Here is a 101,584-nt window from a genome sequence, read left to right on the forward strand (position 1 = left end):
GGGCGAAATCCAGCGCATCGTGCGTCACCTGAAGGAGCGTGGCATCGGCGTGCTCATCACCGACCACAACGTGCGCGAAACCCTGGGCATTTGTGACCGCGCCTACATCCTCAACGACGGCGAAGTGCTGTCGCGCGGAACGCCGGCACACATCCTTGCCGACGAGAAGGTCCGCGAGGTTTACCTCGGTCGCGAATTCCGCCTGTAACGGCCCCGGAACAGGGAATACCTCAGGACTAAACCTGAGGTAGTACGCGATTTCGCCTTCGACCTATGGTCGCCCCCGGGGTCACGAGTTAGGATGACCTTCACGTTCATCCTGACCGGCCAGCATGAAACCCGGACTGCAGTTCCGCCTCAATCAACAGCTCACGCTGACGCCACAGTTGCAGCAGGCCATCCGGCTTCTGCAACTGTCGCAGCTCGAACTGGAGGCGGAACTTCGCCAGATTGCCGAAAGCAATCCGCTGCTGGAGTTTTCCGACGACAACCCGGAAAACGCCGATGGCGACGAACGCGAGCCGATGGATGCGATCCCGGCCAGCTCGTCCAGCTCCAGCAGCACCGATACCGTCGACGATGCCGAAGCGCCCGAATGGGGCGATGTGGAAGTGGACGGCAACAGCGACGACCCCATCGACTTCAGCAGCGGCAGCGGTTCGTCGCGCAACAACAACGTCGACGAAGACGGCTTCGAGCCGCAGAGCGCTGCGCCGGAAACCCTGCAGGAACACCTGCTGTGGCAGCTCAACCTTTCGCACATGACAGCGCGCGATCGCGCCATTGCGGCGGTGCTGATCGATGCGCTCAATCCGGACGGCTACCTCACCGAGAGCATGGATTCGCTCATCGCTGCCCTGCCCGCGGACATCAAGGCCAACGCCGCGGAAGTGGAATACGTGCGGCGCATGCTTCAACGCTTCGACCCCACAGGTGTCGCCAGCTTCGACTTGCGTGACTGCCTGCACGTGCAGCTGGAGCAATTCAATCCCGATACGCCGCAACGCGAACTCGCGATGCGCATTGTCGATGCGGAACTGGAATTGCTCGCGCGCAACGACATCGCACGTCTCGCGCGCAAGTTGCGTGCGAGCGAAGACGACACCGCCGCAGCGGCGGTGCTGATCCGCAGCCTCGATCCGCGTCCCGGCGCCGCGCTCGACGTCACACCCGTCGAGTACGTAGCACCCGATGTCTATGCACGTAAGGATGCTGGCCGCTGGCGCGTGAGCCTCAACCCGGATTGCCAGCCGCGCCTGGGCCTGAATCAGCATTACTGCGGCCTTATCGCGCAAGCGCGTGGTACGGATGCCAGCTGGATGCGCGGACAGCTCCAGGAAGCGCGCTGGCTCATCAAGAGCCTGGAATCGCGTGCGGAAACGCTGATGAAGGTGGCCGAAGCCATCGTGCGCCGCCAGAGCGCCTTCCTCGATTACGGCCCCGAAGCGATGCACCCGCTGGTGCTGCGCGAAGTGGCCGAGGAAGTGGGCATGCACGAATCAACCATTTCACGTGTAACTACCCGCAAGTACATCCATACGCCGCGGGGCACGTTCGAGCTCAAGCACTTCTTCTCCAGCGGCGTGTCCACCGAAGACGGTGGCAGCGCTTCGGCCACCGCCATCCAGGCCATGCTGCGCAAGCTGGTGGACGCCGAAGACCCGCGCAAGCCGCTGTCCGACCAGGCCATCGCGGAGGAATTGCATCGCAAGGGCATTCAGGTTGCCCGACGCACCGTGGCCAAGTACCGCGAAGCCATGCGTATTCCCAGTTCCAGCGAACGCCAGCGCGCCGGCTGAACAAAACTGTCTCTCAGCGCGGCAAAACGCCTGGGGAACTTGGCTGCGAAAAAGTCGTCTCCATAACTGTAGGTAAGACGATCCGAAGGGCAGAAGTCATCGCAAGGCGTGAAGGTCTTCATAACGCGAAGAAAACTCGACAAGCGCATAGTGACTGTCCCCAGGTGAGGAGGCCCGCAAAGCCCATCGAAATACCGGAGTTTCAAAAGGTGTGTCGGCCACGGCATACGCGACCGGCGCATCGATTCCAGCCGCCACGGCGGCATGTACCAGAGGAGGCGCAACATGCAAGTTCAACTCAGCGGTCAGCAGATTGAAGTCACCCCCGCCCTTCGGGATCACGTGAACAGTAGGCTTGACCGCCTCACCCGCCTCGACGAACGCATCGTCAACCTCAGCATCGTCCTCTCCGTGAACAAACTGCAGCAGCGCGCCGAAGGCACGCTTTCCATCACGGGCAGCACCCTGCACGCCGAAGCGCTTGAGAACGACATGTACGTCTCCATCGATGTCCTGTTCGACAAGCTGGTCACCCAGCTGCGCAAGCACCGCGAGAAGATCTGCGACAAGCACCAGCGCGCCGTGCGCGACGAGCGCCTGTACGGCTGATCCCCTCCGAAGCCCGCCCGGCCTTGTCCGGGCGGGCTTTTTCGTCCCCGCCCCTGGCCGTCCAAGGCGCCCGCCGGTGCGAACTGGCACAATGTCGTTGTGGCCCCCTCTTTCCGGCGGCGCAAAGGACAAGGCTTGGACCGGCTCTCCGCCCGACAACTGTATGACAGCGTTCACGAGCGCATGGCATTGCGCTGGGTATCCGGCATGCGCGGCGAATCGCGTGTGCTTGAACAGGCCGCGACCACTACGCGCCGCCCATCGCTGATCGGTTACCTCAACGTCATCTATCCCAACAAGATCCAGATCATCGGTACCGAGGAACTGAATTACCTCGACAGCCTGGATTCGCGTCAGCGTTGGGAGGCGATCAACAAGATCGCTGCCTACCAGCCGGTGGCGATGATCGTGACGAAGGACCAGCCCATCCCCACCGACCTGCGCGAGGTGGCGGAGGAAACCAACACGCCGTTGTGGATCAGCTCCAAGCGCGGTCACGAACTGCTGACCTGGATGCAGTACCACCTGGCGCGTACGCTCGCGCCGAAGATCACGCTGCATGGCGTGTTCCTGGAAGTGTTTTCCATCGGCGTGCTGATCACGGGGGAATCGGGCTCGGGCAAGAGCGAACTCGCGCTGGAACTGATCAGCCGCGGCCATCGACTGGTTGCCGACGACGCCACCGAGTTCACCCTGATCGCACCGGACGTGATCGACGGCACCTGCCCTGAACTGCTGCAGGATCTGCTCGAAGTGCGTGGCCTGGGCGTGCTGAACGTGCGCGAGATGTTCGGTCACACCGCCGTCAAGCCGTCCAAATACCTTCGCCTTGTCGTGCACCTGAAGCCGCTTCGCGAAGGGGAAGACACCGATGGTCTCACGCGCCTTACCGGCGATATCGGACATCGCGAAATCTTCGAAGTACCGGTGCCGATGATCACCATCCCCGTGGCTCCGGGCCGAAACCTGGCCGTGCTGGTCGAGGCCGCCGTGCGCAATCACGTGCTGAAGAGCAAGGGCATCGATCCGGCGCAGACTTTCATCGACCGCCAGGCGCACCAGATGCGCCGGCTGCCTCCGTGGTGAGCCCCATGAGTGAAACCACACCCACCATACGACACCCCGACGCCATCCACCTGATCGTGCTCACCGGCATGTCCGGCGGCGGCAAGACGGTGGCGCTGCGCGCACTGGAAGATCTCGACTTCTACTGCGTGGACAACCTGCCCACGGCCTTGCTGCCACAGCTGGTGGCCGCGGTGAGCCGCAATGTGGAAGGCAAGCGCCGCAACATCGCCGTGGGCGTGGACGTGCGCAATCCTGGCGAAGACCTGCAGCGCATGCCCGCCATGCTGTCGGAACTCGCTTCCGTGGGCGTGCACGCGCACCTGATCTTCCTCGATTGCCGCGACGATGTGCTGATCAAGCGCTACTCGGAAACCCGTCGCCGCCATCCGCTGTCGTGGAAGGGCCTGGCGCTGGCCGACGCCATTGCCGAGGAACGCCGCGTACTGCGACCGCTTTCCGCGATTGCGGACAAGGTGATCGATTCCAGCGAACTCAACGTGCACCAGCTGCGCCGCCTGATTGCCACCGGTTATGCCGAGGCCACCGACGGACTGACGCTGATGTTCCAGTCGTTCGCCTTCCGCCGCGGCCTGCCGCTGGATGCGGACTTCGTGTTCGACGCGCGCTGCCTGCCGAACCCGCACTGGGACCCCACGCTGCGTCCGCTATCGGGCAAGGACTCGGCGGTGCGCGACTACCTGGACGCACAACCCCTGGTGGACGAGTACTTCAACGATACGGCGCGTTGGCTGGATACCTGGCTGCCCCGCTTCGAGGCGGACGACCGCAGTTACGTCACCATTGCCATCGGCTGCACGGGCGGTCGTCACCGCTCGGTGTATCTGGTGGAAAAGCTCGCCGCTCATTTCCGTGCACGCCGCGGAGGCGTGCTCACCTTTCATCGCGAACTCGAGTGATAGCCATGCTGTCGATATCCCACCAGCACACTGGCTTGCCGTCATGAGCGTTGGCGTATTGCTGATGACGCACGAGGCGGTTGGCCAGGCGCTTATTTCGGCCGCCCATCACGTGTTGCCCAAGCTGCCCCTGCGCGTGGAAGCCGTCGAGGTTCCGCCGCAGGCCGATCCGGACGTGATGCGCACGCTCACAGCCAGGCACGCGCGAGAGCTCGATGAGGGCGAAGGCGTGCTTGTGCTGGCCGATTTGTACGGCGCCACGCCCTGCAACATCGGGCTGTCGCTCGGCGCGCTCGGCGTTCGCCTGCGCTGCGTATCGGGCCTCAACCTGCCCATGCTGCTGCGCGTTCTCAACTACGCAGAAAAACCGTTGGACGAGCTGGCGGAAATCGCCGCCAGTGGTGGCCGCGGAGGAATCTTCATCGACCATGCTTGAACGTGACATCGTTGTTTCCAACAAACTGGGCCTGCATGCCCGCGCATCCGCCAAGCTGGTGCAGCTCGTGCAGGGTTTCAAATCCACCGTGTGGCTGATCAGCAAGGGCCGCGAAGTCAACGCACAGAGCATCATGGGCGTCATGATGTTGGCGGCAGGCATCGGCACGCCGCTGACCGTTCGCGCCGATGGTCCGGATGAGCAGTCCGCACTCGATGCCGTGGTCGCCCTGTTCGATCGCAAGTTCGACGAAGGAGCCTGAGTGGCGAAAGAGATGACACGCGTGCTTCAACGTGAGGCCGTATTCACGGCCCGGTGGGCTACGTCGTGCGATCTTTCCCTGTCAGCATTCGACGCGTTGGCCGGATGCCGACGTCACGCGCGACCGGATCGGTCGCCTCACCATGGAAGGCATGCATGAGACAGGTACTGGCAGGCACCACGGCAGCAAAAGGCATGGCCCTTGGCCGCGCCCGCCTGGTGCAGCCCAGCCGCTACCTGGTCGATACACGCCCACTCAACGAAGACGAAGTCGATGCCGAGTTGGCACGACTCCATCGTGCGCTCGACACCGCCCGCCAGGAATTGCGCGAATTGCGCGGCAAACTGCACGGTGCGCTGGCGCGCGAGGTCAACGAATTCATCGACGCGCACAGCCTGTTGCTGGACGACCCGGAACTGCTGCGCGGACTGGATGACCTTGTCCGCATCGGCCACTACCGTCCCGGCGCGGCGTTGAAGAAACAGCGAGACCGCCTGGCTGCCGTGTTCGAGGCGATGGACGATCCCTATCTGCGTTCGCGCAAGGAAGACGTGGACCAGGTGATCGGCCGCGTCATCTCGGCGCTGCAACGCCAGACGAGTCGCGAGGAACGCAAGCTCGCCGCACGCGTGGGTGAAATCCTGATCGCCGACACCATCGCACCCGCCGACATGGCGCACCTGGCCGGCAGCGGATTGCTTGGCGTGGTGGCCAGCTCGGGCAGCCCGTATTCGCACAGCGCCATTCTTGCCCGCAGCCTGGACCTGCCCATGCTGGTGGGCGCGCGCGATGCGCTGTCCACCATTCACGACGACGACCTGATCCTGCTCGATGCCGAACGCGGCGAAGCCGTGGTGCATCCCACCGCGCAGGACCTGGCCCGCTATCGCTCCTGGCAACGGGAAGCCGCGCAGGAAGGCCGTCGCCTCGCCACGCTCGCCAACGCACCCACGCGCACCAGCGATGGCGTGGACATCCGTCTGTACGCCAATGCCGAGATGCCGGCCGACATCGCCATGGCCCGCTCGCGCGGCGCCGACGGCGTGGGCCTGTACCGCACCGAGTTCCTGTTCCTCCGCCAGAAGGGCCTGCCCACGGAAGACGAGCAGTTCATCGCCTACCGCGATCTGGTGCTCGGCATGGGCGGCCTGCCCGTCACCATCCGTACGCTCGACCTGGGCGCCGACAAGGCAGATGCCGCCGGCCTCGTGTTGCGCGGCGAAGACAACCCTGCGCTGGGCGTGCGTGGCGTGCGCCTGTCGCTGCGTTATCCGGCGGTGTTCACCACGCAGATTCGCGCCATTCTTCGCGCCGCCTGTTACGGCCCGGTGCGTGTGCTGGTGCCGATGGTGACGCAGCCCGACGAACTCATCGCGGTGCGCACGCTGTTCAAGCTCGCGCGACAGGAACTGAAGCGCGAGAACGTCGACCTGCCGGAAAAACTGCAGCTTGGCGCGATGATCGAAGTGCCTGCGGCCGCCATCAACGTGCGTGCACTGCTGGAACACGCGGACTTCCTGGCCATCGGCACGAACGATCTCGCGCAATACGTGCTTGCTGCCGACCGCGGCAACGATGCACTGGACAACATCTACAACCCCTTGCAGCCCGCATTGTTGCGACTGCTCGCCTACGTGATCACGGAAGGCCGGCGCGCCAAGAAAGCCGTGAGCCTGTGCGGCGAAATCGGCGGCGATGCCAACTTCACCGCGCTGCTGCTGGCACTGGGCCTGTGCGAATTCAGCATGCATCCCAGCCAGCTATTGCACGTTCGCGATCGCCTGACCACGCTCGACCATGCCGTGCTGCGCGCGCATGCGCCACGCATCCTTCGTTCGCGCACGCACGAAGAAGCCGAATCCCTGCTGGCCAGCATCACGGGTTGATCCTTCTAATCCGCGCGGCGCTCAGCCGGCGCTGGCGAGGAAGGCATCGATCAGCGCGCCGCGATAGCGCTGCCGATGCAGCAGGAGCGACAGCTTTCGATGCAGGTCCAGGAAAGGCGTTCTCAGCACCTTCAGCCGCCCTGCGGCAACGGCGTCGATCACTGCCACTTCGGGAACGCAGGCAATGCCGAGCCCGGCAATAACCGCCTGCTTGATCGCCTCGGCCTGATCAAGCTCCAGCACGGTCTCGCCCGCGGGCAATGACGACAACGCGCGCTCGCTCAAGCTGCGCGTCGCCGACCCCGGCTCGCGCAGCACCCCGCGCGCACCCGCAAAATCCTCGGGCTCAAGACGACGCTTCTTTCGGGCCAGCGGGTGATCGGGAGACGCACACACCACCAGCGCATCGTCGCGCCAGGGGCGCACTTCCAGTGACGGATGGGCGACCGGCCCTTCGACGCAGCCCAGCTCCAGCGCGTGGTCGAGCATCGCCGCCACGATCTCGGAGGTATTCGCCACACTCAGGCGAACCGACACGTGCGGATGCGAGCGGACGAATTCGCCCAGCAATTCGCCCACGCGATAGTTGCCCACCGTGTTGCTGGCCCCCACGCGCAGTTCGCCACCCAGCTCGTCGACGCTGCCGCTGCCCACGCGACCGAATTCGGCATAGCGCTCCAGCAATTCCTGTGCGAGCGGCAACAACTCGCGGCCACGCGTATTGAGGCGCAGCCGTCCGCGCTCCCGGGCGAAAACGGTGGCATCGAGCTGCCGTTCCATTTCGGCGAGAGCCATGCTTGCTGCGGGCTGCGTCAGGTGCAGGGCTTCAGCGGCCGCGCGCACGCTGCCGAGGCGTGCAATCTGCACGAACACCTCCAGCTGACGCGGGCTGATGTTGATCATCAGGCCATCTTATAACAATCATCAATAATTCAAAGTTTTCCTGATGGAGAGGCAGGCGGACAATGGCGCTATTGCAGGAGAACGCCATGAACGCCACCGCCGTCGTCACCCCCAGTTCCCCCAACCTTTCCCAGCGTCTTCCCGGCCTGTTGCTGTCGGTGGGCATTGCCGTCGTGGCGTTGGGCCTCGGCAAGGTGGCACCGCTCATCGGTGGTCCCGTGTTCGGCATCGTGCTGGGCATTCTGGTGCGCAATACGATGGCGCCCGGCGGCACCTATACGCCCGGCATCCAGTTCGCCGGCAAGCAGGTGCTGCAGTGGTCGATCATTGCGCTGGGCTTCGGCCTCAGCCTGGACCAGGTGGCGAAGACGGGGCTGGAGTCGCTTTCGGTGACCCTGGTGACCATGACAGTGGCTTTCCTCACCGCCTGGCTGTTGGGACGCATGCTGAAAATCGACGACAAGCTGAAGATCCTGATTGGCGTGGGCACGGCCATTTGCGGTGGCTCTGCCATCGCCGCAGTCACGCCCATCATCAAGCCGGACGAGCACGACACGGCTTTCGCCATTTCCACCATCTTCCTGTTCAACCTTGTCGCCGTGCTGCTCTTTCCGCTGCTCGGCCATGTGCTGCACCTGTCGGACCTGGGCTTTGGCCTGTGGGCGGGCACGGCCATCAACGACACGTCGTCGGTCGTGGCTGCGGGCTACAGCTTCAGCAAGCAGGCAGGTGACTACGCCACCATCGTGAAGCTCACCCGCGCCACGCTCATCATTCCCATCTGCCTGATTCTTGCTTTCGCCACGGCCTGGAAGCAGAAGAAGCAGGGCGCGAGCGACTTCAGCCTGGCGCGCATCTTCCCCTGGTTCATCCTTTGGTTTCTCGTGGCATCGGGCATTCGCACGGCGGGCCTCGTGCCGGTCGCGATCCAGCCAGCGCTGCATGTGGCCGCGGAGTTCCTCATCATCGTGGCGCTGACGGCCATTGGCCTGTCTGCCAACCTGCGCAAGATGGCCTCCACGGGTGCACGCCCGATCCTGCTTGGACTTGGCGTGTGGGCCGCGGTGGCGGTGAGCAGCCTGGTCGTGCAGCTGGTGATCGGGCAGCTGTAAGAGCCCGCATCCACTCACCGGCATCCACTACTCTTGGCGACGTAACGCTTTCAGAGGATGCACGCGCATGCAGCTCCACGGGCAATGCCATTGCGGAAACATCGCCTACACGCTGGACTGGTCACCTGATCCCACGGAAATCCCGGCACGCGCCTGCGATTGCTCGTTCTGCACCAAGCATGGCGCCGTTTGGACGTCCGTTCCCGATGGCGACCTTCGTGTCGCGATACACGATGCGTCGATGGCAACACGCTACGCCTTCGGCACGCGCACTGCCGATTTCCACGTGTGCAGTGCGTGCGGCGGCGTGCCACTGGTGACCTGTACCGTCGACGATCACCTCTACGCCGTCGTGAACGTGAACACGCTGGACAACGTCGATGCCAGCCTGCTGCACCATCGCTCAGCCAGTTTCAGCGAGGAAGATGTGTCATCCAAGCTGGCAAGGCGACAGGCCAACTGGATCGCCCACGTCACCTTCGTCGAGCAGCTGCCCTGATCAGGCTAGTTCGCGGCCAGCGACTTGATGATCGCCAGCGGACCGGACAGGTTCGCTGACAGCGCTTCGGGCAAACGATGACGGGAAAGAATGTATTCGGGCGTGTTGCAGGCGATCCATGTCGCGCCGTGCTCGTCGTCCCACACCAGCGCTTTCAAGGGTAGATCCAGCCCGACCAGCGGCTCCACCTGCATCAACGGCGTGCCGGCCTTGGGGTTGCCGAAGATCAGCATCTGTTCGGCCCGCATGGTCAGTCCTGAGCGCTGCGCATCGCCGCTGAAGTCGATGTGCGCGAACACGGTGATGCCGTGGGATTCGAACGCATTGCGCAGTTTGTCGATGGTCGTCGACGCATCGAAGGCTGAGCGGAACTGCACGATACCGTTGGCGTGGCTGCTCATCGCAAAGCTCCGGGGCGCGGACATGGATCTTTGATGTTCCACTGCCGGGCGTTAATCCCGCGCATAGAAAAGCGCACCCCGGCCCACACCGGGGTGCGCTGGCGTCACCGCGCGATGCTTAGCGCATGCCGCCGCCGGCGTAGAGCTGTTCGCCGGTCAGCCAGTACGAGTCGTTGGAGGCAAGGAAGGCAACGATGGAAGCGATGTCGTCGGGCTGTCCAATGCGGCCCAGCGGCGTCTGCGCCACGGCGCCATGATGGAAGTCCGAGCCGATGAAGCCCGCGGCGTGCGTGCCTTCCGTCTCCACGATGCCGGGGTTCACGGCGTTCACGCGGATGTTGCGCGGACCCAGCTCGCGGGCGAGCACGCCCGTGATGGCATCCACCGCACCCTTGGTGCCGGTGTACACGGCGCTTTCGGCCGGCACGATGCGCGTTACCAGCGAGCCGATGTTGATGATGCTGCCGCCGTCGTTCATGTGACGGGCTGCCGCCTGTGAGGTCAGCAGCAGGCCGAGCACGTTCACGTTGAACTGTTTGTGGAAGTGTTCTTCGGTGATGGCGTCCAGCGCGCCGAATTCGTACACGCCGGAGTTGTTCACCAGCACGTCCAGGCGGCCGAACTGGGACACGGCGGCATCGGCCAGCGCCTTGGCATCGGCGGCCTTGGATACGTCACCACCGACGGCCACGGCCTTGCCGCCCGCCTTGGTGATCTCGGCTACCACGGCATCCGCGCCCGCCTTGCTAGAGGCGTAATTGACCACGACGGAGGCACCTTCGGCGGCTAGCGCCTTGGCGATGGCGGCGCCAATGCCCTTCGATGCACCGGTAACGACAGCTACTTTGCCTTTGAGCTTGCTCATGGGAATCACCTGTTCAGGTTCGTGAGTGAATGCGCCTGGGAGTTCTTAACTCCCATAGTTCGCAACATACGAACTTATGAACTAGTTTTCAAGTGCTGCTAAAATGACCACATGAGGCCCCTGACCCACCCCTCCATCGATGACGTGACCGTGGAAGGCATCCTGCATGCCCTGTCGGACCCCGTCCGCGCCACGATCTACTGGCAACTGTCCTGCGCGGACAGCGCCAACACGTGCTCGGCGTTCCTGAAGCTGGAAGACCGCTGTATTCCCAAATCCACGCTCTCGCAGCACTTTCGCGCATTGCGCGAAGCGGGCCTGGTCCACAGCGAGCGGCGTGGCGTGGAAATGCTCAACACCACGCGTTGTGCGGAAATCGAAGAACGCTTCCCCGGCCTGCTGCCGGCGATCAAGAACGCCCAAAGCATCCAGTGCGCGGCAAGCAAGCAGGCCTTGGCGGCACGCGACGGCGCCGCCAAGACCACACGCGCAGGCTGATCACACGATTGACGCATAACGCGCGGACAGGCATCCGCGCGTGACCACTCAGGCCTTGCCCTGCTCCACCAGCGTCAGGGCAACCTTGTCCCGCAGATACACCGGCAACGCATGCTCCGGCGCATCGGCACGACCGGCCGCAAACTCGCGTGCGGCCAGTTCCGCAATGTGGCGCGCCTGCGGATAACGCGCGCCTTCCGCCGAACGCAGCTCGCCGGTCAGATGACCGCGCAACACCTGTTCGTACGTGCCCCAGCCCGATCCCACGACGTGCCACGCAGGCGACGCGGAGAGGATCAGCGCATCCGGCAGACACACGCGCTCGGGGTCGAGCTCGACCACGCCGCCGTTGTCGTCGCGGCGATAGCTGGCCGCATAGATCTCGCCCATGCGGGCGTCGATGACGGCGAGGATGGTGGCGTCGTCCTCGGGTGCCTCCAGCGCCAGCGCGGCGAGGGATGACACTGTCACCACGGGAACATCCAGCGCCAGCGCCATGCCTTGCGCCAGCGAGATGCCCAGCCGCACGCCGGTGAAAGCACCGGGGCCGCGTCCCACGGCAATGGCGTCCAGCGCATGACGACCCAGGCCGGCTTCCGCCAGCAAGGCATCCGCCATGGGCAGCACCAGTTCGGCGTGGCGCCTGGGCGCGATTTCGCTGCGGGCAATGACTTCGTCGCCGTGGATCAGGGCAACGGAGCAGGCTTCGGTCGAGGTTTCGAGGGCAAGCAGGTTCATGGCTGCTCCATGATAGCCGGGCCGGCCGCGCCGGGCATGCTTGCATACCAGTCGATGCGTCGCGTGAGGTACATCAGCAGCGCCACAGTGATCACCAGCACGATGGCACCAATCAGCAAGGCATACGCCTCGGCCGCCAGCACGACGTAAAGCATGCCGTAAACCAGCGCCAGCGCACCGCCAAGCAATGCCCCTGCGCGACGCGCGCCAAGCACGGCCATCGCATAGCCGCCAACAATCAGCACCACCGAAGCGGCCGCTATCGCGTAGGCACCACCAAAACCGATCTGCTCGGATAAGGCCAGCAACAACACGTAGAACGAAGTAAGCGCCGCACCCACCAGCAAATACTGCACGGGATGCACGCGCAGACGCTTGAGCACCTCGAACAAAAAGAACGCCACGAACGTCATGGTGATGAACAACAGCCCGTATTTCCCGGCGCGCACATTGCGCTGATAGACGTCCACCGGCTGAAACAACGCGACGCCGAATGTCGATGCGCGCACGGCCTGCGAAAAATGTTCGTCACCGGCGTGCCCCGATTGCCCGAAGTTGCGATTGAGGTCGAGCAAGTGCCAGCGCGCGTGGAACCCGCTGGCATCCACGGAGCGCTCCAACGGCAGTGCCGCGCCGACGAAACTCGGATCGGGCCAGGGCGCTTGCGCTTTCACCTCGGTGCTTCGCGCCAGCGGCAGCCATTGCAACGACTGTGTGCCTGCAAGCCTCAGCTTGATGGAAAACTCGATGGGCCCAGAGCCAAGGCTGTCGAGATCGATCGGCACGGCTACTGTCGCCAGGTTGCCGGCAAACGTGGCCGTCGACGAGTTGAAGCGTTGCGGCTTGCCGTTGATCAACAGCTCGGAGACCTCCTGCAGGCCGCGCAGGTCGCTTATCACGAGGCGCAGCTCGGCCTTGCTGTCGAGCCAGCTGGCGCTGTCGCCCTGTTTCGCCTGTGCGATGTCCTCCGGCAGGAAGCGACCGTGCAACTGCACATTGGAGGCGAAGACGGGCGTCTCGTAGATGCCGAAGCGCCGCTTCTCGGCCGTCATGGTGGCGTCCGTGGCGACGGTGTCGGGCATCACATATGCCGTATCGCTGATCTCGCGCACGTCGTTGCTGGCGACGCTCACCTGCTGGCGCGTGGGAACCGCGAGCACCAATCCGCCAAATACCTGCTCACCGCCCCAACCCTGCGCAATCTGCGTGATAGCGGCCTGGCGCATGTCCTGCCGCTCTTCCACCAGCGACTGCACCCGCCACAACGGCAGCAGCATCACCAACGCAAGCAACCCCACGCCAAGCACCTTGGCGGTCCATCCTTTCATCCACTGTCCCATGACCCGTTCCCTTGTGTCGGAGCGTGCATGAGAACCGACAGGCGAGCGAACAAACGGGCCATGTGCGGCCAGGATGGCAACGACTTGTGGCAGAGACCGGGCGGCGTTCGCGGCAGCATTGTCGTGAACGCTTCATGTCACCCGGCAATTTCGATGCCTGCGTGCGTTACGCCGGTGGCTGCCACAGTTCCACGCGATTGCCTTCGGGGTCCATGATCCAGCCGAAACGACCGAATTCGCTTTCATCGACGCGATCATCGACGGTCACGCCGTCGGCACGAAGCTGGGCGAGCAACGCGTGCAAGTCATCCACGCGGAAATTCATCATGAAAGGCTGCGTGCTGGGTTCGAAATACTTGGTGTCCGCAGAGAACGGCGACCAGGCGATGTAGCCATGGCGCGTGGCGTCATCCTCGAAACGCGCGCCACCCCATTTCTCGATATTCAATCCCAGATGTTTGCCATACCACGCGTTCAACGCCTTGGGGTCTTTCGCCTTGAAGAAAATGCCGCCGAAACCGATGACCTTCGCCATGTGTGCGCCCTCCCCGCCAAAGTGATTGACGTATCCTCCGGCAGTCCGGCGCTGGAAACCAGTGCCGGCCGAAGAGTCAGGCCGGCGCGGAAATTTCGTCGTCGAAGAAGGCCTGCACCTGCGCGAGTTCTTTCGTTCGCGGCATGGCTGGCAGGCTGTTGAGGAACAGTCGCCCATAGCCTTTGGTCGTCAGGCGCGGATCGCACAGCACGAGCACGCCGCGATCGTGCACATCGCGGATCAGGCGCCCCGCACCCTGTTTCAGCGCGATCACTGCGCTGGGCACCTGCCAGCCCATGAAGGGATTGATGCCCGACTGTTCCAGCGCTTCCAGCCGCGCCTGCAATACGGGATCGTCCGGCGACGCGAAGGGCAGCTTGTCGATCACCACCACGCTCAGGGCTTCGCCGGCAACGTCCACACCTTCCCAGAAGCTCGCCGCACCCAACAGTACGCCGTGTCCACTGGCACGAAACTCCTCCAGCAGCCGATGGCGCGGCGCCGTACCCTGCACGAACAAAGGCCACGGCACGCGCTCCTGCAACAGGTCGGCCGCGCGACGCAGCGCGCGGTGCGAGGTGAACAACAGGAAGGCCCGTCCATGCGAGGCATGCAGCACGGGAAGCACCGCCTCGATCACGCGGTCGGTGTAATCGCGCGCAGAGGGATCAGGCAGGCCGGCGGGCAAGTAGCAAAGCGCCTGCTTGCCATAGTCGAAGGGGCTTTCCACGTGCAGCGTCTGCGGATCGTCCAGACCGAGCTGACGGGCGAAATGGTTGAAACTGGATGACACGGACAGCGTGGCGGACGTATAGATCCAGGCGGCCTGCGTCTGTTCGCGCATCGCACGCAAGGGAGCGGCGAGGTCCAAGGGGGTCGCATGCAACGCGAAGCCTCGCGGAAACAACTCGTACCAGCGTACATCGCGTTCGCTCTCGCGCTCGGCGATGCGATCGAGTCGCTCGCTCAGCAAGGCTGCGCGCTCATGGGCGTTGGCAAAACCGCGCGAACGTTCCGCCTGCGAGGCCAGTACGTCAGTCAATGCGGCAAGGACTTCACGCACATCGTTCAGCGCGCTGTTGATGGATGCCTGCAGCTCCAGCTGATGGAACGGCCCGCGCTCGGGCAATGCGTCCATCGCCAGTCGCAATTTGCGCACGGCATCCTGCAAGGCTTCGACCGGCTCCAGCACCAGGCCGATGGCACCGGTGACACCATTGCATTCGCTCAGGCTGTCCTGCGCAAGATCCGTGAGTTGTCGCGCACTGATGCTTTGCGAGAAGAATTGCCCGGCCAACTCGGGAATCTGATGGGCCTCATCCAGGATGAAGGCGCTGGCACCCGGCAGGATCTCGCCAAAGCCTTCCTGCTTGAGTGCCAGATCCGCGAACAGCAGGTGATGGTTCACCACGACAAGGTCCGCTTCCTGTGCGTCGCGACGCGCCTTGATCACATGGCAGTCGTCGTAGAACGGACATTCCACGCCCAGGCAGTTTTCCGGCGTGGACGTCACGCGCGGCCACAGCGGCGATTCCTCAGGCACTTCGGCCAGTTCCATGCGGTCGCCACGCTTGGTGCGCGCCGACCACGCCCGAATCGCCGCGAGCTGCGATGCCTGCGTGCGATCGAAGGTGGCGCCCTCACGCACCGTCTGGTCCAGGCGATACAGGCACAGGTAGTTGGAGCGGCCTTTCAACAGTGCCGTCTTGAGTCGCGCATCGAGTACCGAGCGCACCCGCGGCAGATCTCGGAAATAGAGCTGGTCCTGCAGGGCCTTGGTACCCGTGGACACGATGACGCGCTCGCCCGACAGCAACGCCGGCACCAGGTACGCAAAGGTCTTGCCGGTGCCCGTGCCGGCCTCGGCAATCAGTGTTTCGCGCTCGGCGATAGCGTGCTGCACCGCCCGCGCCATCTCCTGCTGAGCGGCGCGTGGAGCGAAATTGGGCAGCTCGCGGGCAAAGGGGCCTTCCGTGCCCAGCAGCGCGGCAACATCCTCGTGATCAATCATTTGTGAAGTATCGCCGACCCGGTGGGCAACCGCGAATGCTCTAGACTCCGGCTATTCCACCGCTGGAGTCTTGCCATGTCTTCACGGATCACCGGCATCGGCCAGGTCGCCGTCACCGTCAGCGATGTCGACGCCGCGCTGTCGTTCTATCGCGACATTCTGGAACTGCCCTTTCTGTTCCGTCCGGCAACCAACCTGGCGTTTCTCGACGCCGGCGGCGTGCGGCTGATGCTGTCCACACCGCAAGGCCACGGCAGCGTGGGCGGCAATTCCATCATCTACTTCAAGGTGGCGGACATCGAAACCGTGTTCCGCTCGCTGCTGGATCACGGTGCGGTGGGCGAGCGGGAACCGCAGGCGACGGCCGAGCTTTCCGACCACACGCTGTGGCTGGCGTTCCTGCGCGATCCGGATGGCAACCTGGTGGGGTTGATGGAAGAGCGGCGGCGCTGAGGCAAGCCGCCTTACCACTGTAGGAGCGCACTTGTGCGCGACCCGGTGCGCGCCTTCGTCTCGATCCACCGTTTCTCCCGAACAGCGCCCGAGAGATGGTCGCATTCTTGGAATTGAGGCTTGACCTCACCCTCCGGTCGCGCACAAGTGCGCTCCTACAAAAAGCCGTGGTCAGTAGCGCTGCATGCCTTCCACGTGGCACTGCGCCACGCTCTTGGTGGCGTCGGCCGCGCCGGCATCGTCACCGGCATGGCGGCGCAGTTCGGCAATGGTCTGCCAGTTGCGCGCGCACAGCGGCCCCAGGCGCGGGCCCAGCTCCCATGAGCGATGCGCGAGCTTCTCGGCGCTGGCGTAATCCTTCAGGCGAATGGCCACTTCGGCGCGGTCCTGCAACAGATCCGGCGAATCAGGGCTGATCTTCAGCGCCTGATCCAGCTTGACCGCCGCGTCGTTGTACTTGCCCACGCGCAGATCACCTTCTGCAGCATCCTGCAGCGCAGCCACGCCGGGGTCGCGCAAGGGATTCACGTCGATCACCGACTTTTCCTTGTCACCCGCCGCATGGATGGACGACACCATCTGGTCATCGGACACCGTGGGGCGCGTCGCCTGCACGGGTGCCGGCGGCTGGGTGCAGGCAGCCAGCATCACGGCGAGCGACAAGGGAGCGGCGGAATAACGAAGGGCGCGACGAAGCATGATCAATCCCGGCTGGGGGCGGTGGAGGACGACGCGGGGGACGCGTCACCGCCGCTGAAGAAATTACCGACGTGCTGCCAGAAGCAGCCCTCGGCATCCTGTGACAGTGTACCGGCGACCACCGGCACCTGCCGCGCTCCTTCGCAGCCCTCTTCCGAACGCTTGCCATCGGATGTATTGATCCAGGCCATCTCCAGGCCTTCGCCCGGCGTTGCCGAAAGCGGACGCGTGGGCAGCTTCTTGAACAGCTCCTGCCACGCACGCAGGCTGCCCGTGGCGCCATAGAGGCCGCTGGGCTTGTTGTCGTCGCGGCCCATCCAGAACACCGCGAGATGTTCACCGGTGAAACCGGCAAACCAGCTGTCGCGCATGTCGTTGCTGGTGCCGGTCTTGCCGGCGGCATTGAGGTACGCGAGGCCGGAGTTGCCGATGGACGCCGCCGTGCCCGAGCGCGTCACCTGCTGCATGGCCCACGTCACCAGGCGCACGGCGGGCTGGTATTCGCCGCCACCGGTTTTCACCTCGTAGCGCTTGACGGTCTGACCGCGCGCATCCACCACGCCACGCACCGCCAGCAGGGGCAGCGCATGACCATCCGCGGCGATGTACTGGTAAAGCTGCGTGGCCTGCAGCGGCGACATGTCCACGGCACCGATCAGCAGCGACGGACTTGGGTTCACGTTGGTGAGGCCGAACGATTCCAGGAACGCCTTGATGCGCGACACGCCCACGTTCATGCCGAGGTTGATGGTGGCGAGGTTCCATGAATGCACCAGCGCATCCACCATCGGCACCGAACCGTGCACGTCGCCCTCGTCGTTCTTGGGCGTCCAGAAGCTGCCATCGGGCTGGCGCAGGCTGATCGGCGAATCTTCCACCGGGCTGGCAAGGTTCCAGCGTTCCGGATTCGTCAGTGCCACCAGGTACACCAGCGGCTTCACCAGCGAACCGATCTGGCGACGCGCATCCAGCGCGCGATTGAAGCCCTGGTCACCCGGCACCTTGCTGCCCACGATGGCAAGCACCGCACCGGTCTGCGCTTCCGTGATCACTGCGGCCGCCTGCGCGGCATCACCGCGCTTGCCCAGGCCGTTCATGGTGGTGGTGATCGCCTGCTCGGCGTACACCTGCGCTGCCGGATCGAGCGTGGTGAAGATGCTCAGGTTTCCGTTGGAAAGCGTGTCGTCGTCGAAGTCGTTGGTGATCTGCACGCGCACCAGGTCCATGAAGGCCGGGAAGCGGTTGTGCGGCAGCTGGCCGTTGGTGACGATGCCCAGCGGCGTGGCCTTGTATCCCTTCGCTTCATCGGCGCTGATCAAACCCGTTTCCACGAACTGGTCGAGCACCAGGTTGCGGCGCGACATCGCGCGATCCGGGTAACGGCGCGGGTCGTAGTAACTCGGACCCTTCACCATGCCGATCAGCAGCGCCATCTCCTGCGGCTTGAGGTCTTCCATGCGGCGGCCGAAATAGAACTCCGACGCGGCGGCAAAACCGTGTACGGCCTGACTGCCCTGCTGGCCGAGGAACACTTCGTTGACATAGGCCTCGAGAATGCGGCTCTTGTCGTAGTGCGCTTCGATGAGGATGGACATCAGCGCTTCGTTGAACTTGCGGCTGAAGTTCTGCTCACGATCGAGGAACAGGTTGCGCACCAGCTGCTGCGTGAGCGTGGAGCCGCCCTGCACCGTATGACCCGCGCGCAGGTTGGCGAACGAGGCGCGCGCAATGGCCGTGAGGTCGATGCCGAAGTGATGCTTGAAGTCGCGGTCTTCCACCGCCTGCAATCCGTTCAACAGCAACGGCGGCACGTCGGTAAGGCGCACGATACGGCGCTCTTCCTGCTGCGATCCGTACACGGTGGCAATACGCGCCGGGTCCAGATGCGTGGTGTCGATGGGCTTGCCGCTGACCGCATCCTTCACATTCGCGACCTGGCCCTTGCCCAGCGCAACACGGATGCGCTTGGGCAGTTCACCACCATCCGGACCGGCATAGCCGCGCGAGGCTATGGTGTAGGTGCTGCCTTCCTTCGCCCAGGTGCCCGCCACGTCGGCGCGGCCATCGTTGCTGTAGCCCGCGAAGGTCAGCTCCAGTTCCAGCGCGTTCGGCGTCATGGGCGTGCCGGCCGACAAGGCCAGCGGTCGCGCGTAGATGCGCGTGGGCACGGCGAACACCAGATCGTTGAAGCGATCCTGCACGCGCTTGTTCAGCACCATCGTGTACGGCAGCACAAAGCCGAACAGCAGTCCCATGCAGACCCAGAACGGAATGCGGATCCAGGGCCAGACGGCGCTGAAGATCGTGCGAAGACGGGTCATGAAGTCCAAGTAGGCGGAATCCTGAACAGGAAGGCTCGGGGATCATAGGGCCTGCTTCCCAGCGGGCATCTGAACGCAGGCCGGCGCTTGTGGCGCGGATCGGGCGTGGATGAGGCACGCCCGGGGCCCTCTGACGGAAACGCCGCTCAGAGCGGCGGTTGCGGCACCCAGCAGGCTGCGTCGGGCCGGAACGGACGGGGCGACACGCCCAGCAGGCGGCGCAGTTCGTCGTTGTCGGCCACCAGATCCGCTTCCAGGCGGGTCAACGGTCCGCGCAGGCGAGGCACCGCCGTGCGCCCGAACCGCAGCAACGCCGCGGGAATGGGCACGGGCAAGGTGGGAGTGGTGAGGCTTTCGCGCACGCGGGCAAACATCTCACCTGCGGTGAGTCGTTCTCCGCCACCCAATGGAAGAATGCGGCCCGCCGAGGCCGGCTGGTCCATCGCCGCCACCACCGCCGCCGCGATGTCGTCGGCATGCACGGGCTGGCGCAGACCACGCCCCGCCGGCAGCGGAAACACGTGCAAGCGACTGGCCCGCTGCGCGATGGGCGTCAGGCTTTTGTCGATACCGGCACCGTAGATGATGGTGGGCCGAAAAATGGTCCACGGCATGTTTTTGGCGTCACAGGCGGCGGCGACGGCGCTTTCGCCATCGCGCAACATCTGCGAAAGCGCACGCTCGGCAGGTACATCCGACGCCTGCTTCGATTCGGCGCTCATCGAACTGGTGGCGATGACACGCGTTGACGAAGGCAAACGTGTAGAAGCCAGCCACTCGGCGAACGTCTTCAACGGGCCGAAGCTGATCACCGCCGAGGGCTGCCCCACGTCAGGTACCTCCCCCGGCAACTCGCCCTGCAACCAGGCCACGCCGGCCTGCGCGGGACGCGGCTTGCGGCTCAGCGCCAGCACCGATTCACCACGCGCACGAAGACGCGGCAGCAGGAAGTGGCCAATCTGACTGCTGGCCCCGAACACGACGATGGACATGCCGTTGTCCTCAGCCGCCCGATTGCAGGCGTGCCATCAGGCTGGCCAGGCGCGGATTGTTCGGCGCCAGCTTGCGCGCGCTGTCCAGCGCCTGCGCCGCGCTGGCGCGATCGCCGTTCTGCAACTCCTGCTCGGCCTGGTCCATCCACGCACCGGCAAGGCGCAGTCGCAGTTCACCCTGGTTCGTGTTGCCGGGCGAAAGGTCCGACAGATCCGCAAGGCGATTGCCCGCCGCAGGCAGGTTGCCACTGGACAGCGCCTGGTTGAACTGGTTCAGGGCGAGACCCGGCAAGGCTTCCAGCCCGCGTCGCGCCGCGTCGTTGTTGCCATCCATCGCCAAGGCCTGACGATAGAGGTCGTACGCGCTGTCGCCGGGCGGCAGCATCAGGTTGCCGCGACTGGCAGCCGCATCTGCACGCTGCACGATGCGCGCCAGCTCGGCGCTCTGCTGCGGCGTCATCGGCGGATGCTGAAGGTTGTCGCCGTTGTCGGCGGCCACATCGCCGGCGACGTCATTGGCCACCTGCGAAGCATTTGAGCGACGGCCCTCACCAAGGCGGCCACGTGCCGCGGCGAGATCGGCCGAATGCGGCGCAATGGCGGTTGCCTGGTCAAGCAACTGGCGTGCATGTGCGCTGTCGCCGTGATCGATCGCCGCGTTCGCCTGCACGATCAGGGCCTGTGCCACCTGTCCCAGGCCAGCCTTCGCATCGGCATTATCCGGATCGATGGCCAGCGCCGCCTTGAAGTGTGCCAGCGCGGTGTCGTTGCCATCACCGACGATGCGGCCATCGCGCAGTGCGTCCTGGCCCTGCTTGATGGCGTCGGTGAGCGCACCGTTGTCCTGCTGTCCCACCTGCACCAGGGCCGCGCGCAGTTCAGGCAGTTCGGCGTAGTTGGGAAGCAGCACGGCGAGATGGTCGACCAGCGTCGACGCCGTGGTGCGGTCGCCTGCATCCAGCGCCTTGTGCACTTGCACGGCCATGGCATCGCCAACCTTGTCCAGGCCATGCTTGGCGACGGCGTTGTTGGGATCGGCGGTAAGCACGCGGCGATACAGCGGACCGGCGCCGTCGTCGCCATCCAGCTTGCCGGCGTCGAAGGCCTGTTGCGCCTGTTCGACCAGGCTGTCGGTGGGCACGCCATGGCTGCGTGCGGCGGCGATCGCCTGGGTCAGGCGATCCACATCGCTGCCACCACCCAGCAGTTCACGCGCGGAAACAAGCGCCTGGTCCGCCTCGTCGAGCTTGCCGGCCTGCAGCGCGGCATCGGCCTGGGCGATTTCCGCCTGCCCCACATTGCGCAAGCCATCGCGCGCGCGGTCGTTGTCCGGCTGCAAGGCGCGCGCGGCCTCGAACAGTTCACGCGCACTGGTGCCGTCGTTGCCGTCCAGGGGACCTTGCTGAAGTGCGGTTTCCGCACGCCCCAGGATGCCGTCGAGTTCGGTGTTCGGCACGAGGCCGCGCAACTTGTCCTGCCCGATCCACAGCGACGTGCCGACGCCAATCACGATCAGCAGAACCACCGGCACCAGCCATCCGCGACGCTTGGGTCGGCGAACCGGCGGCCGGGGCGAACCACCGCCGCGGCGCAGGTCGGCATCCTGCGTGAACTTGGGCAGGCCGTCGTCCGCCTGGGACTTGGGCGCAGGTCCGTCCAGGTTGTCGAGGTTGCCAAGAGTGGGCTCGGTGCGTCCGGGCGACCCGTGGTCGTGCTGGTCTTTGCGTCCGTTCATGGGTTCACGTGGGTGGGGATTGAACAGCCGCAGCTTAACATTGCGCTGGCGGGCCACTCAGGCGGTAACGCGCGGCGTTCAGGCACCGCTGACGCGGCGCGCGTCCACCACATTGGGCAGCGCCACCAGTCGGCCGAGCAGGCCTGAGAGCTGTTCGAAGTCACGTACACGAAGGGTGAAACGCATCTCCACCTCGCCGGTTTGCGCAAACACACGGCTGGACGAGGCGATGATGTGGGTGCCCATGTTGCTGATCAGGCTGGTGACGTCCTTCTGCAGGCCCTTGCGATCGTAGCCGCGCAGTTCGATATCCACTTCATAAGCCTGCGATGCGGCCTTGCCCCACTCCACGTCGATCACGCGATCCGGATCGCGGCGGGCCAGCCGCGCCAGGCTGGGGCAATCGGCACGATGCACCGAGACGCCACGTCCACGCGTCACGAAGCCACGCACGGGATCGCCCGGCAAGGGCTGGCAGCAGCGGGCCAGCGTGGTGAGCAGGTTGCCAATGCCTTCGATGCTGAGCGCACTCTGATCGCGCAGCGCCTGGCGTGCCTGGCTGGCGGTGGAAGGCACGGGCGGCATGGGCGGCGCGGCAGCTTCCTGCAACGCTCGCGAAATCTGGCCCGGCGCGACTTCGCCCAGCGCCAACGCGACAAGCAATTCGTCATGCGTCTTCAGATGGAAATGCGCAGGCAGCTTGCTGATGTCCGCGGCCGGCAGTGCAAGGCGCTTGATCTCCTTTTCGAAGATGGTGCGACCCGCGGCGAGATTGGCGTCGTGCGCAATGCGGCGGAACCACGTGCGTACCTTTTCCTTCGCACGCGAGGTATGCAGATAGCCGTGATGCGTGGAGAGCCAGTCACGACTCGGCTCGGCCACCTTGGCCGTGAGCACCTCGATGCGGTCGCCACTGGTCGGCTGGAACGTCAGCGGCACAATGCGCCCATTGACCTTCGCGCCACGGCAGCGATGACCCACTTCGGTGTGCACGTGGTAGGCGAAGTCGAGCACCGTCGCGCCACGCGGCAGGTCCACCACTTCGCCCTTGGGCGTGAGCACGTAGACGCGGTCTTCCAGCAGTTCGGTGTGCAGTTCCGCGGCAAGATCGCCTTCGCTTTCCGGACGCGGTTCCAGCAGGCGGCGCATCCAGGCGATCTTGGCCTCGAATTCGCTGTCGCCGGTGCCGCCTTCCTTGTAACGCCAGTGCGCGGCCACGCCCAGCTCGTTGATGCGATGCATCTCGTGCGTGCGTATCTGCACTTCCAGCGTCTTGCCGCGCGGCCCGATCACCGCCGTGTGCAGCGAGCGATAGTCGTTGCCCTTCGGGCGTGCGATGTAATCGTCGAACTCGCCCGGCAGGTGCGGCCAAAGGGCATGCACCACGCCCAGCGCGCCATAGCAGTCGGCGATGGAATCGACCAGCACGCGAATGGCGCGTATGTCGTAGAGATCGGAGAACTCCAGCGCCTTGCGCTGCATCTTCTTCCAGATCGAATAAATATGCTTTGGACGTCCGGCCAGCTCTGCACGGATGCCGGCGGCTTCCAGCGAACCCTGCAAGGTGGTCAGCGATTCGCGGATGAAGTCCTCGCGATCCACACGTCGCTCGTCGAGCAGGCGTGCGATGCGCTTGTACGTATCCGGCTGCAGGTAGCGGAAACTGAGATCCTCCAGCTCCCACTTCAACTGCCAGATGCCGAGCCGGTTGGCGAGCGGCGCGTGGATGTCTCGCGTCAGGCGTGCGAGCGGTTGCCGCTCGTCGTCGGGCAGGCCACTGGCCGCACGCATGCGCGCCAGCTGCCGCGCCAGCAGGATGAACACCACGCGCAAGTCGCGAATGATCGCCAGCAACAGGCGTCGGAGGCCTTCGGCGCCGTGGTCGGCGCCATGCTGCGCATGCAGGGCCCACACGCGTTCGGCAGCCACCTGGCCGCCGACCAGACGCTGCAACTCCTGCGGCAGATGGGGTTCGCGCAGGGCCCACAGCGCAGGATCGATGCGCGACACTTCGAACCACAAGGCAGCTGCCTGGGTTTGCGTGTCGCAGCCGAGCATGGCCAGCAGCTCCAGCACGTCCACGCATTCGGCCTGGTTCATGGGCAGCAGTGCGCACGTATCCAGCGCCTCGCCCAGCACGGGCGGCACGCTGCCGGCGCGTTCGCGCCACTCGGCGAGTCCCGAGCTTGCATGGAGGGCGGCTTGAACCATGCAGCTATTCTAGTGCACCCGGGGGGCACCCTAGCCACGCATGAACGCGCGGTTCATGCCGTGTATGCTGCGCCGGCAACGCTTTCCCTTGCTCCCGATGAGGATGACCCCATGCGTCTGGCTCGCCTGCTGCCCTTGCTGTTCAGTGCTGCCCTTGTTGTCCCGATGGTTTCCCTTGCTGCCGATCAATACGTGCCGCTGCAGCAGCGCATGACGCCGGAAGAGTTCAAGGCCGCGGGCCTGGACAAGCTTTCCCCGGATGAACTGAAGACCCTCGATACCTGGCTGAGTGGTCACGGCAAGGTGGTGACCAAGACGGTCGACCAGGAAGGCAAGCCCGTGTTCTATCCCAGCAGTGAAAAGGCGGGCCCGATCCAGGCGCACGTGCAGGGTGGTTTCAGCGGGTTCTCCGGCCACACCCAGTTGACGCTCGACAACGGTCAGGTGTGGCAGCAAGTGGACAGCACCAAGCTGTCGTGCATGACCAGCCAGAACCCGAAGATCACCATTCGCCGGTCGCTGATGGGCAACTGGTTGGCCGACGTGAACGGTTGCAACGACACGGCGCCGCTCACGCGCGTGAAGTAAGCCTTCTCTTTGTGGGAGCGCAGCCTGTGCGCGATTGGCGTGTCCATGCCTGCCAGTCGCGCACAGGCTGCGCTCCCACAATGCTTTCGGGTCAGGCCAGGTTTTCCAGCGCGCGCATCAGCCGCTTCGCCGAGACCGGCTCCGGCGTCTTCAATTCCTGCGCGAACAGCGATACGCGCCATTCCTCGATCAACCAGCGCAACTCGTCGAGCCCCTGCGTGCCGGCGGCGCGATGCTTGAGGTAGTCGCGCCAGAACGGCAACACCTGCAACAGGCGCTGCTGGTCCTTTGCCGGGTCCTGCCGCAAACGCTCGGCGCGCAGGCGCATGGCCTTGAGATAACGCGGATAGTGCGCAAGGCGTGACGTCGGCAGCTCGCGCAGGAAACCCGGCGTGAGCAGCGCGTCGAATTGTTCGCGCAGGTCGTCGTAGCTGGCGCGTGCAAAACCCATCAGTGGCGGTTGCAGCCACGACTTCAGATCGGCCTGCGCTTCGATGATCGGCTCGGCCAGCTTCAACCGTTCCACGGCCGCGCCGAACAGTTCGCGCGCCGCCTGCGTGTGCAGCGCTTCGAACTTGCCCGCGGTGCGTACATCCAGCGCGTAGCGAGCCAGCAGGTCCTGGAAGCCGCCTTCCACCAGATCCTCGCGCAGGCCATCCACGCCACCCAGCGGCGCGTACTTCAGCGCCAGCGGGTTGCCGACGGGCAGGCGACGACGCGCCTGTTTCATGTCACTGGCCAACGCATTGCGCAGCAGGCGAATCACGCCCTGCACATGCGCTTCGCGCGCCTCGTCGCTGCGCTCGAACACGCGCAACGCGACGGCATCACCCAGGTCGACGAGTGCCGGGAAGGCGAGCAAACCACCCGCTGAGCGCACCTGCGCCGGGATTTCCTCGAAATCCCAGCTGGCGACGTTCTCGCGCGTGAGCTCGATGTCCGTCTTGCGCGAGAACGCCTCGCGCGCCTGCCCTTCCCACTGCGCGCGGATGACGGCCAGGTCGCGACCCGTCGCCAGGGTCTTGCCGTTTTCGTCGTGAAGGCGATAACGCATGCGGAAATGCGCAGGCAGTTCCACCGTATCGAATTCGGCAGCAGCGATGTCCACGCCGGTCGCGCGCTTGAGGAAAGTTGCCAGCGCCTTCGTCAGCGATTCATCGCGTGGCGCCTCCGCTTCCACGAACGCACGTGCAAAATCCGGCGCGGGCACGAAGTTGCGACGCAGCGCCTTCGGCAAGCCACGAATCAATTCCGCCACTTTCTCGGCCAGCAAGCCGGGCACCAGCCATTCGCAACGTGCGGCAGGCAGCGCATTGAGCATGGCCAGCGGCAGGTGCAATGTCACGCCGTCTGCGTCGTCGCCTGGCACGAAGCGATATTCCAGGCGGTATTTCTGGGGCCGCTCCTGCGCATCCTGCGCTCGCGGCACTCGACCATCCATGGTCATCGGTGGAACATCGAGCGACGCCGGGAACGCCTTGGGGTCCAGCCCAGCACCACCGCTCATCACATCGTCAAGCGACCAGCGCAGCGCGGCCTGTTCCGCCGGACGCGCCTTGCGATACCACGCATCCAGCGCGCGGCTATCGGCGATGTCCTGCGGCAGCTTGCCTTCGAAGAAGCCGACGAGTTCGTCTTCGCTGCGCAGCAGGCCTTCCCGGCGCTGCTTGGCTTCGATGCCGCGTGCGTCTTCGAGCACGCGCAGGTTGGCGCGCACGAAGTCGGCTCGCGCGTCGATGTCGCCGCGCGCCAGCGCCTCGCGCAGGAAGATCTGATGCGCCAGCGCCGGGTCCTGTTTCTGGAACGTCACCGGGCGACGCTCGACCAGCGTCAGCCCGAACAGACTTACCTGCTCGTAAGCGACCACGTGACCGCGCTTGCGCGACCAGTGCGCATCGCGGCACGACGAGCGCAACAGATGCGCCGCCTGCTGCTCGATCCACACTGGCTCGATGCGGGCGCACATCATGCCCCACACGCGACCACCCACGTCGAGGATCTGCGCGGCGAAGATCCAGTTGGGTGGGACTTTGGATAGCGCCGAACCAGGGAACACCTGGAAGCGGCGTTCGCGTGTGCTGCGATAGACGCCCTTCTCGTCCTTGTGGCCGACCTGCGTGGGCAAGCCCGTCAGCAGACTGCGATGGATGGCTTCGTATTGCTTCGCCGCCTCGTCGCCGTCACTCCCTCTCCCCTCCGGGGAGAGGGCTGGGGTGAGGGGTGGGTGCTCGCGGGAACCCCGCCTACCCGAGTTCTTTTCAACAGCCACGACCTTGGCTTGCGAAGCGCCCCGCGAGGCTCGCCCCTCACCCCGCCCCTCTCCCCGGAGGGAAGAGGGAGAGTCCAAGGTCCAGCCAAGCTCCTGCACCACCAGCAGCAACTGCCGATGCAGCTCGCGCCATTCGCGCATGCGCATGAAGCTCAGGAAGTGCCGCGAGCACCAGTCGCGCAACTTCGATTGCGTGAGTTCCTCGTGCGCCTTGCCGTACTCGCGCCACAGATTGAGCACACCCACGAAATCGGATTTTGGATCGGCAAACGCCGCATGCGCCGCATCGGCCTGTTGCCGTGCATCGGCCGGACGTTCGCGAGGGTCCTGGATGCTGAGGAACGACACGATGGCCATCAGTTCGCGCAGGCTGTGCAACTGCTGTGCTTCGACCAGCATGCGCGCCAGCTGCACGTCGATGGGCAACCTGGCGACAGTGCGGCCAATGGCCGTCAGGCGGCGCGCGTCGTCGATCGCGGAAATTTCGGCGAGCCGGCGATAGCCATCCGCCACGACGCGCGGGTCGGGCGCTTCCAGGAACGGGAAGTCCTCCACCTCACCCAGCTGCAGCGACAGCATGCGCAGGATGACGTTGGCCAGCGACGAGCGCAGCAGCTCCGGATCGGTATACGCGGCGCGGCTTTCGTAGTCGGCTTCGTCGTACAGCCGATAGCAGATGCCCGGTCCCACGCGACCGCAGCGGCCCTTGCGCTGGTCGGCCGCGGCCCGGGAAATCGGTTCGACGTGCAGGCGCTCCAACTGGCTGCGCTGGCTGTAACGCTTGACGCGCGCCTGTCCCGTGTCCACCACATAACGAATGCGCGGCACCGTCAGCGAGGTTTCCGCCACGTTGGTGGCGAGCACCACGCGGCGCTTGGTGCCGGGCTTGAACACGCGGTCCTGATCGCCGGCCGACAACCGCGCGTAGAGCGGCAGCACTTCGGTCTCGCGGTATTGGCGGCGCGACAGCAACAAGTGCGCGTCGCGGATTTCTCGCTCACCAGGCAGGAAGATCAGCACGTCGCCGCGCGGATCGTCGTGCGTAATTTCATCCAGCACGGCCGCCACATGGTCCGCACCACCCTGTTGCAGGTCGCCTGCCCGCTGATTGCGTCGCGCGGCGACCTCGTCAACGGAACGCCAGCGCACTTCCACCGGATAGGTGCGGCCCTCCACGGAGACGATGGGCGCACCATCGAAATGCTCCGCGAAGCGTTCCGTATCGATGGTGGCGGACGTCACGATGATCTTCAGCGATGGCCGCTTTACCGCCAGGCGCTTCAGATAGCCGAGCAGGAAATCAATGTTGAGGCTGCGCTCGTGCGCCTCGTCGATGATGATGGTGTCGTACGCGCTCAGCCACGGATCGCCCTGCGTCTCGGCAAGCAGGATGCCGTCCGTCATGAACTTGATCAGCGAGCGATCGGATACCTGGTCGTTGAAGCGCACCTGGAAACCGACCTGGTCGCCCAGCTGCGTTCCCAATTCTTCCGCTACGCGACGTGCCACGGATCGCGCGGCCAGGCGTCGCGGCTGCGTACAGCCGATCATGCCGGCCTCGCCACGACCGGCCGCGAGGCACAGCTTGGGCAGCTGCGTGGTCTTGCCGGAGCCGGTTTCGCCGGCAATCACCACCACCTGGTGCTTGCGGATCAGCTCGACGATTTCGTCGGCACGCGCGGTGATGGGCAGCGATTCGTCGAGGCGAATCGCCGGCTTGGCGTCGGCGCGTGCCTTGCGCCGAGCGAGCGAGGCGTCGATATCCGCGGTGAGCGCGGCCAGCTTCTTTTCGTCAAAGCGGCGCGTCAGCTCGCGCCACCGGCCGAGCAAACGGCCATAGTCGCGGCTGGACACGTCGTCGAGCGCCTGGCGCAGCGGACGCAGACGCGCGTCGGTGGAGGCGGCGTTGGATGCAGTGGAGGTCATCGGACCGCACATGATAGCCGGTGAGAAGCCTGCCAGCGCCCTGCGCCTGTGCCGGCCCTGCTGGCGTCCTCTCTCACCAGCCCGTTCGCGCTGCGGCGGGTTGCCGCGTGTCGGTCGATTTTCGCGCCCGACGTCGCCAGCTTGAACATGACACCCCCAGCGAACCAGCAATAGGCACGAGCTATCACCGGCATCGGAAGGATTCATTTCCTCGATTCAAGAGGGCTCACTAAGCTGGCTCCAGGTTCGATCCCCACCCCTCCAAAGGAGCACGTCATGGCCATTTCCATCGGTATCGCCAAGAAGGACCGGGAACAGATCGGCGAACAGCTGTCCAAGCTGCTGGCCGACACGTATTCGCTGTACCTGAAGACCCACAGCTTCCACTGGAACATCACCGGGCCGCAGTTCAACAGCCTGCACACGATGTTCGAGACCCAATACAACGAGTTGTGGCTGGCCGCGGATGAAGTAGCCGAACGCATCCGCACGCTGGACGTGTTTGCGCCGGGCTCCTATAGCCAGTTCGGCAAGCTCAGCTCCATCAAGGAAGAGCCCGGCGTGCCGGACTGGAAGGACATGGTGGGCCAGCTGGTCGAAGGTCACGAGATTGCCGCCCACACCGCACGCCAGGTCATCAAGGTGGCCGACGAGGGCGGCGACGAAGGCACCGCCGACATCGTCACCGGGCGCCTGAAAGAGCACGAAAAGACCGCCTGGATGTTGCGCTCGCTGCTCAAGTAAACGCAGCCCGTCCCTGCGAGGGCACCCCTCTCAGGGACGAGCCTCAAGCACGATATTGAAGGGCGTTTCGGCGGCGCGGCGGAATCGTTGAAAACCTCCGCCGCCCACGACAACGTCACGCAGTTTCGCTTCACCAGCCTGTGCACCCAGCGCGGGCCCATGGCGCGCGAGTGAAACGGGCACGCAGATTTGCGTGGATGCTGCGAAGTACACGCGCCCGACGGGATTGAGGTTGTCCTTCACGCTGTCTCCCGCGAACGGCTCCACGATCATGCAGTTGCCGTCGCTTTTGAGCGCACCTCGGGCATGTCGCGCGGCGCCGACGGGATCACCCATGTCGTGCAGGCAATCGAAGAACGCGATGAGATCGAAATCCCTGCCGTCATAACTGGTGGCATCGGCCACCTCGAACGACGCATTCGCCACACCAACGGCCTTGGCGCGAGTGCGTGCCACCTCGACGGAGGGTGCGTGATAGTCGTAGCCCACGAAATGCGATTGCGAAAACGCCTGCGCCATCAGGATGGTGCTTGCGCCGTGACCGCAGCCCACGTCCGCAGCCTTGCCGCCTCGACGCAGCTTCTCCACGACACCGTCCAGCGCCGGCAACCATGCACCGATCAGGTTGGCGTTGTAACCGGCGCGGAAAAAGCGCTCGGTGCCGTGGAACAGGCACGGGTGATGCTCACCCCACTCCATGCCCTGGCCGCTGCGGAAATGCTCCTCGGTGCGCTCCCTGGCGTGAAACATGGCCTCGACGATGGCATAGGCACCTGGCAGGTCCACCGGGCCGTTCGGATCGGCCAGGCATAGCGCCTGCTCCTCGCTGAGCCCGTATCGGCCGCTCGCTTCGTCGTACTCCACATAGCCGCCCGCCGCCTGGTTGCCCAGCCACTCGCGGATATAGCGCTCATGGGTACCGGTGCGTTCGGCCAGCTCGGCCGGCGTCAGTCGTTCGTCAGCCAGGGCTTTATAGAAGCCCAGTGCGTCGCCGATCTGGATCAGGGTGGCACTGATCGCGGCCCCCAGATCGGTCACCGCCTTGCCGAGGAAAGCATTGAGTCGTTGCTCGTCGATAGCCATGGCCGTCACTACCCGATGGAGTACGATGGAATCTCCTGCATACGCCGCCAGCGATCTCAACGCCTGTCCCATACCGGACAGCGACGAAGCACCCGGCCTGCGGCGGAAGTCCGCCATGTCACGAGCGACACGACACTCAAACGCAGGGGAACACCTCGTACCGGCGTTGTCCGACGCCGACGCATCGGCCGTGCTGCCATCCCTGCTCGATCAGTTGCTGATCGGCGTGGTGCTAGCCGATGCGCACGGCCACCCTCGCTACGCCAACCGCGCCGCACGCGATTTGCTCGCCAGGCACGACGGCCTCACCAACGGCGCTGGCGGCCTTCTGGCGGAGACATCCACGGACACACGCCGCCTTCGTCAAGCCCTGGCGTTGACGGCTGCCCTGGCGGAAAGCCCGCACGACTCGGCACCCGCCACCCGCTATCTGGGCATGCCGCGGCGCCTTCATCACATATCGCCGCTGTTGCTGCGCCTGTCGCCGTCACCCGGACCGCCGCCGGGCGTCGCGATCTTCATCACGGCTCCTGAACATTTGCAGCCCATGCCACGCGAGGCGCTGGCCGTTGCATTCGGGTTGACCCCTCGCGAAGCGGCCTTGGCCGGCTTGCTCGCGGACGGGCACGAACTGCGCGATTGCGCGCGCCTGCTTGACATGGGCGAAGGCACCGCACGCAACCATCTGAAGCATGTCTTTGCCAAGACCGTCAGGCACAGTCAGGCGACCCTGGTGGCAGCGCTCTGCCGCCTGGCGGGCCCCTGCCGGTAGACGCTGCAACACATGCAACTGACCTCGCGCTGACCATCATCGACCCTATTGATTGAGCCAAAAGCGCTCCCTGGTTAAGCTCAACAGGCTTTTCGGCCTCGTGTGAGGCAGCCACGGGGATCGTTTTGAGCGCGACATCGACTACCAACCACGACAGCCGGCACCCGCTGCTCGCAGCCATCCTGCTCGCCCTGATCGTGGCGGCCATGAATATCGGCCTCTGGTGGTGGAGCAACCTGCCGCACGGCCCGGAAAACTGGGATGGCCCGATTGGCGGTTTCGCCCTGTCCGCGTTCCAGCGCTACCAGAACCCGCTGAAGAACGATTTCCCGTCCGACGACGAGATCGACGGCGACCTGAAGCTGCTCAAGCGCTATACCTCGCGCATCCGCACCTATTCCACGCTGCAGAACCCGCAGATGTATCGCCTGGCGGAGAAGGACGGCCTGCAGGTGATGGCCGGCGCGTGGATCGATCGGCGCCTGGACAACAACGAGAAGGAAATCGAAACGCTGATCGCGCAGGCGCGGCGTTATCCCAACTCGATCAACCGCGTGGTCGTGGGCAACGAAGTGTTGTTCCGCAACGACATTCCGCCGGAAGAGCTGATGGCGTACGCCGACCGCGTGCGCGCTGCCATCCACCAGCCGGTGACCATCGCCGAACCGTGGCACATCTGGGCCAAGTATCCGGAGCTGGCCGAGCACGTCGACTTCATCACGGTGCACTTGTTCCCTTACTGGAACGGCATTGCGGTCACGGGCCAGGGCAAGGGCCTTGAGGCCTTCCCCGCGGTGAGCGATGCGCTGGGCAGCTATGAAGCCCTGCAGAAGATGTTCCCCAACAAGAAGATCGTGATCGGCGAAATCGGCTGGCCGTCCAACGGCGACCGCTTCAAGTACGCCGACCCGTCGGTGTCGAACGAGGCGATCTTCCTGCGCACGTGGTTCAACGAAGCCAAGAAGCGCAACATCGATTACTACGTGATGGAAGCGTTCGACCAGCCGTGGAAGGAAGCGCTGTCGGGACGCACCGAAGCGTACTGGGGCATGTTCAACGCCGATCGCCAGCTGAAATTCCCGTTCACCGGCCCGGTGACCGAGGACACCGCGTGGCCGTGGAAGGCGCTGGGCGCCAGCCTGCTCGCGCTGATCCCGATGATCTGGTTCGCCACGCGCTACAGCCGCTTCAAGCTGATGGGGCGCTTCTTCTTCTGCGCGCTGATCCAGCTGGCCTGCGGCCTGGTGACGTGGTCGGCCACCCTGCCCTTCAACTTCTACCTGAGCTGGATCGACTGGACGATGCTGGTGCTGCTGTTCCCGGCACAGATCGCCATTCTCGCCATCCTGCTGATCAACGGCTTCGAATTCACCGAGGTGCTGTGGCGTCGCAAGTGGGTGCGCGAAGCCGGCCTGCTCACGCCCGATCCGGTGGAGAAGCAGCCGTTCGTGTCCATCCACCTGGCCTGCTACAACGAACCGCCGGAGATGGTCATCGTCACGCTCGACTCGCTGGCTGCGCTTCAGTACGAGAACTACGAAGTGCTGGTGATCGACAACAACACCAAGGATCCGGCCATCTGGAAGCCGGTGCAGGAATACTGCGAAAAGCTCGGGTCGAAGTTCCGCTTCTTCCATCTGGAACCCTGGCCGGGCTTCAAGGCCGGTGCGCTGAATTTCGGCCTGAAGGAAACGGACGAACGCGCCGACGTGGTGGCCGTGATCGACGCCGACTACGTGGTGCGCGAAGACTGGCTGGCCGCGCTCACCGGTTACTTCCACGACCCGAAGGTGGCCGTGGTGCAGTGCCCGCAGGCGCATCGCGATTACGAGCACAACCGCTTCCGCCGCATGACCGCGTGGGAATACGACGGCTTCTTCCGCATCGGCATGCACCATCGCAACGAGCGCAACGCCATCATCCAGCACGGCACCATGACCATGGTCCGTCGTTCGGCGCTGGAAGGCACCGGCGGCTGGTCGGAATGGACCATCTGCGAGGACGCCGAACTCGGCCTGCGCCTGATGCACGCCGGCTACGAGCTGGTGTACGTCGATGAGCTGATGGGCAAGGGCCTGACGCCGGCCGACTTCAAGGCATACAAGAGCCAGCGTTATCGCTGGGCGTTCGGTGCCATGCAGATCCTCAAGGGTCGCTGGGACTGGATGACCAAGAAGGGCCCGCTGGGTTCCGGTCAGCGCTTCCACTTCCTCACCGGCTGGTTCAGCTGGTTCGCCGATGCGCTGCATCTCATCTTCACGATGATGGCGATCTTCTGGACCGCGGGCATGGTGGCCTTCCCCACCATCTTCAACCTGCCGATGCAGTTGTTCCTGATCCCCGTGATCGGCTTCTTCTTCGCCAAGGCCATCTTCGGCATCGTGCTGTATCGCGTGCGCGTGCCCTGCAGCTGGTACGACACGCTGATGGCGTCGCTGGCCAGCATGAGCCTGTCGCACGCCATCGCACGCGGCATCCTGCATGGCCTGACGCGCGAAAAGACCTCGTTCGTGGTGACGGCGAAGAGCCGCCGCCTGGGTGGCAGCAACTTCGCCGCGTTTGCGCCGGTACGCGAGGAATTCCTCATGGCCATCGCGCTGGTGGGCTGCATCGTGGGCATGGGCCTGCGCTTCGGCACGCACTACATCGAAGGCACATTGTGGATGTTCATCCTCGCCGCGCAATCGATTCCTTACGTTTCCGCCGTGATCGGTGCCTGGATTGCGCACAAAGCCGGTGACAAGGCAGGCTGAAAACCAGAGGTTTCACGACGCTCCATTCACCGGCATGGACCGGTTGATCGGCTAAGCTTGGGCCGCATGCGTTTGATCGCGCATGCGGCCCACTTTTTTCCAGGACGGAAACCAGGAGCGCATGCGCCGAATTCGACGCCTCATGCTGTTGCCGCTGTTGCTGGCCCCCTGGCTGGCGCATGCAGGCGTGCAGGTGGTGGTGGATGGCGTGGACGACCCGCTGAAGCTTGCCGTGAGCTCGGGCGTCGACATTTCGCAGTACGCCAATCGCGACGTCACGGATGCACAAGCGCATCGCCTCTACGAGCAGGCGCTGGATCAAGCCAAAACGGCGCTTGAGCCTTACGGCTATTACGAAGCGAAAGTCACCGGACAGATCGATCCCGTCGGCACCGACTGGCGCGTCACGCTGCATGTCGTGCCGGGGCAGCCCGTCGTGGTCACCGAGGTCGATCTCAAGCTCGATGCCACGGCAGCGAAGATCGGTGCCATCCGGCGCGCGCAGGCGGCAATCCAGAACCTCAAGGGCCAGACGCTCAATCACGGCGTTTACGATGCCGACCGTGATGCGCTGAGCGGCACGCTCACGGCCAACGGCTTTCTCGATGCAAAGCTGGTCACGCATCGTGTGGACGTGAATCGTGGCGAGCGCAGCGCAGTGATCCATCTCGCGTGGGAAGCAGGTCCGCGCTACAAGTTCGGCCAGGTCCACTTCGAAGGCTCGCAATTCAAGGAAGGCTTCCTGCAGCGCTACGTGCCCTTCAAGGCCGGTGACTATTTCGCGCAGGACAAACTGCTGCAGCTCCAGCAGGCCCTGAATGGCGCCGACTATTTTTCCGTGGTGAACGTGCTGCCCGATGTCGACGACAAGAAAGACGGCGTGGTCGATGTGAAGGTGGAACTGTCCCCCGCCAAGCGCACCGTCTACACCGGCGGTCCTTTCATCGGCACCGATACGGGTTTTGGCGTGCGCGCCGGCATGGAGCGCCGCTGGGTAAATGCCAGCGGCCACAAGTGGAAGAACGAGGTCATCGTCGCGCAGAAACTCAAGACGGTGTCGACGCTGTACACGGTACCCATGCCGGGTCCGAATCAGCGCAGCTTCAACTACGGTGCCACGTACCGCGATTCCAATACCGACACGTCCAAATCCAAGACACTGGAACTGGTCGCCAACGAAACGCGCGAATGGCACGGCTGGGTACGCACCATTGGCCTGCATGCCCTGGATGGCACGTTCACCGTCGGCCAGAAGGCGGGCGAGGCGGACAACGTGACGGGCCTGGAGCATGGCCAGAGCAACCTGTTCTATCCCGAAGCCTCGCTGTCGAAGAAATCAGGCGACAACCCCATCTTCGTGCGCAACGGCTGGTCACTGGTGTTCACGGCACGCACCACGGTGGGTTCGCTGCTTTCGGATGCGAGCTTCAGCCAGGTCACGGCTGACGGCAAATGGATCACGTCGTTCTGGGGCAACAACCGCTTCATCGTGCGCGGCTCGGCCGGCGCCACCTGGACGAACAATTTCGATGACCTGCCGCCACAGCTGCGCTTTTTCGCGGGCGGCGATCGATCGGTACGCGGCTACAGCTACCAGAGCATCGGCCCGGAGAACGCCTATGGCCGCGTCATCGGCGGCAAGAATCTCCTCGTGGGCAGTACCGAAGTGGAGCACTACTTCACCCGCCAATGGGGCATGGCGGCCTTCGTGGATGCGGGCAACGCGTTCAACGGCACCGACTACCGCCCCAAGATCGGCGCAGGCCTGGGCGTTCGCTGGCTGTCACCGGTGGGTATGATCCGGGTGGACCTGGGCACACCGGTGGCCAATCCGGATGTGCACGGTGTGGAGCTGCACATCGTGATCGGCCCGGATCTGTGAGTCATCCATCATGACAGAAACGACCACGCCCGCTCCCGCATCCAAGCCCCGCCGCCACTGGCTGCGCTGGGCATTGTTTTCGCTGCTGGCATTGCTGCTGGTGCTCGTGGCCTTCGTTGCCTGGCTGCTGGGCACGGCACCCGGCCTGCGATTTGCGCTGGATCGGGCCGAGGGTTTCCTGCCCGGTCTCTCGGTGCAATCGGCAAGCGGACGACTCGTGGGCCCGCTGGACCTCACCGGGCTGCGCTACGCGGATGGCACGGGTTTGGACGTCCAGATCGCCAAGGCGCATCTCGACCTGAAGGCCGCTTCCTTGCTGCGCAAGCGACTGCATGTACTGGACCTCAATGTCGATGGCGTGGTCGTCGCCCTTGCGCCCAGCCAGCCGGAACAACCGGAAAGCGAAAGCAGTTTTTCGTGGCAGGCACCGCTGGACATGGTGCTTGACCGAGCGCATGTGGGTTCGGTGAAGATCACGCAAGCCGGTGCTCCCATCTTCGCTTCCGATTCGCTCGACCTCGCCGGCAGCTGGACGGGCAATCAGGGCATCGCACTGCGCCAGCTCGCGTTGCGTGCGCCCGAAGGCCATGCCGACCTTACCGGCACTCTCGTCATCGGCAGCAAATACCAGGGCGATGGCAAGACGGATTTTGCGTGGACCATCGATGGCACCCCGTACGCCGGCGAACTTGCCGCGCGCGGCGATGGCAAGCAGGCCCACATCGACTTGCAGCTCACCCAGCCCATGGCGGCGCGCCTGCAACTGGAGATGGCGCAAGGTGATGACTACGCATGGACGGGCACGCTCGACGCACCGCGCTTTGATCCCAAGCCGTTCATCGGCGAAAGCTCGATCAGCGGGCTCGCGGTCAAGCTCACCGGCAACGGCAATCGCCGCAGCGGTAACGTGACGGGCCAGCTGGGCATCAACGACTACCAGATGATGTTGCAGCCGTTGCGCGCGAGCTTCAGCGAAAACCTGGACACACTCACGCTGGAACAACTCGGCGTTACATCACCGCAATACAAGGGCGCGGTGAACGCGCACGGTGTGGTGAAGCTCGCGGCAAAACCGTTGTCAGCCGACCTTGCCGTCGAATGGAAAGACGTGGTGTTCCCCGAGGAAGTGGCGGGGCAAACACTGCTGAGTCATGGCAGTCTCAGCGCCAAGGGCAGCATCGATCAGTTCCACGCTGAAGGCGCGCTCGCCATCGGCCCTCAGGACCAGCTTGCAGATGTGGCGCTCAATCTGGACGGCACGCAGAAACTCATCGAGCTGCATGCGCTGACCGTGAAGCAGGCGCAGGGCGACCTGCAGGCCAAGGGCACACTCACCTTGCAGCCGGCGCTGGGATGGCAGATCGAGGCCATCGCCAACAAGTTCGATCCGGGCCACCTGCTGGCGAAATGGAATGGTTCGCTGGATTTCGACATCGCTTCGCAAGGGTCGCTGCCGCAGGATCACCCCGATGTCACGCTGGACATCAGGAAATTCGACGGTCGCCTGCGCGACCGCACCGTGCATGGCGATGGCAAATTGCATCTGCCACCCGAAGGCGTGGTGGACGGCAAACTGCATCTCATCTCCGGTGGCAGCGACGCGCTGATCGACGCGAAACCCAGCAACACGAACAACATCACCGTGACACTTGCCGTGGCGTCGCTGGGCGACTGGTTGCCCGAAGCGGCGGGCCGCTTGCAGGGTACGATCCAGGTGCGTGGCAAGCATCCCGCGCTGGCGGTGGATGCGAACCTGCAAGGCAGCGCGTTGAGCTATGCGGGACAGCGCGTAGATAGTCTGCGGCTGGTCGCCAACGTGCCGGACATCAGCCATCCCGGCGGCAAGCTCGATTTGCAGACCAGCGGCGTCACTGCAGGCGGCCTCGCTTTCACGCAGGTGAATGTGCAGGGCAACGGCACGGCGGAGCGACACAGTCTTACGCTCAGCGCGCACGGCTCGCCGCTGTCCACTGACCTGGCGCTCAGTGGTGGCCTCAAGGGTTCGGCGTGGAACGGCACGCTGTCCACGTTCAACATCGACTTCGCCGGCCTGCCCCGCTGGCGCTTGCAGCAATCGACGCAGCTTTCGTACAACGACGGCGCACTCAACCTCTCCGAACTGTGTCTTACGGCTGGCGAACCGCTGCTGTGTGCGGCAGCCAAGCAGGACAAGGCGGGCAATCTGGATGCGAACTATCGCCTGCATGGCTTGCCCATCGCGCTGATCATGAGCGCAGTGAGCACCAGCAAGGTGCCGATGCGCGTGGAAGGTTCACTCGACGGCAATGGCAGTATTCGTCGCAACACGGCAGGTGCGCTGACGGGTCAGGCATCGATCACGTCGCCGCGTGGCTCCGTCGCTTATGCCGATCGCGCGGATCAACCGCTGGTGACCTATGACAACCTCGCCCTCACCGCGCAGCTCAGTCCTTCCAGCCAGCAGTTGCAACTGCACGCGGGGTTGACCAACAGCGGACGCATCGATGGCAACGTCACGCTCACCGGCGCGCAGCAAGCGCTCGGCGGCCACGTCGGCATCCATGTCAGCAACCTCAAGCTGCTGGAAATATTCACTACTGAAGTGGTGAACCCCAAGGGCGCGATGAATGGCGACTTCAACCTCGCCGGCACGCTCTCGCAACCGGCCATCAGCGGCCAGGCCAATCTCACCGATTTCTCGGCGGAAATTCCCGGCATGGGCCTCAAGCTCACGCAGGGGCGCGTGACCATCGGCACCACCGATGCACAGCATTACCGCATCGACGGCACGCTGCATTCGGGTGACGGCAACGTGGTTCTCGCGGGCACGGCTGCACTCGGCGCCGATGCGCAGAGCGTGCTCTCGGTGAAAGGCAGCAACTTCAAGGCGATCGACATTCCCGCCGCCAAGGTGGCCATTTCGCCGGACCTTGCGGTGAAGCACGACAACAACGGATTGAACATCACAGGCAACGTCACGCTCGACAGCGCCGACGTGAACCTCGACAAGCTGCCCGGCGCCGGTGCTACCAAGGCCTCGTCCGATGTCGTGATCGTCGACGAAAAGCAGCAGGAGGAAGCCGCCAGCCAGAAGCCGCATTCCGCCACCGTCCCGGTGAATCTTGGCAAGAAGGCGCATCTCGTCGGCATGGGCCTGGATGGCACGTTGAGCGGTCAGCTGGTGGTCGCCGACCGACCGGGCCGCGCGACCACCGGCCAGGGACAGGTCGAAGTCAGCGGCACCTACAAGGCGTACGGCCAGAATCTGCAGATCGACCGCGGCCAGCTGCTGTTCGCCAGCACGCCCATCGACAATCCGGGCCTGAACATTCGCGCCATCCGCAAACTCAATCCCAACGCCACCATCGACGATGGCCAGCAGGTGGGCTTGAACATCGCCGGCACGGCGCAGCGCCCCGTGCTCACCGTGTTCTCGCAACCCACCATGGAACAGTCAGATGCCCTCTCCTACCTCATTACCGGCAAACCGCTGTCGCAGGTAAAGGGGGGTGAAGGCAACATGGTGGGCGCTGCGGCGCAGGCGCTGGGATCGGCCACGGGCAACCTGCTGGCCAAGAGCATCGGTTCACGCCTGGGCGTGGACGACATCGGCGTGAGCAGCAGCGACGCCTTGAACGGCAGCTCCGCGTTTACGGTGGGCAAATACCTTTCGCCGCGTCTCTACATCAGCTACGGCGTAGGCCTTTTCGATCCGGGTCAGGTGATCGTGCTGCGCTACCACTTCAACGCCCGCTGGAACTTCGAAGCGCAAAGCGCCACCGACTTCAACCGCGCCTCGCTCAATTACCGGATCGAGCGCTGAACCGGCTCAACGGCGATATCGCACATAGAGTCGCTTGAACAGATAGAGAAGGTGTCCGCCAAAGCCCTTGTCCTGTGCTTGAAGCAGGCGGCTGTTTTCATCGTAAAGGTTCCGCAGCTGCTCGTCGCGCTGTGCGATCAGCTGCCGGATATGTGCCACATCCGCATCGGTCAGCATTCGCCCAGGCGCCATGTGTTCCGGAAGCTGTGCATTGACGTAGTGAGTCGTATGGCGGCCAGCCGTTTCTTCACTGGGGCGAGCGGCGCTGTAGAAGTACAACGCAACAGACCTGCGGCTCAGGTGCCGCTGTTCCTCCGGCATGTTGATCATGTCGAAGCCATGCCAGCTCTTCTCGTTCGTCTCGAAGATCACACAGCGATTGAACAGCGGCGCAACCCGTACCTGAGGCTTTGTGGCGGCATAGGGATCACGATACAGATCAAACATGCCGCCCCATGACTCGTCCCATTCATGGTTGAGGTACACGATGAGATTGAGTCGGCGATGCCAACGTTCGCTCGGGTGATAGTTGAAGTCGATATGTGCCCGCAGCGCCTGGCCGTGGCGGTTCTCGTGGGTACCGCCGCCGAGGTAGAAGGGATCGTAGATAAGGTCGTCGATGCCCGTAATACGCCCCACGAAATCCAGAAACTCACGTGTCTGGATGACGTCGTCCAGCTTCTGGTAGGCCTCACCCAGGCCGCGCACGCGATCAACTGTCGACTTGCCACCGGGGCGGCCGTCATCGCCAATGTAGTTTCCCTTTTCGAACGTCGGGAACGAGGCCAGCAACGCGTCCGCAAAACGGGGGGCAAGAAAATCATCGATGATCACGTGCCGAAACGGTTCGGCCGACGCGAACTGCACCTTCAAGGCGTTTTCCCGTTCGAGGACTTTGGTGTCAACGACGGAGCGAAGACTTTCCACGCAAACCTTCCTTGGCGGTTGACCGCAATCTTCTTAAACAGGCGCTAAAGCCTACCGCATCCATCGCAAGTTTCAGCGGCCGTCTTGTCCTTGGCGGTGCACTTATAGGCCATAAGTCACGCTCGCGACAGCGAATTGAGCGACTATCGTTACCCTTTCCCGTTTCAGGAGACCGCCCATGCGGCAACTTCGTTGGATTCTCACGGCCGCGGCAATGACCACCACGTGCACCATGGCGGCCACGGCAACCCAGCCGGCTCCCACCCATACTGCAGCGCGTGGCCCCAGCGGCATCGATCTGGCGGGCATCGACCACAGCGTGTTGCCGGGGAATGACTTCGACAACTACGCCAACGGCAACTGGAAGAAGACGGCGGAGATTCCGGCGGACCGTTCCAGCACCGGCATCTTCCTGCAGGTGTTCCAGAAGGCCGAGAAGCGCAATGCGGACCTGATCCAGGCCGCGGGCAACAGCAAGCCGGCGCCGGGCAGCAACGAGCGCAAGATCGCCGATTACTACGCGGCCTTCATGGACGAGGCCACCATCGAGAAGCGCGGCCTGGAACCGCTGCAGCCCGAGCTGAAGCAGATTGACGCCATCAGCACCAAGGCCGATCTCGCCCGCGTGCTGGGCGATGGCCTGCGCGCTGACGTGGACCCGGTGAATGCCACCAACTTCCACACGGAACACCTGTTCGGCCTGTTCGTGTCGCACGGCCTGCAGGATGCATCGCAGAATATTCCGTACCTGCTGCAGGGAGGCCTGGGCATGCCCACGCGCGACTACTACCTGTCCGACGACAAGGCGATGGTGGATACGCGCGGCAAGTACCAGGCGTACATCGTCGCGTTGCTGAAGCAGGCGAACATCGCCGACGCGGATGCGAAGGCCAAATCCATCCTCGATCTTGAAACGAAGATCGCCAAGGCACAGGTCGACATCGTCGACAGCCAGGACATCCACAAGGCCAACAATCCGTGGGCGATCGATGCCTTCGTCAAGAATGCGCCGGGCCTGGACTGGAACGCGTACTTCAAGGCTGCCGGCTTGGATCAGCAAAAGACCGTGGACGTATGGCAGGTGCCCGCCATCAAGTCGCTCTCTGCCCTTACCGCCAGCGAGCCGCTGCAGGCATGGAAGGACTACCTCACCTTCCACGCGCTGAATGAAAGCGCTCCGCTGCTGCCCAAGGCGTTTGCCGATCTCAACTTCGGCTTCTACGGCCAGGCGCTGTCGGGCACACCCAAGCAGCGCGATCGCTGGAAGCGCGCGGTGGGCAGCACCAACAACGCACTGGGCGATGCCGTGGGCAAGCTCTATGTGGACAAGTACTTCCCTGCCTCGTCCAAGCAGCAGGTCGAGCAGATGGTGACGAACATCCTCGCCGCCTTCGACGAACGCGTGGATCACCTTGACTGGATGGCGCCGGAAACGCGCCAGAAGGCCAAGGCCAAGATCGCCAGCATTCGCGTGAGCGTGGGTTACCCGGAAACGTGGCGTGACTACAGCACGCTGGAAGTGCGCGCCAACGATGCACTGGGCAACCAGCAGCGCGCGGACAAGTACGAGTACGAACATCAGCTGGCCAAGCTCGGCAAGCCGGTGGATCGCAACGAGTGGTGGATGACGCCGCAGACGGTGAATGCGGTGAATCTGCCGCTGCAGAACGCGCTGAATTTCCCTGCGGCCATTCTCGAAGCGCCGTTCTTCGATCCGAAGGCCGATGCCGCCGCCAACTACGGTTCCATCGGTGCGGTGATCGGCCACGAGATCAGCCACAGCTTCGACAACCTTGGTGCGGAGTTCGATGCGCAAGGCAACCTCGCCAACTGGTGGACGCCGGAAGATCAGGCGCACTTCAAGGCCGCGGGCCAGAAGCTGGTCGAGCAGTACAACGCTTATGAAGCACTGCCGGGCCTGCACATCAACGGTCAGCAGACGCTGGGAGAGAACATCGCCGACGTGTCGGGCCTCACCGTGGCTTACGTGGCGTACCACAAGTCACTCGGCGGCAAGCCTGCTCCGGTGATCGACGGCCTTACCGGCGACCAGCGCTTCTTCCTCGCCTTCGGCCAGAGCTGGCGCGAGAAGATCCGCGATGCCGCCATGCGTCGCCAGGTGATCGGCAACGAGCACTCGCCGGGCCGTTTCCGCGCGCAGACCGTGCGCAATCTCGACGGCTGGTACGATGCGTTCCAGCCGAAGCCGGGCGAAACCCTGTACCTCGCCCCGGCGGATCGCGTGAAGATCTGGTAATTCCGCGAATGCCTTGAAACAGGAAAAGCCGTGCCTCATCGAGGCGCGGCTTTTTTCTTGGCTGACGATCAAGCGTTGTTTCAGATCGCCATGCTGATGCGTGACCCAGCGCGCCACCGTACTGATTCACTACGATCAAGAGACCGCCCCGCCACGTCGATCACGGGTGCATCAACCTTTGCGCAGTGATTGTCGATGCGGCCAGATGGCGCGGAATACATTGACGAGCATGACCACGAAAATCACCCGCACAAATAAACCACCTGTGTTGGGGCGTTCACCCGCTGCGGCCTGCATGCCGAGTGTGGCAATACCGTCGACGGCCAGCAGCGCCATCGCCAGACCCAGAGCGATCAGAGAGTACCGGCGGTGAACGAAACAGCCCAGGACGGCCATAACCACTGCGATAAGGCACCCGGCGAGAAACCCGTCCGGATTGTTGGCAACGAACTGCATGACGATGCCACCGACAACATTGAAGCCGGCAATCCAGTAGAGCAGCACGGCAGCCGACTTCGCGGCCTGTTTGGCATGCAAGGCAGTCCCGATGGATCCAGGCAGGACAACGCCATCGAGTTTCGCCACCATGCCGACGAGCTTGAAGATGTTCCCGGCCATCAACTGGATCGTGATGACCGACCCATTGCCATAGGGAAAGCTCATGCCCTCTTTCAGTTGCTTGGTTAACTGCCTGGTCGGGACGTCCGCGACCAACGGCTGCCCATCAAGCGTGATGCTTCCCTTTCTGAAGGGTTTCAATTTGACAACCAGGCGTTCCGGGCCACCCGGTTCCAAGGCAAAGACGGCGTTCACGGCAGACAGCATCCAGCTCACTAAGAAGATGCATATTTTGTGCGCCTCTCGCACGCAGGCACATGAGAGTCCTCTGAAACCGCGTCGCGATTCGACGCTTGCCGTTACCGAACGCACCGTCACGCGCGACAGTGCCGCACTGGTGTTCGTCAGGTCGGTGACTCAATAGGCCGCGGGCCGGGGTGTAAGCAGCGCAAGCACCAGGGCGGCAATAAACAAGGCGGGCACATCGCCAGCCAAGTGCCCCATATGCCCCGGATGCATGAACGACTGCACTGCCATGATGGCGCCGTGCACCGCGCTCGACCACACGGTGAACCAGATCAGGCTGAGATTGGCCAGCGGATCGCGCGCGGCACGGATCAGGAACACGCCGAGTGTCGCGTACACGCCTACGATCATCAGCGGGTAATCCGAATAGCCTTCATGCCAAGACCAGCCGGATGGCCACAGCTGCATCAAGGGATAGATCAGCAGACAGATCACGCCCAGGGCCACCAGGGCGATGCGAAGAAGCTGCAGGCGCTGCGTGTCGTTCATGATCGCCACCTCCGCCATGTCGACGAGAGCGGCAGTCTATGCCCCACGATCGCGGGTTGATGCTGGACGAACGGCCTAGAGCGTTCGCGTCATGAACACACTGAAGGCGTCATCCAGGTAATCCCCGAACGGCCCGCAAAACACGAATCCAAAGCGCGCATACAACTGTCGCGCCGGTTCGAAGGCGGCCGGAGAGCCGGTTTCCAGGCTCACGCGACGATAACCCCGACGTGTCGCTTCATCCAGCATGTGCTGCAGCACGAATGCCGCCACGCCCTTGCGGCGATGGTGATTGGACGTCCGCATGGACTTGATCTCGGCATGCGTCGCGTCGAGCTGGCGCAGCGCGCCGCAACCGACCAGTTCGCCCTGCTCCCACACGGTCCAGAAGGTGATTTCCGGCTTTCGCAGGCGCTCCAGGTCGAGCGCGTGGATGCTTTCAGGCGGCGACCATTTCGCCATGTCGTCGAGGTGCTCTTGCAGCAACGCGGCGATCTCCGGGCCGCGCAAATCATCGACACGGATCTCGAAGCGCATCACAGGCTTCCTTCAGTGAATGCCCAGGCCGTCGATGCCAGCGATGTCGCGGCCGTCGAAGCCGGCCATATCGGCGAAATGACGACCGCGGTCGGCGTAGTCGTGGAATTGGTCGAAGCTGGGCGCACCAGGCGATAGCAGGATGCTGCCACCTGCAGGCGTCAGCTCGCGTGCGCGCTTCACCGCGGCATCGAGCTTATCCGCTTCTTCAACCGCGACGCCGGCCTCGCGCAATGCCTGCGCGATGCGGGGACCGTTGGCACCCTGCGCCACGATGGCGTGGGGCCGGTGCGCCTTCATCTCGTCGACAAAGTCCTTCCAGTCCAGGCCGCGATCGTGGCCGCCGACAATCACCGTCACCGCGCGACCCGACAGGCTGGCCAGGGCCGCCAGCGTGGCTTGCGGTGTGGTGCTGATGGAATCGTTGATCCAGTGAAAACCGCCATGCTCGCCCAGCGGCTGCAGACGATGCGGCAAGGGGCGGAAGGTGGCCAACGATGGCGCAGCCTCCAGCGTATCAAAACCCATGGTTTCCAGCGCCATCAAGGCCGCGCAGGCATTGAGCGCATTATGTTCGCCCGGCGCACGCAACTGCGCGATGTCGAACACCGCCTGTGCGCCGCGACGAATATGGCCGCCCGCCACATGCCAGCCGCCCGCCGTACCGAACGTGAAGCGATCCGGATGGCGCGCGGTCCGCTGCAGCAGCGATGGCTGCGCGGCGCTGACCAGCAGCTTGGCGGATACATCGGCCAGCTTGAGCTTGTCTTCGATATAGCGCTCGCGCGAGCCGTGCCAATCGAGGTGTTCTTCGTAAAGGCTGGTGATCACGCCGAGTTCGAGCGGGCCCGCCTCACCGGTCTGGAAACTCGACAGTTCGATGGCCCACAGATCAGCGTGTTGATCGAGCAATTCCAGCAGCGGCATGCCGATATTGCCGGCCAGCGCCGTGCGCACACCAAGACTGCGCGCGAGATGCGCGAGCATCGCCGTGGTGGTGCTCTTGCCCTTGGTGCCGGTGATGGCGACCACGCGCGCCGCTGGGTTTTCTGCAAACCATAGCGCGGTGCCCGAGGTCACCCGAACACCGGCGTCGCGGGCAGCCAGCAGCGCTGGCTTGTATGCCGAAATGCCGGGCGATTTCACCACTACATCGAATGCGGACAGCGCTGTCGCATCCGGCTCGCAGCCCTGCACCACCAGGCTTGCATCGAAGGCCTGGGCGGCAGCGACTTCTGCCTCGCTGCAGAACAAGCTCAGCGGCAAGCCGGGCAAGCGCGAGCGGACCGCCGTGATCGCTGCCTTGCCTTCGCGACCAAAACCCCAGATCGCCACGCGCTGTGCAGCGAGATCAGCGATGCGCAGCGGCGTCGCCTGCGTCACGCGAAGAAGGCCAGCGCCGGTTTCAGGCGCGCGGGAAGGCGCTGCTCATCCGAGCCTTGCAGCCAGGGTTCGAGCGCCAGTTCGCTGGTGTCGAGTTGCGGCAGGATCTCGTGGATGAAGCGTGCGACCAGCGCATCTTCCTGCCACTCCGATCGCTGGCTCAGCGCATACATGGCCGCGCGCGCCTCGGCGCCCTCGCCCACGCATTCGAACGGCTTGTGATCCTGGTATTCCAGCAACGCATCGAACCCCGGCGCGAGGTTTTCATCGTCCAGCAGTTTGCGCCCGAAGATGGACAGCAGGCGCGGCTTGGCCAGGAACGGCGCCAGCGCGAGAAACACGAAGTGACACTTCGGACACTGCCCGCACCAGCGATCCGCCGGCTTGGGGCCGAGGATCTTGAAATTGCGGTTGCAGCTGGAGAATACGTCGAAATACGGCGTGAGCTTGGCGAAGGCACGCGTGACGGCCAGCTCGGAGAACGGACGCAACAGCGAGCAGTAATCCAGGTCGGCAGCGACATGCGAGTGCAGCCAGTCGCCGAGCAGTTGCTCGAACGCGTAGCCCTTGCTCCACTGGTGGTTCACTTGCTGGCCGTCGTATTCCAGCGTTGCAGCGGACGCAGAGCGCTCGTTGGCGAAGGCGATGCTGTCGAAGCCGTAGAGAATGGCGGCCACGGCGAGGATGGCGGAGTTCACCGCCGTCACCGGGATATGGCCGTTCCATGCACCCAGGCGGTTGAGTTCGAACAGACCCGGGGCGAGCTCGCGCTGGATGTTGAGCATGGGCAAGCCGGTGCGCTCGGCGCAGGCGGCGATCAGCGGCGAGTTGCCGACCCAGACGGCGGTGGCGTCGCCATCGATGGATTTGATGGCTTCCACTGCAACCAGCGAATCCTTGCCGCCGCCGATGGGAACCAGGGTGCGATGCGGGAGGCCGAGCGCCTTCGCCTCAGGCTGCTTCACACCACCACGCGGGAAGTTGATGCGACCGCGCAGATCCAGGCCATTGCGATAAGCGAACTCGGCCAGGCCGTGCAGATACAGCGCATCGAGCAGGTCCGCCGTGTTGTCATCGAGCGGACCACTGGCCACCTCGATGCGCGGCGGCACGCCGGCCTTGTAGTAGCTCACGCCCGCGACCAGGTGCAGGATCTTCAACGCCTGCTCGAACGCCGCCTGATGACTGGCCGGCAGCGTCGGCGCGTTCGGGAAACGCACGCGCTCGATCAGCTCATCGCCGTGATCGAAGGCGTAGACCAGCTCGGCCACGCCATCGGCGTAGCTGCACCGCACGAAGCGGAATACCTGGGTCAGGCGGGGGTTGATGTTGGTGGTCACGCCTCGGTCTCCATCGCATGCTCCCTCTCCCCTCCGGGGAGAGGGTTGGGGTGAGGGGTTGGGGCTGGCTAGAGCCTCCAGAATTGCCTCGAGCACGCCTTCAATGTTCGTCAGGACATCATTGTTCCAGAAACGCAGCACGCGGTAGCCCTCTTCTCTGAGCTTTCGCGTGCGCGCCTCGTCGTAAGCCATCTGTTCGCCATGTTGACCGCCGTCCAGCTCCACGATCAAGCCAGCATCCGGGCAGACGAAGTCGGCGATGTACAGGCCGATTTCATTTTGGCGCCGGAATTTCCAGCCTTGCAGGCGGCGATTGCGTAGCTGATGCCAAAGCAGCTGCTCGGCATCCGTTTGGCCGGCGCGCAGCGTTCTTGCGCGGTCTACGTGCAAACGCTTCATCCTTGAGCGTCCTTGATTGAAACCTTGTCGCGAGCACCCGCCCCTCACCCCAGCCCTCTCCCCGGAGGGGAGAGGGAGTGAATGGCGGGACCGAGGCTTATTCGAGGATGATCTCTTCCGCCTCATCCCGCAGGTTGTAAGGCGAGGACATCACCTTGCCGTACGCACCGGCCTGCGCCACCAGCACCACGTCGCCTTCCTGCGGTTCCGGCAGGCGGCGGTCGGTGCCCAGCACGTCGCCGCTTTCGCAGATCGGGCCGACCACCTGGAACAGCGACGTGGCCGGCTCATCCAGCCGCGTGAGATTCACGATCTCGTGCCAGGCCTCGTACAGCGCCGGACGAATCAGGCTGTTCATGCCCGTGTCCACGCCCAGATAACGGATCTGGCCGTTGCCCTTGCCCTTGGTCTGCGTGACCTTGGTGATCAGCACGCCCGCGTCGGCGACGAGGTAACGGCCCGGCTCCATCCACAGCTTGTAGTGCGGATAGGCGGCCTTGACTTCGCGCAGCACCTTGTCGAGTGCGGCGATATCCAGCCGCGCTTCGCCCGGATGCGACGGCACGCCAAGGCCACCGCCGATATCCAGGAAGGTGACGCTGCCGATGCGCTCGGCAAGGCTGGCCAGCTGACCGTAGACCTCACCCCAGTGACCGTCATCGAGGATGCCCGACCCAAGGTGCGCGTGCAGGCCGCGCACGGTGACGCCATGTGTGTCGGCGAGACGAAGGAACGCATCCAGCTGTTCCACCGGCAGACCGAACTTGCTGCCGCTGCCGCCCGTGCGCACTTTCTCGTGATGACCCAGGCCGCGACCGAGATCGAGGCGAAGCACCACTTCCTTGCCACGGAACAATTCGCCCCAGCTCTCCAGCTGGTACAACGAATCCAGCGACAACGTGGCGCGCGTGGTGAGCGCCCAGGCGTAGTCCTCGCGGGGAGCGAAGTTGGGAGTGAACAGCAGCGGCGCCGATTCCGGCACCACCGCCATCACGGCCTTCAACTCGCCCGGCGACACGCATTCAAAACCGAAACCTTCCTCGGCGAGGGCCTTGAGGATGGCCGGATGCGTATTGGCCTTCACCGCGTAATGCAGGCGATCCACCGCGCCCAGCGTCTTCAGCTCGCGTGCCTGCTGACGCACGGTAGGAAGGTGATACACGTAGCGCGGCGTGGCACCGGCGCCGATCTTCAGCAGATCGTCACGACGCTCCTGTCGCCACCACGACGCTGCCGGCGGCAACACGTCGCCCGTGCCGTACAACGCCTGCCAGCTGGGACCGAACAGCGCGCTATCGTCGGTGCGCAGAGCACCGGCCGTGATCAGCAATTCATGCAGGTGCGGCAGCAGATCGTCGACCACGTTCTCGTCAACCACGAACGTGAGATTCAGATTGTTGGACGACTGCGAAATCATGTGCACGCGCAGCTGGCCGAACTCGGCGAGCACGGCTGACAGCGTGTGCAGCATGGAACGCATGCCACGACCGACCAGCGTGATCGCCGCGCACGGTGCAATCACCTTTACGCGACACACTTTCGCCAGATCACTCGCGAGTGCGGCAAGCGCGTCGGAATCGAGCAGGTTCTCCGTGGGGTCCAGCGACACGGTGACGTTGGTTTCGGCCGAGCCGATCATGTCCACCGACAAACCGTGCTGCTTGAACTGGGCGAACACGTCGGCAAGAAAGCCGACCTGCTGCCACATGCCGACCGACTCCATCGACACCAGCGTGATGCCCTTGCGCGCGCTGATGGCTTTCACACTGGGCGCGTGTTCACGCACTTCCGGACCAATCAGCGTGCCTTCCAGTTCCGGACGGTTGGTGTCCTTGATCAGCAGTGGCACGCGCGGTTCGCGCAGCGGGGACAGGCAGCGCGGATGCAACACCTTGGCACCGGTGGAGGCGATTTCCTGGGCTTCTTCGTAATCCAGGCGCTGCAGCAGGCGTGCGCTCGGCACCTGGCGTGGATTGGCGGTGAACATGCCCGCCACGTCCGTCCAGATTTCCACGCGCTGTGCCTTCAACAACGCACCGAAATACGACGCCGACGTATCCGAGCCGCCACGTCCCAGCAGCACCGTGCGGCCCTGCGATTCACGCGCAATGAAGCCCTGCGTGATGAACACCTCGCCCAGACCCGCCAGACGTGCGTTGAGCGCGGGATCAGGCTTGCACTCGACCATGGCCGAGAGCAGCTTGGTGCGCTCGTTCTGGTTGGGCAGCGCGATGGCCGCGAGGCAATCGCGTGCATCCAGCCACTGCGTGTTCAAGCCGCTGTGGGTAAGGAAGGCCGAACCCAGCGCGCTGGACATCAGCTCGCCGTGCGCCTGGATCAGCGCCGACCACGCAAGCTCGCCCAGCAGCGTGGGGCCGTCCTCAGCCAGCTGTGCAAGTTCGGCGAGTCGTGCACCGAGTGTTTCCGGAACCGCCAGCTGCATGTGATCGAGCAGGTCGTAATGACGCTGTGCGATCGCTTTGGCAGCCTCGATACGTTTGCCCTTGTCTTCCTGTGCGCACATTTGTTTGAGTGCGTCGGTGATGCCTGACAGTGCCGAAACGACGACGAGCACGCGGGCGCCTTCGGCGCGGCGGCTGGCCACCAGTTCCAGAATGTTCTGCCAGCGCGGCAGGGTGGCGACACTGGTGCCGCCAAACTTCATCACGATCCAGGGAGCGTCGTTAGACAGCGACGCGGGGCTTTGCGGGTTCACGAGTACCTTCGGTAGTGGTTGAGGAAATGAATTGACTGAGTGTTGCGCCGCAGCAGGCGGATTGCAACCTCGAATGCGTGTAGCCGTTTGGATGGCTAAATGCGGGAGCGTATGGGAAGTTCTCTTAGCACCCTCTCCCCTCCGGCGAGAGGGTTGGGGTGAGGGGCTGCTCTTGCCTCGGTTTCAGGCCGCAAAAAAGCTCGCACTTGAAACCTTTCCACGAGCACCCGCCCCCCACCCTGCCCTCTCCCCGGAGGGGAGAGGGAAAAGCACGTGGCGTTACGCCACCACCACAGGAATCTTGCCAATCCGCGCCTGCCATTCCTTTGGGCCCGTCTGGTGCACCGACGTACCCGCGGAATCGACAGCCACCGTCACCGGCATGTCCTGCACTTCAAATTCGTAGATCGCTTCCATGCCCAGATCGGCAAAGCCGACCACGCGCGAGGCCTTGATGGCCTTGGACACGAGGTAGGCGGCGCCACCCACGGCCATCAGGTACACCGACTGGTGCTTCTTGATCGCCTCGATGGCGGCCGGGCCACGCTCGGCCTTGCCGACCATGCCGAGCAGACCGGTCTGCGCCAGCACCTGCTCGGTGAACTTGTCCATGCGCGTGGCGGTGGTCGGGCCGGCCGGGCCCACCACCTCGTCGCGCACCGGATCGACCGGGCCCACGTAATAGATGAAGCGGTTCTTGAAATCGACCGGCAGCGGCTCGCCCTTGTTGAGCATGTCGACCATGCGCTTGTGTGCGGCGTCGCGACCGGTGAGCAGCTTGCCGTTGAGCAGCAGCACTTCGCCGGGCTTCCAGCTGGCCACTTCTTCATGCGTCACGGTGTCGAGGTTCACGCGACGGCCCTTGCTCGAGTCGTACGTCAGCTTCGGCCAGTCTTCCAGCGACGGCGGATCGAGCGCGACCGGGCCTGAACCATCCAGTGTGAAGTGCGCATGGCGCGTGGCGGCGCAGTTGGGGATCAGCGCCACCGGCAGGTTTGCCGCGTGCGTCGGGTAATCCTTGATCTTGATGTCGAGCACGGTGGTGAGGCCACCCAGACCCTGCGCACCGATGCCCAGCGCGTTGACCTTCTCATACAGTTCGATGCGCAGTTCTTCGATGCGGTTCTGCGGGCCGCGGGTGATCAGCTCCTGGATGTCGATGTGTTCCATCAACGATTCCTTGGCCAGCAGCATCGCCTTCTCGGCGGTGCCGCCGATGCCGATGCCCAGCATGCCCGGCGGGCACCAGCCGGCGCCCATGGTCGGCACGGTCTTGAGCACCCAGTCGACGATGGAGTCGGACGGGTTGAGCATGGCGAACTTGGACTTGGCTTCCGAACCGCCGCCCTTGGCCGCCACGATCACCTCGACGGTGTCGCCCGGCACGATGGAGACGTTGATTACCGCCGGCGTGTTGTCCTTGGTGTTGGTGCGCTTGCCGGCCGGGTCGGCCAGCACGCTGGCGCGCAGCTTGTTGTCCGGGTCGTTGTAGGCGCGGCGCACGCCTTCGTTGACCATGTCGTCCAACGACATCGTGGCGTCCCAGCGCACGTTCATGCCGACTTTCAGGAACACGGTGACGATGCCGGTGTCCTGGCACAACGGGCGATGGCCTTCGGCGGCCATGCGCGAATTGATCAGGATCTGCGCCATGGCGTCTTTCGCCGCCGGCGATTCCTCGCGCTCGTAGGCGGCGGCGAGGTTGGTGATGTAGTCGACGGGGTGGTAGTAGCTGATGTACTGCAGGGCGTCGGCGACGGACTGGATCAAATCGTCTTGCTTGATGGTGGTCATGGCGGCTGCTTCGACTCCGGGGGTTACGGCGTCGAAAACGGGGACTGTCCACGACGCACAACCCTACTATTGTGCCGCAAATGGCGTACTTGCCCCAAAACCTCGGTCGTATCGCCCCCGGGCGGCCTTTCACTCGCGGCCTGCCTCCAGATCAGTGAGTTCAATGAACCCGCCAGGGGTGCCTTCCGGGCCCCCACCCGGCGCCGGCCGCCAAATCACTTATGCGTTCCGTGATTCCGGCTATTCCGTGCCTGCATGCCGGCACCGGAAGGCCGGCAAGGCCTGATTTCGAAGCATCAAATGCTTAGGCCAAACGGCCTATCCGAAATTTATTGCGGCAACCTTTGAGGCCTGGCCTCAATGCCATTATTTCTTGCGGCAGGCCGGGCACTTCACGGTATGCCGAGTTCGGCGCTAGCTTGGCCGCGCCGGCGCGAGAAATTTCCAGGGGGCCCGTCGGTTTGGGGAGTGCAATCGAAGCCCGTCTTATGACCCGCCGAAGGGCGTGGTGGCGCACAGGGGCGCTGCCAACGCGCGGTCAGGGTCATATCTACCCTGGAGAAACAACATGCTCTCGACGCTGCATCGCAAGTCGCTCGCGGTCTCTCTCGGCCTTCTTTTCTTCGGCGGTGCCACTTCGGTGGCCATGGCCGCAGGGTCGTCACCGACCGATCTAGGGCCCAGCAACACCAGCCAGAAGGTCAACGTCACGCTCGTCCTTGGTCTGCGCAACCAGGCGGGTTTGGAAAGCTTCATCAGCAGCACGGTGACCCAGGGTAGTCCCTCCTACCACCGCTTCCTCACCACGGACCAGTTCGCCGACCAGTACGGCGCGTCAGCGAGCGACATCGCCAAGGTGCAGGCCTTCATCAAGCAGCAGGGCCTGACGCAGGTCGAACTGTTGCCCAATCACATCGCCATCAAGGTGAGCGGCACCATCGGCCAGTTCAATCAGGCCTTCCAGACGTCCATACACGACTATCGCAATGCGGATGGCACGACCTTCCATCGTCCGAACGCGAAGCCGACGCTGCCGTCGTCCCTGTCGGGCACGCTGGTGGTGGCGTCAGGCCTCAGCAGCGAGGCGAAGTTCCATTCCAATCGCATGTCGGCCATCGAGCCCATTGCATCGACGTCGACAGCGTCGTCCGCATCCACGATGAGTCCCATGGCGAAAACCACTGCGGCAGCCGCACCGGCAGCCAGCTGCACGGGCAACGCGACGGCAACCTGCACGCCCGGCGCGTTCACCGTGGGCGATGTGGCCAATCGCTACAACATCAATCCGCTCTACAAGGCCGGCGTGAACGGCAAGGGTTCCACCATCGGCATCGCCACGCTGGCGGATTTCCTGCCGGCAGACGCCTACACGTACTGGAGCACCATCGGTCTGGCCGTGAAGCCCAACCGCATCACGCAGGTGCATGTGGACGGCGGCGGCCCGTTGAGCGGCCCTGATGGCTCCGGCGAAACGTCACTGGACGTGGAACAGTCCGGCGGCCTGGCGCCATGGGCGGACATCATCGTGTACGACGCGCCCAACACGGACGCCGGCTTCTTCGACGTGTTCAACCAGTCCATCTCGGACAACAAGGTGGACAGCCTGTCAGTAAGCTGGGGCGAGCCGGAAATCCTGTATTTCCCGCAGACGGAAGGCGGTGAAGACTTCACCGACGAACTGCGCGCCTTCCACCAGGTGTTCATGGAAGCGGCTGCCCAGGGCATCTCCATGTTCGCCACGGCCGGCGACTCAGGCGCCTACGACACGGTGCGTGACTTCGGCGGTTCGTTGAGCGATCCCGTACCGCCGCCGCTGACGGCGGATGCGCCCGGATCGGATCCGTACATCACCACGGCCGGCGGTACCACGGTGCCCTTCAGCTACAGTTTCCGCGGCGGCCCGACACAGTCGATCAAGCAGGAAAGCGTCTGGGGCTGGGATTACATCCAGACGTATTTCCAGAAGTACCTTGGGCTAAGCGTCGGCGTGTTCTCGGTCGGCGGCGGCGGTGGTGTCAGCGTGTTCTGGCCGCTGCCGCTGTATCAGGCGTTCACGCCCGGCATCAAGAAGAGCGAGAAGAACCAGACATGGCTGTTCCCCGAATACGGCATCGATTACACGCTGCCGGCCAACTTCAAGGGCCGCAACCTGCCGGATATCTCGCTGAACGCTGATCCGGAATCGGGCTACAGTTTCGTGTCGTCGCTGGATGGCCCGGGCCTGCTCACCGGCGAAGGCGGCACCAGCTTCGTGGCACCGCAGCTCAACGGCATCAGCGCCCTGCTGAAGCAGGCCACGCACGGTCGCCAGGGCTTCTGGAACCCGCAGATCTATCCGCTGCAGAACATCTTCGGCTACGGCCCGTTCTCGCCGTTCAACGACATCAAGGCTGGCGACAACTGGTTCTACAAGGGTGTGAGCGGGTATGAACCGGGTGCGGGCCTCGGCACGCTCAACGTGACCAACCTGGCGTTGTTCCTCACGGTGTTCTGATCCGCGATGTTGCTCGTACACGCAAGGGCCGGCACCACGCCGGCCCTTGTCGTTTGAGGCAGCGCGCCATCCAAGGGCTTGCTGACGACGGCCCCAATTGCCATGCTCGCCGCACTTTCCCGCAGCGAAGCTTCCATGAGCGATACCTCGACGCCCACCGGTTACGTCCGTCGCCTCCGCCCCTGGGACGCGGCCCTGATCGTGGTTGGTGGACTGATCGGCGGCGGCATCTTCCTCAACCCCTATATCGCTGCCAACCGCACGGAATCCGGGCTGGCCCTGCTGCTGGTGTGGGTGGGTGCCGGTGTGCTCACGCTGATTGGCGCGCTGTGCTATGCGGAACTGGGCGCACGTCGCCCGCACGCTGGCGGCAGCTACGTGTACCTGCGTGATGCGTTCGGACCATTGGCGGGCTTCCTGTTCGGCTGGACGATGCTGCTGGTGATCTATTCCGGCTCAAGCGCCGCCGTGGCCACGATCTTCGCCAGCTACGCCGCTGCGGTATTCGGCCTGCCTGCCACCATGGTCACGCCACTCGCCGCAGGTGCGCTGGCGTTCGTGGCGCTGATCAACCTGTTTGGCTTGAAGCTGGGTGCGCAGGTGCACAACCTGTTCACGCTGCTGAAATTGCTGGCCGTGGCGGTGCTGGTGGTGTGCGGCCTGTTTCTGGCGGGCGCCGGTGGCAACAACGTGCTGGCAGCCGATCCCGCGCGTGAAGGGGTGGGCTTCATGGGCGCGGCCCTGCCGGTGCTGTTTGCGTATTCGGGCTTCACCTACCTCAACAATCTCGCTGGCGAAGTGGCCGAACCGCAGCGCACGCTGCCCCGCGCGCTGGTCATCGGCATGGTGCTGGTGATTGCGGCCTATGCGCTGGGCAACCTCGCCTACCTCGCCGTGCTGGGCCATGACGGCCTGGCGGCCAGCCATACGCCCGCGGCGGACGTGATGCAGCGCGTGTTCGGCACCACCGGCGCCAAGATCATGGCCGTGGGCATTGCCATTTCCACGCTGGGTTTCTGCAACATCACACTGGTGTCCGGTGCGCGCGTGCTGCAGGTGATGGGCGAAGACGGGCTGTTCTTCCGCAGCGTGGCGCGCCTGCACCCGGTGCATCGCACGCCCAATATCGCGCTGCTGCTGCTGTCGGGCTGGGCCATCGTGCTGGTGCTGTCGGGCAGCTACGGCCAGTTGCTCGACTACGCCACGTTCGGCGACTGGCTGGCCTGCGCGGTGGGCGTGGGCACGCTGTTCTGGTATCGCCGCCACGAGGGGGCGCAGGCCAGCTTCCGCGTGCCGGGCTACCCCGTGCTGCCGCTCATTTTCATCGGCACGGTGGGTCTGGTGGTGGTGCAAAGCCTGCAGGCCAGCCCTAGGAATACGGGGATGGGCCTGCTGATCATGGCCGCCGGCATCCCGGTTTACCTGGTCTGGCGACGCCTGTTCAGCCGGGTTACCTCCTAAGAATCGGCTCGCAATGCCACAATGGGTGGATCAAGGGATGTCCTGATCCATCCCACGGAGCCCCGAAGCGATGGCGAGCGCGCAAGACCAGTTACCGACACCCGGAACGAGCAACACCATCGTGCCCGAGAAGGTGCGCGAGGGCGTCGACCTGGAGATCAACGGCAGAAGCTATCGCCACACCGGCGATGACCAGATGCCCCTGCTCTGGTATCTGCGTGACGTGCTGCGCCTCACCGGCACCAAATACAGCGGTGAACACGGCGAAGGTGGCTACGATCTGGTGCTGGTCGACGGCAAGCTCGCCTCGGCGACCACCCTGCCGGTCGCCAAGCTGGCCGGCAAAGCGGTGACCACCGTGGAAGGCCTGGCCGCTTCGGACGGCAAGCTGCATCCGCTGCAGCAGGCCTTCGTGGACGAAGACGCCATCGGCTGCGGCTACTGCACGCCGGGCTGGTTGATGGCGTCGCTCGATCTGCTGAACCGTCATCCGCAACCTTCCGACAACGACATCGACCAGTTGCCCAACCTTTGCCGTTGCGGCTGCCAGACCCGCGTGCGACGCGCCATCAAGCGCGCCGCCAAGGGAGCACACGCATGAGTCACCCGCACGACACCACCACGATGGCGTTGTCGCGTCGTCGCTTCCTGAAAGTGCTCGCCGGTACGGCGGGCGCCCTCATCGTCGGCATTCCCTTCGCCGATGCCGCCGATGCACCCGTGCCGGCCGCGTTGCTGGGCGACACGCTTTACGGCCTGGGCGCGTACGTGCGCATCGATGCAGACGGCAACGTGCTCATCGGCATCCGCGATCCGGATACCGGCACCGGCACATCCACGTCACTCGCGCGCATCATCGCCGACGAACTGGATGCGGACTGGACGCTCGTCAGCGTCGTATCCCTGGGCCTTGGCGTGGAAGACGACAACGGCAAGCCCCGCTGGACCTATGGCCATCAAACCAGTGGCCTCGGCGATTCCGTCCCGGCTGCATGGGCCGATTTGCGCGAAGCCGGTGCGCTCGCACGCTGGCTGCTGATGCAGGCGGCCGCACGGCGTCTTGGCGTTCCTGCCGATCGACTGCGTTGCGAGGAAGGCAGCGTCATCGCGCCGGATGGCCGCCGTTTCGGTTATGGCTCGCTGGCCGAAGCCGCCGCGAAAATCGCCCCGCCCGCCAATCCCGTGCCGACGAAGGCGCCCGAACACTACACGCTGATCGGCCAGCCGGCCGGCGACATCGACGCACGCGCCATCGTCACCGGCCAGACGGCGTACGCGCTCGATACGTACATGGCCGAAGCCCTGGTCGCCGTGCTGTCGCACTGTCCCTGGAGCGACGGCAGCGTCGACAGCCTCGACACCACCGAAACGCTGGCGGTGAAGGGTGTGGTCAAGGTGGTACAGCTCAAGCCTGAAGCAGGCATTCCGCTGGGACAGACCGTCCGCTCACCCGCTGTCGCCGTGCTGGCGGAGAACACGTGGGCGGCACTGCAAGGCCGTGCGAAGCTCAAGCTGCAGTGGAAGGCCGGCGCACAAAGCGAGAGCAGTGCGTGGTTCGAGCAGCAGGCCGCCGATGTCGTCAACGACAAGGACGCACAACCCGCGGCACGCGTGCGCAACGATGGCGATGTCGATGCCGTGGCGAAGAAATCCAAGAACCGCCTCGAGGCGACCTACGTGCAGCCGTGGCTTGCCCACGCCACGCCGGAGCCGATGAATTGCCTGGCGAAGATCGACAAGGACGGCGCCACGCTGGTCGTGCCCACGCAGGCGCCGCAGCAGGCGTGGAAGGTGGTGCAGCGCCTTACAGGCCTTGCACCCGCGCAGATCCAGATCAGCGTGCCGCGCGTGGGCGGCGGCTACGGTCGTCGCCTGGATCACGACTTCGTCGCCGAAGCCGTGATGCTCGCCAAGGCCGTCGAAAAGCCGGTCAAGCTGATGTGGACGCGCGACGAAGACCTCACGCAGGATTTCTACCGCTCCGGCAGCGTGCACAAGTTCAGCGCCACGCTCGACGGCAAGCGCCAGATCGTCACCTGGAATCAGCGCATGGCCAGTGCCTCGGCGCTTGCGCAACGCGGGCTTGGCGACAATCGCCTGTGGACGTCCGAAGTGGATGCTCATCAGTTGCCTGCCGGGCTCGTGCCCAATCTGCGCAGCGACTGGTACTCGTTGCCGTCGGCGATGTTGCGCGGTCCGTCGCGCGGCATGCCGCACGTCAGCAACGCTTTCGCGGTTGAAAGCTTCATCGATGAAATCGCGCACTCGCTGAAGGAAGACCCGCTGGTCACGCGCCTGCGTCTTATCGGCGAGCCGCGCATGATTCCGCTCGGCGATGGCCGCACGCTGGACACGGGGCGGCTTGCCAACGTGCTCAAGCTCGTTGCCGATCGCATCGAGTGGAAGAACTGGCTGCGCACGGTGAATGGCCTGGGCATGGCGTGCTGGCACGTCAATGGCGCTTATGTCGCGCACGCCATCGAAACGTCCCTGCAGGGCGACAAGCTCAACATCGAGCGCGTGGTCTGCGCGGTGGACGTGGGTCGTGTCATCAACCCCATGGGGCTTGAGGGTCAAGTGGCTGGCGCCACGCTGGATGCGCTGTCCACGGCGTTGAATCTCTCGCTGAGCTACAAGGACAGCCAGATCCAGCAGCACAACTGGAAGGACTACCCACTGGCCAGCATGGCGCAACTGCCCGACACCACCGAGGTGATCATCGTGCCGGGCGATGGCGATCCGGCAGGCGCGAGTTTCCTGGGCATGCCGAGTGCGGCACCGGCGCTCGCCAATGCCGTGTTCCGCGTGAGCGCGGTGCGTGTGCGTCGCCTGCCGTTGCTGAAGGAAATGCTGCGCATGCTGTAACAAACGGAGCGGCGACCTGCCGCCCCGTTGCACCACAAAGCTTCTGGCGGGTTCAACGCAGACAGCTTTGTGAGGAAATCGTGTACGCATTCGCGCGCAAAATGTCCGCTGTGTCTGAGTAATTTCACGGACGCACGAATCCATTTTCTGCCTTACGATGCCTCGACTTCGGCGCTACTCGCGTAGCGCCGTTCTCTTGTCCGGGGGTGGTAATGCGTCGTTGGCTCGCGTCGATCGCCGTGCTCTGGTTGTGCATCGTGCCGCTGTCGTGGGCACAAACTGCGCCGTCTCCCACTCCCAGTCGCTGTATCGGTCTTGTGCTTGGTGGTGGCGGCGCGCGAGGCGCCGCGCACATCGGCGTACTGGAAGTGCTCGAGCGCGAGCACATTCCCATCTGCCGCATTTCCGGCACCAGCATGGGTTCCATCGTGGGCGGCATGTATGCGGCGGGCTATTCGCCGGAGGAAATGCACCACATCATCACCACGCTCGACTGGGCCGACCTGTTCTCCGACAACCCGGCACGCGTGGAACTTCCCATGCGGCGCAAGGATGCCGATTACCGCTACCTGCTCAACTTCGAGGTCGGCTACAAGAACGGCCACATCATTACGCCGGCAGGTGTGGTGCAGGGACAGAAGTTGTTGCTGTTGTTGCGGCGCCTGCTCATTTCGACGTGGGACGTGCACGACTTCGATCAGCTGTCCGTGCCCTTCCGCGCGGTGGCCACCGACATCGTGGCCGGCAAGCCCGTGGTGTTCGGCACCGGCGACCTGGCACTGTCGATCCGTTCCAGCATGTCCGTCCCGGGTGCCTTTGCCCCCACCAACGTCGACGACAAGTTGCTGGTCGATGGCGGCCTGATGGACAACGTCCCCATCGATGTCGCGCGAAGCATGGGAGCCACCGAACTCATCGTGGTGAACGTGGGCTCGCCCTTGCTGGATCGCGAACAGCTCAGCAATCCCGTGGCCGTGCTCAACCAGATGGTGAGTGCGCTGATGGAGGAAAAGACACAGCGGCAGCTCGCCACGCTTGGCAGCAATGACATCCTGATCACGCCTGCGCTCGGGAACATGAGTGCCGCCGAGTTCAACCGTGGTGCAGAAGCCATCGCCATCGGCAAGGCGGCAGCCGAAGCGGCGCTGCCACGACTGCGCGCCATGTCGGCAGGCCCCGAGGAATGGAATGCCTTCATCGCGCAGCACCGCCAGCGACACTTTGATCCCGGCCTCGTCGCGTTCCTCAAGGTCGACGCCCAGCACACGGAAACGGCCGACTACGTGCAGGAAAGCCTCGCCAAGGACGTGGGCCAGACCTTCGATCCGACCAAGCTCGAATCGCAGATCGGCAGCATCTACGGCCGCGGCAACTATCAGCAGATCGACTATCGGCTTGAACAGCAGGACAACCAGCGAGGCTTGCTGATCATCCCGCGCGACAAACCGTGGGGGCCGGTGTACGGCAAGCTCGGTTTCGAACTCGACGATGATTTTGCAGGGCGTAGCGAATACCTGATCTCAGGCGAAGTCACCGCCACCAACCTCAACAAGCTCGGCGCGGAATGGCGCAGCACCTTGTGGGCGGGGCGCATCGGCGGACTGGCCAGCGAGTTCTATCAACCGTTCGGCCAGGGCGCGTCCACCTACGTCATGCCCTACGGGTTGATCCGCAACGAAGACTTCCCCGTGTTCAACGATGCGGGCGAAAAACAGTTGGCCGAATACCGCGTCAAGCGCAGCTACCTGGGTTTCGAGACAGGCTGGACGCCGGCATCGTACTGGCGTGTGCTGGCGGCGTACACGCGCGGCCGCGACAAGGGCGACCTGCGCATCGGCAATCCGGAAGACTTTTTCAACGAGAAAGAAGACTACAGCCAGGCCAAGGTCGGTCTGGACTGGGACAGCCTGGACGACGCGCAATTCCCGTCCAAGGGCGCACACGTCAACTTCTCCTACAACTTCTACCGGCCCTGGCTGGGCGGCGACCAGACCGGCGATGTGGCGCAACTGAAAGCCGACTGGGTACCGGATTTCGGCCTTGCGCAGACGCGCTACCACGTGCTGCTGGGCATGTATGCCAGCAGCGCGATAACCCACGACAAGCAGATGGACCAGTTCTTCGAGGCGCAGAGTTTCCTGGGCGGATTCCTGAACCTTTCCGGCTATCCCGAGCGCTCGCTGCACGGCGACCAGTCCATTCTCGGTCGTGCCGTGGTGTACCGGCGTACCGGCGCCACGGATGCCATCTTTTCCACCCCCATCTATGTCGGCGCCAGCCTGGAAGCGGGCAACACCTGGCAGACGAAGAGCCAGGTGCAGCTCGACTCGCTGATCTATGCGGGCAGCCTTTTCCTGGGCATCCAGACACCGCTGGGGCCGCTGTTCCTCGGATACGGCTACGCCCAGGGTGGGCACAACTCGGTCTACCTCACGTTCGGGTCCTTGCTGCGACCCAATCCGTGACGCTCGAAGGAACGAAGTGGTTTATCGCGCAGCCTGCACGATCGTCGCCGCACACTTCATTGCCGCCCATCCGTCGAGCTGGGCCATTTACCAGGAGCCTTCATCATGAAAGCGTTGCGTTTCATCGTCATCGCAGCCGGTCTGGTCTTGAGCGCATGTTCCAACGTGAGCGTCACCAATCAGTGGCGCGATCCATCCTGGCCGGGACCGCCGGCTTCCAACGTGGTGGTGGTGGGCATTTCCCGCAGCGACACCATGCGCCATATCTTTGAAGACACCTTCTCGCAGCAGCTGCAGGCAGCTGGCATCCAGGCATCGCCCAGCTATACGCAGATTCCGGCCGGCACCACCGGCGCCATTGGCTTGCGTGACCTGGTGAAATCCAGCGGCGCACAAGCCGTGCTGGTGACGCGCGTGCAACGCGTGGAGCAGAAGACCAGCGTAACGCCCAGCGGCCCGATGTACGGCGGCTTCTACGGCTGGTACGGCGGCGCGTGGGCCTCGGTGCCCGACGTGCAGCAGTACGACGTGGTGACGCTGGAAACCAGTGTGTGGGACCCGCGCACGGAGAAGCTCGTCTGGACCGTGACCACCCAGGGCATCGGCACCAACGACATTCCGAAGGCCACCACGCAACTGGCGCAGACGCTGATTCCGAAGCTGAAGACTGACGGCATCCTGCGCTGAGCGGCATCGTCCGTTGGAAAACCGGCAAGCGTCAGTGGAACTGATCGCTTGCCGGAACCCACGTGGTGCTGCTGCGAGCAGGGCCTGTCGGCAGGGTAACGTCCGCCGGACAACCTGGCGGTAGCGGGCCGCCTGCCACACGCGCCGCGGCGCACTGCGCGCTGTTGTCCAGCTTTATCGTTGCCACGGTCGGCACCGCGCCGGCCGATGGCGACGGCGGTACCAGCGGGTTGGTCGGCGCCAGTTTCATCTTGTCGTAGACGACATCGTCCACCGGCGCAGGCGGCGGATTGCCGTCGCCGCAACCGAACAGGGCCATCGGGAACAGCGGCATCACCACGCATTCCACGCGTACACCGCGCGGCAGGTTGAAGGTGTGCCGCATGGTGGTCTTTTCGACGGCGTGGCGCAGCGCGGTGTCGATCGAGCTTTCACCTTCCGGCGTCCAGTCCTTTTCGAAACGCGTGGGCGTGTAGCCAATATTCGGCGTGCCGTGCGACATCACTTCCGTGTTGCCATGCGGCTTGAGCTGCACGTCCGTGCCGACGACGCCTTCGGGCTGCTCACCCTGTCCCTTGCCACCGTTCCCATTGCTGTTGCCGTTGCCCTGTCCAGGCGGCAACGCAAGGTTGAGCCCCTTGCCGGCCGCCACGCTCGGCGAGCGCTCGACGCCATTGGGCTGACCGGGCGTACCGCTGCGGCTGCCCTGCGGCGTGGCGTTGGGTGCGCTGCTTTCACCGCTTTCGCCGGTGTGGCTGGCTTCGCTGCTGGCGCTGTTTGCCTGCGCGGTGGACGCGCTCTGGGAAGACGCATTCGACGCCGACGAGGTGGCTGCGCTTTGCGCCGGCGCCGATTCCGCCGGTGTTTCGGACAGCTGGGGACGTTCGATGGACGGCTTGTTGTCCAGCGCGACGGCCTTCGGTGCCACCATATCCAGGTGCGGCGCCTGCGGCTGGTTGATGGTGGGTTGCGCGTTGGGCGGCAAGGGCACCGCTTCCAGCTGGGGTTCTTCCGCCACGCGGATGGCCGGCGACTCCACCTTGGGTTGTTCGCGCGGCACCACCGGCACCACAGGGGTTGGTTGCGGCTGCAGGTTCACCGTGGGTGCGGCCTGAGCCGGCAGCGGCACGGCCTGCATCTCCGGCTCGGGCGGCGACGCGGGTTCTTCAGGGCGTGCCACCGGCGCAATGCTCGGCTTGGTGTCGGCGGGCACGGCCTTCTCCATCGCCACCGTGGGCGGCGTGACGACGGGCGCCGACTGCGGCGGCACTTCGGGAATGGCCAGCGACGCTGGCGGCGGCATGGGCTGGCTGCCGTCGGCCTGCGGCTTGCGCACGGGCTCGGGCTCGGGCTGGAATTTCGGCGGCACCGGCTTGTCGATGGCCGGCGTTTCCAACGCCACCTGCGGCGGCTCCTGCGCGGTAGGCACGGGCTGCAGCTGCTCAGCCGACGCCGGCTTGGGCACCGTCACGGGAGGCAGCGGCGCGGCAGTTGCTTCGACCTTGGGCGCCTCGGCCTTGGGCACGTCGGTGACGACCGGCGTCTGTATGGCAGGCACCGGCACGGGAGCAAGATCGTTGTTGGTACGCGTGGACGAACTGCTGCGGCGTGCCGTGTGCGGCGCATCGCTTGCATTGCCCTTGTGCACCGGCCCCACTTGCTTGGGCGGCGTGCCGCGCACGGGTGGTGGCGGCGGTGGTTCTTCCTTGGGATGGTCGATCAGGCGCACGACGAGCGGTGGTGTCTCATCGTTGATTTCTTCCATCTCGTAAGCAGGCCCGAGGATGGCGCCGAACAGGAAAACGAGATGGACCATGAGCGCGCCGGCCAGCGCGAGTATGCGCAACCAGCGATCGCGAGGCCGCTCGCCGCGCCGCCGACGATACACAGCCGCGCTCTCCGCCGCCGACTTTGGCGATGGAAGCGTCACGGTCAGCCGGCTAACGGAATCCCTGTTCATTGGGGAAGTGTAGCGGGCACCGGTTACGTTCTGAGAAGTCCCCTGCGAATAGACGGCTCAATGGCCGTCCTGGCTCGCCGGGTGCGCGGCCCGCTCCTGTATTTCGGCATCCACGGCGCGCGTGGGCGTGTCGACCGGGCAGCCATACGGCAAGGGCTTGTCCGCGCGATAGATGGCGATGCATTCCTCCACGCTGGGCTTGGCGGGCTCGGGCGAACCCGGCGCCAGCTGGCTGGCCGGTGCCATGTTCAAACGCATGTCGCGATTCTTGTAGGACGGCGGTGGCGGCGGATCGCCTCCGCAACCGCCACCCAGCATCGCCAGCGACAGCGAGCAGTGAATTCGCACGCCAGGCGCCACGTGGAAGGTGTGCTCCACGGTGCTTTTGTCCACGGCTTTTTGCAGGGCATCGTCCACCGAACTGCCACCGCCCTTTTGCCAGTCTTTTTCGAAGCGCGTGGCTTTGTAGGGCACGGTGGTGGTGTGCTGCATGATGCTGGTGTCGCCCTGCGGTGTCCTGTCGACGTAGCCCGGCTCCGCCGGTGGCGCCACAGTCGTTGCCTTGGTCGGCAACGCGGCCTCGCCGGTTGCGTTGCCGATGGGCGGCTGTGTCGATGGCGGACTTGAGGTGGCTGGCGCCGGCGGTTCCGGCGGAAGACTGACCGTCATGGCGTTCTTCGCTGGCGGCTCGTGCACCACAGGCCGACTTACCGGGGGCGGAGGCGGTGCGGGCTCGGGTGGCGGCGGCGGCACCAGTTCTGGCGGCGCTACCGGACCCTGCGACGAGAAGGCACGCGGAATCAACCGCACCTGCAGCGCACCGGCACGGTCTTCCCGCACCATTTCGGAAGCCTTCCTCAGCTGCATTTCATGCCAGGTCAGCCAGCCGAACAGGACGTGCAGCACCAGCACGATGCCCAACACCAGCCAGCGACGCCCGCGGTTGGGCGGAGCCTTTCGCCAGCGAAGCTGATGCAGCAACGCGCGTGTGGGTCCATCGAGAGGCGCCAGCCCGCGGGAGTACGGGCCTGGAGGTGTCCAGCGATGGTGTTCGACCTGCTCGGTGTGCTCGATGGGGATTCCCTTCTTTGCCTGGGGAAAGCGCACGGCGGACATCCCGGCCGACCGTGCAAGGGGTAGTCACTAAAGACAACCCGACAGGCTGGCCGGTTCCCCTTTCACCGCACTGCAACTTGACCCCGGGGGCGGATGGCGAAAACCTACGCAGACGGCCACCCCGGCCGTAACCCGCCATGACCGCCCCCGCGTCCTGCACGCCTGGACGACCATGACGGCCCGCCATCGTCAGCCGCTTGCGCGGCTTCGTGCGGCGCCGCAGGTCATTGCCGGCACGATTCCGCGCCCAGCCATGGGAGGGTCGCATCGTGTCGTACACCACGGAAAATATCCGCAACATCGCACTCGCCGGACATGCCGGCGCCGGCAAGACCACGTTGTTCGAAGCATTGCTGCACGCCGCTGGCGTCATCCAGAACCCAGGTTCGGTCGAGCGCGGCACCACGCAATCGGATGTGGACGAACAGGAAAAAGCGCGCGGTCATTCCATCGATACCGCCATCGCCGGCATCCCGTTCGGCAAGAGCCACATCAACCTCATCGATACGGCGGGCTACGCGGATTTCCGCGGCCCCACCCTCTCCGCCTTCGCCGCGGTGGAGACCGTGGCCATCGTGGTCAACGCGTCCAATGGCGTCGAATACGGTACGCGACGCATCATGGAGCGCGCCGCCGAACGCAAACTCGCACGCGTGCTGGTGGTCAACAAGATCGACTGCGACGTGGCAAAACTGGGTCCACTGGTGGATGCGTTGCGCGAGGAATTCGGCACGCAGTGCCTGCCCGTCAATCTTCCCGCCGATGGCGGAACCAAGGTGCTCGACTGTTTTTTCCACAGTGACGGCGCCACCGATTTTTCATCGCTCGCCGAAGCGCATCAACGCATCCTCGATCAAGTGGTCGAGGTCAACGAAACGGTGATGGGTCACTACCTGGATGCCGGTGAAGGCGATCTCTCGCCGCAGGAACTGCACGATGCGTTCGAGCAATGCCTGCGCGAAGGTCATCTGGTGCCCATCTGTTTCGTGAGCACGCGCAATGGCGCCGGCGTGAAGGAATTCCTTGAGCTGGCGGATCGACTGCTACCGAATCCTGCCGAAGGCAATCCACCGCCCTTCCTCAACGGCGACAACGAAGAAATCACCGTTGAAGCTGATCCGAAACAGCACGTCGTCGCCGACGTGTTCAAGATCGTCAACGATCCCTTCGTCGGCAAGCTTGGCGTGTTTCGCGTATGGCAAGGCACGATCAAGCGCGACACGCAGCTGTTCATCGACGACAGCAAAAAGCCTTTCAAGGTGGGCCACTTGTTCCGACTGCGCGGCAAGGCGCATGAGGAGATCGAGCAGGCCATTCCCGGCGACATCGCCGCCGTTGCCAAGGTGGAAGAAATCCATTTCGATGCCGTGTTGCACGACTCGCATGACGAAGACCGCATCCACCTGGCGCCGATTCGTTTCCCGCAGCCCATGTTCGGGCTTGCGCTGGAACCCAAGCACAAGGGGCAGGAACAGAAACTCTCGCAAGCCATTGCGCGCCTGGCCGAGGAAGATCCCTGCTTCCGGCTTGAGCATCACAAGGAACTCAACGAAACCGTGGTGCGTGGCCTGTCCGACCTGCATCTGAAGATCATGCTCGAGCGCATGAAAGAGCGTTACAGCGTGGAAGTAACCACGCATCCACCGCGAATCGCTTATCGCGAGACCATCGCCGGACGTGCGGAAGGTCACCATCGCCACAAGAAACAGACCGGTGGTGCTGGCCAGTTCGGCGAAGTCTTCCTGCGCGTGGAACCACTGGATCGCGGCAGCGGCTTTGAATTTGTCGATGCGATCAAAGGCGGCGTCATACCCGGGCAATTCCTGCCCGCCATCGAGAAAGGCGTACGCCAGGCTTTGGATTCCGGCGCGGTTGCCGGCTATCCCATCCAGGACGTGCGCGTCACCGTCTACGACGGCAAATACCATCCCGTGGATTCCAAGGAAGTGGCCTTCATCAGCGCCGGCAAGAAAGCCTTCCTCGACGCCATCGGCAAGGCACGTCCGGTGGTGCTGGAGCCGATTGTGGATGTCGAGGTATCCATTCCCGAAGCCAACGTAGGCGATGTCACCGGCGGACTCGCGGGCAAGCGAGCGCGCATCATGGGTACGGACACGCTGCGTGGTGGCGAGCTGGTAATCAAGGCGCAGGCGCCGTTGGCCGAACTCACCGATTACCCCACGGAACTGAAGGCCATGACGGGCGGCCGCGGGCGCTACAGCCTCGATCTCAGCCACTACGAACCGGTGCCGCCACCGGTGCAGAAGCAACTGAGCGAAGCGTGGAAGCCGCACGTGGAAGAGGACTGAACCCTGCGGTTCATCGCCTGAACGGGTGCGACCGACGTCGCGCCCGTTCGTCTTTCGGCAGTTGAGGCGTGCCAATACGCCGCCATGTCCATCGTGATGATTGCGCTGCCACGCGCGGCGCTGGAGGCATGTGATGAGCCGCTCCTTCGTGAAGGATGCGGACGAGTCCGTCGGCGAACGGCTGCCGGATATCCCGCTGAGCGAACATCCCAACTACGTCACGCCGCGTGGGCTGGCGCAATTGCGCGCGCGGTTGCTGGAGGTGCGAGAGCGACGCGACGCTTTGCGTGCCTCTACCGAGGCGCTGCCGCAGCAGCGCGAGCTGGCTGCCATTGAACGCGAGCTGCGCTGGCTCAATACGCGCGTCGGCAGCGCCATCGAAGTGGATCTTGCGCAGCAGCCGCGTGATCGCGTGGCCTTCGGTGCACTCGTTACGGTGGACAGCGACGAAGGCGAGGCGCACTACCGCATCGTGGGCGAAGACGAGGCCGACGTGGAGCATGGTTGGGTGAGTTACGTATCACCGCTGGCCAAAGCGTTGCTGGGTGCGCGCGTGGGTGATGAGGTGACGTGGCAGCGGCCGGCGGGTGACCTGGCCGTCGAGATCACCGCGATCGAGTACCCCGGGGACGACTAAGCTTTTTTGTAGGAGCGCACTTGTGCGCGACCGTACGGCGACAACGGGCATCAATACCTGGTTGATTCGACTCTCGCCACCAAGGCTGCGCCCCAGGACGAGGCACACCCTGGCTCTGCGGTCGCGCACAAGTGCGCTCCTACAAGGACGACTAAGCTTTTTTGTAGGAGCGCACTTGTGCGCGACCGTATTGCGACAACGGGCATCAGTACCTGGTTGATTCGACTCTCGCCACCAAAGGCTGCACCCCACGACGTGGCACACCCTGGCTCTGCGGTCGCGCACAAGTGCGCTCCTACAAGAAGGCAGGGTGTGCGCCAGGCTTAGCGCTTGGACTTCAGCAACGTTCCGCTGCATTTCGGCGAACCGCACAGGCACTGCCACAGCTTCTTGAGGCGCGCGGTATGCGGTACATCCAGCGTGATGCCGTAGTCGTAGGTCAGCTCTTCGCCGGGCTTGATGTTGCGGATGGCTTCGATCAGCACGCGATCCTTTTTCGGATTGCCATCGGCGTTTTCTTCGATCACCGCCTGGCAGTTCGGATCGCAGCTGTGATTGATCCAGCGTGCGGTGTTGCCCTTGCGGTTGGCGTCGATCAGGTAGTCGTCGTTGAGCGTGAACAGGAACGTATGACCCGTTTCGCCACCATCGCCGTACAGCACGTCGGCCTCGGCGTGGCTCATCAGCGTGCCCTTGTACTCGATGATTTCCTCGCCCTTCTTGATCGGGGCGACGGCGAACACGCCATTACCGTGGATGGGGGAGCGGCGGGCAACGATACGTCGGGTCATGGGCAGCAAGATGTCAGGGATGAGTCCGCGATGATGCCTGCTGCGCCGCGACATGGGAACCTCCCGCGCGCCCGCGAATCTGTCATTCGGACGCGATCGCATGCGCGTCGAGACCCGACCATACGGGGCGACCGTGGACAGATGCCAAAGCCGTCCCCTAAGATTCAAACAATCGTTTGAGGTGAACTCATGAAACGACTCTTCGGCTGTATCACGCTGCTCGTGCTGGTGGCTGGCCTGGTGGCCTGCGGGCCGCCAAAGAAGAGCGTGTTTCCGCCGACCGTGAGCATCCAGGAAATGGCGACGCGGCCCGATGGCCAGTGGCGCCTGACCCTGCGCATCCAGAACAACAGCTACGGCTCGATGGATTTCCATTCCATCGACGGCCAGCTCGCCGTCGCCAACAGCCTGCCGGTGCGCCTGCACGCGCGCTTCGACCTGGACATTCCGCCGTTCGCCGCGGATGTCACGCAGATCGACGTGCTGCCGACGCCCGAGATGACGGCCGCGATCAAGGCCGCCGCCGTGAAAGGCAGCGCCGGCAGCGTGCCGTACTCGGTCACGGGCACCTCAAATGCCAAACCCGAGCAGGAAAAGGACTCCCGCGATTTCAGTTTCCACGGCAATGACTGGCTTTCGCCGGTGCCGGGAATTCCCAACACCTGGCGCTGATAGCCAGCGCTTGCATGACCCACTCAGGAACTTCGCCATGACGATCTACAAGGCTCCCCTCGACGACCAGCGTTTCGCCCTTTTCGACGTGCTCGGCGCAGAAGCCGTGCTCACCACGCTGCAGGGCGGTGAAGGCCACACGCGCGACCTGCTGGACGCCGTGCTGGAAGAAGCCGGTCGCCTGAGCGAAGCCGTGCTGGCGCCGTTCAACGCCAGCGGCGACGAAGAAGGCTGCCACTTCGACAAGGCCACTCACACGGTGACCACGCCGAAGGGCTTCAAGGAAGCCTTCAAGGCCTTCGCCGAAGGCGGCTGGACCGGCCTGACCCAGGGCGAGCATTTCGGCGGCCAGGCGCTGCCGAACCTGATGGGCACGGCCACCACCGAAATCTTCCAGTCGGGCAACCTGTCGTGGAGCCTGTACCCGCTGCTGTCCGAAGGCGCCTGCCACGCCATGGAGCTGCACGGCACCGAAGAGCAGCAGAACACCTACCTCAAGCCCATCGTGGAAGGCCGCTGGACGGGCACCATGTGCCTGACCGAGCCGCAGGCCGGTTCGGACCTGGGCCTGCTCAAGACGCGCGCCGAGCCCGGCGAGAACGGCAGCTACAAGATCACCGGCACCAAGATCTTCATCAGCGCCGGCGAGCACGACCTTTCCGACAACATCGTGCACCTCGTGCTGGCCCGCCTGCCCGACGCACCGGCCGGCAGCCGTGGCATTTCCATGTTCATCGTGCCGAAGTTCAAGGTGAACGCCGATGGCTCGCTGGGCGAGCGCAACGCCGTTGCCGCCGGCGCCATTGAGCACAAGATGGGCCTGCGCGGCTCGGCCACCTGCGTGATGAATTTCGACGCGGCCGAAGGCTTCCTGATCGGCGCGCCGCACAAGGGCCTGGCCGCCATGTTCACCATGATGAATGCCGCACGCCTGGGCGTGGGCGTGCAGGGTCTGGCGCTGGCCGAGCGCGCGCTGCAGAACAGCCTGAACTACGCACGCGAGCGTCTGCAGGGTCGTTCGCTGTCGGGCACCAAGTTCCCGGACAAGCCGGCCGACAACCTGATGGTGCAGCCGGACGTGCGCCGCATGCTGCTCACCCAGCGCGCCTTCGTGGAGGGTTCGCGCGCACTGCTGCTGTACACGTCGCTGCAGACGGACGTGGAAGCACGCGCCGCCGATGAAGCCACCCGCAAGCAGGCCAGCGACCTGGTCGCCTTCCTCATCCCCATCGCCAAGGGCGTGGTGACGGAGCTGGCGCAGGAGTGCACCAAGGAAGCGCTGCAGATCTACGGCGGCCACGGCTACATCGCCGAGAACGGCGTGGAGCAGTTCGTACGCGATGCCCGCATCATCACGCTGTACGAAGGCACCACCGGCATCCAGGCCGCCGACCTGCTGGGCCGCAAGATCCTCCAGCTGCAGGGCACCGGCTTCAAGCTGTTCCTGAAGGAGATCCAGGCCTTCTGCCAGCAGCACGCGCAGGATGCCTCGCTGGCCGGCCTGATCGGCCCGCTCGCCAAGGTCACCAAGGAATGGGCGGACCTGACCATCGCCCTCGCCCAGCGCGTGCAGGCCAACCCGGAAGAACTGGGCGCGGCCGCCAACGATTACCTCTACTACTCCGGCTACATCGCGCTGGCCTACATGTGGGCACGCAGCGTGGCAGCGGCGAACGGCAGCGGCCAGCAGGAATCGTTCAAGCAGGCCAAGCGCGACACGGCGGCGTTCTACTTCGCCCGCATCCTGCCGCGTTGCCTGATGCACAAGGCCGCCATTGAAGCGGGCGTGGATACGATCCCCGCCATCGCTTGATGTAAGGCGTTCAAGGGGGCCCTTCCGCCGAGGAAGGGCCCGCTTTTTGTTGGGGTGTTCTTCACACCTTCGGTACTTCCGCGTCCACGCCGCCGGGTGTAGAAACGGCGAACCTTTCTCGCGAATCCGGTTGTTCCGCATGAGCGACGCCACGTACCTGATCCGCCTGGCCGAAGACGACGACGACTTCATCCTTGGCCTTGTCCCCCGCTTCGTGGACTTCACCCTGCCGCCCTGGCGACGACGCCACGAATGCATCGAGGGCATCCGCAAGGATCTCCGCCGGCACCTGGATGAGCAGCCAGCCAACAGCTACCTGTTCGTCGCCGAGGATGACGATGGCGAACCGGTGGGCTTTGTCCACCTGCAGAAGACGCTGGATTACTTCACGGGCAGGAACAACTGCCACATCAACGACATCGCGGTCGCCGCCGCGCACGAAGGTCGCGGCATCGCTCGCGCACTGCTGGAACATGCCGAAAGCTGGGCGCGCGAGCACCGTTGCCAATTGATGACGCTGGCCGTGTTTCCCGGCAACGAGCGCGCGAAAGCCATCTACGAAAACGCAGGCTTTGCCACGGACCTGCTGCGCATGGCCAAGCCGGTGCGTTGAGTACGTGCATGCATGGACGGCTGCCACGCCGGCAGTCGTGCAACGGGAGAGCGTCATGACCGAACCGCTTCATACCGTTCGATTTCCCGGTGAAAGTCACGCCTATCGCGTCGCGCGTGACCGCCTGCTGCGCGCGGAAATGGATTTGCGGCGACAGACCGAAGCCACCGCCGCGCTACGGCGCGCGCTGCCGCTGGGCGGTGCGATTCCGGTGGACTACCACTTCGATGACGAAGGCGACACGCCGCTGGATACCGATATCGAACGGCAGACACGCTTGTCGGACCTGTTCGCCGAGGGCAAGGATTCGCTGGTCGTCTACAGCTTCATGTACGGCCCCGCCATGTCCGCGCCCTGCCCGTCGTGTTCGTCCATCCTCGATGCGCTCGATGGCGAGATGCCTCATCTGCGGCAGCGCGTGAACGTCGCCGTGGTGGCCAAGTCGCCCATACAACGCATTCGCCATTTCGCCCGCGAACGCGGCTGGCGACATCTGCATCTGCTCTCGTCCGCGCACAACACCTACAACGCGGATTACCACGGCGAAACAGCAGACGGTCGACAGATGCCGGCGCTCAACATCTTCCTGAAGCGCGACGGGCAGATTCATCACACGTGGTGCAGCGAATTGATGTTCGTGCCCTCGGAACCCGGGCAAGACCCGCGCCATGTCGATCCCATCTGGCCGTTATGGAGCCTGCTGGATTGCCTCCCCGAGGGGCGAGGCGTCGATTGGCGGCCAGGCCTGACATACGGCGATTGATCGATCCGACATCAGGGCAGTGGCAAACCCATCTGCTGGAAGATGGACGCGGTATCGCGCACGCCCCAGCGCCGCGCGATATGGCCTTCCTTCACCACGAACCATTCCATCGCGAGCACTTCGTAATCGCGTCCAGTCACCGGGCCACCACGGAACGACTGCACGGAACGTCCGCGCTCCGTGTAACGCACGGCAACCACATCGCCTTCCGCAGCCACCGCATCGACTTCCAGGCTCATCTGGAAACAGCGCATCCACTGATCCCATAAGGGCCGCGCGACATCGAGGCCGCCCCAGCCAAGCGCGCCATGGATGAGCGCATCGCCAGCGAACATGGCGCACACGCCATCGAGGTCGCCGCGATTGAAAGCGTCGACATACGACATCACCACGCGTTTGTTCTGCTCGGACATGTCTGCCCCGGCACGGGTCGCGCCGAGGAATGCGCGTCACCGCCCTTCCAAGCATATCGCCCAGTCCTGCGTGGACGACGTGAGGACACCCGCCAAGGCAGGGAGCCCATCCCGACGCATTGCGCGCCAGCAGGCAACGTCACGGCACCCGTGGGTGCCGTGACGTACGGAACATCAGTTCGTCAGCGCCGGCTTGGCGCCTTCGCCCTGCTCGCGCTGGCTGAGGCGCGTCGACACACGGTCGATGTTGGCCAGCGACAGCAGGTGGGCGTAGACCCAGCCCAGCACGCCTTCGCGCAGGAACTCGTGCGTGGTCTTCTCGTCCAGCGCGCGCAGCTTTTCTTCGTTCACCACGAACAGGCCGTTGAGGTTGATGGTCTTGCCATCCTTCTCCAGGCGGATGTTCCGCGGCTCAAGCAGGTTGTGCTTGCGCAGCTGCTCCATGAACCACTGGGTGCGGCTCACGTGCTGCTGGAATTCGCCCAGGAAACGCACGGCGCTGGTGAGCACCTCGGTTTCGCTGCCGTCATCCTTGAACAGGGCTTCGCCCTCGCTGGTGTTGAAGCCTTCATAGGCTTCGTCCAGGAACACGGTGAAGTCGTCGCCTTCCGCACCGGCCGGCTTCTCGGCCAGCACGAACGGATAGCGGCGCACGAAGGCCGGGATGTAGATGTTCTGTTCCCAACGGCCGTCGGCGTCGATGAACAGGTTCTCGTTCTCGCGCAGGCCCAGCAGCGCCATCGGACCGCAGTCTTCAACGGTGAGGCCGCCGAACAGGATCGGCAGGTCGCGCGCCGCAGCGGGGAATTCCACGCCAGTCAGCGGCACCGAGTGGATCTGGCTCGCGAACTTCAGGTTCGGGATCGGCTTGATGCGCAGATCCTTGTGCTGGTTGCGATTGAGCGGAACAGGACGCTCGTAGAAAAGAACTTCAGCCACGTTAACTACCTCTCCCCAGCCGCGCCGGGGTCGCCACCCAGGCTCCCCCTCCCAAACCCGGCCTCGGGTCTACAGATGAATGGACACTATATCAGCGCCCCTGCCGGCGGGAGAACACTTGCCCCGGGAGCCACCTTCCCCTGCCCTGACAACCATTTGCGTGTGTTCTGTCATGGAATTGGTCTATCCTCCGGTCAGATACAAGCCTTTTGCTGCACCGGAACGTTAACTCCCTCGGGTTGAAGGACGGTTTTGCATGCTGATGGAAGTACCTGGACGCGTTGTCGACCTTCATTCGACCCGCGTGCTGTCGCTGGACGCCGCCGGACGGATTCTCGACTGGATCAGCTGGCAGGAAGCGGTTTGCCTCTATGTCCGCGACGCGGTGGCCTGGACGCTGGGTGATCCCTGCATCACCGTCCACGGTGGCCAGAACCGGCTCAGCGGCGTGCAGAGCATGCTTTCGCTGCACCCGATCATCGCCAGCACCGGCCACTGCCGCGATCACGCCATCGACCCCTCGCCGGCGCTCACCAATACCGCCTTGTTCGCGCGCGATCGCTACCTGTGCATGTATTGCGGCGAACGCTTCAGCCGCGGCGAGCTGACCCGCGACCACGTGCTGCCCATCTCCAAGCACGGCAAGGACACCTGGGAAAACGTGGTCAGCGCCTGCCTGCACTGCAATCTCCGCAAGAGCAACCGCACGCCGCAGCAGGCCAACATGCCGCTGCTGGCCGTGCCATACCGCCCGAGCTGGGTGGAGCACCTGATCCTGTCCAACCGCAACATCCTGGCCGACCAGATGGAATTCCTGGTCAATCACCTGCCGCGCGATCGGCGCGAGCACATGGTCTGATTGCGGTCCGATTTTCGCCGATAGACCGCACACTTCCTTACCGTCATTCCCGCGGAAGCGGGAGGCGACTTTCAACAGCCGAAGGCCGGTCATCCAGCGCCTTTCAACGTTACGGCAACCCCAAAGGCACTGGATTCCCGCCTTCGCGGGAATGACGGTGAGGGATATGAGCGGTACGACCAACCGGGACGGCTCTAAGGCCTGTCCGCCTCATCCCCAAACGGGTTCTCCTCATCCTCGATCCGCTGCAGCTCGCTGCGGGCCTCCTCCGCCAGCATGCAGTAGCGGCGGCGGATGCGCTCGAGGATGGCCTCGTCCAGCTCCTCCAGGTTCAGCAGCGCGTTGTGGGCCTGGGAGCTGCGGATCAGCTCGTCCAGCTTGATGTGCACGGCGGCCGAATCCCGGTTCTGCGTGTTCTGGATCAGGAACACCATCAGGAACGTCACGATGGTGGTGCCGGTGTTGATGACCAGTTGCCAGGTATCCCCGAAGTGGAACATCGGCCCGGTGACCGCCCAGGCCAGCACTACGATCACCGCCAGCACGAAGGCCACCGGCCGACCGGAATAGCGGGCGACGTATTCAGCGAAACGCTGGAAAGCCTTGCGCGTGCTCATGGGAAGGTCTCGGCTGAACGGATGTGTCGGAGCCTCGCCCGCGCCATGTCAGCGCCATGTGGAGGCCGGCCCGCAGGAATTCACCCCGCCGCCCTTGCCCCGCCTCCCCGCTGGTCCAACAATACGCAGATGAACGACCTGTCCCGCTACCCCCATCTGGCGCCCATCGAGACGCCGGCCGACCTGCGCAAAGTGGCTGACGACGACCTTCCGGCCGTCGCCGACGAGCTGCGCCAGTACCTGATTGAAGCCGTGGCCAGCTCTGGCGGCCATTTCGGCGCCGGCCTGGGCGTGGTGGAACTCACGGTGGCCCTGCACCACGTGTTCGACACGCCGCACGACCGCCTGGTGTGGGACGTGGGTCACCAGTGCTATCCGCACAAGATTCTCACCGGGCGTCGCGACCGCATCACCACGATCAAGAAGAAGGACGGCCTGGCGCCGTTCCCGCGTCGTGAGGAAAGCGAGTACGACACGTTCGGCGTGGGCCATTCGTCCACCTCGATCTCGGCGGCGCTCGGCATGGCCATCGCCGCGCAGCGCAAGGGCGACCACCGCAAGGTCGTCGCCGTGATCGGCGACGGCGCGATGACCGCCGGCATGGCCTTCGAAGCACTCAACCACGGCGGCGACGTGGAACCGGACATGCTGGTCGTGTTCAACGACAACGGCATGTCCATCAGCGAGAACGTCGGCGCGCTGACCAAGATGGCCGCGCGAGCCATGTCCAGCCGTCGCTTGAACGCGCTGCGCGAACGCGCGAAGAAGGCGATTCCGCGCCAGTCGTTCTTCGGCCGCTTCTTCAAGCGCTGGGAAGAACATGCCAAGGGCATGATCGTGCCCAGCACGCTGTTCGAGGAACTGGGCTTCCACTACACCGGCCCCATCGACGGCCACGACATGCCGCAGCTGCTCGCTGCGCTGCGCACGGTGAAGGGTTTGCCCGGCCCGCAGCTGCTGCACGTCATCACCACCAAGGGCAAGGGCTACGCGCCGGCCGAACAGGCGCAGATCGAATACCACGCGGTGGGCCCGTTCGATCCGCAGGCCGGCCTGACGAAAAAGTCCGGCCCGTCCAAGCCCACCTATACCGATATTTTCAGCGACTGGCTGTGCGACCAGGCCGCCGCCGACGAGCGCCTGCTGGGCATCACGCCGGCCATGCGCGAAGGCTCCGGCCTGGTGCGTTTCTCCAAGGAATACCCGCAGCGCTACTTCGACGTGGCGATTGCCGAACAGCACGCGGTGACGCTGGCCGCCGGCATGGCGTGCGAAGGCGCCAAGCCGGTGGTGGCGATCTATTCCACCTTCCTGCAGCGCGCGTTCGACCAGGCGATCCACGACGTGTCGATCCAGAACCTGGACGTCACCTTCGCCATCGATCGCGCGGGCGTGGTCGGCCCGGACGGCGCCACGCATTCGGGCAGCTTCGATCTGTCGTACCTGCGCTGCCTGCCGAACATGGTGATCATGGCGCCGGCGGACGAGAACGAGTGCCGCATGATGCTGAGCACGGGCTTCGAGCACCACGGCCCGGCGGCCATTCGCTACCCGCGCGGCACCGGCCCAGGCGTGCCGCTGCAGAAAGAATTGGAAACGCTGCCGATCGGCAAGGCGGAAATGCGTCGCCGCGGCCATGGCCTCGCGCTGCTCAGCTTCGGCGCGATGCTGGCGCCGGCGGCGGAAATCGCGGCTGAAATGGATGCCACGCTGGTCAACATGCGCTTCGTGAAGCCGCTGGACGAGGCGATGATTCTCGAACTTGCGCGCACGCACGATGCGTTCGTCACGCTGGAAGACAACGCCATCGCCGGTGGTGCGGGCAGTGGCGTGGCCGAGTGCCTCGCCGCACATGGCATCGTGAAGCCGATCCTGCATCTGGGCCTGCCGGATGTATACCTCGAACACGGCAGCCGCGAAGAAGTGCTGACCATGGCCGGCCTGGACCTGCCGAGCATCCGCAACGCGATTCGTGCGCGCTTCCCACACATCGGCACGCGTAATCAGGTCACGGCCTGATCGGGGTTCACCGTTGAATCAAGAAGCCGCGCATTGCGCGGCTTTTTCATGCGCGAATCAGGAGCGTGTCCAGGCGCCGCCGCTGACGCGGTCGCGTTCTTCCAGATCCTGCTCGGTAAACACTTGCTCGTAGCCTGCGGCCTCAAGCACGCCGCGCACGGCATCACCCTGGTTCCAACCGTGCTCCATCAGCAACCAGCCGCCCGGCACGAGATGCTCGCGCGCCTGTGCCACGATGCGGCGGATGTCATCGAGCCCGTCGACACCGGACGCAAGTGCGCTGGCGGGTTCGAAGCGCAAATCGCCCTGCCCGAGATGCACGTCATCCGATTCGATGTAAGGCGGGTTGGAGACGACAACGTCGAACGTCTCGCCAGCCAGTGGCGCCAGCCAGTCCCCGTGGAAAAACTGCACGTTGCGAATGCCGTGCTTGACTGCGTTTCGCTCGGCAACGGCGAGCGCTTCCGCGCTGGCGTCGGTAGCGACAATGCCTGCTGTCGGGCATTCGCGCGCCAGGGCCAGCGCAATCGCGCCGCTGCCGGTACCCAAATCCACCACGCGGGATTTGCTGGTCATGCGCGCCAGCGCCAGTTCCACCAGCAACTCGGTTTCGGGACGGGGAATCAGCGTGGCGGGCGTGACCTCCAGCTCCAGCGTCCAGAAGCCGCGGCGACCGGTGATGTAGGCCACCGGTTCGCCATCGCGGCGACGCTGCACGAGCGCGCCATAAGCGTCCAGGTCGGCCGATGCAAGTTCATCGTCGGCGTGCGCGATCAGCCAGCTGCGCGGCTTGTCCAGCACATGGACGAGCAGCAACTCCGCTTCCAGTCGGTCGCCCAATTCGCGCGCCGCCTGCGCGATGGTTTCGCGCACCTCAGCCATGCACGTGATTCCCTTGAAACGATCGACCCGGCATGGCGACTTCCCCGCATGAAGAAGTCACAGTGTAAAGCCATTGACCGCCCTCTCAGGCCGGCGTCGGCGCCAGGTAGTGATGCACGGCCTGCACCACCACGGAACCTTCGCCCACGCTCGACGCCACGCGCTTGACCGACCCGGAACGCACGTCGCCCACCGCAAAAATGCCGGGCTTGGTCGTGGCGTAGGGCGATTCGAGCAAATGACCTTGCGCACAGCGTCCAGTGAGGACGAAACCCTTGGTGTCGAGCGCGAGGCAATCCTTCAGCCAGTCGGTGTTGGGCTCGGCGCCGATCATCACGAACACGTTGCTTACCGGTCGCGCGGTGTATTCGCCGGTTTCGCGCTGCTGCCATGTCACGCGGTGAAGGCGGCCCTCGCCTTCCAGGCCGGTGATCTCGCTGTGCGCATGCAGCGTGATCGACGACGACAGCAGGATGCGTTGCACCAGATAGTCAGACATCGTGGCCGCAAGGCCCGACGAACGCACCAGCACATGCACGTGCGATGCAATGCGCGAGAGGAACACCGCGGCCTGCCCGGCGGAATTGCCGCCGCCCACCACGATGACTTCCTCGTTCTTGCACAACTGGCCTTCCATCGCCGTGCAGGCGTAATGGATGCCGGTGCCCTCGAACTGTTCGTAGCCCGGCACGGACAGCTTGCGGTAGCGCGCACCCGTGGCCACGATCACCGAACGCGCCTGCACGCTCTGGCCATCGTCGAGGAACAGGCGATACGGCTGCACCGAACAATCGATGCCACAGGCCTGTCGCGAAATCGCCAGCCGCGCACCGAACTTTTGCGCCTGGGCCTGCGCGCGGCCGGCCAATGCCTGCCCCGAGATGCCGGTGGGAAAGCCCAGATAGTTTTCGATCTTCGACGAGGTGCCCGCCTGCCCGCCCGGCGCCACGCCTTCCACCACGATGGTGGAGAGGCCTTCGGACGCGGCGTACACCGCGGCGGCAAGACCGGCGGGGCCGGCGCCCGCCACCGCAACGTCGTAGATGAAATCCGGATCGATGGTTTCGGTAAGGCCAAGTTCGTCGGCCAGCTCGGACGTGGTCGGGTTCTGCAGGAAGCAGCGCTCGGGACAGATCACCACCGGCAACTGATCGTGGGTGAGCTGGAAGCACTCGATGAAACCGCCCGCCTCGGGATCGGTTTCCGTGTCGATCAGGCGATGCGGATAACCGTTGCGCACCAGGAAGCGTTCGAGGCGCAGCGTGTCGCCACTGTGCCCTGGGCCTACAAGCACCACGCCGCCAAACCCGGCGCGGATCAAGCCCACGCGCCGCAGGATGAAGGCACGCATGATGATTTCGCTGATATCCGCTTCGGCCGCCACCATGCGACGGAAGTCTTCCGAGCGTACGCGCAGCACACGGCTTTCCATCGCGACACGTGCCGAGGCCATCACCGCACGACGGTTGAACATGTTCATCTCGCCGCTGAACTGGCGTGCCGAGTACATGGTGAACACGTTGACGTGGCCGTGCTTGTCCACGTCGAAGATTTCCACCAGGCCGTCGAGCACCAGGAAGAAATCCACGCCGCGCTGTCCGCGTTCGAACAGCATCGTGCCCGCGGGCACGCTTTCCTCCTGGCCGTACGCTGCAATGCGCCGGACCATGGAAGGATCCAGGCGCGGGAACATCTGCTCCTTGCGATTCATCGGGTCCGTAGGGTCGTAGACGACCTCGGGGGCTGGCGACTGCTCGGACATGCAAGACACCTCGTCACGGGGACGCCCCGGTGGCATGCACCAGGCGCATCCTGAAGTCATTACAGCGGTGGCCGCGGGGAACGCGGCACAACAACGAGCATCGTGCGCCCGCGACCATGTCGCTCGCAAGTCATTGCGGCGACGCCTGCATGGCGCCCGTGATGGACGTGACGAGGCGTTCACGGAACCAGCGATGCGCCTGGTCGGCGTCCTTGGAATCGTGCCAGTACGCCAGGATGGGAATGGCCTTGATGCGGATCGGCAACGGCTGCAACGCGATGGGCAGCAAGGTGGCCAGATGCTCGGCATAGGCGCGTGGCACGGTGACCAGCAGGTCGCTGGCCGCGGCGATCTGGCAGGCGGAAAAGTAGTGCTGCGCCACCATGCGCACTTCACGGAACATGCCGTTCTGGCCCAGCAAGGTGTCCAGTGCACTCGACTCGCCCAGTGGCGAGACAGTGACGTGCTGTGCATCCAAGTAGTCGGCACGCCGCAGCTGTCGCGACAGCGGATGATCGCGCCGCATGGCCACCGCCAGCGTCTCGTTCAACAGGCGTCGGTGCGAGATGTGATCGCCGGCGCGCAAGGGGCGATCCACCGCCAGATCCAGCGCGCCGATGGTCAGTTCGCGTTCCACGTCGTCCGCCGCCACGCGCCGGCTCACGATGCGAACCCCGGGCGCCTCGCGGGCGATGCTGGCCATCAAGCCCGGCAGTGCAATGGATTCCAGGATGTCGCGAAAGCCGATGACGAACTCCATCTGCAGCCGGGAGGCATCGAACATGGCCTGCGCATGCGTGCTGGCCAGCAGCCCCTTCAGGTGCGCCTGCACCGCCGGCATCATCGCGCGCACCTTGTCGGTGGGCAGCAGGCGATTGCCCTGCCGCACGAACAGCGGATCGCCCAGGTGATCCCGCAGACGGCGCAGCGCGTGCGTCACCGCGGGCTGGGTCAGGTGCAGCACGCGGGCGGCGGCACTCACGCCGCCATGCGTGTAAATGGCGTCCAGTACGCGGAACAGGTTCAGGTCGATACGGCTATCGCGTTCCATGGTCATACCCATTCATGCTGCTAATGCACCCCCATAAAGCATATTCATTTCAATTATCGGTTGCCTGAGGCGTACGCTCGACAGGTATTGAGGAGAACCGCCATGGATTTCGCCCCTTCCGAACGCACCCGCGAGCTCACCGAACGCCTCAAACGTTTCATGCGCGAGGAGGTGTTCCCCGCCGAAGCGGTGTACGCCTCTCTGCTCACCGGCGGTGCGGACCACACACAGTGGCGCCAGCCAGTGGTGATGGAGCAACTGAAGGCACGGGCCCGCGACGCCGGCCTGTGGAACCTGTTCCTGCCCGATCTTGAAGGCGGCGCCGGCCTGAGCAACGCGGACTACGCGCCGCTGGCGGAAATCATGGGCCACTCGTTCATCGCGCCGGAGGTGTTCAACTGCAACGCACCCGACACCGGCAACATGGAAGTGCTGCATCGCTATGGTTCGCCGGAACAGCGCGAGCACTGGCTGGAACCGCTGCTGCGCGGCGAGATCCGCTCGGGCTTCGCCATGACCGAACCGGATGTCGCCTCGTCCGACGCCACCAACATGCAGGCGACCGCGACCATCGACGGCGATGACATCGTCCTGAACGGCCGCAAGTGGTGGACCACGGGCCTGGGGCATCCGCACTGCCGTTTCGTGATCTTCATGGGGCTGAGCGACGCGAACGCCGAACCGCACCGGCGCCACAGCATGGTGATCTGCCCGCTCGACACACCGGGCGTGCATGTCGAACGCATGCTGCCGGTATTCCACGACTACGACGAACCGTCGGGACACGGCGAGCTGCGCTTCGACCAGGTTCGCGTACCGGCGTCCAACGTGATCCTGGGAACCGGGCGCGGTTTTGAGATCGCGCAGGGAAGATTGGGACCGGGTCGCGTGCACCATTGCATGCGCGCACTGGGTGCGGCCGAACGTGCGCTGTCATTGCTGTGCAGGCGCGCGCAAGCGCGCGTCGCCTTCGGCCAGCCGCTCATCAAGCTGGGCGGCAACGCGGACATCATCGCCAACCTGCGCATGGCCATCGAACAGGCACGCCTGCTCACGCTGAAAGCCGCGTGGACCCTCGACACGCAAGGCAGCAAGGCCGCGCTCAGCCTGATCTCGCAGATCAAGGTGGTGGTGCCCGCCGTGGCACAGCAGGCCGCCGATGCAGCCATCCAGATTCACGGCGGCGCGGGTCTTACCGACGACTTCCCGCTCGCCCAGCTCTACGCCTATGCGCGCGTGCTGCGACTGGCCGATGGCCCGGACGAAGTGCACCGCGCCGTGGTCGCCAAACTCGAAGCCAAGGCCCAGCTCGCCACGGAGAACCATGCATGACCGCCATTCCGGACCAGGCACGCCCCGTTCGCGACGAAGACGCGTTCGATATGGCGAACGTGGATGCCTTTCTGAAGCAACACATCGACGGCCTGCAAGGCACGCCATCGGTGAAGCAGTTTCCGGGCGGCGCGTCCAACCTCACGTATCTGCTCATCTACGACAATCGCGAGCTGGTATTGCGTCGCCCGCCGCGAGGCGCCAAGGCCAAGTCGGCGCACGACATGATGCGCGAGGCGCGCGTCATGGCTGCCCTGAAGAACAGCTATCACTACGTGCCCGCCATCCTCGCGCGCTGCGACGACGAGAGCATCATCGGGCAGGATTTCTACGTGATGGAGCGCTTGCACGGCACCATTCTTCGCCGTGATCTTCCCGCGGAACTCGGCCTGGAGCGCGACGGCGTACACGCGCTGTGCCTGGGATTCGTCGATCGCCTGATCGAACTGCACCAGGTCGATGCCACGCAGCCCGGGTTGCAGGAACTCGGCCGCGGCGAGGGCTACATCGCACGGCAGGTATCCGGCTGGAACGAGCGCTGGCGACAGGCGGCGACGGAAGGCTCCGACCCTTGCGAAGACGTGATCGCGTGGCTCACCTCCCAGCAACCCGCCAAGGACAACGCCAGCTGCGTTGTCCACAACGACTTCCGCTTCGACAACGTGGTGCTGTCGCCGGACAACCCGCTGACGATCATCGGCGTACTGGACTGGGAACTGGCCACCGTCGGCGATCCGTTGATGGACCTGGGCAGTTCCCTCGCCTACTGGGTGCAGGCCGACGACGATCCGATCTTCCAGTCGTTCCGCCGCCAGCCCACGCACGAGGCCGGCATGCTCACGCGCGGTGAGGTGGTCGCCTATTACGGCGAGCGCACCGGCATGGATGTCTCGCACTGGCGCTTCTATGAAATCTTCGGGCTGTTCCGCCTGATGGTGATCATCCAGCAGATTTACCGCCGCTTTGCGCTGGGCCAGACCACCAACCCGCAGTTCACCGGCTTTGGCGACGCAGCGAAATACATGGGCATGCGCTGCCGCCGCTTGATGGCGCAGGTGTGAGCGTGCGCGAACTGCTGCTCATCCGGCACGGACAGGCGAGCTTCCACGCCGAGGACTACGACCAGTTGTCGCCACTGGGCGAACGGCAGTCCACGCTGCTCGGCGCGTGGCTCCGCGAAGTCGGTGGACGACCTGACCTGGTTGCGATGGGGCCACGATCACGTCATCGCGACACGGCCAGCGCGTGCATGAAGGCAGCGAACGTCGACATCGCGCCCGTGGTGCTGCCCGGACTGGATGAAGTGGATCATCTCGAACTGCTCGCACGCCTGCGCCCTGACCTGGCTGCGCCAGGTGCCTTGCGCGCATCGATGAAGCAGGAAGCCGATCCATTTCGTTCGTTCCAGCGCCTGTTCGTCGATGCTCTCGCCCGCTGGACGAATGGTGCGCATGACGCGGAGTACAGCGTCAGCTGGACGGCATTTCGCCAGGGTGTCATGGACGCGCTCGAACAGCTCGCCGCATCGCCGGCCAGCACCCTCTGGGCATTCACCTCGGGTGGCCCGGTCGCCATCATCGCCACCGCTTTGCTTCGGGCGCCGGAAGCGAAAACCTTCGACCTGAGCTGGTCACTCGTGAACACTGGCGTGACGAGACTGCGGTTAGGCTCGCGCGGCGCCAGTTTGATGACCTATAACGCATGGCCACATCTGGAGCGCGAGCGCGACGAATCGCTCCTGACGTTGCGATGACTGTGACTATAAGTATGTGTCGCGCCACCGCTCAAGCTCGTTATTCCGGCGAAGGCCGGAATCCAGTGCCTTTCGTTTGTGCGTGCCATGGCTCTACTGGTAGAAGCAAAGGCGCTGGATTCCGGCCTTCGCCGGAATGACGAGCAAAAGAAAACCGCACGATTTGCATCCGCTCTCCACAGGACGACCGACTCCATGACGCAACCCACCACCTTCGACCTCACCGGCAAGATCGCCATCGTCACCGGCGCCAGCCGTGGCATTGGCGCCGAGATTGCCAAGTTGCTTGCCGCGCATGGCGCGCATGTCATCGTTTCCAGCCGCAAGCAGGCCGACTGCCAGGCCGTGGTGGATGGCATCGTGGCCGACGGTGGATCGGCCGAGGCCGTTGCATGCCACATCGGCGAGATGGAACAGATCGAATCGCTCTATGCGCAGGTCGAGAAGGCGCATGGCCGCCTGGATATCCTGATCAACAATGCCGCGACGAATCCTTACTTCGGCCATATCACCGACACCGATCTGTCGGTGTTCCAGAAGACGGTGGACGTGAACATCCGCGGCTACTTCTACATGTCCACGCACGGCGCGAAGCTGATGGTGAAGAACGGCGGCGGTTCCATCGTGAATGTCGCGTCCGTCAACGGTGTGGTGCCAGGCTTCCAGCAAGGCATCTATTCGATCACCAAGGCGGCGGTCATCTCGATGACCAAGGCTTTCGCGGTGGAATGCGCCGAACAAGGCGTGCGTTGCAATGCATTGTTGCCGGGCCTGACCGATACCAAGTTTGCGTCGGTACTGGTGAACACGCCGGCCATCCTTAAGCAGGCACTGGCGCATGTACCGATGCGCCGCGTAGCGCAGCCGTCGGAAATGGCGGGCGCCGCACTCTATCTCGCCTCCGATGCCGCCTCGTACACCACGGGCGCGGTGTTGAACGTCGATGGCGGTTATCTCAGCGTCTGATATCAGGGAGCACAGCATGAGTTCAAACCTTTCCCCGCGTGCAGCAGGCAAGCGCGCCTTCATCACGGGTGCTGGTGGCGGCCTGGGTGCGGCGACCGCACGCATGCTTGCGCGGCACGGCGCCAAGGTGTTCCTGACCGATATCGACGCCGATGCGGTAGCCGCCGTGGCGGCCGACATCAACAAGGAGAACGGCGCCACCGTCGCGTGGTCCGCGGTGCAGGATGTGCGCGACGAAGCCACGTGGGAACGCACGCTGGCGGAAGCGGTGAAGGCCATGGGTGGGCTTTCCGTGCTGGTGAACAACGCCGGCACCGGTTCACTTGGCAGCGTGGAACGCGTCGAGCTGAAGGAATGGCATCGCGTGATGGCCGTGAACGTGGACAGCATCATGCTGGGCTGCAAGCATGCCCTGCCCTATCTTCGCGACGCGCAGCCGGCATCCATCGTCAACATTTCCTCGCTCGCCGCCTTCAAGTTCGATCCCGACTACACGGCATACAACACCTCGAAGGCTGCCGTCGCCGCGCTCACCAAATCGGTGGCAATGGATTGCACGCGGCAGAAGATCGATGTGCGCTGCAACTCGATCCACCCGGCTTTCATCCGCACCAATATCGTCAAGTGGTTCTTCGACACGCTCGGTGAAGAGGAAGCCACCAGGAAACTGATCCGCGGCATCCCCATGCATCGCCTCGGCGAACCCGACGACGTGGCGTTCGCCGTGCTTTATCTCGCATCGGACGAAAGCCGTTATGTCACCGCCGCAGAACTCGTCATCGATGGCGGCGCACGCGCCGTCTGATCCGGAGATCACCATGAGCTTTACGAATCGCCAATTGCTGCTGAAAACCCGTCCGGAAGGGCTGGTGAGCCTGGACAACTTCGACCTGCGCGAATCGTCCACGCCGGAGCTGAAAGAGGGACAGGCACTGGTCAAGGTGCTGTACCTGTCGATGGACCCGACCAACCGCGTGTGGATGAGCGACATCCCCCAGTACATGCCACCCGTCGCCATCGGCGAAGTGATGCGCAGCCTTGGCATTGGTCGCGTGGTGGCGTCCAGATCCAAGCACTATGCCGAGGGCGATCTTGTGCAGGGCCTGGTGGGCTGGCAGGACTACGCGCTCATCGAAGAAGGCAAAACGGGCTACTGGGTGAAATTGCCGCCCAAGCCACCCGTCGCACTGCCTACGCTGCTGGGTGCATGCGGCTTCAGTGGCATCACCGCCTACTACGGCCTCACGGAAATCGCGCCCGTGGAAGCCGGTGAAACGCTGGTGGTTTCGGCCGCCGCAGGTTCCGTGGGTTCCATCGCGGGTCAGATCGGCAAGCTGCGCGGTGCGCGCGTGGTGGGAATCGCCGGTGGCGCGGAGAAGTGCCGTCACCTGATCGACGATCTCGGTTTCGATGCCGCCGTCGACTACAAGGCCGACGACTTCAAGCAGAAGCTGGCCGAAGCCACGCCCGATGGCGTGCACGTGAATTTCGAGAACGTCGGCGGACCGGTGATGCGCGCGGTGTTGTCGCGCATGGTCAACGGCGGTCGTGTCGCGCTGTGCGGACTCATCGCCAACTACGCGGGCAGCGGGCGCGCCACGGACGACTACAGCGTCATCATCGTGAAGCGCCTTACCGTGCGCGGTTTCCTTGCGTTCGATTACAAGGATCAGCAGCGCGCCGTGCAGGACCTGGTCGGCTGGGTGATGAGCGGCAAGGTCAAGGCGGGCGAAACCGTGGCCGAAGGCCTGGAGAACGCACCGGCCGTGCTTAATCGCCTGTTCGATGGCAGCCACACGGGCAAGCTGGTGTTGAAGGTGGCTGAAGACTGAGGTTGCATGAGTCGCGCACAGGGTGCGCTCCCACAATATCCGTCAGCACTGTGGGAGCGCACCCTGTGCGCGACTGCCTCAAATGGAAAAAGGCGCCGCGTTTCATCGCGGCGCCTTTTTTTGTTACTCCGTAACCTCAGGTATCGGCGGTGGCTCAATAGCCTTGGGTTGACGCTTCCGCCAGTAGCCGCCGGTGCTCCACGCCTCGAAGCCCCAGCGCAACCAGCCGATCAACGCATTCGCCAGCCAAAGCGCCCACAGCAGCATGGCGATCTTGTAGACCCACACTGAGACGCTGAAGACACCGCCCTGCGGAAGCGCGCTGTCGGTCTTGTCGGCAAACCAGTTGAGTTGCCATGCGGTGGACTGGTAGCCATCCACGTGCATGTCGGGAAGGCCAAGCAGGCCCTTCGGCACGGCAGAAATCAGCACCACGATGGCGATGCCCGTGACGATGGCCAGCGCGACCTGCGCCAGGTTGAAGCTGGCACCGTAGCGCTCGGGCAGCACATGGCGCGCGCGCAGCCCCAGCAGGATCAACCAGATCACCACCAACGCGTAGGCACCCCAGGCGAAGGCGGAGAATCCCAGGCCCAACAACAGCCACTGATGGAACCGCAGCGGCGTGGGCGCATAACGTGCCAGCAACCACGCGGCAATCAGCAGCACGAGCAGCTGCGCCCAGTACAGCACGGCAGGACCCACGCTCGGTCCCCACGTCCACAGCACCCAACGGCTTTCGGGAAGCACGTGATGCAACTGGATGTTGGCTACCGGTGCGTTCAACGAGAATTCCGGGGTACGCGTGGCGAAGGCCACGCCCATCGGCTCGCGCAGACGCAACGTGTACTCGTGGGCTCCAGGCAACAGCGGCAGGCTGAGCTTGTCATCGCGAATGGCCAGGCTCAGTGGAACGCCGTCACGCTTGGCTTCCAGCAGTTCCGCACCCTTCGGCAGACCGATGGCATGCTCTCCGCCACGCGTGCTGCGCGCCTTGAGCGTGAGCGTGGTTTCCGTGGTGCGGTCACCCGCGCGGCTCTCCACCACCACACGATCGAACGCGAGGCTTTCCCCGGTGATGGCCTTGGGCTGCGTCACCGCGATGTGCAGAGTTTCACCGGGAAGCGGCTGGAACTGCAGGCCGTCGAGATCCTGCGTGGAAGGCACACCCCTGGTATCCAGGTGCCACAACGTGGCGGACTGCACGATCCACGTTTCCGCGCGCTCGCCAAGGCCCGGCGCCGACAACGTCAGTGTGTTCGAGCGATCCAGTCGGCTGAGCCAGGTCTTTTCCACCTCGCCGGCATTGAAGGTCACACCGATACGGCCGTCTTGCACACGCGCGTCGTCACCCAGCGGGTGTTCACCCGGCAGCAGCGGCAGATCCAGGCTGAAGCCAGCGTCGCTGGGTGCGATGCGCTGCACCGTGTTGCGCACCGTCCACTCGCTACCCAACACCAGCGTACGCGTCAGCCTGACGTACGGCGGAAACGCCTGCGATGCCGTGGCGAGTGCGCTGCCGTCATCGGCGAGTCGCACACGATTGAAGGTGACGCTGTCGCCGAGCAAGCGACCTTCAGCGACACCATCGGCCTTCCAGCCGCTGCCAGTGAACACCGCGTGTTGCGGTCGCAACGGAAAGTGCAGCGTCGCCGTATCCGCGGAGGTCACGCCGTAGTGCAAGGTGACGCGATGCACACCGCGATCGAGCTTGACCAGCAGATCGCCCGCTACACGCGATAGCGCCACGTCCTTGCCATCCGAACTCACCGATTGCAATGACAGCGCCGCATCGCCCTGCGGCAGGGGAACGGCGACATCGGTGCCTGCGTGGATATCCATATCCACGGACAGCTGGTCGCCCACTGCCTGGAAGGTGGCTTGTGCCACGGTAGCGCAATCGGGAGCGCACTTCGGTGCTTCGATCAGGCGACCATGCAATTGCTCAAGCACGCTGTCAGTGGGCACCGCCTGCGCTTGCGCGCCATGTGGCATCAACGCAAGCACCAGCAGCGCGGCGGCGCCGCCCTTCAGTCGCATGCCGCGCCACTGGCCCTGGAACGCCGGCCACAGGCGCGTCGCCAGCTTGCCGAGCATCGCCACCAGCAGCGCCAGCATGGCCACACGCAACAGGCGAACCAGCCATGCGGGTGCAATCACCAGTCGCGTGGTCTGTTCGGCGGTGATCGGACCCGACCAGCCGAGACGATAGTCGTTGCCCACATCCCAGTGCGGCGTGCCGGGACCGGCCTGGATGATGTTGCGCGTGTCCGGCTCCTGTCCCACGGTGTACGCGGTGCCAGTGACCACAACGGACGATAGCTGCCGTTGCGGCGGGGACTTGGCTTTCGTGTTCGAACGGTAGGAGATTCCCGCCATGATCGAACCATTCGCCTGCATCAAGGGCGGAGCCGGCGGCGCAGGCGCGGCCTCAGGGGCCATCGCATCCTGCGCCGGCGCTGCATGGGTTGATGGCGCTTCTACCATGGCGACCGGTTGCGGCGAAGCCGGCACGTAGTTCTCGTCACCGATGCCTTCGCGGAAATGTCCTTCTTCCAGTTGCGGATGCAAGGCGTATTCCATCTGCGTCGACGCAAACGGCAGCGACCAGAGCACCGAGAGCAACAGCAAGGCAGCGGCGCCCAGTCGCGATGCGAGGCGCAGTCGACCTTCCGGCAACGCACGCATCAACAACGCCAGCGCAAAGGCCACGGCAAGCGTCCAGCGCGGTGCGCCGTCTTCGTGCTGTGCGAGCACAAGGAAACCAAGCGCCACGATGGCCCACGGCCAGCCCAGCAGGCGACCGGCAAGCAGCGCGATCAGTGCGACCACGAACAGGTCGAGCAGGCTCCATTGCGCGATCCACGAATCAGGCGAACGATCCGCACCCGCTGCGCCGATCAAGCGATACCCATACGGCAAGTGCAGCTCGGCATCGATGCTTTCCAGCGGCAACTGCCAGCCGCCGGTCGGCGTGCTGCCGCGTTCGGGCAAGCGCAGGCCGGCTTTCAGGTTCAATTGCGCGTCGCGCAGTTCAACACCGCTGCGGCCGTGTTCGCCTTCCGTCACCAGCAGCGGACGGCCGGATTGCGAAGCGTTCTGCAATTGCCACGGCGCCACCACATCCAGGCGCTGGCTGCGCCGCAGGGTACCGGTCAACGTGTCGGCCGCCGTAAAACCATGGCCGTCGAAATCCAGCCACAGGTGGCGACGCAACGTGAGCTGGTCGCCCTGCCCGCCTTCGCCGCCGCGCGTGCCCTGTTCGATGGTCAGGCCGTGGCCGGCATCGAGTGCGTAAGCGGGAAGCTCGGCCCATTCGTGCGGTACATCGGCCTGCCCGGCGTCGGCAGGCTGGCCTTCCACGCGTGTGCTGCGCAGCGACGGGTCATCGGCGTAACTCCAGATTTCCTGTGCGGGCCAGGGTTCGCCGGGCGGCGTCAAGGCGATCTGCTTGGGCACATCGGTGCTGCGCGCGCCCAGGGTGATGGTCCATTGTCCCGGACGCAGTTGCACCCGCAGGCGACCATCGCTTTCCAGTCGCGCCGGCAGGCTGCCTTCGATGAATGTCGCCACGAAGCCTTTCGGCAGCACCGGTCCCAGCAATTGCTCACGTGACGTGCCAGTCACGTTGAACTGCATCTGCGTCAGCAGATCGGCTGGCAGCCCATCGACCAACCGCCGGAACACGCGGAGCGAAAGCGCATCGGCGGCGCGCTGCGTGGCGGCGGCCTCGCCGAGCGTGAGGTCCTCGCCATTGCGCTCGATGTGCGCCACGGCCTTCCCATCCAGCGTCAAGGCGACGAGCCCGATGGATGCCGGCACGTGCACGCTGGCGGGACGGCTGTCCCACGCCAAGTTGCCGCGCAGTGCGTAGTCGCCTGCTTCGAGCAGCAGCGATGGCTCGCCTTCGTGATCGAGCACGGCCACGGGCTTGGCGTTGGCGGTGACCTGTTGCGGCCAGTCGCGCGCATTGCCCGGCAGCGCGACCCAGCTGCGACCGTCCACGTGCACGTCGAGCGCGAAGCGCGCGCCGTCCTTGCCGGCGTCCAGTGCAAGCCGTCCCGGCCACGCACATTGCCGTTGCAACGTGGTGCCGGTGGATGCCACCAGCACGGGGCACGCGTGCTGTGGCTCGTTGTGCAACACCCAATCCTGCCAATCCTTCAGAGCCGGCGGTACGTCCTGCGCCATCAGCGGCGAGGCGAACAACGCAAGCAGGCACAACCATCCCCACGGACGACGCATGTCTTTCTCCCTGACTACCCGGGTGGGCCGGCCCAGTGTAGGGGCCGGCAGAGGGTGGCCGGAAGGCGCCTCCCTCCGATGTAACGAGGTGGCGCGGCGAATGGGGTTGGAAGGCACAAAAAAAAACCGGGCGACTTTCGTCGCCCGGCCTGGGTCCACTGCCTGGAGCCCTTAAGGAGGCCCTGACCTATTCCACGTAGGCGTCACCGGCTCTGCGAGGGCGCGGATGGGTGCTGTGGCGATGAAGGCAGGCTGGTTGCCTGTCGAATCGACGCGGCACGCAGCTGCCCCCTCGCAGAGCCGGCCCTTGGGGTGAACCCCAGAGCGTGCGCAGGGCGCGAGGCGCGTCTTGCCCAGGCAACCAGCCTGGTCTGCGTCACGCCTCACACCCTGCGCACGCTCTGGGGTCATGCCGCCTACGTGGAATAGATCAGGGCCTCCTTAACTCAACGCAGGATCGCGGCAGCGTCCTGCTTCTGTACCAGTGCGTGGCAGAGCACGGTGGTTTCCGTGGCTTGGGCAAGGCCACGTTCGGCGCCGGTCACCGCCTTCACGCGATCCTTGAAGAACGACTGCAGACGATCTGCTTCATCCTGCGAGCAACCGCCGCCGCCAACGAGTTCGGGCAGGCGACCGCCGGCAAAGCTGCCGGTGCGCTCCACGATCTTGTCGTAGTTGGTGGTGGCCCACTGCCACGAAGCGTCGCGTTCGGTGCGGGTGTAGCGACCGCCATCGAGCAGCATGGCCATCTCGCCGACCTTCACTTTCTTGTCGAGGCCGAAGTTGCGCACTTCGACAGCGAGTGCCGGATCTTCCACTTCGCTCAGGCCATCGAGCATGGCGTTGCGCAGGGCCGGATCGCTGGTCTGGGGGAGTTCGGCGATGAGCGCATCGACCGCGCTCTTGCCACGCTCCTGCACGGCCACGCCCAGCGCGGTGCCGAGCAGGTCGCGGTCGGCGTCGGCAGTGCCCAGATCCAGGCGTCCATCTGCCTTGTGCTTGAGTGCGGCATCACCCTGCTTGAGGAGTTCGGCACGCACTTCCGGCACCTTCACGACCAGCGCCAGTTCGTCAGCCAGCGTCACACGCAGCAACGAATCGCTGTCCGCTTCGTTGGGCTTGCGGTGATAGCCGAGCTGCTGCATGCGCGGCAGGTATGCCGCCTTCGCCCACGCATCCAGCTTGGCGCGCTGCGCGTCGGTCTGCGCGAGGTTGCGGCGAATCCAGTTGAAGCTGCCCAGCGGCGCGATGGCCACTTCGCGCGTCTTGGACGAGGTCAGCGGCTTCAGCGCAGCGAGCACGTCACCAGCATCGATATCGCCGTGCTTGAAGCTCGCGTACACGGCGTCGGCGTAGGCGAGCTGCTCGGCGTCATCGAGCGTATTCACCTGCTTGCCGAGGTTGGCGAGATCCTTCTTCGCCATGGCAAAGCGGTAGTAGCCCGTACCGTTGGCGTTGGGCAGCACCCAGGTGTTCTTGCTGGCGCCATCGAGCACCATGGAACCGGTGGTCTGATCGAGCAGTTCGCAGCTCACCTTGCTGCCGCTGGCTGTGCCGTAACGCACGCACATCGGCACGCCCCACACCTGGCTCGCGTTGCCCTTGCTGCCAACCGGCAGATAGCGGCTCTGGCTGAGCTTGAGCACGGTCTTGCCGTTCTCCTGCGCCAGCTCGGTCTGCACGTACGGCACGCCCGGCTGGTTGAGGAAGCTCTTGAACGCCTGCTTGAAGTTGTCGCCCTTGTCGGCGGCCTTGGCGATGGCGTCGATCAGGTCATCGGCAGTGGCGTTGCCGAACTTGTGATCCTGGATGTACGAGCGCATGCCCTTCTGGAACGTGGCCTCGCCCACGTAGCCTTCGAACATGCCCAGCACCGCCGCACCCTTCTGGTAGGTGATGCTGTCGAACGCGGTCTCGATGTCGCCGTTGCCGGTGATCGGCTGACGGATCTTGCGCGTGGTGACAAGGCTGTCGCCGTTCATCGCACCCTGCGCACCGCGCACGCGATCGAGATCGGCGCGGTATTCCGGGTGCACCTTCTGCGTCACCTTCTGCTGCATCCAGGTGGCGAAGGCTTCGTTGAGCCACAGGTCGTCCCACCACGCGAGCGTGACCGTGTCGCCGGTCCACTGATGCGCCAGCTCATGCGCGGTGACGTTGAACGAACCACGCACGTAGTTGGCCGGGGAATCGGGATCGATCAGCAGCAGCCAGTCGCGGAACGTGACCAGGCCCGGGTTTTCCATGGCGCCCGCGGAGAAGTCCGGCGCGGCGAGCAGGTCGAGCTTGTCCCACGGATAGCCGAAGCCGTAGTAGTCCTCCAGCGTGTGGATGATGCTCGGCGTTTCGCTCAGCACGTGCTGCATGCGGTGGCCTTCGCCCTTGGCGGCGACGCCGCGCAATTCGAGTGCATCGGCGCGATAGGTGGTCGGCGAAATGTCCGGGCCCTTCACCACATCCCACGGACCCACGCCGAACGCAACGAGGTACGTCGGCAGCGGCTTGGTGGTGGAGAAGGTGAGCTTCTTCCAACCGTCGCCGACCTTTTCTTCCTTCACCTGCTTGGTGTTCGCCACGCCGACTTCATCGTTCGGAATGGTCAGGCGGATGTCGAACGGCGTCTTGAAGCCGGGCTCGTCGAAGCCGGGGAACGCGAAGCGCGCGCTGATGGGTTCCATCTGCGTCATCGCATACGGCTGGCCTTCGTGGCTGACCTTGTACAGGCCCTGCAGCTGCTGGTTGAGCGGCGCGGTGTAAACAAATGTGAGCGTCAGTTCCTGCGGCTTCAGCGTGCTGCCGAAATCGATGCGCACCACGCCTTCCTGCGGCGCCACCTCCACGTACTTGGCGGCGTGCGCCTTGCCGGCGGCATCCGTCACGCTGACCTTGCCCACCTTCAGCTCGCGGCCGTGCAGCCACAGGTGATCCGACGCCTGGGTCAGCTTCACCTTGATCACGGTGGTGCCCGAAAAATCCTGCTGGCGCGGGTCGACCTTGAAGTCGAGCTGGTAAGACTCCGGCTGGGCCCAGCCCGGCAGTCGGCCGTGCGGCTGGTCATCGGCTGCCGGGGCGGCCAGGGCGGCTCCGCAGCAGGCTGCGAGGGCGGTAAGAACGAGAGGACGAACGAAACGGCGCATGCGCGAAGGGCTCCCCGTGGGCAAGACAAACCACGAAGCTAGGCGCTGGCATGACTTTGGACACAGTGCCAGAAGGCATGGCCGGGGCCGCCCCCCGGAAACAAACCAACTTCTTGCGAAGGCCCCGGGACAGCTTGTTATAGTCGTGAGAAATTTCTGGCACGGGCGGCCCGATGAAGGATTTTGCGCAACACCACCCATCACGCCCCTCCCCCCGCATGCCCCGCGTGGCCGTGCTGGAAGACGACGCGGACCTGCGCGACGACATCCTGGTGCCGGGCCTGCGCGACTACGGCTTCGACATTACCGGTGCCGGCACGGCGGCCGAACTCTATCGCCACATGCTTCGCCAACCGTTCGACATGGTGGTGCTGGATATCGGCCTGCCCGACGAAGATGGACTGAGCGTGGTGCGCCATCTGCGCGAACTGTCGGACCTGGGCATCGTGATGTTGACCGGTCAGCGCACCCGCGAGGACCGCATCAAGGCGCTCGGCGATGGCGCCGACGCGTTCCTTGCCAAGCCCGCCGACGTGGAGGTGCTGGCCGCCACATTGCACAGCCTTTCGCGCCGGTTGCAGGGACGCAACACGTCGGCACCCACCGCGTCGTCATCGCCCGCGCCGAAGCCGCAGGGCAGCTGGCGTCTCGATACGGATGGCTGGTGCCTGGTGTCGCCTTCGGGCGTGGTGGTGGCACTGACGGTGCCCGAGCGCAGCGTGCTCCACATCCTCGTATCGCGCGCCGGCACGCCGGTGGGGCGCGAAGCCCTGATCGCCGGGTTGACCGAAGACGTCTACGATTTCGACCCGCATCGCCTGGACATGGTGATCCATCGCCTGCGACGCAAAATCAGCGAGCAGACCGGTGAATCCGTGCCGCTGGTCACCGCACGTGGCGCGGGTTATCTCTTCGTGACTGACTCGCCGCACTGAGGCGGACGGTCACGCCGGCAGCGGCATCATCGACACGGCGGCCAGATCCTTGCGCGGCAACCGGATGTGGAACGTGGTGCCGAAACCGATGGCGCTTCTCACATCGACCTGCCCGCCCGCGGCGTAAACCAGATCCTTCACCACGGCCAGCCCGAGACCGGTACCGCTTTCCGCAGGCTTGGTGGTGAAGAAGGCTTCGAACACGCGCGACGACACGTCGTCGCTCATGCCGGTGCCGTTGTCCGACAGCACCACTTCCACGTGCTCCGCATCGCCCTGCACGGCCATCATGAAGTTTCCGCCGAGCGGCATGGCGTCGCGCGCGTTGGCCGCCATGCTGAGCACCACCAGCTCGAACTGCGTGCGGTCGAAGCGAATGGCGTGCGGCGTATTGGCTGGTGACAGCTGCACGCGCACATTGGTGTCGAACAGCTGGCAGACCATGGGCAACAGTTCGCGCAATGCCTCGCTTGCGTCGAACACTTCCAGCTGGGTGGCTTCCTGCCGACTGAAGCCCAACAGGCGACGCGTGATGCTCATGCCGCGCGTTGCCGCCTTCTCCACGCCTTGCAGCGCCGTGAGCAACGCGCCGGTGCCACTGTCGGCCAACCGTTCGCGTCGCTGCGCGTAGCCAAGGATCACCCCGAGCACGTTGGAAAAGTCGTGGGCGACGCCGCCCGCCACGCGTCCCACGGTCTGCAGCTTCTGGGCGTGGATCAACAACTGCTGGGCGCGCGCACGATCGTCCATCTCGCGGCGCAACCGCTCGTTGACGATCTGCAGCAACTGCCCGCGCGCATTGGATTCGGCCAGGCTTTCGCGCAACGCGTCGATGGTGCGGTCAAGCACGAAAGCCACCACGGCATAGCTCATCGCCATGGACACTTTCTTGCCGATGGGAATATCCAGCGGCCCACTGCCCCACTGGTGGTAGATGTCGGCAACGGTGCCCAGCGCAAACACCACCATCAGCAGGCCGTAGACGGTCCACAGCGTGCGACGCCCAAGCACCAGGCCGCCCAGGCCCAGCAGCAACAACGGGAAAGGATCGTTGGAAAGCCGGTCCAGGCCGATCAGCGAATAGGCCCAGGCGGCGGAGAACAGCATCACGCCGATGTACATCTTCACCGCCGGCCGGAACGCACCCCGGCGGATGAGGAAGATGCCGAACCAGGCGGCCCCCATCATCAGCACGTCGGTCAGCATGTCCGTGATCAGCCCGGGCACGCTCATGCTGTGCCGGAACGAGGTGAAAAACAGGTGCACCACCTTGTTGATGGGCATCAGCGTGCCCATGGCAAGCAGCAACAGTTGCACGAACGGCGCATTGCGCCGGTCCACCGGATCTTCCACGGGAACCCGTGCCAGCCAGGCACCGACCGCGCTCATCGTCTTTCGGATCACGCGCTCTCCCCAGGTCGCCTGCGTCCACCCGCAAGTTTTCGCATGCCTTGGCGCCGTGAGCAAGCGTGAATTTCGGTGAGGTTGCCTAACACCACGAAACGTCACGTGGAAAAGCGTGCGTGACTGCACATATGGCCGTGACCAATGCTTGGCCTTGACGATCCATCGACGCAAGACGTCTAGACGTCCAAACATGACCGATCGGCTGGGGAGCCGTCCGGTGATGCGTACCGCCATGTGAACGAGCTGGCGCCCGGCGCCAACCATCGATTCATCATTCATCGGGGAGTTTTTCGTGAACAAGATCCACAGCAAGATCTGGAGCAAGTCGCTCCAGCGGCTCGTTGTTGCCTCTGAATTGGCCAAGTCCGACGGCAAGGGACGCGCAAGCCGTCGCGCACGGGCCGCCCTGGCTTGCGGCATGGCCCTTGCCACGCCACTGATGGCGCAGGCGACCGACGCCGGGACGTCCCCCACCACACAGACCGGCGGCATTTCGTGGATGCGTGCGCTCTCCGCGCCCATGGCGACGAATGTGCCGCTCGGCAGCGGCTTCTTCCAAGCAACCGGCCAGGCGGATGGCTCCGACGACGCGAAGGCCACCGGCAACACCGCCACGGCCGCCGGCGCGATGGCCACAGCGCTCGGCGACGACAGCACCGCGCTTGGCGCGCGCAGCCTGGCCTTGGGCACGACATCGATTGCACTGGGCGCCGACAGCCTCGCCGTGGCCGACCAGAGCGTGGCGCTGGGCGCCAGCAGCAATGCCAATGGCGTGCAGTCCACCGCCGTCGGCAACCAGAGCTATGCGCAGGGCGACTACAGCACCTCCATCGGCGGCGGCAGTTTCGCGATGTCCACGGGCGCCACCGCCGTCGGCAACGGCGCAAATGCCACCGGGCAGTTCAGCAACGCGTTGGGCTACGGCAGCGTGGCCAGCGGTAACAACAGCACGGCCACGGGCACGTCTGCGCAGGCTACTGGCGCATCAAGCGTGGCCAATGGCTACAACAGCACATCGGCGGGCGCCAACAGCGTGGCCGTCGGCGTGAACACCACCGCATCCGGCGCCAGCAACGTGGCCATCGGCTCGGGTGTCGTCACGAATGCTGGTGGCGCCACCAGCGTCGGTGCGGCCAGCACGGCGCTGGGCCTCGACAGCGCCGCCTTTGGCGCAAGCGCAGCCGCCAAGGCCGCATTCGCCACGGCAGTTGGCAGCAACAGCTGGGCTACGGGCACACAGAGCAGCGCATTCGGTTTCAGCAGCACGGCGCAAGGCTTGTACGCCACCGCCTTGGGCACGGGCAGCTTCGCGGACATACTGGGTACGGCCACCGGCACTTACAGCTACGCGAACGGCGCGTCCACTGCGATTGGCTACAGCGCGGTTGCTGGCGCCCAGATCACGGACAGCTCGGGCACGGTGATTGGCGCCAACGTGGGTACCGCCGTGGGCGCCAGTGCGGCATCCACCGGCAACAGCAGCGTAGCGCTTGGCTCGAACACGCTTGCCGGCAAGGACTATTACACCGTCAGCAACGCCGACTACACCACGGCTGTCGGTGCGGAAGCGTGGGCCACCGAAGACGGTGCCACCGTCGTCGGCTACAACAGCTACGCACAGGCGCAGAACAGCACCGTGCTTGGCAGCAATGCATGGACGACGAAGGACGCGACCAACAGCGTGGCGATTGGCGCGGGTTCGCTGGCTGATCGCGCGAACACGGTGTCGGTCGGTGCATCCGCCGACTGGACCGATGCGGCAGGCGTGGTGCATCCCGCCACCAGCCGGCAGATCACCAATGTCGCCGCGGGTACCGAAGATACCGATGCGGTGAATGTCGCGCAGTTCAACGCCGTGGGCCGCTATGTGAAGGTCAACGGCACCGGCGACGGTTCGGACGATGCGCTCGCCAGCGGCGCCTATTCGACGGCCATCGGCTCGGGCGCCGCAACGTACAACGACGGCGGCACGGTCGTCGGCACGGGCGCGGTGAGCCTTGGCCTGTATGGCACGGCCATGGGTTATGGCGCACTCGCGATGGGCGATCATTCTTCGGCCTATGGCGAGAACGCGCAGGCCTTTGGCGCCTCTTCCGTTGCTGTTGGCAGCAACAGCCTCGTGAATGACGACACCGGCACCGCCATTGGTGCCAATGCGCAGTCGTACAACGGCGGCGTGGCGCTGGGCTACAACGCCATCAACAACGCCGGCAACGGCGTGGCCATTGGCAATAGCAGCCAGGCCAATGGTGCGCTGAGTGTTTCCATCGGTGCCGGCGCACTGACAAATGGCCCGTTCTCCGTCGCGATGGGTACGTTCGCCGAAGCAGACGGCTGGCAGTCCAGTGCCTTCGGTTCGGGCGCCTATGCACAGGCGTGGGGAAGCACCGCCATGGGCTCCAATGCCTTTGCGTCCGGCGGCTATTCCACTGCGATTGGCTATCTGTCCACCGCCTCCGGCCAGGCCTGCGTCGCCATCGGCGGCACGACCAGCTTCTTCGGCGGTGGCGCCAGCGCGTCGGGTGCACTTTCCACCGCAGTGGGCGGTGGCACCTACGCGACCGGCGCCAACAGCACCACGCTGGGTGCGAACGCGCTCGCGGGTGCAGATGCCAACACCACCACCAACGGTGACTACACCACCGCACTCGGTTCGGAAGCGTGGGCCACTGAAGATGGCGCCACCGTCGTGGGCTACAACAGCTACGCACAGGCAGTGAACAGCACGGTGATCGGCAGCAATGCGTGGACCACGAAGGACGCCACCAACAGCGTCGCGCTCGGCGCCGGTTCGCTGGCGGATCGCGCGAACAGCGTGTCGGTCGGCGCATCGGCCGACTGGATCGATGCCGCCGGCGTGGTGCATTCGGCCATCGATCGCCAGATCACCAACGTGGCCGCGGGCACACAGGACACCGATGCGGTGAACGTGGCGCAGCTCAACAGCGTGGTGAACCAGGCCGCCGGCACGGCAAGTCACTATTTCCAGGTCACCGGTACCGGCGCTGGCGATGGCGATGGTTCGGACGATGCACTCGCCGCTGGCGATCTTTCGCTGGCCGCAGGCTCGGGCGCGGCGACGTATGCCACGGGCGGCACCGCCGTGGGCACGGGCGCGGTGAGCGTTGGCCTGTACGGCACGGCGATGGGTTATGGCGCGCTCGCCATGGGCGATCACTCGTCAGCCTATGGCGAGAACGCGCAGGCCTTTGGCGCCTCTTCCGTTGCTGTTGGCAGCAACAGCCTTGTGAATGACGACACCGGCACCGCCATTGGTGCCAATGCGCAGTCGTACAACGGCGGCGTGGCGCTGGGCTACAACGCCATCAACAACGCCGGCAACGGCGTGGCCATTGGCAATAGCAGCCAGGCCAATGGTGCGCTGAGTGTTTCCATCGGTGCCGGCGCACTGACAAATGGCCCGTTCTCCGTCGCGATGGGTACGTTCGCCGAAGCAGACGGCTGGCAGTCCAGTGCCTTCGGTTCGGGCGCCTATGCACAGGCGTGGGGAAGCACCGCCATGGGTTCCAATGCCTTTGCGTCCGGCGGCTATTCCACTGCGATTGGCTATCTGTCCACCGCCTCCGGCCAGGCCAGCGTCGCCATCGGCGGCACGACCAGCTTCTTCGGCGGGGGCGCCAGCGCGTCGGGTGCACTTTCCACCGCAGTGGGCGGTGGCACCTACGCGACCGGCGCCAACAGCACCACGCTGGGTGCGAACGCGCTCGCGGGTGCAGATGCCAACACCACCACCAACGGTGACTACACCACCGCACTCGGTTCGGAAGCGTGGGCCACTGAAGATGGCGCCACGGTCGTGGGCTACAACAGCTACGCACAGGCAGTGAACCGCACGGTGATCGGCAGCAATGCGTGGACCACGAAGGGCGCCACCAACAGCGTCGCGCTCGGCGCCGGTTCGCTGGCGGCTCGCGCGAACAGCGTGTCGGTCGGCGCATCGGCCGACTGGACGG

Annotated in this window: 75 protein-coding genes and 1 pseudogene (1 of these 76 cut by a window edge); 41 read left to right on the forward strand and 35 right to left on the reverse strand. The window is 64.6% G+C overall.

Going from position 1 to position 101,584, the window contains the following annotated elements; translation table 11 throughout:
• The 8 genes from lptB to ptsP form a co-directional block, all read left to right on the forward strand.
• Positions 1 to 208 carry the 3' end of an LPS export ABC transporter ATP-binding protein gene (lptB, locus tag DK366_RS02950; protein ID WP_109124029.1) on the forward strand. The gene continues 512 nt to the left of window position 1, outside the view, so the window shows 208 of its 720 coding nt (coding positions 513-720); its start codon lies beyond the left edge, outside the window; the stop codon is at positions 206 to 208.
• A gap of 124 nt (positions 209 to 332) precedes the next feature.
• A complete protein-coding gene (locus DK366_RS02955) occupies positions 333 to 1,799 on the forward strand; it encodes an RNA polymerase factor sigma-54 (protein WP_109124030.1) in 1,467 nt (488 codons plus the stop codon).
• A gap of 285 nt (positions 1,800 to 2,084) precedes the next feature.
• A complete protein-coding gene (raiA, locus tag DK366_RS02960; RefSeq protein ID WP_109124031.1) occupies positions 2,085 to 2,408 on the forward strand; it encodes a ribosome-associated translation inhibitor RaiA in 324 nt (107 codons plus the stop codon).
• Between the two features lie 135 nt (positions 2,409 to 2,543).
• On the forward strand, positions 2,544 to 3,494 hold the full coding sequence (gene hprK, locus DK366_RS02965; RefSeq protein WP_198651396.1) for an HPr(Ser) kinase/phosphatase: 951 nt from the start codon (positions 2,544 to 2,546) through the stop codon (positions 3,492 to 3,494).
• Positions 3,495 to 3,499: 5 nt separating this feature from the next.
• Positions 3,500 to 4,393 (forward strand): RNase adapter RapZ, encoded by an 894-nt coding sequence (gene rapZ, locus DK366_RS02970; RefSeq protein ID WP_109124033.1) that lies wholly within the window; start codon positions 3,500 to 3,502, stop codon positions 4,391 to 4,393.
• A 43-nt stretch (positions 4,394 to 4,436) separates the two neighbouring features.
• Positions 4,437 to 4,829 (forward strand): PTS fructose IIA subunit family protein, encoded by a 393-nt coding sequence (locus tag DK366_RS02975; RefSeq protein WP_109124034.1) that lies wholly within the window; start codon positions 4,437 to 4,439, stop codon positions 4,827 to 4,829.
• Entirely contained in the window at positions 4,822 to 5,091 is a 270-nt protein-coding gene (locus DK366_RS02980; RefSeq protein ID WP_109124035.1) for an HPr family phosphocarrier protein, read from the forward strand. Before DK366_RS02975 ends, DK366_RS02980 begins: the two co-directional genes overlap by 8 nt.
• 155 nt (positions 5,092 to 5,246) lie before the next feature.
• Positions 5,247 to 6,977 (forward strand): phosphoenolpyruvate--protein phosphotransferase, encoded by a 1,731-nt coding sequence (ptsP, locus tag DK366_RS02985; RefSeq protein WP_109124036.1) that lies wholly within the window; start codon positions 5,247 to 5,249, stop codon positions 6,975 to 6,977.
• A gap of 21 nt (positions 6,978 to 6,998) precedes the next feature.
• Here the strand turns inward: ptsP and DK366_RS02990 are convergent, their stop codons facing one another.
• Complete coding sequence (locus DK366_RS02990; protein ID WP_109124037.1) at positions 6,999 to 7,880, reverse strand: LysR family transcriptional regulator; 882 nt, start codon at positions 7,878 to 7,880, stop codon at positions 6,999 to 7,001.
• A gap of 86 nt (positions 7,881 to 7,966) precedes the next feature.
• Here DK366_RS02990 and DK366_RS02995 point away from each other — a divergent pair, with 86 nt between their 5' ends.
• Both DK366_RS02995 and DK366_RS03000 read left to right on the forward strand, forming a co-directional pair.
• The gene (locus DK366_RS02995; RefSeq protein WP_109124038.1) at positions 7,967 to 8,992 is read left to right on the forward strand and encodes a YeiH family protein; all 1,026 of its coding nucleotides are present in this window, start codon (positions 7,967 to 7,969) and stop codon (positions 8,990 to 8,992) included.
• A gap of 67 nt (positions 8,993 to 9,059) precedes the next feature.
• On the forward strand, positions 9,060 to 9,491 hold the full coding sequence (locus DK366_RS03000) for a hypothetical protein (protein WP_109124039.1): 432 nt from the start codon (positions 9,060 to 9,062) through the stop codon (positions 9,489 to 9,491).
• A 5-nt stretch (positions 9,492 to 9,496) separates the two neighbouring features.
• Here the strand turns inward: DK366_RS03000 and DK366_RS03005 are convergent, their stop codons facing one another.
• Both DK366_RS03005 and DK366_RS03010 read right to left on the reverse strand, forming a co-directional pair.
• Positions 9,497 to 9,892, reverse strand: coding sequence for a DUF302 domain-containing protein (locus DK366_RS03005; protein ID WP_109124040.1), 396 nt, complete (start codon positions 9,890 to 9,892; stop codon positions 9,497 to 9,499).
• Positions 9,893 to 10,010: 118 nt separating this feature from the next.
• On the reverse strand, positions 10,011 to 10,757 hold the full coding sequence (locus DK366_RS03010; RefSeq protein WP_109124041.1) for a glucose 1-dehydrogenase: 747 nt from the start codon (positions 10,755 to 10,757) through the stop codon (positions 10,011 to 10,013).
• Between the two features lie 111 nt (positions 10,758 to 10,868).
• On the opposite strand from DK366_RS03010, the gene DK366_RS03015 reads away from it, so the two are divergent.
• A complete protein-coding gene (locus DK366_RS03015) occupies positions 10,869 to 11,255 on the forward strand; it encodes a helix-turn-helix domain-containing protein (RefSeq protein ID WP_109124042.1) in 387 nt (128 codons plus the stop codon).
• A gap of 48 nt (positions 11,256 to 11,303) precedes the next feature.
• On the opposite strand, the gene tsaB is transcribed toward DK366_RS03015, so the two are convergent.
• The 4 genes from tsaB to DK366_RS03035 form a co-directional block, all read right to left on the reverse strand.
• Complete coding sequence (gene tsaB / locus DK366_RS03020) at positions 11,304 to 11,993, reverse strand: tRNA (adenosine(37)-N6)-threonylcarbamoyltransferase complex dimerization subunit type 1 TsaB (RefSeq protein ID WP_109124043.1); 690 nt, start codon at positions 11,991 to 11,993, stop codon at positions 11,304 to 11,306.
• A complete protein-coding gene (creD, locus tag DK366_RS03025) occupies positions 11,990 to 13,333 on the reverse strand; it encodes a cell envelope integrity protein CreD (RefSeq protein ID WP_109124044.1) in 1,344 nt (447 codons plus the stop codon). Before creD ends, tsaB begins: the two co-directional genes overlap by 4 nt.
• Before the next feature lie 166 nt (positions 13,334 to 13,499).
• The gene (locus tag DK366_RS03030; RefSeq protein WP_109124045.1) at positions 13,500 to 13,868 is read right to left on the reverse strand and encodes a VOC family protein; all 369 of its coding nucleotides are present in this window, start codon (positions 13,866 to 13,868) and stop codon (positions 13,500 to 13,502) included.
• A 76-nt stretch (positions 13,869 to 13,944) separates the two neighbouring features.
• On the reverse strand, positions 13,945 to 15,879 hold the full coding sequence (locus tag DK366_RS03035) for an ATP-dependent DNA helicase (protein ID WP_109124046.1): 1,935 nt from the start codon (positions 15,877 to 15,879) through the stop codon (positions 13,945 to 13,947).
• Between the two features lie 75 nt (positions 15,880 to 15,954).
• On the opposite strand from DK366_RS03035, the gene DK366_RS03040 reads away from it, so the two are divergent.
• Positions 15,955 to 16,332 (forward strand): VOC family protein, encoded by a 378-nt coding sequence (locus DK366_RS03040; RefSeq protein WP_109124047.1) that lies wholly within the window; start codon positions 15,955 to 15,957, stop codon positions 16,330 to 16,332.
• A 171-nt stretch (positions 16,333 to 16,503) separates the two neighbouring features.
• Here DK366_RS03040 and DK366_RS03045 read toward each other — a convergent pair whose 3' ends face one another.
• The 5 genes from DK366_RS03045 to DK366_RS03065 all read right to left on the reverse strand — a co-directional run bounded on the left by DK366_RS03045 (position 16,504) and on the right by DK366_RS03065 (position 24,290).
• A complete protein-coding gene (locus tag DK366_RS03045; RefSeq protein ID WP_109124048.1) occupies positions 16,504 to 17,031 on the reverse strand; it encodes a tetratricopeptide repeat protein in 528 nt (175 codons plus the stop codon).
• Between the two features lie 2 nt (positions 17,032 to 17,033).
• Entirely contained in the window at positions 17,034 to 19,352 is a 2,319-nt protein-coding gene (gene mrcB / locus DK366_RS03050; protein ID WP_109124264.1) for a penicillin-binding protein 1B, read from the reverse strand.
• A 146-nt stretch (positions 19,353 to 19,498) separates the two neighbouring features.
• The gene (locus DK366_RS03055; RefSeq protein WP_109124049.1) at positions 19,499 to 20,344 is read right to left on the reverse strand and encodes an NAD-dependent epimerase/dehydratase family protein; all 846 of its coding nucleotides are present in this window, start codon (positions 20,342 to 20,344) and stop codon (positions 19,499 to 19,501) included.
• Positions 20,345 to 20,354: 10 nt separating this feature from the next.
• Positions 20,355 to 22,079 (reverse strand): hypothetical protein, encoded by a 1,725-nt coding sequence (locus DK366_RS03060; protein ID WP_109124050.1) that lies wholly within the window; start codon positions 22,077 to 22,079, stop codon positions 20,355 to 20,357.
• A 78-nt stretch (positions 22,080 to 22,157) separates the two neighbouring features.
• Entirely contained in the window at positions 22,158 to 24,290 is a 2,133-nt protein-coding gene (locus tag DK366_RS03065) for a bifunctional (p)ppGpp synthetase/guanosine-3',5'-bis(diphosphate) 3'-pyrophosphohydrolase (RefSeq protein ID WP_109124051.1), read from the reverse strand.
• A gap of 111 nt (positions 24,291 to 24,401) precedes the next feature.
• Here DK366_RS03065 and DK366_RS03070 point away from each other — a divergent pair, with 111 nt between their 5' ends.
• Positions 24,402 to 24,878: a hypothetical protein gene (locus DK366_RS03070; protein ID WP_109124052.1), complete on the forward strand. Its 477-nt coding sequence runs from the start codon at positions 24,402 to 24,404 to the stop codon at positions 24,876 to 24,878.
• 91 nt (positions 24,879 to 24,969) lie between these two features.
• Here the strand turns inward: DK366_RS03070 and hrpA are convergent, their stop codons facing one another.
• The gene (hrpA, locus tag DK366_RS03075) at positions 24,970 to 29,073 is read right to left on the reverse strand and encodes an ATP-dependent RNA helicase HrpA (RefSeq protein WP_109124053.1); all 4,104 of its coding nucleotides are present in this window, start codon (positions 29,071 to 29,073) and stop codon (positions 24,970 to 24,972) included.
• 276 nt (positions 29,074 to 29,349) lie between these two features.
• Here hrpA and DK366_RS03080 point away from each other — a divergent pair, with 276 nt between their 5' ends.
• Positions 29,350 to 29,817, forward strand: coding sequence for a Dps family protein (locus DK366_RS03080; protein WP_109124054.1), 468 nt, complete (start codon positions 29,350 to 29,352; stop codon positions 29,815 to 29,817).
• Positions 29,818 to 29,847: 30 nt separating this feature from the next.
• Here DK366_RS03080 and DK366_RS03085 read toward each other — a convergent pair whose 3' ends face one another.
• On the reverse strand, positions 29,848 to 30,900 hold the full coding sequence (locus DK366_RS03085; protein ID WP_109124055.1) for a class I SAM-dependent methyltransferase: 1,053 nt from the start codon (positions 30,898 to 30,900) through the stop codon (positions 29,848 to 29,850).
• Positions 30,901 to 30,925: 25 nt separating this feature from the next.
• Between DK366_RS03085 and DK366_RS03090 the strand changes: the two genes are divergently transcribed.
• The 4 genes from DK366_RS03090 to DK366_RS03105 all read left to right on the forward strand — a co-directional run bounded on the left by DK366_RS03090 (position 30,926) and on the right by DK366_RS03105 (position 40,109).
• A complete protein-coding gene (locus DK366_RS03090; RefSeq protein WP_157956434.1) occupies positions 30,926 to 31,672 on the forward strand; it encodes a helix-turn-helix transcriptional regulator in 747 nt (248 codons plus the stop codon).
• A gap of 125 nt (positions 31,673 to 31,797) precedes the next feature.
• On the forward strand, positions 31,798 to 34,425 hold the full coding sequence (locus DK366_RS03095) for a glycosyltransferase family 2 protein (RefSeq protein ID WP_109124057.1): 2,628 nt from the start codon (positions 31,798 to 31,800) through the stop codon (positions 34,423 to 34,425).
• A gap of 121 nt (positions 34,426 to 34,546) precedes the next feature.
• Complete coding sequence (locus DK366_RS03100) at positions 34,547 to 36,307, forward strand: autotransporter assembly complex family protein (protein WP_109124058.1); 1,761 nt, start codon at positions 34,547 to 34,549, stop codon at positions 36,305 to 36,307.
• 10 nt (positions 36,308 to 36,317) lie between these two features.
• Positions 36,318 to 40,109, forward strand: coding sequence for a translocation/assembly module TamB domain-containing protein (locus DK366_RS03105; RefSeq protein ID WP_109124059.1), 3,792 nt, complete (start codon positions 36,318 to 36,320; stop codon positions 40,107 to 40,109).
• A gap of 6 nt (positions 40,110 to 40,115) precedes the next feature.
• On the opposite strand, the gene DK366_RS03110 is transcribed toward DK366_RS03105, so the two are convergent.
• Positions 40,116 to 41,036, reverse strand: coding sequence for a 2OG-Fe(II) oxygenase (locus tag DK366_RS03110; RefSeq protein WP_109124060.1), 921 nt, complete (start codon positions 41,034 to 41,036; stop codon positions 40,116 to 40,118).
• Between the two features lie 178 nt (positions 41,037 to 41,214).
• On the opposite strand from DK366_RS03110, the gene DK366_RS03115 reads away from it, so the two are divergent.
• Complete coding sequence (locus tag DK366_RS03115; RefSeq protein ID WP_109124061.1) at positions 41,215 to 43,293, forward strand: M13 family metallopeptidase; 2,079 nt, start codon at positions 41,215 to 41,217, stop codon at positions 43,291 to 43,293.
• A gap of 171 nt (positions 43,294 to 43,464) precedes the next feature.
• On the opposite strand, the gene DK366_RS03120 is transcribed toward DK366_RS03115, so the two are convergent.
• From DK366_RS03120 to DK366_RS03150, 8 genes and pseudogenes are all read right to left on the reverse strand, one after another.
• Entirely contained in the window at positions 43,465 to 44,106 is a 642-nt protein-coding gene (locus tag DK366_RS03120; RefSeq protein WP_157956435.1) for a hypothetical protein, read from the reverse strand.
• A 162-nt stretch (positions 44,107 to 44,268) separates the two neighbouring features.
• A complete protein-coding gene (locus DK366_RS03125; protein ID WP_109124265.1) occupies positions 44,269 to 44,646 on the reverse strand; it encodes a DUF6632 domain-containing protein in 378 nt (125 codons plus the stop codon).
• A gap of 75 nt (positions 44,647 to 44,721) precedes the next feature.
• Entirely contained in the window at positions 44,722 to 45,183 is a 462-nt protein-coding gene (locus DK366_RS03130) for a GNAT family N-acetyltransferase (protein WP_109124063.1), read from the reverse strand.
• 12 nt (positions 45,184 to 45,195) lie between these two features.
• Positions 45,196 to 46,548, reverse strand: a complete 1,353-nt coding sequence (murD, locus tag DK366_RS03135) for a UDP-N-acetylmuramoyl-L-alanine--D-glutamate ligase (RefSeq protein WP_109124266.1) — start codon at positions 46,546 to 46,548, stop codon at positions 45,196 to 45,198.
• Positions 46,549 to 46,562: 14 nt separating this feature from the next.
• Positions 46,563 to 47,906 (reverse strand): UDP-N-acetyl-alpha-D-muramoyl-L-alanyl-L-glutamate epimerase, encoded by a 1,344-nt coding sequence (gene murL, locus DK366_RS03140; protein ID WP_232820896.1) that lies wholly within the window; start codon positions 47,904 to 47,906, stop codon positions 46,563 to 46,565.
• A 129-nt stretch (positions 47,907 to 48,035) separates the two neighbouring features.
• A pseudogene (locus tag DK366_RS21490) lies at positions 48,036 to 48,431 on the reverse strand (endonuclease domain-containing protein); the annotation flags it as partial.
• A complete protein-coding gene (locus tag DK366_RS03145) occupies positions 48,403 to 51,021 on the reverse strand; it encodes a bifunctional aspartate kinase/diaminopimelate decarboxylase (protein WP_255412538.1) in 2,619 nt (872 codons plus the stop codon). The gene DK366_RS03145 and the pseudogene DK366_RS21490, both read right to left, overlap by 29 nt.
• A 279-nt stretch (positions 51,022 to 51,300) precedes the next feature.
• On the reverse strand, positions 51,301 to 52,815 hold the full coding sequence (locus tag DK366_RS03150; protein ID WP_109124065.1) for a fumarate hydratase: 1,515 nt from the start codon (positions 52,813 to 52,815) through the stop codon (positions 51,301 to 51,303).
• A gap of 568 nt (positions 52,816 to 53,383) precedes the next feature.
• Here DK366_RS03150 and DK366_RS03155 point away from each other — a divergent pair.
• The 6 genes from DK366_RS03155 to DK366_RS03180 all read left to right on the forward strand — a co-directional run bounded on the left by DK366_RS03155 (position 53,384) and on the right by DK366_RS03180 (position 62,787).
• On the forward strand, positions 53,384 to 55,309 hold the full coding sequence (locus tag DK366_RS03155) for a S53 family peptidase (RefSeq protein WP_109124066.1): 1,926 nt from the start codon (positions 53,384 to 53,386) through the stop codon (positions 55,307 to 55,309).
• 135 nt (positions 55,310 to 55,444) lie between these two features.
• Positions 55,445 to 56,770, forward strand: a complete 1,326-nt coding sequence (locus DK366_RS03160) for an amino acid permease (RefSeq protein WP_109124268.1) — start codon at positions 55,445 to 55,447, stop codon at positions 56,768 to 56,770.
• Positions 56,771 to 56,840: 70 nt separating this feature from the next.
• Entirely contained in the window at positions 56,841 to 57,371 is a 531-nt protein-coding gene (locus DK366_RS03165) for a (2Fe-2S)-binding protein (protein ID WP_109124067.1), read from the forward strand.
• Positions 57,368 to 59,635, forward strand: coding sequence for a molybdopterin cofactor-binding domain-containing protein (locus DK366_RS03170; RefSeq protein WP_109124068.1), 2,268 nt, complete (start codon positions 57,368 to 57,370; stop codon positions 59,633 to 59,635). Before DK366_RS03165 ends, DK366_RS03170 begins: the two co-directional genes overlap by 4 nt.
• 212 nt (positions 59,636 to 59,847) lie before the next feature.
• Positions 59,848 to 62,100, forward strand: a complete 2,253-nt coding sequence (locus tag DK366_RS03175; protein WP_109124069.1) for a patatin-like phospholipase family protein — start codon at positions 59,848 to 59,850, stop codon at positions 62,098 to 62,100.
• 105 nt (positions 62,101 to 62,205) lie between these two features.
• Complete coding sequence (locus DK366_RS03180; RefSeq protein WP_109124070.1) at positions 62,206 to 62,787, forward strand: DUF4136 domain-containing protein; 582 nt, start codon at positions 62,206 to 62,208, stop codon at positions 62,785 to 62,787.
• A gap of 31 nt (positions 62,788 to 62,818) precedes the next feature.
• Here DK366_RS03180 and DK366_RS03185 read toward each other — a convergent pair whose 3' ends face one another.
• Positions 62,819 to 64,603 carry a hypothetical protein gene (locus tag DK366_RS03185; protein WP_232820884.1) on the reverse strand — a complete coding sequence of 595 codons (1,785 nt, stop codon included), beginning with the start codon at positions 64,601 to 64,603 and terminating at the stop codon, positions 62,819 to 62,821.
• Between the two features lie 201 nt (positions 64,604 to 64,804).
• A complete protein-coding gene (locus tag DK366_RS03190) occupies positions 64,805 to 65,854 on the reverse strand; it encodes a hypothetical protein (protein WP_232820885.1) in 1,050 nt (349 codons plus the stop codon).
• A 278-nt stretch (positions 65,855 to 66,132) separates the two neighbouring features.
• Between DK366_RS03190 and fusA the strand changes: the two genes are divergently transcribed.
• Together fusA and DK366_RS03200 are read left to right on the forward strand one after the other, a co-directional pair.
• Positions 66,133 to 68,172: an elongation factor G gene (gene fusA, locus DK366_RS03195; RefSeq protein WP_109124270.1), complete on the forward strand. Its 2,040-nt coding sequence runs from the start codon at positions 66,133 to 66,135 to the stop codon at positions 68,170 to 68,172.
• Positions 68,173 to 68,305: 133 nt separating this feature from the next.
• Positions 68,306 to 68,809: a GreA/GreB family elongation factor gene (locus DK366_RS03200; protein WP_109124072.1), complete on the forward strand. Its 504-nt coding sequence runs from the start codon at positions 68,306 to 68,308 to the stop codon at positions 68,807 to 68,809.
• Positions 68,810 to 69,132: 323 nt separating this feature from the next.
• Here DK366_RS03200 and DK366_RS03205 read toward each other — a convergent pair whose 3' ends face one another.
• On the reverse strand, positions 69,133 to 69,600 hold the full coding sequence (locus tag DK366_RS03205) for an SET domain-containing protein-lysine N-methyltransferase (RefSeq protein WP_109124271.1): 468 nt from the start codon (positions 69,598 to 69,600) through the stop codon (positions 69,133 to 69,135).
• 189 nt (positions 69,601 to 69,789) lie between these two features.
• Between DK366_RS03205 and DK366_RS03210 the strand changes: the two genes are divergently transcribed.
• The 4 genes from DK366_RS03210 (at position 69,790) to DK366_RS03225 (ending at position 73,461) form a co-directional block, all read left to right on the forward strand.
• Complete coding sequence (locus DK366_RS03210; protein WP_109124073.1) at positions 69,790 to 70,272, forward strand: hypothetical protein; 483 nt, start codon at positions 69,790 to 69,792, stop codon at positions 70,270 to 70,272.
• Positions 70,273 to 70,309: 37 nt separating this feature from the next.
• Positions 70,310 to 72,085, forward strand: coding sequence for an acyl-CoA dehydrogenase C-terminal domain-containing protein (locus DK366_RS03215; protein WP_109124074.1), 1,776 nt, complete (start codon positions 70,310 to 70,312; stop codon positions 72,083 to 72,085).
• 139 nt (positions 72,086 to 72,224) lie between these two features.
• Positions 72,225 to 72,698, forward strand: coding sequence for a GNAT family N-acetyltransferase (locus tag DK366_RS03220; protein ID WP_109124075.1), 474 nt, complete (start codon positions 72,225 to 72,227; stop codon positions 72,696 to 72,698).
• Positions 72,699 to 72,753: 55 nt separating this feature from the next.
• On the forward strand, positions 72,754 to 73,461 hold the full coding sequence (locus DK366_RS03225) for a DUF899 family protein (protein WP_109124076.1): 708 nt from the start codon (positions 72,754 to 72,756) through the stop codon (positions 73,459 to 73,461).
• Positions 73,462 to 73,472: 11 nt separating this feature from the next.
• Here DK366_RS03225 and DK366_RS03230 read toward each other — a convergent pair whose 3' ends face one another.
• Positions 73,473 to 73,874 (reverse strand): nuclear transport factor 2 family protein, encoded by a 402-nt coding sequence (locus DK366_RS03230; protein ID WP_109124077.1) that lies wholly within the window; start codon positions 73,872 to 73,874, stop codon positions 73,473 to 73,475.
• Between the two features lie 174 nt (positions 73,875 to 74,048).
• On the reverse strand, positions 74,049 to 74,813 hold the full coding sequence (locus DK366_RS03235) for a SapC family protein (protein ID WP_109124078.1): 765 nt from the start codon (positions 74,811 to 74,813) through the stop codon (positions 74,049 to 74,051).
• A 256-nt stretch (positions 74,814 to 75,069) separates the two neighbouring features.
• Between DK366_RS03235 and DK366_RS03240 the strand changes: the two genes are divergently transcribed.
• Complete coding sequence (locus DK366_RS03240) at positions 75,070 to 75,672, forward strand: HNH endonuclease (protein WP_109124079.1); 603 nt, start codon at positions 75,070 to 75,072, stop codon at positions 75,670 to 75,672.
• A gap of 194 nt (positions 75,673 to 75,866) precedes the next feature.
• Here the strand turns inward: DK366_RS03240 and DK366_RS03245 are convergent, their stop codons facing one another.
• Positions 75,867 to 76,289, reverse strand: a complete 423-nt coding sequence (locus DK366_RS03245) for a low affinity iron permease family protein (RefSeq protein ID WP_109124080.1) — start codon at positions 76,287 to 76,289, stop codon at positions 75,867 to 75,869.
• Positions 76,290 to 76,418: 129 nt separating this feature from the next.
• Here DK366_RS03245 and dxs point away from each other — a divergent pair, with 129 nt between their 5' ends.
• The gene (dxs, locus tag DK366_RS03250) at positions 76,419 to 78,308 is read left to right on the forward strand and encodes a 1-deoxy-D-xylulose-5-phosphate synthase (RefSeq protein WP_109124081.1); all 1,890 of its coding nucleotides are present in this window, start codon (positions 76,419 to 76,421) and stop codon (positions 78,306 to 78,308) included.
• 57 nt (positions 78,309 to 78,365) lie between these two features.
• Here the strand turns inward: dxs and prmC are convergent, their stop codons facing one another.
• The 3 genes from prmC to DK366_RS03265 all read right to left on the reverse strand — a co-directional run bounded on the left by prmC (position 78,366) and on the right by DK366_RS03265 (position 82,009).
• Positions 78,366 to 79,190 (reverse strand): peptide chain release factor N(5)-glutamine methyltransferase, encoded by an 825-nt coding sequence (prmC, locus tag DK366_RS03255; RefSeq protein WP_109124082.1) that lies wholly within the window; start codon positions 79,188 to 79,190, stop codon positions 78,366 to 78,368.
• A gap of 85 nt (positions 79,191 to 79,275) precedes the next feature.
• On the reverse strand, positions 79,276 to 80,952 hold the full coding sequence (locus DK366_RS03260; RefSeq protein WP_109124083.1) for a cyclic nucleotide-binding domain-containing thioredoxin-disulfide reductase: 1,677 nt from the start codon (positions 80,950 to 80,952) through the stop codon (positions 79,276 to 79,278).
• A 130-nt stretch (positions 80,953 to 81,082) separates the two neighbouring features.
• A complete protein-coding gene (locus DK366_RS03265; RefSeq protein ID WP_232820886.1) occupies positions 81,083 to 82,009 on the reverse strand; it encodes a LysR family transcriptional regulator in 927 nt (308 codons plus the stop codon).
• Between the two features lie 96 nt (positions 82,010 to 82,105).
• Between DK366_RS03265 and DK366_RS03270 the strand changes: the two genes are divergently transcribed.
• The 6 genes from DK366_RS03270 to DK366_RS03295 all read left to right on the forward strand — a co-directional run bounded on the left by DK366_RS03270 (position 82,106) and on the right by DK366_RS03295 (position 87,886).
• The gene (locus DK366_RS03270) at positions 82,106 to 83,335 is read left to right on the forward strand and encodes an acyl-CoA dehydrogenase family protein (protein WP_109124084.1); all 1,230 of its coding nucleotides are present in this window, start codon (positions 82,106 to 82,108) and stop codon (positions 83,333 to 83,335) included.
• Positions 83,332 to 84,396, forward strand: a complete 1,065-nt coding sequence (locus DK366_RS03275; RefSeq protein ID WP_109124085.1) for a phosphotransferase family protein — start codon at positions 83,332 to 83,334, stop codon at positions 84,394 to 84,396. Before DK366_RS03270 ends, DK366_RS03275 begins: the two co-directional genes overlap by 4 nt.
• A 2-nt stretch (positions 84,397 to 84,398) precedes the next feature.
• Positions 84,399 to 85,088 carry a histidine phosphatase family protein gene (locus DK366_RS03280; protein ID WP_109124273.1) on the forward strand — a complete coding sequence of 230 codons (690 nt, stop codon included), beginning with the start codon at positions 84,399 to 84,401 and terminating at the stop codon, positions 85,086 to 85,088.
• A gap of 195 nt (positions 85,089 to 85,283) precedes the next feature.
• Positions 85,284 to 86,054 carry an SDR family oxidoreductase gene (locus DK366_RS03285; protein ID WP_109124086.1) on the forward strand — a complete coding sequence of 257 codons (771 nt, stop codon included), beginning with the start codon at positions 85,284 to 85,286 and terminating at the stop codon, positions 86,052 to 86,054.
• 16 nt (positions 86,055 to 86,070) lie between these two features.
• Entirely contained in the window at positions 86,071 to 86,859 is a 789-nt protein-coding gene (locus DK366_RS03290) for an SDR family oxidoreductase (RefSeq protein WP_109124087.1), read from the forward strand.
• A gap of 13 nt (positions 86,860 to 86,872) precedes the next feature.
• Positions 86,873 to 87,886 (forward strand): NADP-dependent oxidoreductase, encoded by a 1,014-nt coding sequence (locus tag DK366_RS03295; protein WP_109124274.1) that lies wholly within the window; start codon positions 86,873 to 86,875, stop codon positions 87,884 to 87,886.
• Positions 87,887 to 88,009: 123 nt separating this feature from the next.
• On the opposite strand, the gene DK366_RS03300 is transcribed toward DK366_RS03295, so the two are convergent.
• Together DK366_RS03300 and DK366_RS03305 are read right to left on the reverse strand one after the other, a co-directional pair.
• A complete protein-coding gene (locus tag DK366_RS03300) occupies positions 88,010 to 92,131 on the reverse strand; it encodes a hypothetical protein (protein WP_109124088.1) in 4,122 nt (1,373 codons plus the stop codon).
• A gap of 446 nt (positions 92,132 to 92,577) precedes the next feature.
• Positions 92,578 to 95,268 (reverse strand): M1 family metallopeptidase, encoded by a 2,691-nt coding sequence (locus DK366_RS03305; protein WP_109124089.1) that lies wholly within the window; start codon positions 95,266 to 95,268, stop codon positions 92,578 to 92,580.
• A 218-nt stretch (positions 95,269 to 95,486) separates the two neighbouring features.
• Between DK366_RS03305 and DK366_RS03310 the strand changes: the two genes are divergently transcribed.
• A complete protein-coding gene (locus tag DK366_RS03310; protein ID WP_109124090.1) occupies positions 95,487 to 96,203 on the forward strand; it encodes a response regulator transcription factor in 717 nt (238 codons plus the stop codon).
• A 9-nt stretch (positions 96,204 to 96,212) separates the two neighbouring features.
• Here the strand turns inward: DK366_RS03310 and DK366_RS03315 are convergent, their stop codons facing one another.
• Positions 96,213 to 97,607, reverse strand: a complete 1,395-nt coding sequence (locus DK366_RS03315) for an ATP-binding protein (protein WP_157956436.1) — start codon at positions 97,605 to 97,607, stop codon at positions 96,213 to 96,215.
• Positions 97,608 to 97,902: 295 nt separating this feature from the next.
• Between DK366_RS03315 and DK366_RS21365 the strand changes: the two genes are divergently transcribed.
• A partial coding sequence (locus DK366_RS21365; protein WP_255412539.1) for an ESPR-type extended signal peptide-containing protein occupies positions 97,903 to 101,584 on the forward strand: 3,682 nt, incomplete at its 3' end.

The organism is Dyella sp. C11, from assembly GCF_003121485.1.
Taxonomy (GTDB): Bacteria; Pseudomonadota; Gammaproteobacteria; order Xanthomonadales; family Rhodanobacteraceae; genus Dyella.

Bases quoted from the DNA above. Each gene is read 5' to 3' on its own strand.
- DK366_RS03085 (WP_109124055.1), bottom strand. From the start codon at position 30,900: ATGGCTATCGACGAGCAACGACTCAATGCTTTCCTCGGCAAGGCGGTG.
- DK366_RS03115 (WP_109124061.1), top strand. From the start codon at position 41,215: ATGCGGCAACTTCGTTGGATTCTCACGGCCGCGGCAATGACCACCACG.
- DK366_RS03205 (WP_109124271.1), bottom strand. From the start codon at position 69,600: ATGACCCGACGTATCGTTGCCCGCCGCTCCCCCATCCACGGTAATGGC.
- DK366_RS03310 (WP_109124090.1), top strand. From the start codon at position 95,487: ATGCCCCGCGTGGCCGTGCTGGAAGACGACGCGGACCTGCGCGACGAC.
- DK366_RS03185 (WP_232820884.1), bottom strand. From the start codon at position 64,603: ATGGTCCATCTCGTTTTCCTGTTCGGCGCCATCCTCGGGCCTGCTTAC.
- DK366_RS02990 (WP_109124037.1), bottom strand. From the start codon at position 7,880: ATGATCAACATCAGCCCGCGTCAGCTGGAGGTGTTCGTGCAGATTGCA.
- DK366_RS03150 (WP_109124065.1), bottom strand. From the start codon at position 52,815: ATGACCACCATCAAGCAAGACGATTTGATCCAGTCCGTCGCCGACGCC.
- dxs (WP_109124081.1), top strand. From the start codon at position 76,419: ATGAACGACCTGTCCCGCTACCCCCATCTGGCGCCCATCGAGACGCCG.
- DK366_RS03100 (WP_109124058.1), top strand. From the start codon at position 34,547: ATGCGCCGAATTCGACGCCTCATGCTGTTGCCGCTGTTGCTGGCCCCC.
- DK366_RS02980 (WP_109124035.1), top strand. From the start codon at position 4,822: ATGCTTGAACGTGACATCGTTGTTTCCAACAAACTGGGCCTGCATGCC.
- DK366_RS03265 (WP_232820886.1), bottom strand. From the start codon at position 82,009: ATGACCATGGAACGCGATAGCCGTATCGACCTGAACCTGTTCCGCGTA.
- DK366_RS03080 (WP_109124054.1), top strand. From the start codon at position 29,350: ATGGCCATTTCCATCGGTATCGCCAAGAAGGACCGGGAACAGATCGGC.
- DK366_RS03130 (WP_109124063.1), bottom strand. From the start codon at position 45,183: ATGCGCTTCGAGATCCGTGTCGATGATTTGCGCGGCCCGGAGATCGCC.
- mrcB (WP_109124264.1), bottom strand. From the start codon at position 19,352: ATGACCCGTCTTCGCACGATCTTCAGCGCCGTCTGGCCCTGGATCCGC.
- DK366_RS03055 (WP_109124049.1), bottom strand. From the start codon at position 20,344: ATGTCCATCGTCGTGTTCGGGGCCAGCAGTCAGATTGGCCACTTCCTG.
- DK366_RS03300 (WP_109124088.1), bottom strand. From the start codon at position 92,131: ATGCGTCGTCCGTGGGGATGGTTGTGCCTGCTTGCGTTGTTCGCCTCG.
- DK366_RS03230 (WP_109124077.1), bottom strand. From the start codon at position 73,874: ATGTCCGAGCAGAACAAACGCGTGGTGATGTCGTATGTCGACGCTTTC.
- DK366_RS03215 (WP_109124074.1), top strand. From the start codon at position 70,310: ATGACGATCTACAAGGCTCCCCTCGACGACCAGCGTTTCGCCCTTTTC.
- DK366_RS03295 (WP_109124274.1), top strand. From the start codon at position 86,873: ATGAGCTTTACGAATCGCCAATTGCTGCTGAAAACCCGTCCGGAAGGG.
- DK366_RS03005 (WP_109124040.1), bottom strand. From the start codon at position 9,892: ATGAGCAGCCACGCCAACGGTATCGTGCAGTTCCGCTCAGCCTTCGAT.
- DK366_RS03035 (WP_109124046.1), bottom strand. From the start codon at position 15,879: ATGATTGATCACGAGGATGTTGCCGCGCTGCTGGGCACGGAAGGCCCC.
- DK366_RS03090 (WP_157956434.1), top strand. From the start codon at position 30,926: ATGGAATCTCCTGCATACGCCGCCAGCGATCTCAACGCCTGTCCCATA.
- creD (WP_109124044.1), bottom strand. From the start codon at position 13,333: ATGGGACAGTGGATGAAAGGATGGACCGCCAAGGTGCTTGGCGTGGGG.
- DK366_RS03225 (WP_109124076.1), top strand. From the start codon at position 72,754: ATGACCGAACCGCTTCATACCGTTCGATTTCCCGGTGAAAGTCACGCC.
- DK366_RS03175 (WP_109124069.1), top strand. From the start codon at position 59,848: ATGCGTCGTTGGCTCGCGTCGATCGCCGTGCTCTGGTTGTGCATCGTG.
- DK366_RS03275 (WP_109124085.1), top strand. From the start codon at position 83,332: ATGACCGCCATTCCGGACCAGGCACGCCCCGTTCGCGACGAAGACGCG.
- DK366_RS03170 (WP_109124068.1), top strand. From the start codon at position 57,368: ATGAGTCACCCGCACGACACCACCACGATGGCGTTGTCGCGTCGTCGC.
- hrpA (WP_109124053.1), bottom strand. From the start codon at position 29,073: ATGACCTCCACTGCATCCAACGCCGCCTCCACCGACGCGCGTCTGCGT.
- DK366_RS03040 (WP_109124047.1), top strand. From the start codon at position 15,955: ATGTCTTCACGGATCACCGGCATCGGCCAGGTCGCCGTCACCGTCAGC.
- ptsP (WP_109124036.1), top strand. From the start codon at position 5,247: ATGAGACAGGTACTGGCAGGCACCACGGCAGCAAAAGGCATGGCCCTT.
- tsaB (WP_109124043.1), bottom strand. From the start codon at position 11,993: ATGAACCTGCTTGCCCTCGAAACCTCGACCGAAGCCTGCTCCGTTGCC.
- DK366_RS03260 (WP_109124083.1), bottom strand. From the start codon at position 80,952: ATGTCCGAGCAGTCGCCAGCCCCCGAGGTCGTCTACGACCCTACGGAC.
- DK366_RS03180 (WP_109124070.1), top strand. From the start codon at position 62,206: ATGAAAGCGTTGCGTTTCATCGTCATCGCAGCCGGTCTGGTCTTGAGC.
- raiA (WP_109124031.1), top strand. From the start codon at position 2,085: ATGCAAGTTCAACTCAGCGGTCAGCAGATTGAAGTCACCCCCGCCCTT.
- DK366_RS02995 (WP_109124038.1), top strand. From the start codon at position 7,967: ATGAACGCCACCGCCGTCGTCACCCCCAGTTCCCCCAACCTTTCCCAG.
- DK366_RS03070 (WP_109124052.1), top strand. From the start codon at position 24,402: ATGCGTCTGGCTCGCCTGCTGCCCTTGCTGTTCAGTGCTGCCCTTGTT.
- DK366_RS03065 (WP_109124051.1), bottom strand. From the start codon at position 24,290: ATGGTTCAAGCCGCCCTCCATGCAAGCTCGGGACTCGCCGAGTGGCGC.
- prmC (WP_109124082.1), bottom strand. From the start codon at position 79,190: ATGGCTGAGGTGCGCGAAACCATCGCGCAGGCGGCGCGCGAATTGGGC.
- DK366_RS03105 (WP_109124059.1), top strand. From the start codon at position 36,318: ATGACAGAAACGACCACGCCCGCTCCCGCATCCAAGCCCCGCCGCCAC.
- DK366_RS03160 (WP_109124268.1), top strand. From the start codon at position 55,445: ATGAGCGATACCTCGACGCCCACCGGTTACGTCCGTCGCCTCCGCCCC.
- DK366_RS03270 (WP_109124084.1), top strand. From the start codon at position 82,106: ATGGATTTCGCCCCTTCCGAACGCACCCGCGAGCTCACCGAACGCCTC.
- DK366_RS03010 (WP_109124041.1), bottom strand. From the start codon at position 10,757: ATGAGCAAGCTCAAAGGCAAAGTAGCTGTCGTTACCGGTGCATCGAAG.
- DK366_RS03240 (WP_109124079.1), top strand. From the start codon at position 75,070: ATGCTGATGGAAGTACCTGGACGCGTTGTCGACCTTCATTCGACCCGC.
- DK366_RS03015 (WP_109124042.1), top strand. From the start codon at position 10,869: ATGAGGCCCCTGACCCACCCCTCCATCGATGACGTGACCGTGGAAGGC.
- DK366_RS03060 (WP_109124050.1), bottom strand. From the start codon at position 22,079: ATGAACGGACGCAAAGACCAGCACGACCACGGGTCGCCCGGACGCACC.
- DK366_RS02955 (WP_109124030.1), top strand. From the start codon at position 333: ATGAAACCCGGACTGCAGTTCCGCCTCAATCAACAGCTCACGCTGACG.
- DK366_RS03210 (WP_109124073.1), top strand. From the start codon at position 69,790: ATGAAACGACTCTTCGGCTGTATCACGCTGCTCGTGCTGGTGGCTGGC.
- DK366_RS03220 (WP_109124075.1), top strand. From the start codon at position 72,225: ATGAGCGACGCCACGTACCTGATCCGCCTGGCCGAAGACGACGACGAC.
- DK366_RS03045 (WP_109124048.1), bottom strand. From the start codon at position 17,031: ATGCTTCGTCGCGCCCTTCGTTATTCCGCCGCTCCCTTGTCGCTCGCC.
- DK366_RS03290 (WP_109124087.1), top strand. From the start codon at position 86,071: ATGAGTTCAAACCTTTCCCCGCGTGCAGCAGGCAAGCGCGCCTTCATC.
- DK366_RS03155 (WP_109124066.1), top strand. From the start codon at position 53,384: ATGCTCTCGACGCTGCATCGCAAGTCGCTCGCGGTCTCTCTCGGCCTT.
- DK366_RS03200 (WP_109124072.1), top strand. From the start codon at position 68,306: ATGAGCCGCTCCTTCGTGAAGGATGCGGACGAGTCCGTCGGCGAACGG.
- DK366_RS03030 (WP_109124045.1), bottom strand. From the start codon at position 13,868: ATGGCGAAGGTCATCGGTTTCGGCGGCATTTTCTTCAAGGCGAAAGAC.
- DK366_RS03000 (WP_109124039.1), top strand. From the start codon at position 9,060: ATGCAGCTCCACGGGCAATGCCATTGCGGAAACATCGCCTACACGCTG.
- DK366_RS03245 (WP_109124080.1), bottom strand. From the start codon at position 76,289: ATGAGCACGCGCAAGGCTTTCCAGCGTTTCGCTGAATACGTCGCCCGC.
- rapZ (WP_109124033.1), top strand. From the start codon at position 3,500: ATGAGTGAAACCACACCCACCATACGACACCCCGACGCCATCCACCTG.
- DK366_RS02975 (WP_109124034.1), top strand. From the start codon at position 4,437: ATGAGCGTTGGCGTATTGCTGATGACGCACGAGGCGGTTGGCCAGGCG.
- DK366_RS03285 (WP_109124086.1), top strand. From the start codon at position 85,284: ATGACGCAACCCACCACCTTCGACCTCACCGGCAAGATCGCCATCGTC.
- DK366_RS03165 (WP_109124067.1), top strand. From the start codon at position 56,841: ATGGCGAGCGCGCAAGACCAGTTACCGACACCCGGAACGAGCAACACC.
- DK366_RS03125 (WP_109124265.1), bottom strand. From the start codon at position 44,646: ATGAACGACACGCAGCGCCTGCAGCTTCTTCGCATCGCCCTGGTGGCC.
- DK366_RS03305 (WP_109124089.1), bottom strand. From the start codon at position 95,268: ATGCGCCGTTTCGTTCGTCCTCTCGTTCTTACCGCCCTCGCAGCCTGC.